105 protein-coding genes and 2 tRNA genes (2 of these 107 cut by a window edge) are annotated in these 115,343 nt (G+C 62.1%); 45 read left to right on the top strand and 62 right to left on the bottom strand.

All coding sequences use genetic code 11. The features are described 5' to 3' along the window. The 7 genes from tgt to C6Y62_RS12230 form a co-directional block, all read right to left on the bottom strand. Positions 1-529: the 5' portion of a tRNA guanosine(34) transglycosylase Tgt gene (tgt, locus tag C6Y62_RS12260; RefSeq protein WP_173954351.1), read on the bottom strand. Its footprint begins 605 nt before the window's first position; the window shows 529 of its 1,134 coding nt (coding positions 1-529); the start codon lies at positions 527-529; its stop codon lies off the left edge, out of view. A gap of 46 nt (positions 530-575) precedes the next feature. Then, positions 576-1,655: a tRNA preQ1(34) S-adenosylmethionine ribosyltransferase-isomerase QueA gene (gene queA / locus C6Y62_RS12255; RefSeq protein WP_173954147.1), complete on the bottom strand. Its 1,080-nt coding sequence runs from the start codon at positions 1,653-1,655 to the stop codon at positions 576-578. A gap of 176 nt (positions 1,656-1,831) precedes the next feature. After that, positions 1,832-2,278, bottom strand: a complete 447-nt coding sequence (locus tag C6Y62_RS12250; protein ID WP_173954146.1) for a DMT family transporter — start codon at positions 2,276-2,278, stop codon at positions 1,832-1,834. Positions 2,279-2,454: 176 nt separating this feature from the next. Further along, complete coding sequence (locus C6Y62_RS12245; RefSeq protein WP_173954145.1) at positions 2,455-3,309, bottom strand: hypothetical protein; 855 nt, start codon at positions 3,307-3,309, stop codon at positions 2,455-2,457. A gap of 238 nt (positions 3,310-3,547) precedes the next feature. Continuing rightward, on the bottom strand, positions 3,548-5,215 hold the full coding sequence (locus C6Y62_RS12240) for a sensor domain-containing diguanylate cyclase (RefSeq protein WP_173954144.1): 1,668 nt from the start codon (positions 5,213-5,215) through the stop codon (positions 3,548-3,550). Positions 5,216-5,754: 539 nt separating this feature from the next. After that, positions 5,755-6,306, bottom strand: a complete 552-nt coding sequence (locus tag C6Y62_RS12235) for a single-stranded DNA-binding protein (protein ID WP_173954143.1) — start codon at positions 6,304-6,306, stop codon at positions 5,755-5,757. A 403-nt stretch (positions 6,307-6,709) separates the two neighbouring features. Next, positions 6,710-8,731: a pentapeptide repeat-containing protein gene (locus C6Y62_RS12230; protein ID WP_173954142.1), complete on the bottom strand. Its 2,022-nt coding sequence runs from the start codon at positions 8,729-8,731 to the stop codon at positions 6,710-6,712. Positions 8,732-9,057: 326 nt separating this feature from the next. Here C6Y62_RS12230 and C6Y62_RS12225 point away from each other — a divergent pair, with 326 nt between their 5' ends. Then, a complete protein-coding gene (locus C6Y62_RS12225) occupies positions 9,058-9,516 on the top strand; it encodes a YkgJ family cysteine cluster protein (RefSeq protein WP_083509569.1) in 459 nt (152 codons plus the stop codon). A gap of 45 nt (positions 9,517-9,561) precedes the next feature. On the opposite strand, the gene C6Y62_RS12220 is transcribed toward C6Y62_RS12225, so the two are convergent. Continuing rightward, positions 9,562-10,839 carry an FAD-dependent oxidoreductase gene (locus C6Y62_RS12220; protein ID WP_246274656.1) on the bottom strand — a complete coding sequence of 426 codons (1,278 nt, stop codon included), beginning with the start codon at positions 10,837-10,839 and terminating at the stop codon, positions 9,562-9,564. 153 nt (positions 10,840-10,992) lie between these two features. Here C6Y62_RS12220 and C6Y62_RS12215 point away from each other — a divergent pair, with 153 nt between their 5' ends. Next, the gene (locus C6Y62_RS12215) at positions 10,993-11,643 is read left to right on the top strand and encodes a pyridoxamine 5'-phosphate oxidase family protein (RefSeq protein ID WP_173954141.1); all 651 of its coding nucleotides are present in this window, start codon (positions 10,993-10,995) and stop codon (positions 11,641-11,643) included. A gap of 78 nt (positions 11,644-11,721) precedes the next feature. Here the strand turns inward: C6Y62_RS12215 and C6Y62_RS12210 are convergent, their stop codons facing one another. Next, a complete protein-coding gene (locus C6Y62_RS12210) occupies positions 11,722-12,240 on the bottom strand; it encodes a DUF6790 family protein (protein ID WP_173954140.1) in 519 nt (172 codons plus the stop codon). Positions 12,241-12,418: 178 nt separating this feature from the next. On the opposite strand from C6Y62_RS12210, the gene C6Y62_RS12205 reads away from it, so the two are divergent. The 5 genes from C6Y62_RS12205 to C6Y62_RS16650 all read left to right on the top strand — a co-directional run bounded on the left by C6Y62_RS12205 (position 12,419) and on the right by C6Y62_RS16650 (position 18,063). Beyond that, a complete protein-coding gene (locus tag C6Y62_RS12205; RefSeq protein WP_173954139.1) occupies positions 12,419-12,718 on the top strand; it encodes a DUF1289 domain-containing protein in 300 nt (99 codons plus the stop codon). A gap of 176 nt (positions 12,719-12,894) precedes the next feature. Then, complete coding sequence (gene uvrA / locus C6Y62_RS12200; protein ID WP_173954138.1) at positions 12,895-16,005, top strand: excinuclease ABC subunit UvrA; 3,111 nt, start codon at positions 12,895-12,897, stop codon at positions 16,003-16,005. A 451-nt stretch (positions 16,006-16,456) separates the two neighbouring features. After that, positions 16,457-16,921, top strand: coding sequence for a nuclear transport factor 2 family protein (locus tag C6Y62_RS12195; RefSeq protein ID WP_173954137.1), 465 nt, complete (start codon positions 16,457-16,459; stop codon positions 16,919-16,921). Positions 16,922-17,125: 204 nt separating this feature from the next. Continuing rightward, the gene (locus C6Y62_RS12190; protein WP_068461087.1) at positions 17,126-17,677 is read left to right on the top strand and encodes a TIGR00645 family protein; all 552 of its coding nucleotides are present in this window, start codon (positions 17,126-17,128) and stop codon (positions 17,675-17,677) included. 257 nt (positions 17,678-17,934) lie between these two features. After that, positions 17,935-18,063, top strand: coding sequence for a hypothetical protein (locus C6Y62_RS16650; protein WP_276510020.1), 129 nt, complete (start codon positions 17,935-17,937; stop codon positions 18,061-18,063). 182 nt (positions 18,064-18,245) lie between these two features. Here C6Y62_RS16650 and C6Y62_RS12185 read toward each other — a convergent pair whose 3' ends face one another. Then, positions 18,246-18,671 (bottom strand): hypothetical protein, encoded by a 426-nt coding sequence (locus C6Y62_RS12185; RefSeq protein WP_173954136.1) that lies wholly within the window; start codon positions 18,669-18,671, stop codon positions 18,246-18,248. A 222-nt stretch (positions 18,672-18,893) separates the two neighbouring features. Between C6Y62_RS12185 and C6Y62_RS12180 the strand changes: the two genes are divergently transcribed. After that, positions 18,894-20,018, top strand: a complete 1,125-nt coding sequence (locus tag C6Y62_RS12180) for a hypothetical protein (protein WP_173954135.1) — start codon at positions 18,894-18,896, stop codon at positions 20,016-20,018. Positions 20,019-20,148: 130 nt separating this feature from the next. On the opposite strand, the gene C6Y62_RS12175 is transcribed toward C6Y62_RS12180, so the two are convergent. The 3 genes from C6Y62_RS12175 to C6Y62_RS12165 form a co-directional block, all read right to left on the bottom strand. After that, positions 20,149-20,853 carry a L,D-transpeptidase gene (locus tag C6Y62_RS12175; protein WP_246274654.1) on the bottom strand — a complete coding sequence of 235 codons (705 nt, stop codon included), beginning with the start codon at positions 20,851-20,853 and terminating at the stop codon, positions 20,149-20,151. A gap of 263 nt (positions 20,854-21,116) precedes the next feature. Further along, positions 21,117-21,587: a MaoC family dehydratase gene (locus tag C6Y62_RS12170; RefSeq protein WP_173954133.1), complete on the bottom strand. Its 471-nt coding sequence runs from the start codon at positions 21,585-21,587 to the stop codon at positions 21,117-21,119. Positions 21,588-21,641: 54 nt separating this feature from the next. Continuing rightward, complete coding sequence (locus C6Y62_RS12165; protein ID WP_068461079.1) at positions 21,642-21,944, bottom strand: hypothetical protein; 303 nt, start codon at positions 21,942-21,944, stop codon at positions 21,642-21,644. A 290-nt stretch (positions 21,945-22,234) separates the two neighbouring features. On the opposite strand from C6Y62_RS12165, the gene C6Y62_RS12160 reads away from it, so the two are divergent. The 5 genes from C6Y62_RS12160 (at position 22,235) to C6Y62_RS12140 (ending at position 27,597) form a co-directional block, all read left to right on the top strand. Beyond that, positions 22,235-23,500: a tlde1 domain-containing protein gene (locus tag C6Y62_RS12160; RefSeq protein WP_083509594.1), complete on the top strand. Its 1,266-nt coding sequence runs from the start codon at positions 22,235-22,237 to the stop codon at positions 23,498-23,500. A 282-nt stretch (positions 23,501-23,782) separates the two neighbouring features. Beyond that, positions 23,783-24,040 (top strand): hypothetical protein, encoded by a 258-nt coding sequence (locus tag C6Y62_RS12155; protein ID WP_198491406.1) that lies wholly within the window; start codon positions 23,783-23,785, stop codon positions 24,038-24,040. Between the two features lie 371 nt (positions 24,041-24,411). After that, positions 24,412-25,080 (top strand): outer membrane protein, encoded by a 669-nt coding sequence (locus C6Y62_RS12150; RefSeq protein WP_068461073.1) that lies wholly within the window; start codon positions 24,412-24,414, stop codon positions 25,078-25,080. 272 nt (positions 25,081-25,352) lie between these two features. Beyond that, on the top strand, positions 25,353-25,658 hold the full coding sequence (locus C6Y62_RS12145; RefSeq protein WP_068461070.1) for a hypothetical protein: 306 nt from the start codon (positions 25,353-25,355) through the stop codon (positions 25,656-25,658). Positions 25,659-25,965: 307 nt separating this feature from the next. Beyond that, positions 25,966-27,597 (top strand): peptide chain release factor 3, encoded by a 1,632-nt coding sequence (locus C6Y62_RS12140; protein ID WP_068461068.1) that lies wholly within the window; start codon positions 25,966-25,968, stop codon positions 27,595-27,597. Positions 27,598-27,649: 52 nt separating this feature from the next. Here the strand turns inward: C6Y62_RS12140 and C6Y62_RS12135 are convergent, their stop codons facing one another. Continuing rightward, on the bottom strand, positions 27,650-28,483 hold the full coding sequence (locus tag C6Y62_RS12135) for an LssY C-terminal domain-containing protein (protein WP_173954131.1): 834 nt from the start codon (positions 28,481-28,483) through the stop codon (positions 27,650-27,652). Between the two features lie 230 nt (positions 28,484-28,713). Here C6Y62_RS12135 and C6Y62_RS12130 point away from each other — a divergent pair, with 230 nt between their 5' ends. Both C6Y62_RS12130 and C6Y62_RS12125 read left to right on the top strand, forming a co-directional pair. Continuing rightward, positions 28,714-29,490 carry a DUF72 domain-containing protein gene (locus C6Y62_RS12130; RefSeq protein WP_173954130.1) on the top strand — a complete coding sequence of 259 codons (777 nt, stop codon included), beginning with the start codon at positions 28,714-28,716 and terminating at the stop codon, positions 29,488-29,490. Between the two features lie 57 nt (positions 29,491-29,547). Further along, the gene (locus C6Y62_RS12125; RefSeq protein WP_173954129.1) at positions 29,548-30,360 is read left to right on the top strand and encodes a DUF72 domain-containing protein; all 813 of its coding nucleotides are present in this window, start codon (positions 29,548-29,550) and stop codon (positions 30,358-30,360) included. A 26-nt stretch (positions 30,361-30,386) separates the two neighbouring features. Here C6Y62_RS12125 and C6Y62_RS16225 read toward each other — a convergent pair whose 3' ends face one another. Then, on the bottom strand, positions 30,387-30,569 hold the full coding sequence (locus C6Y62_RS16225; RefSeq protein WP_210258060.1) for a hypothetical protein: 183 nt from the start codon (positions 30,567-30,569) through the stop codon (positions 30,387-30,389). A 4-nt stretch (positions 30,570-30,573) separates the two neighbouring features. On the opposite strand from C6Y62_RS16225, the gene C6Y62_RS12120 reads away from it, so the two are divergent. Then, entirely contained in the window at positions 30,574-30,882 is a 309-nt protein-coding gene (locus C6Y62_RS12120) for a DUF3175 domain-containing protein (protein WP_173954349.1), read from the top strand. A 105-nt stretch (positions 30,883-30,987) separates the two neighbouring features. Here C6Y62_RS12120 and C6Y62_RS12115 read toward each other — a convergent pair whose 3' ends face one another. The 13 genes from C6Y62_RS12115 to C6Y62_RS12055 form a co-directional block, all read right to left on the bottom strand. After that, entirely contained in the window at positions 30,988-32,565 is a 1,578-nt protein-coding gene (locus C6Y62_RS12115) for a peptidoglycan DD-metalloendopeptidase family protein (RefSeq protein ID WP_173954128.1), read from the bottom strand. A 323-nt stretch (positions 32,566-32,888) separates the two neighbouring features. After that, positions 32,889-33,656 carry a 5'/3'-nucleotidase SurE gene (gene surE / locus C6Y62_RS12110; RefSeq protein WP_068461054.1) on the bottom strand — a complete coding sequence of 256 codons (768 nt, stop codon included), beginning with the start codon at positions 33,654-33,656 and terminating at the stop codon, positions 32,889-32,891. 1 nt (position 33,657) lies between these two features. Continuing rightward, entirely contained in the window at positions 33,658-34,947 is a 1,290-nt protein-coding gene (serS, locus tag C6Y62_RS12105; protein ID WP_173954127.1) for a serine--tRNA ligase, read from the bottom strand. A 725-nt stretch (positions 34,948-35,672) separates the two neighbouring features. After that, on the bottom strand, positions 35,673-36,494 hold the full coding sequence (tatC, locus tag C6Y62_RS12100) for a twin-arginine translocase subunit TatC (RefSeq protein WP_173954126.1): 822 nt from the start codon (positions 36,492-36,494) through the stop codon (positions 35,673-35,675). Beyond that, entirely contained in the window at positions 36,491-36,904 is a 414-nt protein-coding gene (gene tatB, locus C6Y62_RS12095; RefSeq protein ID WP_068461048.1) for a Sec-independent protein translocase protein TatB, read from the bottom strand. Before tatB ends, tatC begins: the two co-directional genes overlap by 4 nt. 234 nt (positions 36,905-37,138) lie before the next feature. After that, positions 37,139-37,372 (bottom strand): twin-arginine translocase TatA/TatE family subunit, encoded by a 234-nt coding sequence (tatA, locus tag C6Y62_RS12090; RefSeq protein ID WP_068461046.1) that lies wholly within the window; start codon positions 37,370-37,372, stop codon positions 37,139-37,141. 166 nt (positions 37,373-37,538) lie between these two features. Then, positions 37,539-38,702 (bottom strand): ABC transporter ATP-binding protein, encoded by a 1,164-nt coding sequence (locus C6Y62_RS12085; protein ID WP_173954125.1) that lies wholly within the window; start codon positions 38,700-38,702, stop codon positions 37,539-37,541. Between the two features lie 85 nt (positions 38,703-38,787). Then, entirely contained in the window at positions 38,788-39,660 is an 873-nt protein-coding gene (gene scpB / locus C6Y62_RS12080) for an SMC-Scp complex subunit ScpB (RefSeq protein ID WP_246274653.1), read from the bottom strand. Between the two features lie 27 nt (positions 39,661-39,687). Continuing rightward, positions 39,688-40,542 (bottom strand): segregation and condensation protein A, encoded by an 855-nt coding sequence (locus tag C6Y62_RS12075; RefSeq protein WP_173954124.1) that lies wholly within the window; start codon positions 40,540-40,542, stop codon positions 39,688-39,690. 75 nt (positions 40,543-40,617) lie between these two features. Beyond that, entirely contained in the window at positions 40,618-41,649 is a 1,032-nt protein-coding gene (gene nagZ, locus C6Y62_RS12070) for a beta-N-acetylhexosaminidase (protein WP_173954123.1), read from the bottom strand. A gap of 179 nt (positions 41,650-41,828) precedes the next feature. After that, the gene (locus tag C6Y62_RS12065; RefSeq protein ID WP_173954122.1) at positions 41,829-43,925 is read right to left on the bottom strand and encodes an SPOR domain-containing protein; all 2,097 of its coding nucleotides are present in this window, start codon (positions 43,923-43,925) and stop codon (positions 41,829-41,831) included. A 49-nt stretch (positions 43,926-43,974) separates the two neighbouring features. After that, the gene (gene argS / locus C6Y62_RS12060) at positions 43,975-45,789 is read right to left on the bottom strand and encodes an arginine--tRNA ligase (protein ID WP_173954121.1); all 1,815 of its coding nucleotides are present in this window, start codon (positions 45,787-45,789) and stop codon (positions 43,975-43,977) included. A 47-nt stretch (positions 45,790-45,836) separates the two neighbouring features. Further along, complete coding sequence (locus C6Y62_RS12055; RefSeq protein WP_173954120.1) at positions 45,837-47,063, bottom strand: deoxyguanosinetriphosphate triphosphohydrolase; 1,227 nt, start codon at positions 47,061-47,063, stop codon at positions 45,837-45,839. Positions 47,064-47,397: 334 nt separating this feature from the next. Between C6Y62_RS12055 and C6Y62_RS12050 the strand changes: the two genes are divergently transcribed. The 3 genes from C6Y62_RS12050 to C6Y62_RS12040 all read left to right on the top strand — a co-directional run bounded on the left by C6Y62_RS12050 (position 47,398) and on the right by C6Y62_RS12040 (position 49,545). Further along, positions 47,398-47,727 carry a HesB/IscA family protein gene (locus C6Y62_RS12050; protein WP_173954119.1) on the top strand — a complete coding sequence of 110 codons (330 nt, stop codon included), beginning with the start codon at positions 47,398-47,400 and terminating at the stop codon, positions 47,725-47,727. Positions 47,728-47,868: 141 nt separating this feature from the next. Further along, entirely contained in the window at positions 47,869-48,651 is a 783-nt protein-coding gene (gene xth / locus C6Y62_RS12045) for an exodeoxyribonuclease III (RefSeq protein ID WP_068461036.1), read from the top strand. 459 nt (positions 48,652-49,110) lie between these two features. Beyond that, positions 49,111-49,545, top strand: coding sequence for a hypothetical protein (locus C6Y62_RS12040; protein WP_068461034.1), 435 nt, complete (start codon positions 49,111-49,113; stop codon positions 49,543-49,545). 170 nt (positions 49,546-49,715) lie between these two features. On the opposite strand, the gene C6Y62_RS12035 is transcribed toward C6Y62_RS12040, so the two are convergent. The 8 genes from C6Y62_RS12035 to C6Y62_RS12000 form a co-directional block, all read right to left on the bottom strand. Then, entirely contained in the window at positions 49,716-50,027 is a 312-nt protein-coding gene (locus tag C6Y62_RS12035; protein WP_068461032.1) for a hypothetical protein, read from the bottom strand. Positions 50,028-50,480: 453 nt separating this feature from the next. Then, positions 50,481-51,623, bottom strand: a complete 1,143-nt coding sequence (locus C6Y62_RS12030; RefSeq protein WP_173954118.1) for a tetratricopeptide repeat protein — start codon at positions 51,621-51,623, stop codon at positions 50,481-50,483. After that, a complete protein-coding gene (gene ilvD, locus C6Y62_RS12025; RefSeq protein WP_068461028.1) occupies positions 51,610-53,334 on the bottom strand; it encodes a dihydroxy-acid dehydratase in 1,725 nt (574 codons plus the stop codon). The genes C6Y62_RS12030 and ilvD overlap by 14 nt, the downstream gene beginning before the upstream one ends. A gap of 520 nt (positions 53,335-53,854) precedes the next feature. Further along, a complete protein-coding gene (locus C6Y62_RS12020) occupies positions 53,855-56,668 on the bottom strand; it encodes a valine--tRNA ligase (RefSeq protein WP_173954117.1) in 2,814 nt (937 codons plus the stop codon). A 296-nt stretch (positions 56,669-56,964) separates the two neighbouring features. Next, positions 56,965-59,007, bottom strand: coding sequence for a DUF2497 domain-containing protein (locus C6Y62_RS12015; RefSeq protein WP_173954116.1), 2,043 nt, complete (start codon positions 59,005-59,007; stop codon positions 56,965-56,967). Positions 59,008-59,291: 284 nt separating this feature from the next. Next, a complete protein-coding gene (locus tag C6Y62_RS12010) occupies positions 59,292-60,800 on the bottom strand; it encodes a TolC family outer membrane protein (RefSeq protein ID WP_173954347.1) in 1,509 nt (502 codons plus the stop codon). A 400-nt stretch (positions 60,801-61,200) separates the two neighbouring features. Further along, entirely contained in the window at positions 61,201-61,866 is a 666-nt protein-coding gene (locus C6Y62_RS12005) for a protein-L-isoaspartate O-methyltransferase family protein (RefSeq protein ID WP_173954115.1), read from the bottom strand. 220 nt (positions 61,867-62,086) lie between these two features. Further along, positions 62,087-62,160: transfer RNA gene (locus C6Y62_RS12000), tRNA-Cys, on the bottom strand. Positions 62,161-62,357: 197 nt separating this feature from the next. On the opposite strand from C6Y62_RS12000, the gene C6Y62_RS11995 reads away from it, so the two are divergent. Beyond that, the gene (locus tag C6Y62_RS11995) at positions 62,358-62,978 is read left to right on the top strand and encodes a thermonuclease family protein (protein WP_173954114.1); all 621 of its coding nucleotides are present in this window, start codon (positions 62,358-62,360) and stop codon (positions 62,976-62,978) included. A gap of 83 nt (positions 62,979-63,061) precedes the next feature. Here the strand turns inward: C6Y62_RS11995 and C6Y62_RS11990 are convergent, their stop codons facing one another. Both C6Y62_RS11990 and C6Y62_RS11985 read right to left on the bottom strand, forming a co-directional pair. Continuing rightward, on the bottom strand, positions 63,062-64,294 hold the full coding sequence (locus tag C6Y62_RS11990) for a TadE/TadG family type IV pilus assembly protein (RefSeq protein ID WP_173954113.1): 1,233 nt from the start codon (positions 64,292-64,294) through the stop codon (positions 63,062-63,064). A 222-nt stretch (positions 64,295-64,516) separates the two neighbouring features. Beyond that, positions 64,517-65,368: a metal-dependent hydrolase gene (locus tag C6Y62_RS11985; protein ID WP_173954112.1), complete on the bottom strand. Its 852-nt coding sequence runs from the start codon at positions 65,366-65,368 to the stop codon at positions 64,517-64,519. A 310-nt stretch (positions 65,369-65,678) separates the two neighbouring features. Between C6Y62_RS11985 and C6Y62_RS11980 the strand changes: the two genes are divergently transcribed. Next, the gene (locus tag C6Y62_RS11980; protein WP_173954111.1) at positions 65,679-66,602 is read left to right on the top strand and encodes a cation diffusion facilitator family transporter; all 924 of its coding nucleotides are present in this window, start codon (positions 65,679-65,681) and stop codon (positions 66,600-66,602) included. Positions 66,603-66,706: 104 nt separating this feature from the next. Next, entirely contained in the window at positions 66,707-67,441 is a 735-nt protein-coding gene (locus C6Y62_RS11975; protein ID WP_173954110.1) for a 16S rRNA (uracil(1498)-N(3))-methyltransferase, read from the top strand. 148 nt (positions 67,442-67,589) lie between these two features. Here the strand turns inward: C6Y62_RS11975 and C6Y62_RS11970 are convergent, their stop codons facing one another. Next, a complete protein-coding gene (locus C6Y62_RS11970; protein WP_068461018.1) occupies positions 67,590-67,934 on the bottom strand; it encodes a hypothetical protein in 345 nt (114 codons plus the stop codon). A 353-nt stretch (positions 67,935-68,287) separates the two neighbouring features. Here C6Y62_RS11970 and C6Y62_RS11965 point away from each other — a divergent pair, with 353 nt between their 5' ends. Then, positions 68,288-69,670, top strand: coding sequence for a glutamate--cysteine ligase (locus C6Y62_RS11965; protein ID WP_173954109.1), 1,383 nt, complete (start codon positions 68,288-68,290; stop codon positions 69,668-69,670). A 481-nt stretch (positions 69,671-70,151) separates the two neighbouring features. On the opposite strand, the gene C6Y62_RS11960 is transcribed toward C6Y62_RS11965, so the two are convergent. The 4 genes from C6Y62_RS11960 to C6Y62_RS11945 form a co-directional block, all read right to left on the bottom strand. Then, a complete protein-coding gene (locus C6Y62_RS11960; RefSeq protein ID WP_173954108.1) occupies positions 70,152-70,805 on the bottom strand; it encodes a LutC/YkgG family protein in 654 nt (217 codons plus the stop codon). 53 nt (positions 70,806-70,858) lie between these two features. After that, complete coding sequence (locus tag C6Y62_RS11955; protein ID WP_173954107.1) at positions 70,859-72,334, bottom strand: LutB/LldF family L-lactate oxidation iron-sulfur protein; 1,476 nt, start codon at positions 72,332-72,334, stop codon at positions 70,859-70,861. Next, on the bottom strand, positions 72,331-73,119 hold the full coding sequence (locus C6Y62_RS11950) for a (Fe-S)-binding protein (protein ID WP_173954106.1): 789 nt from the start codon (positions 73,117-73,119) through the stop codon (positions 72,331-72,333). Before C6Y62_RS11950 ends, C6Y62_RS11955 begins: the two co-directional genes overlap by 4 nt. 178 nt (positions 73,120-73,297) lie before the next feature. Next, the gene (locus C6Y62_RS11945; protein ID WP_173954105.1) at positions 73,298-74,275 is read right to left on the bottom strand and encodes a LysR substrate-binding domain-containing protein; all 978 of its coding nucleotides are present in this window, start codon (positions 74,273-74,275) and stop codon (positions 73,298-73,300) included. Positions 74,276-74,505: 230 nt separating this feature from the next. Between C6Y62_RS11945 and C6Y62_RS11940 the strand changes: the two genes are divergently transcribed. From C6Y62_RS11940 to C6Y62_RS11905, 8 genes are all read left to right on the top strand, one after another. Further along, a complete protein-coding gene (locus C6Y62_RS11940) occupies positions 74,506-75,969 on the top strand; it encodes an FAD-binding oxidoreductase (protein WP_173954104.1) in 1,464 nt (487 codons plus the stop codon). An 11-nt stretch (positions 75,970-75,980) separates the two neighbouring features. Next, on the top strand, positions 75,981-77,201 hold the full coding sequence (gene glcE, locus C6Y62_RS11935; RefSeq protein ID WP_068461005.1) for a glycolate oxidase subunit GlcE: 1,221 nt from the start codon (positions 75,981-75,983) through the stop codon (positions 77,199-77,201). Between the two features lie 104 nt (positions 77,202-77,305). Next, positions 77,306-78,679 (top strand): glycolate oxidase subunit GlcF, encoded by a 1,374-nt coding sequence (gene glcF, locus C6Y62_RS11930; protein ID WP_173954103.1) that lies wholly within the window; start codon positions 77,306-77,308, stop codon positions 78,677-78,679. A gap of 196 nt (positions 78,680-78,875) precedes the next feature. Continuing rightward, complete coding sequence (prpE, locus tag C6Y62_RS11925) at positions 78,876-79,802, top strand: bis(5'-nucleosyl)-tetraphosphatase PrpE (RefSeq protein ID WP_173954102.1); 927 nt, start codon at positions 78,876-78,878, stop codon at positions 79,800-79,802. Positions 79,803-79,948: 146 nt separating this feature from the next. Beyond that, positions 79,949-81,445: a histidine--tRNA ligase gene (gene hisS / locus C6Y62_RS11920; RefSeq protein WP_173954101.1), complete on the top strand. Its 1,497-nt coding sequence runs from the start codon at positions 79,949-79,951 to the stop codon at positions 81,443-81,445. A 429-nt stretch (positions 81,446-81,874) separates the two neighbouring features. Further along, entirely contained in the window at positions 81,875-82,840 is a 966-nt protein-coding gene (gene ubiA / locus C6Y62_RS11915; RefSeq protein ID WP_173954100.1) for a 4-hydroxybenzoate octaprenyltransferase, read from the top strand. Between the two features lie 235 nt (positions 82,841-83,075). Then, positions 83,076-83,321 (top strand): DUF4170 domain-containing protein, encoded by a 246-nt coding sequence (locus C6Y62_RS11910; protein ID WP_173954099.1) that lies wholly within the window; start codon positions 83,076-83,078, stop codon positions 83,319-83,321. Positions 83,322-83,323: 2 nt separating this feature from the next. Further along, positions 83,324-85,153 (top strand): ABC transporter ATP-binding protein, encoded by a 1,830-nt coding sequence (locus C6Y62_RS11905; RefSeq protein WP_338074366.1) that lies wholly within the window; start codon positions 83,324-83,326, stop codon positions 85,151-85,153. A gap of 272 nt (positions 85,154-85,425) precedes the next feature. Here C6Y62_RS11905 and C6Y62_RS11900 read toward each other — a convergent pair whose 3' ends face one another. Continuing rightward, positions 85,426-86,034: a fused DSP-PTPase phosphatase/NAD kinase-like protein gene (locus C6Y62_RS11900; protein ID WP_246274651.1), complete on the bottom strand. Its 609-nt coding sequence runs from the start codon at positions 86,032-86,034 to the stop codon at positions 85,426-85,428. A 316-nt stretch (positions 86,035-86,350) separates the two neighbouring features. On the opposite strand from C6Y62_RS11900, the gene C6Y62_RS11895 reads away from it, so the two are divergent. Both C6Y62_RS11895 and lpxK read left to right on the top strand, forming a co-directional pair. After that, positions 86,351-88,378 (top strand): glycosyltransferase N-terminal domain-containing protein, encoded by a 2,028-nt coding sequence (locus C6Y62_RS11895; protein ID WP_173954097.1) that lies wholly within the window; start codon positions 86,351-86,353, stop codon positions 88,376-88,378. Then, positions 88,368-89,432, top strand: a complete 1,065-nt coding sequence (gene lpxK, locus C6Y62_RS11890) for a tetraacyldisaccharide 4'-kinase (RefSeq protein WP_173954096.1) — start codon at positions 88,368-88,370, stop codon at positions 89,430-89,432. The genes C6Y62_RS11895 and lpxK overlap by 11 nt, the downstream gene beginning before the upstream one ends. 32 nt (positions 89,433-89,464) lie before the next feature. Here the strand turns inward: lpxK and C6Y62_RS11885 are convergent, their stop codons facing one another. Further along, positions 89,465-89,704, bottom strand: coding sequence for a DUF2093 domain-containing protein (locus tag C6Y62_RS11885; protein ID WP_068461316.1), 240 nt, complete (start codon positions 89,702-89,704; stop codon positions 89,465-89,467). 137 nt (positions 89,705-89,841) lie between these two features. Continuing rightward, positions 89,842-91,365 carry an exodeoxyribonuclease VII large subunit gene (gene xseA, locus C6Y62_RS11880; protein ID WP_338074367.1) on the bottom strand — a complete coding sequence of 508 codons (1,524 nt, stop codon included), beginning with the start codon at positions 91,363-91,365 and terminating at the stop codon, positions 89,842-89,844. Positions 91,366-91,484: 119 nt separating this feature from the next. Between xseA and purD the strand changes: the two genes are divergently transcribed. Both purD and C6Y62_RS11870 read left to right on the top strand, forming a co-directional pair. Then, a complete protein-coding gene (purD, locus tag C6Y62_RS11875; RefSeq protein ID WP_173954095.1) occupies positions 91,485-92,768 on the top strand; it encodes a phosphoribosylamine--glycine ligase in 1,284 nt (427 codons plus the stop codon). A gap of 130 nt (positions 92,769-92,898) precedes the next feature. After that, the gene (locus C6Y62_RS11870; protein WP_173954094.1) at positions 92,899-93,867 is read left to right on the top strand and encodes a patatin-like phospholipase family protein; all 969 of its coding nucleotides are present in this window, start codon (positions 92,899-92,901) and stop codon (positions 93,865-93,867) included. A 38-nt stretch (positions 93,868-93,905) separates the two neighbouring features. Here C6Y62_RS11870 and C6Y62_RS11865 read toward each other — a convergent pair whose 3' ends face one another. Then, the gene (locus C6Y62_RS11865; protein WP_246274650.1) at positions 93,906-94,364 is read right to left on the bottom strand and encodes a nucleoside deaminase; all 459 of its coding nucleotides are present in this window, start codon (positions 94,362-94,364) and stop codon (positions 93,906-93,908) included. Positions 94,365-94,398: 34 nt separating this feature from the next. Here C6Y62_RS11865 and C6Y62_RS11860 point away from each other — a divergent pair, with 34 nt between their 5' ends. Both C6Y62_RS11860 and rsmD read left to right on the top strand, forming a co-directional pair. Next, entirely contained in the window at positions 94,399-96,138 is a 1,740-nt protein-coding gene (locus C6Y62_RS11860) for a pseudouridine synthase (protein ID WP_173954093.1), read from the top strand. 5 nt (positions 96,139-96,143) lie between these two features. Continuing rightward, positions 96,144-96,704, top strand: coding sequence for a 16S rRNA (guanine(966)-N(2))-methyltransferase RsmD (rsmD, locus tag C6Y62_RS11855; protein WP_173954092.1), 561 nt, complete (start codon positions 96,144-96,146; stop codon positions 96,702-96,704). 51 nt (positions 96,705-96,755) lie between these two features. Here the strand turns inward: rsmD and C6Y62_RS11850 are convergent. Both C6Y62_RS11850 and C6Y62_RS11845 read right to left on the bottom strand, forming a co-directional pair. Then, a tRNA-Thr gene (locus C6Y62_RS11850) sits at positions 96,756-96,830 on the bottom strand. Positions 96,831-97,123: 293 nt separating this feature from the next. After that, positions 97,124-97,417: a hypothetical protein gene (locus tag C6Y62_RS11845; RefSeq protein WP_173954091.1), complete on the bottom strand. Its 294-nt coding sequence runs from the start codon at positions 97,415-97,417 to the stop codon at positions 97,124-97,126. A gap of 656 nt (positions 97,418-98,073) precedes the next feature. Here C6Y62_RS11845 and folE point away from each other — a divergent pair. Beyond that, complete coding sequence (gene folE, locus C6Y62_RS11840) at positions 98,074-98,649, top strand: GTP cyclohydrolase I FolE (protein ID WP_068460947.1); 576 nt, start codon at positions 98,074-98,076, stop codon at positions 98,647-98,649. 134 nt (positions 98,650-98,783) lie between these two features. On the opposite strand, the gene truA is transcribed toward folE, so the two are convergent. The 6 genes from truA to C6Y62_RS11810 all read right to left on the bottom strand — a co-directional run bounded on the left by truA (position 98,784) and on the right by C6Y62_RS11810 (position 102,510). Continuing rightward, entirely contained in the window at positions 98,784-99,533 is a 750-nt protein-coding gene (gene truA, locus C6Y62_RS11835) for a tRNA pseudouridine(38-40) synthase TruA (protein ID WP_173954089.1), read from the bottom strand. Between the two features lie 115 nt (positions 99,534-99,648). Further along, entirely contained in the window at positions 99,649-99,906 is a 258-nt protein-coding gene (locus tag C6Y62_RS11830; protein ID WP_173954088.1) for a hypothetical protein, read from the bottom strand. Between the two features lie 118 nt (positions 99,907-100,024). Beyond that, complete coding sequence (gene fmt / locus C6Y62_RS11825) at positions 100,025-100,954, bottom strand: methionyl-tRNA formyltransferase (RefSeq protein ID WP_173954087.1); 930 nt, start codon at positions 100,952-100,954, stop codon at positions 100,025-100,027. A gap of 78 nt (positions 100,955-101,032) precedes the next feature. Next, positions 101,033-101,542, bottom strand: a complete 510-nt coding sequence (gene def, locus C6Y62_RS11820) for a peptide deformylase (protein ID WP_173954343.1) — start codon at positions 101,540-101,542, stop codon at positions 101,033-101,035. A gap of 77 nt (positions 101,543-101,619) precedes the next feature. Next, positions 101,620-101,952, bottom strand: a complete 333-nt coding sequence (locus tag C6Y62_RS11815; RefSeq protein WP_173954086.1) for a hypothetical protein — start codon at positions 101,950-101,952, stop codon at positions 101,620-101,622. Between the two features lie 207 nt (positions 101,953-102,159). Then, a complete protein-coding gene (locus C6Y62_RS11810; RefSeq protein ID WP_173954085.1) occupies positions 102,160-102,510 on the bottom strand; it encodes a DUF4431 domain-containing protein in 351 nt (116 codons plus the stop codon). 119 nt (positions 102,511-102,629) lie between these two features. Here C6Y62_RS11810 and C6Y62_RS11805 point away from each other — a divergent pair, with 119 nt between their 5' ends. From C6Y62_RS11805 to C6Y62_RS11795, 3 genes are all read left to right on the top strand, one after another. Beyond that, a complete protein-coding gene (locus tag C6Y62_RS11805) occupies positions 102,630-103,115 on the top strand; it encodes a GNAT family N-acetyltransferase (protein WP_173954084.1) in 486 nt (161 codons plus the stop codon). A gap of 34 nt (positions 103,116-103,149) precedes the next feature. Next, positions 103,150-103,629: a Cys-tRNA(Pro) deacylase gene (gene ybaK, locus C6Y62_RS11800; RefSeq protein ID WP_173954083.1), complete on the top strand. Its 480-nt coding sequence runs from the start codon at positions 103,150-103,152 to the stop codon at positions 103,627-103,629. A 137-nt stretch (positions 103,630-103,766) separates the two neighbouring features. Beyond that, entirely contained in the window at positions 103,767-104,798 is a 1,032-nt protein-coding gene (locus C6Y62_RS11795) for an LLM class flavin-dependent oxidoreductase (protein WP_173954082.1), read from the top strand. A gap of 97 nt (positions 104,799-104,895) precedes the next feature. On the opposite strand, the gene C6Y62_RS11790 is transcribed toward C6Y62_RS11795, so the two are convergent. Then, on the bottom strand, positions 104,896-105,252 hold the full coding sequence (locus C6Y62_RS11790; RefSeq protein WP_173954081.1) for an ArsC family reductase: 357 nt from the start codon (positions 105,250-105,252) through the stop codon (positions 104,896-104,898). A gap of 127 nt (positions 105,253-105,379) precedes the next feature. On the opposite strand from C6Y62_RS11790, the gene C6Y62_RS11785 reads away from it, so the two are divergent. Further along, the gene (locus C6Y62_RS11785) at positions 105,380-105,622 is read left to right on the top strand and encodes a hypothetical protein (RefSeq protein WP_173954080.1); all 243 of its coding nucleotides are present in this window, start codon (positions 105,380-105,382) and stop codon (positions 105,620-105,622) included. Continuing rightward, a complete protein-coding gene (locus C6Y62_RS11780) occupies positions 105,619-106,143 on the top strand; it encodes a nucleoside deaminase (RefSeq protein ID WP_246274649.1) in 525 nt (174 codons plus the stop codon). Before C6Y62_RS11785 ends, C6Y62_RS11780 begins: the two co-directional genes overlap by 4 nt. A gap of 65 nt (positions 106,144-106,208) precedes the next feature. Here C6Y62_RS11780 and C6Y62_RS11775 read toward each other — a convergent pair whose 3' ends face one another. After that, positions 106,209-106,481, bottom strand: a complete 273-nt coding sequence (locus C6Y62_RS11775) for an MDR/zinc-dependent alcohol dehydrogenase-like family protein (protein WP_173954079.1) — start codon at positions 106,479-106,481, stop codon at positions 106,209-106,211. An 87-nt stretch (positions 106,482-106,568) separates the two neighbouring features. On the opposite strand from C6Y62_RS11775, the gene C6Y62_RS11770 reads away from it, so the two are divergent. Next, positions 106,569-107,264, top strand: a complete 696-nt coding sequence (locus C6Y62_RS11770) for a VIT1/CCC1 transporter family protein (RefSeq protein WP_173954078.1) — start codon at positions 106,569-106,571, stop codon at positions 107,262-107,264. Between the two features lie 208 nt (positions 107,265-107,472). Here the strand turns inward: C6Y62_RS11770 and guaA are convergent, their stop codons facing one another. Next, positions 107,473-109,038, bottom strand: a complete 1,566-nt coding sequence (gene guaA / locus C6Y62_RS11765) for a glutamine-hydrolyzing GMP synthase (protein ID WP_338074368.1) — start codon at positions 109,036-109,038, stop codon at positions 107,473-107,475. Between the two features lie 493 nt (positions 109,039-109,531). Here guaA and aat point away from each other — a divergent pair, with 493 nt between their 5' ends. Next, complete coding sequence (gene aat / locus C6Y62_RS11760) at positions 109,532-110,431, top strand: leucyl/phenylalanyl-tRNA--protein transferase (protein ID WP_173954076.1); 900 nt, start codon at positions 109,532-109,534, stop codon at positions 110,429-110,431. 40 nt (positions 110,432-110,471) lie between these two features. Here aat and C6Y62_RS11755 read toward each other — a convergent pair whose 3' ends face one another. The 4 genes from C6Y62_RS11755 to C6Y62_RS11740 all read right to left on the bottom strand — a co-directional run. Beyond that, entirely contained in the window at positions 110,472-111,311 is an 840-nt protein-coding gene (locus C6Y62_RS11755; protein ID WP_173954075.1) for a hypothetical protein, read from the bottom strand. Between the two features lie 175 nt (positions 111,312-111,486). After that, positions 111,487-111,936 (bottom strand): TspO/MBR family protein, encoded by a 450-nt coding sequence (locus tag C6Y62_RS11750; protein ID WP_173954074.1) that lies wholly within the window; start codon positions 111,934-111,936, stop codon positions 111,487-111,489. Then, on the bottom strand, positions 111,936-113,873 hold the full coding sequence (locus C6Y62_RS11745; RefSeq protein ID WP_068460913.1) for a methyltransferase domain-containing protein: 1,938 nt from the start codon (positions 113,871-113,873) through the stop codon (positions 111,936-111,938). Before C6Y62_RS11745 ends, C6Y62_RS11750 begins: the two co-directional genes overlap by 1 nt. Positions 113,874-114,053: 180 nt before the next feature. Beyond that, positions 114,054-115,343, bottom strand: the 3' portion of a protein-coding gene (locus C6Y62_RS11740) for an RsmB/NOP family class I SAM-dependent RNA methyltransferase (RefSeq protein WP_173954073.1). Its footprint extends 9 nt past the window's final position; 1,290 of the gene's 1,299 nt are visible here — the last part of the coding sequence; its start codon lies beyond the right edge, outside the window; the stop codon is at positions 114,054-114,056.

Here is a 115,343-nt window from a genome sequence, read left to right as displayed (position 1 = left end):
GCGCCCGTGCGGCCCAGCGCAACGACAGCTCCATCGCCCGCGCGGTTTCCTTGCGCTCCGCTGGCAGCGATATGCATTCGTCGAGCTGCATCTGGATGTCGGACCCGAGCAGACACTGGATTTCCACCGCCCGTTCCGGTGTCAGCAGGTGGCGCGATCCATCGATATGCGATGCAAAACGCACGCCCTCCTCGTTGATCTTGCGGATCTTCGACAGTGACATGACCTGAAAGCCGCCGCTATCGGTCAGGATTGGCCCGTCCCAGCGCATGAAGTTGTGCAGCCCACCAAGCCGCGCGACCCGCTCTGCGCCGGGGCGCAGCATCAGGTGATAGGTGTTGGCCAGCACAATGTCGGCGCCCGCCTGCTTCACCTGATCGAAGGTCAGGGCCTTCACCGTTGCCACCGTGCCCACCGGCATGAACGCCGGCGTGCGCACGATACCACGCGGTGTCACCACCTCGCCCAGCCGCGCCGCACCGTCCTGCTTCAGAAGCCGATAGCCGAATGTCTGCGCCTGCTGTTGCATCGGTGAATGTTCTTTCGTTTCTGAAGTCGTCATGTCTGCGGTGCGATCAATCATGGTGCGCACGCATCAGCAGCGATGCATCGCCGTAGGAGTAAAATCGATAGCCGTTGGCGATCGCGTGCGCATAGGCCGCCTGCATGCGTTCACGGCCAGCAAACGCTGAAACCAGCATGAACAGCGTGGAGCGCGGCAGATGGAAGTTCGTCATCAGCACGTCGACAACGCGAAAACGATATCCGGGCGTGATGAAGATGTCGGTGTGATCGCTGAAAGGCTGCAACTCGCCCGATGCGGCGGCCGATTCCAGCAGGCGCAACGAGGTCGTGCCTACAGCAACGATGCGGCCGCCATTCGCGCGCACAGTGTTGAGCGCCTGCACCGTTTGCGCGCTCACCTCGCCCCACTCGGAATGCATTTTGTGCTCGGCGGTGTCTTCCACCTTCACCGGCAGAAAGGTACCCGCACCGACATGCAGCGTCACGAAGTGGCTTGAAACGCCGCGCTCCGCAAGCGCCGCCAGCAACTCCGGTGTGAAGTGCAGCCCGGCAGTGGGCGCGGCCACAGCGCCGTCGCGCGCGGCGTAGATCGTCTGATAGTCGGCGCGGTCGGTGCTTTCAACGCCGCGCTTGCCGGCAATGTAAGGCGGCAGCGGCATCTCGCCTACGGCTGCAATTGCAGCGTCAAGATCCGGCCCCGACAGATCGAACGCGACATCAACTTCGCCGCCTTCGCCCCGGCTCAAAACAGTGCCTTGCAGCGCGCCCAGCATGCACATCTCGCCGTCGTGGCCGAACTGCAGACGATCACCGGCCTGCAAGCGCTTGGCTGGCCGCGCGAACGTCCGCCACCGATCCGGCGCAAGGCGCTCGATCAGCAGCAGCGATACGTTGGACTTGTATTCGCCGCGCTGACGCACACCGCTGAGCGACGCCGGAATGACACGCGTGTCGTTGAACACCAATGCATCGCCCGGCTGCAAAAGCTGCGGCAGGTCACCAACGCTGAGATCTGCGAATGCCACATCGCCCGCCGGCACCGACAGCAAGCGCGCGCTATCACGCGGCGTTGCCGGGCGCAGCGCGATGCGGTCTTCAGGCAGCTCAAAGTCGAAAAGGTCGGTGCGCATGAACCAATGGACGGCTTTGGCGGACAGAACCTGAGCGCACGGCACAACGGCCAGCCGCTCAAGCCCAGCCGCTTGCGGATGGATGTGGAGCTTGTGCCGCCTGAGCCGCACCGATGCAAGGGGGCGCGCTTTATAGCGTCAGGCGGCTAGTTGAATGCCGTGCGCCGCTCCGGCTGTTAACCGAAACGGATCAGCAGCGCGCCCGCAATCAGCAGCATAGCGCCGCCAACACGGCCGATGGTCAGTTCGCGCACGGCCAGATCGAACCAGCCCAGGCGATCCAGCGCCAATCCGGCCAGCAACTGACCTGCTACGATCAGCGCCATGGTGGCGGCCGCGCCGAGCTTCGGCGTGAGAATGAGTGCGCAGGTGACGAACACCGCGCCCAGCGATCCGCCCACCACGTACATCCACCACGGCGGCGCGCCCCAGTTGATGGCCGTGCCCTGCACGTTTGTCACAACGCTTGCCAGCACCAGCAACAGAAGAGCACCGGCAACGAACGATGCCGCCGAAGCCGCGATCGGCGTGCCTAGCTTGAATGCCAATTGCGCGTTTATCGGCCCCTGCAAGGCGATAAACATGCCGGCCACGATCCCCAGCAGGGCCCAGCCCAGATCCATCCGCATATCCTGTTCCAGTTATGTCAGTCGGGGAACATCAGCCTGGGCGCCGTCAGGCCAAGCCGCAGCCCGGTGCATTTCTGCGCTTGACCACGAAGCACCCTCTATAACCGAAAAAGCCCCGCCGTGGGGCGGGGCTTCCGTAATTGGAGTGAAGCTGCGCTAATCGGTCCGCATCAACGTCCGAAGATGCAGACCTGAGCCGAACCCTTGAAGCTGGGCTGCGCCACATAATACAGCTCAACGCTGTCGATGAAGCGTCCGTTGCCCTTCAGGTCGAGCGGGCGGCTTTCGCCACCGTCGCGGATCTCCGACTTCACAGGGATGTCGTCGGGTGCGCCGTTACCATAGATCACGCGCAGGTTGAGGATGTGCACCTTGTTGCGGAAGGCGCGCAGCTGGATCTGGCTGAAGCGGCCTTCGCGGCGACCAACACGAATCACATCCTTGTTGGGCAGGAAGCCGGCCTTGCTGCAACCAAGCTCTTCCCAACGGGCGACCGGCGGCGGCGGCATCGGACGCACCCACTTCACGCCGTAGACGGCAACCTTTGCGCGCCCACGATAACCCGGACGCGAACGGTAGACGATTTCAATGCGGTCGATCACACGCTCACCGCCGACAAGATCGATTGGCCGCGTACGGTCGCCGGGACGGATACGCTGGCGCACGCGGACGTCCTGCGGGGGACCGCGGTGAAAGAACACCTTGAGGTCGAGAATTTCGACTTCGTTGTCACGAACTTCGAGCGCGATCTTGCTAAAGAAACCTTCGCGGCGGCCAACGCGGATCACATCGCGGTCGACGCCAAAGCCGACAGCCTGCTCACCCAGAAGTTCCCAAACCTCCTGCGGGCCGCGAACCGGCGGGCCGCGGTCAGGGCCGGGCCGATTGGGGCCAGCTCCCGGAGGACCATGGCGGCCGCGATCACCGCCGCGATCATAATCGCGGGGTTGAGCCGAAACTGCGCCAATCAGAGTAACAGTAGTCAATAAGGCGACGACGGGCGTCAGTAGAGCTCGCCAAAGCATGTAAGTCTCCTACGTTGGGTGCCGACGAATGTCGGATGGTAACGCCGCCATGTGCGAAAGATGATCGGCGGAATTGTGGTAGCGCCCTCAACATGAACGAAGGCTGCAAGCCAGGCTTAAACGCTAACCAAGCGCGCAGAATTGTGCGCGTGAGATGCGACGAAAAAAGGCGAAGTTGCGGCGGATCAAGTTTTCACGGCCGAACCTGGCCGGTGAGCCTCAATGGCGGCAGTCGAACCTACGCGGTCTGGGCAGACGAGAACACTGCCCGGTTGCGGCCACCGTTCTTGGCACCATAAAGCGCCTGATCCGCAATCATCAGCAACTCGTCCAGTGAGTTCGCCCCGGCGGCGCCAGTCGTCATTCCGATACTCACCGTCACAGAAACTTGCTGGCCGTCTTCAAGCTTGAATGGGTCTCTTTGCATAAGGTGCAGGATGCGGTGAGCAACCTGATGCGCCTGTTCAACCGCACAGCCCGGCAGCAGAACCGCAAACTCCTCACCACCCAGGCGCCCGATCAGATCGTGCTGCTTCAGGCAGGCTTGCACGCGCTTGGCAGCGTAGACCAGAACGCAATCGCCTCCAGCGTGGCCGTAGGTATCGTTGATGGATTTGAAGTGATCGATATCGAGCATCAGCATGCTCACCTCAGCGGCCGCTCCAGCATCGAGAAATTCCGATGCCCGGTCGATGAACGCCCTGCGCGTCAGAACCTGCGTGAGATGATCTACCGTAGCAATCTTCACCAGCTCATCGGCCAGCTTCTCGCGCTGCTCCGCCAACAGATACGCGTCGTGCACATCGGTACTGGTGCCAAACCAGCGGATCACCTTGCCGTCGTCGTCACGTATCGGGAGAGCCATGACGCGCAGCCAACGATATTCACCCGAATGATGGCGGAAGCGATAATCGATGTCGTACGGTTCGCCGGAACGCAGCGCCGCATCCCAGACATCCGACACCGTTGGCCAATGGTCGGGAAAAACCAGCTCCTTCCACGTCTCCTCCACGATGTTCTCAGGCGCAATCCCGGTAAATTCGCTCCACCGTTTCGAAAAGTAGTCATGCTCACCATCCGCAGCACAGCTCCAGACGATTTGAGGCAGCGCTTCTGTCAGCGTTTGAAAGCGGAACCGGCTTTCAGCAAGTGCGGATGCTGTTTCCATCTGATTAGTGACATCGATCACAACACCGAGCATGCGCATGACTTCGCCGTAGCCATCAATCGACGGCTTGGCTGACGTGATGACCCAGCGCGTTTTGCCATCGCGGCCAATCACGCGATATTTGTTTTGATAGGATGAACGCGTGACGACCGCATGCTCGAACGCCGTCTGCACCCTCTCTCGATCATCCGGATGGATGGCGTCAAAAAACAGACTGTCATCAATGCCGTTTTTGCAATCCTCTTCCGAGAGCCCATAGGCGCGCGCAACATTCACATCCGCAGTGCTCAAGCCCGAAGCAACATCTAGCGTCCACACACCGACCATTCCCGATCCGTCAAGGGCGAGACGCAACCGCTCTTCGGAATCCGACAACTCGTGAATGCGCTGGATGTGGTCGGTTACATCACACACCATGCCAAGGGTGCCCAGAAACCCGTTTGCGGAATCAAGCACCGGCATGAAGTCCAGATGGAACCATCTCAGTTGCTCATCGCCGTCACTCGCCGGTGTTCGGATCGGTTCGTCGCGCAGAGCCGTCGTTTCACCCAGTTGTGCTCTGGTGAGGATCAATTTCCAAAGTGGTGCGTAAGCGGGCAGAACATCCGCAACCGCGCGACCGTTGAAACTTCCAGCCGACGCCTTGATTGCGAACAGCTGCCGCGCAGCATCGTTGGCGATAACAATGCCCTCGTGCCCAACAAGCAGCAACATCGGGCTGGGCGCGTATACCGACATCCGCAGAACAGCAAGCAGCGCAGGATCCCAATCGCTGAGAGGCGGCAACCCTACCCGAGCCCAGTCCAATTCCGACTGCGCATGGAGCCAACACTCAACCTGCTCGGCGGTTGGTCCGATGAATTTTTCCCGCTCCCACTCTGTCATCGTGCCTACCGACGCAGCACACTGCGGTTATCCCTATTACTGATAGTCATATGGCTGATTTTATTGCGGTGGAATTTCAGATCCGTTCAGGACGCGGACAAAAACAGTTTAAAAGTTCAGCCGCACAACCCCGTCGCCCCGATCGGTGAAGCTGGAGCGACCGGTAGAAATGCTGTTTGTGGCAAAGCTGGCCGGAAACTTGGCAGCGCAATCAAAGGGCGAATTTCATCTAATTGCCCAACAGCACGCCACGACAGGGACGGTGCTCATGTCAGCCTGCAATGGCGATCGCAACGCTGGCATGAAACGAGATCAGCCCCGATGGAAGCCATCGGGGCTGATGCAGATTTACTGGCAGATGCTACCCTATGATTGGGCGTCGTCAGGGCCAATCAGAACGGAATTTCGTCGTCGAGCTGACGATCGAAGCTGGGGCTGCTATTGCCGCCACCACCACTGCTGCCGCCGCTACGTGAACCGGACGAGCGCGAGTTGCTCTCCCCGCCGTAGCCGCCACCGCTGCTGCCACCGCCGAAACCGCCGTTATCGCCGGCGTAGTCCACCTGACCGCCTTCGGACATGCCGCCACCAGCGCGACCATCAAGCATGGTCAGATTGCCATTGAAGCCCTGCAGCACCACTTCCGTGGTGTAGCGATCCTGCCCGTCCTGACCCTGCCACTTGCGGGTCTGCAACGCGCCTTCAACGAACACCTTGGAGCCCTTGCGCAGATACTGCTCGGCAATCCGGCACAGGTTCTCGTTGAAGATCACCACCGAGTGCCATTCCGTCCGCTCGCGGCGCTCGCCCGAATTGCGATCCCGCCACGTCTCGGATGTCGCGATGCGCAGGTTTGCGATCGGCTTGCCGTCCTGCGTGCGGCGGATCTCAGGATCCCTGCCGAGATTGCCGACCAGGATTACCTTGTTGACCGAGCCTGCCATGGTCACTCCTTAGCATTTCTGTTTGTGCGGCCTTTGCCGCTCGCCTTCAAAAGGCGTCCGGCACGGGCGGGCTTCGGCGCGCCGCTTTGGCAAGGGCGCATGAGCCCGGAGGCCGCAATTTGCTTACCGCTGTCAACAGAACCCGCAATGGCGGGCCCCGGATCCAGACTGAGTCTCACTGCCAACCTAACCACACCAAACCCGCACCGCACGGCGCCGGTTGCAGTTGTCCACGGTAACGTGCGCGCATCCGCGTCTGGGCCAGACCACGTTGCGGCTCGACGGGTGCGATCGGACGGGCGGCGTTGCCTACCGCAGATAGCATGGTCCTAAGGCTGCATGTTCTCAATACGTTCCAGACTAAACCCACGTCACCGATCTGGCAAGAGTTGCATCAACCTATTCAATTCCGTGCGTTTTCGGCAGCAACCGACAGCACCTTCATTGCCCCCGGCGCGGCGTGGGCCGAAGCCGGGCAGCTGTTGCCACGCAGGCGGTCATACACAAGCACCGCATCCCCCCGGAACTGAGGCGATGCCGCCCGGCGCGCGATGCCCGACGCCACGGCGCCGTCGCTCCAGCGCGTGCTGCACATGAGCTTGAGCAGATAGGCGGTGAGGTCTTCGCGGTAAGTGAGGGCTGGCGGCACCGGCGTCGCGCCAACCCAGCTCTGCCACCGCTGATGATCGACTGTGCCGCTCCAGGCCCCACTGCCACCGCTGATCTGAGCCCAGAGCTCCTTGGCACGCACGCCGGCATCGGACCCTGAAATCGCCTGCAAACCTGCCTTCAGCGCCGCCAGATCGGCATCACTGGGCGCGCGCACCACGAGCTCGGAAAGATCCGTCAGCCCGGTGCCATCCCAGAGCGGCGTCGACGACATCCAGACCTGCGTGCCACGCAGATCGCCACCGGTGATGCGCATATCGGCCATATCGGCGCCGATGAGCTTCGCCCGCATGAGGCTGGCCGCCTCAAGGTTTGCGTCACGCAGCATCGCGCCTTCAAGCTGGGCGAAATTCAAGATCACGCCCTGCATCGACGCGCTGGAAAAATCCGCCAGCTGCAACCGCGCGCCGGTGAGATCCGCGCCTTGCAGAGATGCATTGAGGAAGTTGGCGCCCTGCGCCTGCACGCCACCCGTAAGCTCAGCCTTGTCGAGCTGCGCGTTGACCAGACTGGCGCCGCTCAGCACCGCGTTGCCGAGGTCAGCTCCTTCAAGCTCGGCGTCGTTCAGCCTGGCGGCCGACAGATCGATGCCCCAAAGCCGTGCGCCCTTCAGCCGGGCGCGGCTGAGATCGACCCCGCGCGCGGAAACACAGCGCGCCACATCGCGACTATCGCTCAGCATCAGCGCATCGGGTTCTGCACAACCGAGCGATGCGTTCTCAAGGTTGGCGCCGATCAGACTGGCACCATCAAGCCGCGCGCCGGTCAGATCCACACCGGCAAGATCGGTACGGTCCAGCTTGGCATGGCGCAGATCGCGGCCGCGCAGCCGCAGCGTCTTGCCGCCCTCGCCGCCCAGCAACTCGGAATCGGTCACCACAAGATTGCGGTGAAACATGCCGAGGATCGCATCGTCGCCTACCAGTGCCGGTATCGTCAAACCGCTGTGTTGCAGCTTGCCATCGCCGGGCAGCGCCGCCCACGCTGTCAACTTGCGGCCGATCGTGTCCAGCCGCTCGCCCGGTACCGTTGCCGCGAAATATGACAGATAAAGCACCGTGCCCAGCACCACGGCCGTCGCCACAACACTGAGGGGGTGCGTGATCGTCGAACGCCAGAACGCCTGAAAGAACGACGTTTCGGCACGCATCAGAAACACGCCGATCAGCAGCACGGCGACGATATCGAGCGTCAGGAAGATGCGGGTGATCCAGGTTGTCGCGACGTCGTGGTAGGGCAGAAACGCCACCTGCATATAGAGCAGCAGCACCAGCGGCAGGATGATGATGGTGAGCCACGACATGATGTTGAGGAAGCCGCTCATCAGCGCCGACCGGTGCGGCCCGGCGATGCTTTGCACGAAAAAGAAATTATGCAGCTCCAGCCGCAGCGGGTGGGTACGCTTGCCGGAAATCTCCAGGAGGCTGATCGCGCGGTCGAATTCCAGCGCCTTGCGGGCCAGCAGCACCAGCTGAGCCAGAATGCCGATGTGGAACAGCACCAGCACCACGGGGGCGAACTGAAAGAACTGTTTGAGCTGGATGTTGACCTGAAGGATCGGCAGCTGCACCGGCGTTTCAGTCAGCAGCGCTTCATGCGTCACACCGGCGACGGCAATCATGAGGTAGGTCATGATGGCCAGGAATATCAGCCAGCCGGTGTGGGAGGTGTCGCTGGAATTGTTGACGGCCTCTAGCAGGCTATAGGGATTTACAGGCGTATCCGCATCTGCAGAACGCTCAGCCGCATCCGCCATCTTCAAACCCCACTCAAAATACTGATTTCGATGTCACCGCAGCCGAGCCTCTCAGCAGCACCAACATCGCAAATCGCAAAAACACTCAATCACCCTGTCACCCGACACGACCACTGCCGAATGATACAAAGAGCCGAATGTCACAAAGAAGCGCGTAACCGCATAGTCCGCATGATCGGGCGCGCATCGAGTACCGGCCTCCGGCAACCGAAGCGCATGCGAACTACGCAAACCTTATGGGAAAAAGTGTGACATCCGCCGCAGAGCATGCCCCCACCTGTGGCCAAAGCCCTTATGCCTCTTGCTCTTTCCCCACGGCGCGTTGCATGAGTCAAGAAGGACAAGGCGTTATCAGACTGCTGCTGACGCTGTATCGGCCCGATGGTGGCCGAATCACCGCAGGAGAACACCGCGCTGTGAGCACCCAATACAATTGTCAGAAGTGTCCCGGCTACTGCTGCTCCTATCCGCTGATCCCGTTGGAGAAGCGTGACGTTGAGCGCCTCGCCCGTCACTACGACATGAGCTTCGACGACGCCCGGGAAGCGTTCACGAAGGAAGCGCATGGTCGCAAGTACGCCATGCGCCGCAAGAAAGATGACATCTACGGTCGCATCTGCCGCTTCTTCGACACCGACAAGCGCAGCTGCACGGTCTATGAAGCCCGCCCTGGCGTTTGCCGCTCGTTCCCCGGCGAAGGGCGCTGCGGCTACTATGACTTCCTGAAGTTCGAGCGCCGCGCGCAGGACGACGAAGAGTTCGTTGCGCTCACGAACCACGGCTAAAGTGCTTCCGGAAAAGTGGGAACCGGTTTTCCGGCAAGCCCGGCATCACTGACTGCGGGCTGTCCCTTCCCGGACAGCCCTAGCCGGCGACTGAATATGCTCCGGCCGGATGCCAACACCTACGATCCGCGCCGGTATGCGTTGCAGCCATGGCGTGCGATCAATCAGGCGCATCAGGCGCGGAACGCTCAGTGGTTGCGCCGCCCCCAACACCGGCTGAATGATGCGATTTTGCGCCAGCACCTGCAGCCGCTGCGTCACCCGTGTCGGGAACATGCGTCGGCGCTGAACCTTGGCCAGTTCGTAGGTTTTCAGCGTGCCGTCGGCCAGCGGACGCCACAGGATATTTGCCGCCGCCACCGCATCCTGAATGGCCAGGTTGATACCTACGCCGCCCATCGGCGACATCGCGTGCGCGGCGTCGCCGATGCACAACAGCCCTGGCCGGAACCATGTGGTGAGGCGATCGATCCGCACGCTCAGCAGTTTCACGTCGTCCCAGTTACGCAGCTCATCAACGCGGTCGGCCAGAAACGGCAAATTGTCAGCTACGATTTTGCGGAATGCTTCGATGCCGCCATCACGGATGGCGTCGGAAGCACCCTTCGGGATCACGTAAGCAATCTGGTAATAGTCGCCCCGATCGATCACCGCGAAGAAGCTGCCAGCGTTGAAGCGGCCGGAGGTCTGCGGCTCATCCGGCCGTCGCGACAGGCGCAGCCAGAAAACGTCTATCGGTGCGCCGATATCCTGCACCTCGAAGCCCGCCTGCCGCCGCACCACCGAATGGCGGCCATCGCAGCCGACGGTCAGTGTCGCGCGGACGGTCAGCGGCCCATCGGGCGTCACCGCCTTGATCCCCACGATGCGCCCGTCGTCTTCGATGAGGTCTGTCGCCTCCGCCTGCATGATGAGGCGGAAATTCGGATAGGCCGCCGCCTTCGACGCCAGGAAGTTCAAAAAATCCCATTGCGGCATGAAGGCGATGAAACCATAGCGCGGGCCCAGAAAGCTGAAGTCCGCAAACCTTATAGGTGTCTCGCCGATCTGCGCCCCAAGCTTGGCAAGCTGGCTGTGCGGCAGCCGCAATAGCTCGTCGAGCAGACCAAGTTCATCCATCAGCCGCAGCGTCGAGGGGTGGATGGTGTCGCCGCGGAAATCGCGCAGGAAGTCGGCGTGCTTCTCCAGCACTGTCACATCGACACCGGCTCGCGCCAGTAGAAACCCGAGCATCATGCCCGCCGGCCCGCCGCCGACGATGCAGCAGGTCGTTGAAATCTCCTGCGCCGATACTAGCTGCTGGCCCATACTCTGCGTTTCCATCGGTCTCGCTCCTCAGACTGAATAACGCATGCCGGAGAAAAGCTGCCGGGCGGTTACGGCGCGCACCGCATAAGGGCGCGATTGTGCATCCGGTTGCAACCCGTTCGTGCGCTGCGTAATACTTCAGCAAAAAAATCATTGGGAGGACGCATCTTGAGCCAACTCTATGGCCCGTCGCACAGGCGACTGCACGATCAATTCGGAACCGGCCGGCTTGCAAACAGACTGGAAGATCTGTCCCACGCAGAGTTTGACGATGCTGACCGCGAGTTTATCACCAACGCGCCGATGTTCTTTCTGAGTACCGTCGATACGCTTGGACGCCCGACCGTATCCTATAAGGGCGGCGCGCCGGGCTTTGTGCGCATAACCGGCTCCAGTGAACTGCTGTTCCCATCCTACGACGGCAACGGCATGTTCCTTTCGGTCGGCAACATCGCAGCCACCGCCAACATCGGCATGCTGTTCATCGATTTCGAGAACCCGCGCCGTTTGCGGCTGCAGGGCGTCGCGCGGATAGCTGAGATTGATGCGCAGAGCGCCGATTATCCCGGAGCGCAGCTGCTAATCTCCGTTCAAATCGAGCGGATCTTCGTCAACTGCGGACGCTACATCCATCGCACCCGCGAGCGGTTGTCGGCGCATGTGCCCGACGAGAACGGTCTGCAACCATTCCCGATCTGGAAGCGGCTGGATCTGATGGAGGGCGCGCTGTCCGATGCCGATCAGCAGAAAGCCGATGCGGCGGGCGGCATCGTTCCAATCACGTGCTATCGCGGCGAGGATGAGCCACCGGCGCTTTAGACCGTGATCGCTTCGGACGCCTAGCAGGCCGAAGCGTGAATCATACGCCTCAAGCAGCTTGCAGCATCGCTTTGGATCTTACCGGTCCGAAGCGACGCTGCGTTGGTCGGTGGCGCGCTTGAACCACAGCAGCGCGAAGCCGATGACCGGCAGGAAAATATCCGAATAGAGCATGATCCCGGCATTGCCCGGCGCCATATTGCCGGTGGCTATGATCGACTTCACATGCTCCGCCGCTGCGCCCCACTGGAACATCGCCGGACCCAGAATGGCGGCCAGCCGCACCATGCAGTTGCCCTTGAACGCCAGCAGGCCAACGGCAGCGAAGCCTAGACTTGCATACCCCACCTCGGCCTGAAACGGACTGTCCGCCCAGCCGATGTAAACCGGCGCCAGATAGCCGAAGAAGACGTGGAACACGAAGTTGTAGAAGTAGGCGATCGCGATCGTGAACAGGATAAAATAGGCAAGCAGCTCTTCCGCCAGCGTGGCCCGCGTGATCCCTTTGCAAATGGCGACGATCAGGCCGGTAATGAGACCCAGCACCAGAAACGTCAGCGTAAAATTGGATAGCGCAAAGTGGATCAGATCGGCCATGAACAGGTGCCCCGCTTGGTTCAGGGTACATTAGTGAGGGCCGGCTAAAGTCCTATGAATGACCTTCAAGCGAATGGCCTTCAGGCGCGGGCGCACCGGCTGAGAATTTAACATACCGCGCGACACTGCCAGCCCTGCCATTCCCATCCGGGCACCCCATGCCTATCTGTCTTGCCGCATGAAGATCCCCTCCCCCTGCATCAGCGTCTGCAAGTTCAAGAACGGCGGGTATTGCGTCGGCTGCGGCATGACTAAAAAGCAGAAGAGAAAGTTCAAGCGTCTTGAGGGCAGGAAGAAGCTGCGCTTTATCGAGGCGCTGCGCATCCAGCAGCAGGAGGTGGGGCTGAAGGCCAACTGGGACCGGGCTTACCGGCGCCGCTGCCGGAAAAAGGGCGTCGACTGCCCCCTGGACCGCGCCGAAGCGGCAGCCAGCCCGGAATTGCCGCCCCCAAACCCTGTGCCTGCTCCGGCCCAGTAACTTTGAGCAGCCCCGGAATGTGGGCTTATGCGCGCGCCGGCAGGCCCGATCCGCTTGTGGGCTTTCGCGCCTTGCGTCGACCCACTATCTATGGCCCATCTTGTAGCCATCCGCCGAGCGCCAAGCCGCGCCGGGCGGTGTTCTGCTGCCTCCTTGGCCCCGGATAGAAGTTCTCCATGGCAAAAGCCCCCAAGACGCCCATCGCGGCCCCTTCGCTGATGAAGACCATCCACGTTCGGGGTGCGCGCGAGCACAACCTGAAGAACGTCGATCTGGAAATCCCGCGCGACGCGCTGGTGGTGTTCACGGGGCTATCGGGCTCGGGCAAGTCGTCGCTTGCGTTCGACACCATCTATGCCGAGGGCCAGCGCCGCTACGTTGAGAGCCTTTCGGCCTACGCGCGCCAGTTTCTGGAGATGATGCAGAAGCCGGATGTGGACCACATCGACGGCCTGTCGCCCGCCATCTCCATCGAGCAGAAAACGACGTCTAAGAACCCACGTTCGACCGTTGGCACCGTCACCGAGATCTATGACTACCTGCGCCTGCTGTTCGCGCGCGTCGGCGTGCCCTATTCGCCGGCAACCGGCCTGCCGATCGAAAGCCAGACCGTGTCGCAGATGGTTGATCGCGTGCTGGCGATGCCGGAGGGCACGCGCCTTTACCTGATGGCGCCCATCGCGCGCGGCCGCAAAGGTGAGTTCAAGAAAGAACTCGCCGAACTGCAAAAGAAGGGCTTCCAGCGCGTCAAGATCGACGGCACGTTTTATGAGATCGACGAAGCACCCAAGCTAGACAAGAAGTTCAAGCACGACATCGATGTCGTGATCGATCGCCTCGTTGTGCGCGCGGACATCGCCAAGCGTTTGGCGGATAGCTTCGAAACGGCGCTGAACATTTCCGACGAACAGATCGCGTTCGCCGAGTTTGCCGATAAGCCACTCTATGGTGCCGCGCGCGACACGCCTGCGGCGCGCCGGCCGCGCGCGGACGATGACGACACCATGCCCGGCGGCCGGCTCCCCGGAGGGGAGTCGCCGGGCAAACTAAAGAATAAAAACGAGACGCATGAGCGCGTGACGTTCTCGGCGCGTTTTGCGTGTCCGGTTTCCGGCTTCACCATCGATGAGATTGAGCCGCGGCTGTTCTCGTTCAACGCACCTGCCGGCGCTTGCCCGACCTGCGATGGTCTCGGCACGGAACTGCAGTTCGAGCCCGATCTGGTCGTTCCCAACTCTGATCTGTCGCTATCGCAGGGCGCAATCGTGCCGTGGGCTAAAACGGGTTCGTCGTCGCCTTACTACGAGCAGACGCTGGAAAGCCTTGCCGCGCACTTCGATGTCTCTATGGACACGCCCTGGAACAAGCTGCCCAAACACGTGCAGCTTGCGATGTTCTATGGCACCGGCGACGACGACGTGACCTTCACCTATTTTGACGGCACACGGAATTACAACACCGTGAAGCCGTTCGAAGGCATAATCCGGAACATCGAGCGGCGCTGGCGTGAAACCGAAAGCGACTGGGTGCGCGAGGAACTGGAGCGTTATCAGGGCTCACACCCGTGCGAAACATGCGGCGGTTATCGCCTGAAGCCGCAGGCGCTTGCCATCAAGATCGATGAAAAGCACATCGGCGAAGTTACCGATATGTCGATCAAGACGGCAAACGACTGGTTTGCTGAACTGCCGAAGAAACTCACCAAGCAGCAGACCGAAATCGCAACGCGTGTCCTGAAGGAGATCCGCGAGCGGCTGCAGTTCCTCAACGATGTGGGGCTTGAGTATCTCACCCTGTCGCGCTCGTCGGGCACGCTGTCCGGTGGCGAAAGTCAGCGCATCCGTCTTGCCTCGCAGATCGGCTCAGGTCTTACGGGCGTGCTGTACGTGCTGGACGAGCCGTCGATCGGCCTGCACCAGCGCGACAACGACCGGCTGCTCGCCACGCTGAAGCATCTGCGCGACATCGGCAACACCGTGATCGTTGTCGAGCATGACGAAGATGCGATCCATACGGCCGATTATGTCGTCGACATCGGTCCCGGCGCAGGCGTCCACGGCGGGCGCATCGTATCGCAAGGCACACCCGCTGAGATCATGGCCGATCCGGAAAGCCTCACCGGCCAGTATCTTTCCGGCGTGCGCATGGTGCCGCTGCCCAAGAAGCGCCGCGCGCCGCAGAAGGGCAAGGCGCTGCGCATCATCGATGCCAGTGAAAACAATCTGAAGGACGTCAGTGTCGACATCCCGCTCGGCCTGCTGACCTGCGTCACCGGCGTTTCCGGATCGGGCAAGTCGTCGCTGATCATCGACACGCTTTACGCCGCCGCCGCGCGCAAGCTGAACAACGCGCGCATTCAGGCTGGCGCGCACAAGCGCATTGAGGGGCTGGATCAGCTCGACAAGGTCATCGATATCGATCAGTCGCCTATCGGCCGCACGCCGCGCTCCAACCCGGCCACATACACGGGCGCATTCACCCCAATCCGCGACTGGTTCGCCGGGCTGCCGGAAGCCAAGGCACGCGGCTATGGCCCGGGACGCTTCTCGTTCAACGTCAAGGGCGGCCGCTGCGAAGCCTGCCAGGGCGACGGCGTCATCAAGATCGAGATGCACTTCCTGCCGGATGTCTACGTCACCTGCGACGTCTGCAAGGGCAAGCGCTACAATCGCGAGACGCTGGAGATCACCTATCGCGAGAAGTCGATCGCCGACGTACTCGACATGACGGTGGAAGAAGGCGCGAAGTTCTTCTCAGCCGTACCGCCCATTCGCGACAAGATGGAAACGCTGGCGCGCGTCGGGCTTGGCTACATCAAGATCGGCCAGCAGGCGACGACGCTGTCAGGCGGCGAAGCGCAGCGCATCAAGCTGTCGAAGGAGCTGTCGCGCCGCGCGACCGGACGCACGCTTTATATTCTCGACGAGCCAACGACGGGGCTGCATTTCCACGACGTCGCCAAGCTGCTTGAAGTGCTGCACGAGTTGGCCGATGCGGGCAACACCGTGGTCGTCATCGAGCACAATCTTGAGGTCATTAAAACCGCCGACTGGGTGATCGACATGGGCCCGCAAGGTGGCGATGGCGGCGGTATGGTGGTGGCTGAAGGCACGCCGGAAGATATTATCGCGACCAAAGGCAGTTTCACCGGCCAATATCTGAAGACGGTGATGGCGCGCAAACCTGCACCCGCAAATGCCCGCGGCACTCAACCGGCCGCCGATGCGCACGCCAATGACGAAACCCCAGGTGCCAAAAAAAAAGCGAAACGACACGCAGCGGAGTAGAGCCACATACCTGCTACGACATGCTCGCTCTGTACGGCCACAGTGCGCTTAGACAAGCGCCAAAGCCAAAACAATCGCAGAGCCGATTGTCCGCATAAATATATTCTGTGTCCGCTCTAATTGTCGCAATTCTATCATCTAACGTGCGGAGCGATACGCATGCGATGTTTGCAAAATTCGCACATCACCAACATTGGGAAACGTTCTAATTCTTCCCCGATCCAAATCAGAAAAACGCCGCGGCTTCTCGCGATTTTCCGGCGTCGCACTGCATTGTCCCTTTATGCTCTGGAGCAAAGCCGTCGCGGTAAATGATTGTCGTTTAATATTCTTGCCTGAGCGACGGCATCCGAGTTACCTGTTACCTCATCGTCAGGTTGCACCTTAGAAACAATATCGATTGGTGCGACGCGTGATGAATCCGCCTGATCTACGCATTGGATTTGCTGCCGTGTCATTCGAGGAAGACTGCTCCATCGCAGAACATGCCATACGCGCCTGGGCTGCAGGAGATGTTCAACGCGTCCTCAGCGTGATGCATCCGGACATCATATTTCTGGTCAACGTCGACGGCATTCAGGTTCCATGGGCAGCCAGTAGTTATGGCCGCGAAGACGTAGAGTTTCGCATCACTCTCGTGCTGACGACCTTCTGGATCGAACGCTTCGCTCTCAAACGGATCGTGTCCGGGCCAGAATTCAGCACCGCGTCGGTGCACGGCATTTATCGTCACAAAAACACCGGTGAAGTGCTGGACGTGATGCTGCGCTTCAACTTCTGGACGGCAAACAATCAGCTGACCCGAATTGAAGAGTTTGTAGATGGCCGCTATCTCGAAGCCTACGATCGCTTTGTGCGCCACATTCAGATGCTGGCGAACAGCGATCAGGATAACGGCGTAGCTCCATTCAACTAATTGTGAACGCAGTCGCGCGCCTTGCTCAGCAATTGAATTGCAGCAAGTGCCGCCCGACAATTAAAGCCCAGCCCTTTCAATAGCCCCCGACATTTGCCGCGTGACGGTTTAGCCGCCGCGCGTTGTCTCATTCCGTGCTGTCTGTTTCCTGTGATAAGCGGGCCGTTACCTAGCATCCAAACACAACGGACAGGCGCAACCCATATGGCTCGCGACGCGACCCCGTCACCCACCTCCCTACTCGCATCCCTGATCTTCGGCTCACGTTGGCTCCAGGTTCCACTGTACCTGGGCCTGATCATCGCCCAGGCGGTCTATGTGTTCCTGTTCCTCAAGGAGCTGGCGCATCTGGTTCTGCACGCGACATCGTTCGGCGAGCAGCAGATCATGCTGATCGTGCTGGGCCTGATCGACGTCGTGATGATCTCCAACCTGCTCGTTATGGTGATCGTCGGCGGCTATGAGACATTCGTCTCGCGCCTGAAACTGGATGGGCACCCCGATCAGCCCGAATGGCTCGACCATGTGAATGCCAGCGTCCTGAAGATCAAGCTGGCGATGGCCATCATCGGCATCTCGTCGATCCATCTTCTCAAGACATTCATCGAAGCTGGCAATCTGGGATCGGATGGCGCCAAGCTCACTGAAGCTGGCGTGATGTGGCAGACCATCATCCACATCGTGTTCATCCTGTCGGCGGTCGGCATCGCCTACGTCGACCGGCTCGGACGCGAACTCCCTGCCGAACAGCACTGATCGACCAAGTCGCTCCGGGGTGCAAAACAGCCCGGGGCGGCCGATTATCGGCCTGTGCTGACAGCCATGCAGCCCCATGAAGCGGTTCGTTAACGGGCAACAGCAGCAAAACCGCCCGTTTCAGGGCCGGCGGCAATTATGGGGCTGACAACCGGCCCGGCGGGAGGCTATGAGGCTGGCGGGAAATCCGCGCCCGATGGCGCTTCTGACTAACCCGTTCAACCTATTGGCCCGTTCAAACCTATTTGGAGAGACCCATGCCCACGATGTCGGATTCGCGCCGCAAGCAGATCCAGGCCCGCCAGCGCAAGGCGGAGAACGCCAAGAAGCGTGAAGCCAAGATCGCCAAGAAAGAGCGCAACCAGGCGGAAGCCGCTGCGAACTAAGCCATGGGTGGCTTGATCCACCTATGCCCAAGCTACACAAACGGCGGCGCTCTCAAAGGAGCGCCGCCGTTGTCGTATTGGCTACAGGAACCGGAAGCTTGTCCGCAGACGGCCCGGTTCATGATGACCGGTTCAAGTTGTCTTCCGCAACGCCCGCATCGGTGCGCGAGCGACGTGATCCGTTACTGAACCGTGGCGTTCTTATCGACCTTGGGAAGATCCTTTGCTTCCTCCTCGGTCAGCTTGATCACCACGCGCTCGTCAGTCGCGCTGCCGATCTGGTTTGCGCCCAGCTTGACGCGCGTCTCGCCCAATCCCAGGAAGCCGCCGATATCGGCATAAACATCTTCACCGTTCACGAGCGCCACCTCGCCAAGTCGCTTGCCGTCAATTGAGAACAGCGGGCGTCCAACCCAGTCGACAGTCGGCATCACAGCGGCATCGGCTGCGCCGCGATTGACATCGACATCGAGTTCAACGCCACCGCTCGGTGCTTGCACGTTCACACCCGGCGTATTCACCTTCACGTCCGCCAGCTTCATTTCTGCCAACGCGCCAGTTGCAGTACCCGCAATAAGGATGGCGGCGAAAGTTGTGCGGCTGATCATGATCGTCCTCCGTTGTGTTACGGAGGCAAAAACGCAGCTCGTCCGTGTGCGTTCCGCAATTCGTTTAACTTTTTTAACGCGGCGCGGTGCCGCACAAGCACAGATCTCAATACCATCACTGCGCTGAATTTCACCGCAAACGCTGGCCGATCACTTGCAGATGACAATATCTTAAGGAAGCGGCGGCTGGAAAATTTTACGCAACTCGCGTAACCAGACAGCATGAAACCGGCATCAATTTCCGCAGCGCTCTTCCTTGCGCTTACCGCTTCGGCGTCCGGGCATTTCCCTGGCGCTGGCAGCTTCTCACCCGTTTCCTCCGCACACGCACAACGCCTTCCGGCCAAGCTCACACGTGAGCAAGCCGAAGCTGTTGCGGCCTATGATGCGGCATTGGCAGAATTCAAACGGGTGCTGGCCGAACGTCGAAGCCAGATCGACGGCAACGCGAAACTTGCAAGCAGACCGGGACAGGATGTGTATCTGGCGCGCGTCAAAGTGATGAGCACCTATAAGGATCTCACCGACGCGATACCGGAGCGCATCGGACCGCCCAATCGCTTCGACGTGCCGCCGGCCTATTTCGACAAGGAGATCGAGCCGCTGATTGAGGAGTACGCTGCACTCTTCAAGAACATGCAGGCGCCACCGAAGTTCGCACAGGCCTCAAACACTCCGTTCAAGGATGTGTACGACATCGGCCGCGCTATCGGTCTGGCCAAAGGCCTCGACAAGAAGACAGCCGACGCCGCGGGGCGCATCAGCCTTGGTATCTTCTTCGCCGAAACCAACGGCAATCAGAACATCGGCAATGGCCGATCCAAGACTTACAAGGGCAGCCTGCAAACCGGCCCGAAGGAAAATACCAACGGCAAGCGCAAGTGGAACGGCCTGAAGGAGCGGATCGCGAAAGTTGCCCCTGACGTCGCCAAGCGTGACGCAAAGGAGGCTGCGCGCGCACGCGGCATCGACGAGCGTTACAATCACTGGGTCGCCGTGCGTAACGGGCTGATGAACGCGCATGCCGATCTGTTCGCGCAGCTTCCCGAGATCACCAGGGTGCTGCCCGACGAAATAGATCAGATGAAGTTTTTCCAGCTCATCCAGATCGTGCCGACTCCCACACGGGCCGCACTCAACTCCGGCGACTTCATGAACTACCGCATCACCAGTCCGCGCGTGATGGGCTATCTGCGCAACAACTCGATGTTTGCATTCGGCAAGAAGGAGCGCGCCAAGACCTCTGCCACCTACCGCGAAATCCTCGACGCGATGTGGCTGTTCGAGAGCAAGTTCAAGAAGGCGCAGGCAAAGTATTCAGAGCTGAAGTCCGGGCAGGAAAGCTGAACGGCAGCGCACACAGCGTCGGCGGTTAAACGCATCGCCAACAGTTTCCGGATGCAAAAACGGGCGCCCCTCAAGGGCGCCCGTTTGTTGTTTCAATCGCAAGCCAGCGACACGCTCGGCCCGCTGTGCCTCAGTTCGCCCAGCTTTCGATAGCCTGACGGGGCAGCTCGTTGCTCTGCATGTTGCGCAGACGCGGACCGCCAAGTGAGCGACTGCCACGACGCGTCGCGACCGGTGACTGCGAGATCTCTTCCGACCGGAAGCGTTCCCACGTTACCGTCACGCGGGTGCCACGGGGTACGCGCGGATAGAGATCCAGCACGTCTTTGTTGTACATGCGGATGCAGCCCTTGGATGCCGCTGTGCCGATGGTCCAGGGCGCGTCGGTGCCGTGGATGCGATAGAAGCTCGAACCGAGATAGAGAGCTCGCACGCCCAGCGGGTTCATCGGATGGCCGCCCGGCACCCAGCTTGGCAGACGCGGATTTTCCTTCAGCATCGAAGGTGTAGGCCGCCAGGCCGGATTTTCGCGCTTCTCGGTGACCGTGGTCACGCCCTGCCAGCGATCTTCCTCACGCGGCGTTGCCACGGGATAACTGATGGCCTTGCCGCGCTCGTGGATGAAATACAGGTTGCGGTCAGTGAAGCTGACGATGATCTGTCCGGGCGTATACTTCTCGTCAAACGAGACCACGCGCCGTCCACTACCGTCCGTCTTGCGCTCGCCGTCCCAATCCCAAAGCAACTGCGCCGTCGCCGGCTGAATTGCGCCGAACAGTCCGGCCCATACAGTTGCCAAACCCCACAGCAAAGCTGGCACTGCAAACGTCCGCATCATTGAATCGCCCTGAATGAAAACCCTTGTGGTTAGCCTGCCGCAATACTGTGGCAGGACAAGGGTCATCTGATCTTCATCCCCAACGAAGCGGGCCGGCCATTTTTCCGCAAGAGCGAAGCAGCTTCGCGGGTGCAACCGGCAAGCCGGTGTCACAATCGCGACACATTTATTCCGCTACCGTCGATAAGTCGCGCGGTGGCAGGCGCTACGTAACGCCATGTCAAACCCGATTTTTTTGCTTTTTACGCAGCGTGGCCAGATTACACGGCGGGTCCGGACACACCTTCCGGCCTGCGTGGCACCACCAACCGGGAAACCATGATTTGCACGGTCTCGCCGCGCTGATTTTTGGTTTCCGACCGCACCGTCACCATGCCCCGATGCGGCTTCGTGCGTGACGGCTTGATTTCCACAATCTCGCTGGTCACGTGCAGTACGTCGCCGGGTCGGGTCGCCAGCGGCCAGGTAATGTCGCCGCCGCCGCCAATGACGCCGCCCGCGATCGGCGCGCCACCCTCAACCAGCAGCCGCATCGTGACCGAGGCCGTATGCCATCCGCTGGCGGCCAGGCCGCCGAACAGCGAATCCCTGGCCGCGGTTTCGTCGAGATGGAAAGGTTGCGGATCAAATTCAGCCGCGAAGCGCTTGATGGCTTCGGCCGTCATCTCATGGCTTCCGCTTTCAAAGCGCTGCCCGACGGCGAAATCCTCAAGATAAAGCTTCGCGACCATTTTTTTTTTACCGGATGCGTAACCGGCTCCTTCTTGCCTGAAATCCGGTGCGGATCAGGTCGGAAGAACCGAGCGGAGCTGGTCTTCAAACTGCTTGATAGCGGTGAGCGCACGCTCCTTCACAGCCTGGGCGCGCGGGCTGGAATCGCTGGCTGCAAAGCCTTCAATCGCGCCCTGGGCGTTGTTGACAATGCGCGTGGCCGAATTCCACGGATTGAGCTCGCGCAGCGTCATGGCCTGCAGAAGCTGAGTAAGAATAACGCCGGTAGCCAGCACCATACCGTTGAGTTCGGCATTCTCTTGCGTCAGGCGCTCGATGGCAGCGTTGATGTCTTCTTTGTTGGTGTCTTGCGACATGGATGTCTCCGAGCGAGTGAGGATTTCAGGATCGCCTATAGCACGGCAAGGTAAATGAACGACCTTTATGGGCTGTCGTGCGTTTGCGACCAATAGCGCCTCCATGCGACAGCGGAGCGGGCGTCGCCGCCATGCGCCTGACAAACATCAGCGGTTTTTTGCCCCAACTTGCTTGCTGCAATCCGACAACCCGCCAAATACCTGAACGATAGGGGCAAAACCGGTGCCATGGTATTGCCCCGACTCTCGGAGTACGAAATTGTCTGCGGTCGTGAATCGGGGTGGACTGCGTGCAGAAAACAACAGCACAACTTGGCTTTAGAGCATGGGGCTTTGCCGCCGCGCTGCTCGTGCTGACGGCTGTGCCTGCTGCCGCGCAGATACCGGATTTTTCCGGCTCTATCAGCACAAGCGGCGCCAACCTGACGCCCGAGCCGCCGCCACCTTCAGCTGCTGCTTCCCAACTCGCCGATATTTTCAGCCAGGTGGGCGACGAAATCTATGAGGAGTGCATCTTTGAGTTGTCTCCGGAACAACTTGAAGTGCAGCACCAGCTAATCAGCGCCTACATCGAGCAGGGCGCGCCCAGTGCGCTGGCCCGTCAGCTCGCCGTCAAGCAGATCACCCCGCCGCAGCTGACATCCAGATGCCAGCAGATCAGATCCCTGCCGCGCGGCACGATTGACGAGGACGGCACGATCGTAGAGGCCTCGCTGCCCGCCGATCCTGCGCCGGAAGCTGCGCCGTGGGACACAACTTTGAAGGTGGAGGTGAAACCGCCGCCTGCCAAGTCAAAGGTGGCCGGACAGGACACCAAGGCAGGAAAGCAGAACGGATCACGCGCAGAAACGCCCGCTTCCGAAACCGTGCTCGCGGCGCTCAAAGATCGCAAGATGCTGCCGATGTGGGACTGCTCGTCGAACGTCGACTACGTCACCATCAGCCTGAACGGGTTCCGGCGCAAACTCTCGGGCGGCGAAATCTGCAAGCCTTTCCAGGACGTCGTGCGCGAAGTGCCGACATCGGCGGGCAGCTTCAAACTTGGCTATACGATCCGCACCGGCCGCCTTTTCGTGATCTCCGACAACGCCGCCATCGACGGCCGCACCATCACCTGGGCGCTTTCCGGCCGCGATGTCTGCCGCAACAACCCCGACCCGGAATGTCTGGCTGCCAGGGCAGTCGGGCCGCTGCCGCCCGGCGAATACTCATTCGCGTCTGACAAAGCGCGCCGCATCAACTGGGGGCCTAAAACCAAGCGCAACGTCGCCGGCATCTGGCTGCGCAAACTCTGGAACCAGGACCAGTACACGCCGCAGCAGAAGAAGGCCATTCTAGCTCGCGGCAACATTGCCATCCATGTGCGGCTCAAGGGCGAGATGTCTGAAGCGTGCATCGGCATGGAGCCGAAGGGCTGGGCCTATGTTGCGTCACTGATCAAGGATGGACGCGCCACCGGCGTGAACGTCTACATCGATGAACCGCACACCCAGGTGGCCGAAGCGCCGCCTGTTATCGAAGGATCGTCGTTCTCGCTCACGTCGCTGTTCAAGTGATAACGCCGCGAGTTGCTGTGGCATCCGAGCCATGCCGCGACCATCCGCCAGCCGCGCCTACCCCGTAGGGTAGCTACCATCGCCGACCAGACTTGACCTAGGTTTAGCAGCGGCATCCTGATGCATGCCCACCCGCAAAATATTGATGCATTGTAGCGTCTTAATACCTGCCGAGAAGCGTCCCCAACGAGGGTTGGCAGCTTTGTATCGCCCGGACAGCCGGATGCAGACAATCGGGTCATCACACTTCAACAGGCATTAGTGTTCGCCGGTTAGTTGGAAGTGAGCCCCCAGAGCGTGCCGATGACAGACTTGCTCGAAACATCAGACAGCCGAAAAGCAGGCCCCTCCGCAAGCGACAAGCTCGCGCGCATTGGCAAATCCGTTCCGCCCAGCACCGCCGTGACGGTGGGCACGATTGTGATCTTCGCCATCGCCGTCGCGATTATTTCCGCTTTTGGCGTCAAGCGCAGTGATCCGCGCGCCCCGGCCTCGCACCCGAGCCAAGTCATCAATCCGGCCAACAACAACGCCGGTTGAAGCTGGGTCCTGCGCCCGTTCGGCTGCCGCCGATCTCTGCATCGAGCCCGCGCGGAAAATCGATTTAATCCTTCAGATCAAAGGCCTTTCTGCACTGCCGCCGCTCTGCCATGGAGCAGCGCTGACGTACTGGCATGCGCTGCAGCCGCCAGCACTGTGACGCTTAGAACAGTGACAAGCGCCTTTTTGCAGAAGCGCAAAACCGCGCCAATTCGAGCCAAAGTTATTCATCTGCTGTGAAAAAAGCCGGTGCCTGTGTGCACAACCGCGGCCCGGTAACATTCGAGCCCCGCTCCGCCATGTTAGCCCTGCGTCTCGTTGCGTAGCCCGCGTATGAGGGGAACAAAAATTGAGCGAGGGAGTACGTGGCTTTGAAGAAGTTTTATCTTGCCGCCGCTGCAATGGCGGCCATCGTTACCGCGTCGCCGTCTGAGGCGCAGGTACGCAATCCATGGAACGGTATGTATGTCGGTCTGCACGGTGGCTATGGCTGGCAGGATCTGAAAGGCACTTTCAATAACGCGGCAAGCCTCTCGGCGCTCGATCTCAACGGCGGCATCATCGGTGGTCAGATTGGCTACAACTGGCAGAGCGACCAGTTCCTTCTGGGCCTCGAATTAGACGCATCCACGCTCGCGAACGGCGGCAGCACCGTTGCATTTCCTGCGCTTGGCACAACGCTTTCCGGCGACATGTCCCACGTGGCCAGCGTCCGCGCGCGCCTTGGCTGGGCCATCAACAACTGGCTTCTGTTTGGCACCATCGGTTGGGGCTACGGTGAATACAAGTTCACGCAGAACGTGCCTGCTCTCGCCTTCCAGGACACCGTGCGCATGCACGACAACGGCCTGACGTATGGCGGCGGCATTGAGTGGATGCCATTCTACGGCGTTTCTCTGCGCGCTGAATATCTGCGCTATGACATCGGCGCGACGCGGCACATTCCGTCAGCGTTCCCAGGCGTGCTGCCCGGCGATCGCGTTGGCTTTGACAACATCGATGTTGCCCGCGCCGCGATCAACATCAAGCTGAGCAACTAAGTCTGACGACGGATGAGGCGCGGCGAACGGCACCACTCAATGCCGTTCCCGCCCCCCTTCCGGCGACCATTTGTTTACTGAAACAATCGGCTCCGCGCTGGATCTGCCCGACCTTTGCAGGCGCAATCTAACTATCGAAAACGCAATAAAAACAGCGATTAGCGCGAAGCATTTGCCACCTTCCGGCCAATAAAATTACGCATTATTCATGCCCAATCTGCTGTTGTGGTGTGATAGCTTTGGCGCACCATCGCAAAAGGGCGACAAACAAAATGATCAAAAACGCATCTCTGGCAGCGATCGCCCTGGCGGTCATTGTTTCTGTTCCCGCAGCTTCCGTCCAGGCCGCCGATTACAAGTGCGCCGACGCAAAAATCAATACGGCTCTCAATGATGCCGACATCTCCATTTCCAAGCGCGAAAACGTGATCGCGGAAATGAAGAAGGAAATTAAAGACACCGGCGGCTCGACCCCGCAGCACGACAAGGCCATCACGCACTTCGAGGAGAAGCTCTCCAAGGTGAAGGAAAAGCGCGAGGCGCTGATGAAGGAATGCAAGGGCGAGGCTGCACCCTGATCTGAAGTCGGCCTGTATATTCAAAGGCGCTGCTCGGCTCCTCCAGCAGCGCCTTTTCTGTTTTTTGGAACGCGCGCTCGTACCCCGGCTCCAAATCGCGAACCGGAACGCCGGAGCGATTGCACGAGGCACCGTCGGCACTGCGCCGCTGCCGCTCCCAAATGGCATTTCCTGGCCTCAGAGCCGCCCGGTTCAATAGCGCGGCTTCCGCAGGCATCGACCTCGCGTTTGAACGGTGCTAAGGGGCTGGCTAAATCCTTCCCTTCCCTGCGCCCCGGTGCGCACCCAATTGCAGGCGGCAGCCCATATGTCCGACGAACCCGCGCCCGTCCCTTCTGCACCGGCCAACAGTCCGGCCGGAAAGCTTGCCGCTGAAATACGCCGCCGGCGCACCTTCGCCATCATCGCTCACCCCGACGCCGGTAAAACGACGCTGACGGAAAAGTTGCTGCTGTTCGGCGGCGCTATTCAGCTTGCCGGTCAGGTGAAGGCCAAGAAGGACGGACGCAACACACGCTCTGACTGGATGGCCATCGAGAAGTCGCGCGGCATTTCCGTCGTCACCTCGGTGATGACGTTCGAATACGCAGATTCCGTTTTCAACCTGCTCGACACACCGGGCCATGAAGACTTCGCCGACCAGACCTATCGCACGCTGACGGCTGTCGATAGCGCCATCATGGTGATCGACGCAGCCAAGGGTATTGAATCGCGCACGCGCAAACTGTTCGAAGTTTGCCGCCTGCGCGACATTCCCATCATCACGCTCATCAACAAGATGGACCGCGAAGCGCGCGAGCCGCTGGAACTGCTGGACGAGATCGAGCAGGTGCTTGCGCTCGATACCGCGCCGATGGTGTGGCCGGTGGGTATGGGCCGCAACTTCCGCGGCACGTATGACCTGCAGAAGGATCGCTTCCGTCGCGTCGATGAAAATCCGGAAGGCGAAACCGTTTCAGGGCCCGACGACCCGATTTTCGACAGCCTCCTCGACCCGGTCGACCTTGCGAAATGGCGCGAGGAAATCGAGCTGGTGCGCGATGCGTGCGGCAACTTCGATCTGAAGGCATTCCGCGAAGGCACGTTGACGCCGGTGTATTTCGGCAGCGCACTGAGGAATTTCGGCGTGCGCGATATTCTGGATGCGCTGATCGCCTACGCGCCGCCACCGCTCAGCCGTCCGGCCGCCGCCCGTACGATCGAAGCCACCGAACCTGCCATGACCGGCGTGATCTTCAAGATCCAGGCCAACATGGACCCGAACCACCGCGATCGCATGGCTTTCATGCGGCTGTGCTCGGGGAAGCTGACGCGCGGCATGAAGGTGAAGCATGTGCGCTCGGATAAAACGATGGCACTTACGGCGCCGCAGTTCTTCTTTGCGCAGGACCGCTCGCTCGCCGAGGAAGCCTTCGCGGGCGACGTCGTCGGCATTCCCAACCGCGGCACGCTGCGCATCGGCGATGCGCTGACCGAGGGCGAGAACGTGCAGTTCCTCGGCATCCCGTCATTTGCGCCGGAAATTCTGCGCCGCATCCGGCTCGAGGATGCTATCCGCGCCAAAAAGCTGAAGGACGCGCTGACCGAAATGGCGGAAGAAGGCGTGGTGCACATGTTCACGCCCGTGGATGGCACGCCGCCGATCGTTGGCGTGATCGGCGCGCTGCAGCTCGATGTGCTGGGCGATCGCCTGATCCACGAATACGGTTTGCCGATCGCCTTCGAGACCGCTCCGTGCACGGTGGCCCGCTGGATCGAAGCGCCTGATCGCGCCAAGCTCACCGCGTTCATCGAGGCCAACCGCCCCGCAATAGCGACCGACGCTGATGGCGATTACGTTTATCTTGCGCCTTCCGAGTTCAGCCTGAACTGGGTGGCCGAGCGCAATCCGGAGCTGGCATTCAAGGATGTGAAATCGGTGATGCAAGGGCCAGCGTAAGCAGCCGACACCAAGCGCGCGGTGGAGCAGATGCAGCAAGCGCCGCATCACATCACGGCAACACCGCGCCTTTGCCCAGCGCAGCGACCGCAACATCGCCATCGGTGACGTAGTGGTTGACGTGGTGCTCGCTGACGCTGTCGCCCGCGCGCACGGAAACGATCTCACCGATGCAGTCGGCGGCCTTCAGCTGGCCCATGATGTAATCGCGTTCCGCGTTGGTGTCTGAGTCCGTCGCATGCGTGATCTGGAAGGTCATGCGCGTCAGACCAAAGCCTGTGTCGCGCGTGCCCGCCCCAACCCACGACAGGCGCGCGCCCTTCGGCGGCACCTCCTGATTGAGCCAGAAGCGCGCCGACTGCACCTCGTCGTCGTTCGGCATCACCCGCGCCCAGAAACGCACATGGTGACGCTTACGCGGGCTATCGTCGATTGCCTTCTGGAAGCCGATGTCCTGCCCGCGCCCGAACAGAAACAGCGTTGAGAACGGCGCGGTGGGATAAGGCCGGTTCAGCACGAACGCCTTCACCATGCGCACGGAAGAAGCGAAGCCAAGTTTGTCAGCTTCGACCCAGCCGATGGCAGCAAAAGCCGCCTTCAGTTCATCTTCGCTGCCATAGAGCGCCAAGTTGACGGGATCGGCCGGCAGGCCGTCGGCAGCGACGGTAAAACTTGGTACGTGGCGAAGCTGCGAGAATTTCAGCGCCATGCGCACCGCATATGGCAACACCACATAGGCGGCGATTGCATATGTGAACGCCAGCGCGATGGCCACCGGCATGCGCTTGTCGGCGAAATCGAACACGACGAACACGATGAGCCAGATGCTGACGGCGCCAATCGCGAAGATGGCGATGCGCTGCAGCGTTCGGATAAAAAATCGCAACTCGGCCCCCGCTCGCCCGTGAAGATTGTCCGCCTGATCCGGCAAGATGACTTTATCGCAGCAGGTAGCACGGACGCACGTAACGGCCGGTTAGCAGGAGGTGCTTTCCGAGGCATGCCCAGCCCGGTTAACGGTTGGCAACCATTGCAAGCCGATAGCGAAACCAAAATTATCGGCCCGTTAGCATCGGCGCTATCTGATGGGTGCTCTCCAGAGGGCGAGCTCAACGCATGGACCAATTCCGGCGAGCGATCCGCATCGGTTGTGCTGGCTGGGCGCTGCGCAGCGAACATCAGCACCATTTCCCGACTGCCGACGCAGGCACGCATTTGCAGCGCTACGCCGCCCGCTTCAACGCGGTGGAAATAAACTCGTCATTCTATCGGCCGCACCGGGCCAGCACCTACGCGCGATGGAGCGCCAGCGTGCCGGATACGTTTGCGTTCGCCGTAAAGATGCCGCGGGCCATTTCGCATGTAAGACGGCTGCGCAACTGCACTGAGGAACTCGACAGCTTCCTTGCCGAAGTCGCGGCGCTCGGGCCGAAGCTTGGCGTGCTGCTGCTGCAGTTGCCGCCAAGCCTCGCGATGTCAGCCACCGACGCCGAAGCTTTCTTCGCGCTGTTGCGTGATCGCTATGACGGGCCGCTTGCGTGCGAGCCGCGCCATCGAAGCTGGTTCGATGCGGAAAGTGACGCACTGTTGCGGACGTTCGCGGTTGCGCGCGTTGCCGCCGATCCGGCCAGAATTGCCGAGGCATCGCGTCCGGGCGGTGTTCCAGCGCTCTGCTATTATCGCCTGCACGGCAGCCCGCGCATGTATTACTCCAGTTATTCGGATGCATGGCTGAACACGCTGGCTGCCGACATAACCCGCAGGGAAAATGCCGGGTGCAGCGTCTGGTGCATCTTCGATAATACGGCCGTCGGTGCCGCAACCGCCAACGCGATGGCGCTTCAAAAGCAGCTGGCGACAAACGTCTACGAGGCCATCGACGAAACCGCTTGACCATGCCTGACCCGGACGGCACCGTCAGAATGTGCCAAAACGCAGGGCGAAAAGTAGATGACAACGGCCAAGCACGGCATCATTCGCGCAGGCATGGGCGGCTGGACGTTCGAGCCCTGGCGCGGCACGTTCTATCCGGAGAAGCTGGCACACGCACGCGAGCTGAGTTACGCAGCGGAGCATGTTCCAACCATCGAAGTGAACGGCACGTTCTATCGCACGCAAACCCCAAAAACGTTTGCCAAGTGGGCCAGCGAAACGCCCGATGGCTTCGTGTTTGCGCTCAAAGGGCCGCGCTATGCCGTAAACCGGCGCGTGCTGGCGGAGGCGGGCGACAGCATTCAGCGCTTCATTGAGTCCGGTCCGCTGGAGCTGGGCGACAAGCTCGGACCGCTGTTGTGGCAGTTTGCGCCGACGAAGAAGTTCGATGCTGATGACTTCGGCGCGTTCCTCAATCTGCTGCCGCCATCCGTTGATGGCGTGAAGCTTCGCCATGTTCTCGAAGTGCGCCATGAGAGCTTCTGCACTCCGGACTTCATCGCCCTTGCACGCCAACACGCCATGCCGGTGGTGTTTGCCGAGCATGCAAGCTATCCGGCCATCGCCGATATCACCGGCGATTTTGTGTATGCGCGGCTGCAGAAGGGCAGCGACGCCGACAAGGCCTGCTATGCGCCCAAGGCGCTCGACCGCTGGACGGAACGGCTGAAAACATGGTCGGCGGGCGGAGTGCCGGACGATCTTCCGCGCGTCGATGACAAACACAAAACGCCAAAGAAACCGCGCGACGTGTTCGTCTACTTCATTCACGAAGGAAAGATTCGCGCCCCGCAGGCTGCGATGGCCATCATGCAGCGCTTGCAAGGTTAGGTGCGCAGCCACCTGTTAAGCGGAACTTACTCAGCATGGTGAGCGTTGCAGCCTCGAAGAGGCAATATGCAACGCGGAGAAGAAATGGTGTTTGGCAGAAGGCGACCAATTTCGGCGAGGCGCGCATTGTCAGTCCGTTCATCATCGATCCGCAATGCTTTTGGCACGAAAGCCCGGTGCTGCTCCCCCATCGCCAGATCAGGTTTCATGCCGATGTCCTCCACCGATCACAAATCAGCGCAATGGTCAGACAACGTTACCAAGCGCAGCAATGCCATGACGCTGGAGCGGGACGTCTTTAAGTTCGATGATCCAGCCGAAATCGCAGCATCCCTCAAACGTTCCGCCGAGCGCAGCCACCGCCGCAAACCCGAACCATATCGCTCGGCGATGTCGATGCTGACATTTTACATCAATCGCGCTGGCAGCAAGCTGTCGGACGAACGGCGCGATGTTCTGGAGCGGGCAAAGGACGAGTTGCGCAAACTCTATGGCCGCGAGCTAACTCGAAACGCAAATTAGACCGACTGGCACACTGCCTGCCGAGCAGAGCTGACGCCATCAACGTCACAACAAAAAAGCCGGGCAATGACGCCCGGCTTTTTTATATTGTTCAGTCCGACTGGATCAGCGCGATGCCACACGCTCCAGGAACGGCACCGGATCAACCGGCTTGGAGCCCTGCCGCAGCTCGAAATGCACCTGCGGCTGATCGACGGAACCGGTGCGCCCTGCAGTAGCGATGACCTGACCGCGCTGCACCTTGTCGCCACGCTTCACCATCAGCTGATCGTTGTGTGCGTAGGCCGTCACCCAACCGTTGTCGTGGCGCAGCAGGATGAGGTTTCCATAACCCTTCAGCTCAGCGCCGGCATAGGCGACGGTGCCGGATTCAGCTGCGTGCACAGATGTTCCCAGCGGCACCGACAGATTGATGCCGTCGTTGTGCGTGCCATCAGCCCGTTGGCCGAAGCCGGTGATGATCCGCCCATGCACCGGCCAGCGCAGCTTATCGCTACCCGATGCACTAGCCGGCTTGCCAACAGCCACATCGTTGGTATTGCGCGTGGCAACCTGCGTGTACTGGCTGCCCTGCCCGAGGCTCGTCGATTGCGAACCGCCAGAACCGTTCAGCATCGTCGGTTGCGAAGAGTTACCGTTTGCAGCGGGTGTGTATTGCGTCGTCTGCGGCGGCGGCGTCACAGCGACATGCTGCATCGGCGCGCCGTTCGAATTTGCGGTCGCCATGCCACCGGACGTCGGCACGCGAAGCACGGTGCCCGCCTTGATGCCGCGCGCATCGGTGATGCCGTTTGCACGCTGCAGCTCACCGACCGGCACACCGTACATGCGCGACACGGCGTAGAGCGAGTCGCCCGGACGCATCGTGTAGACGCCATTATAGCGGCTGTCGGCATCCGCCACAGGCGGCGGTGGTGGCGGCTGAATGCTGGCGGTTTGCGTCGGCGGCACAGAAGGCTGCGGCGCGTACCGGGTGCCTGCCGAAGCCATGCCGCCGGACGTGCCCTGCGGCAGGTAAAGGCGCTGGCCAACCTGCAGGTTGGTATTCGTCAGGCTGTTGATCTGCATCAGCTCGGCAACCGACACGTTATAACGGCGCGACAGGCCATAGAGCGTATCGCCGGGCTGCACGTCGATCGTGTCGCCAGGGCTTGCCATTGATGGCGTGGGCTGCGGATCATAACGGTTTGTCGACGCGGTCGAGGACGGCGCAACCGTGCCGTAACGTCCGCTGTCGGTATAGGAATTGTAGTTGCTGGCAGGCTTGTCCGGCGAACGCCCGTAGGTGTTCGTATTCGTGCTGGTGCTGCTGCGGCCATAGGAATTAGCGCCGTCGTAGCGTGTGTCAGCGGCCGCGTAATTCGTGCCCTGACGGCCGCCGGAATAGGCGGTCGAAGAAGGCGTGGCGTCAGGAAGATTCTGCGATGCTACACGGTCATCGCCATAGCTGCGCGGCGCACTGTAGCCACCGCTGCCATAGCCGTCGTTGCCCAGATAGTTGGGATTGCGCCGGCTCGACGATGATGAAGATGAGGAGGTGACCTGCTGCGAGTCGCTAAAACCGAAACTCGAAAAATCAGAGCCCACCGAGGCGCTGCAGCCAGCGGAAACCGATGCCAGCATCAGAACTGCTGCACGGCCAGCCGGATGAATAGCCGTCGCCCTACCGTTTTTAAAACGCATAAAACGCATCATGATTACGCACCTTTACTGCCAATCATCCATTAACCCTTAAGCGGTTAACGGAGCATTAACGGTGCGCAGCAGGTGCTGCGAAAACCGCTCCGTGGCAGAGAAAAATCGACAGCGCTGGCGTGCGCGCGCATTCACCCGCCGTGGAGCAAAAGTAATCGTGCAATGTGCATTGTTGAGGACGTCGCGGCGTCTGGAAAGCGGCAGCGCGATGACAATCGCAATCGGGGCGACGCGCTTTTAGCGCGTGCCGCAGACTGCCCCGACAGCGAAATTCCGCGCCGCTATCCAACGGTTAGCAGCGCTCAACGACTTCAAGCGTTGAACGTACCGGCCAACACTTTTCGTGTTGCATCGTCCGTCCGATTGAGGCTGAGCGGTGTCACTGAGATGCGGTTGGCATCGATCGCCGCCAGGTCGCTGCCTTCAACAACGCTGGAAGGCGGGCGCTGGAAGTTGAACCAGTAGTACGGCATGCCCCACGGGTCGGCGCGCTCATCAATCTTCAGCGAGGCCTGATCGCGACGCCCCTGCCGCGTGATCTCAACCCCCGCCACGGCTTCCGGCGGGCAGTCGGGATAGTTGACGTTCAGCACCACATCGGCGGGCGACTGCATTTTCAAAAGGCGCGTCAGCAGGCCCGGCCCATGCGTCAGCGGCGTATCCCAATAGACATTGCGCCCGCGCTCGAGCGACCCGCCGACCTGGCTCATGGCGATGGAGCGTATGCCAAGCATCGCCCCCTCACTGGCCGCAGCGATAGTGCCGGAATAGGCGACGTCCTCGGCCAGATTGGAGCCGTGGTTGATGCCGGACAGAATGAGATCCGGCGGCTGGTCGATGAGGAAGTGGCGCACCGCCATCAGCACGCAGTCGGTGGGCGTGCCGCGCAGCATGAAGCCGCGTTCGTTCACCTGGCGCACCCGCAGCGGCTCATGCAGCGTCATCGAATGGGAGGCACCGGACTGGTTTTTCTCCGGCGCGACGACCCACACATCGGACGAAATCTCTTCGGCCAGACGGCGCAGCACCTCGATGCCGTCCGAACCGTAACCGTCGTCGTTCGTTACCAGAATGCGCACGTCACTGAACCTTCTCGATACGCTCAAGACCGCCCATGTAGGGCCGCAGCACTTCCGGAACGAGGATCGATCCGTCGGCCTGCTGGTAGTTTTCCATCACCGCGATCAACGTGCGACCGACCGCAAGGCCCGAGCCATTGAGCGTGTGAACGAAGCGCGTGTCCTTCGCGCCCTTGGGGCGATAGCGCGCGTTCATCCGGCGGCCCTGGAAGTCGCCGCACACCGAGCACGATGAAATCTCGCGGTAGGTGTTTTCGCCCGGCAGCCACACCTCGATGTCGTAGGTCTTGCGCGAGGCAAAGCCCATGTCACCCGTGCACAGCAGCATGGTGCGGAACGGCAGGCCGAGGCGCTTCAGCACCTCTTCGGCGCAGGCGGTCATACGCTCGTGTTCGTCCAGCGCCTGCTCCGCCGTGGTGATCGAGACCAGCTCGACCTTGGTGAACTGATGCTGGCGGATCATGCCGCGCGTGTCGCGTCCGGCCGATCCGGCTTCGGAACGGAAGCACGGCGTCTGCGCGGTGAGACGCATCGGCAGCGCGTCTTCGTCGAGAATTTCCTCGCGCACCAGATTGGTCAGCGAAACCTCGGCGGTGGGAATGAGCCAGAAGCCATTTTCAGTGCGGAACAGATCTTCGGAAAACTTCGGCAACTGCGCCGTGCCATAGGCAGCGTCATCGCGCACCAGCAGCGGCACGATATGCTCGGTGTAGCCGTTTTCCCCTGTTTGCAGGTCGAGCATGAAGGCGCCCAGCGCTCGCTCCAGCCGCGCAAGCGCACCGCGCAGCACCACGAAGCGTGCACCCGAAAGCTTGGCCGCGCGCTCGAAGTCCATAAGGCCGAGGCGCTCGCCGAGCTCGAAATGTTGCAGCGGCTGGTTGATGCCTTCCAGCTTCGGCGGCTCACCGACGCGGCGCACTTCGACGTTGTCTTTCTCGTCCTTGCCTTCCGGCACGTCATCAAGCGGCAGGTTGGGAATGACCGACAGCGCATCGCGCAGCTTGCCGTCGAGCACGCGCTCTTCTTCCTCGCCCGAGGTCAGAAACTCCTTCAGCGTGGCGACTTCCGCCATCAGCGCGCTGGCCGTGGCTTCATCCTTGGAGGCCTTGGCCTTGCCGATTTCCTTCGACGCAGCATTGCGGCGCGCCTGCGCCTCCTGAAGCTTGGTGATGTGCGAGCGGCGGGCTTCGTCCAGCGCGATCAGCTCGGCCGACTGGGCGCCAAGCCCGCGCCGGGCCAGACCAGCGTCGAACGCTTCAGGGTTGTCACGGATCCACTTGATGTCGAACACGGGCTGCCTCTGCTCGCTGGAGCGTGATCGCTTATCTTTGAATCGCGATGCCGCTCCAGTCCTTTTGATGAGACCGATGATTCACGCTTCGGGCTGATAGGGCCCGAACCGATCATGGTCTAGCGCGCACAATCAAACGTCACCCCGGCGTAGGCCGGGATCCACGACACCTCGAAAAGCGGTGCGGTGGCCTGCGTAGTGCCGGCGACCGTCGGCATGACGACAGAATGTCGGCGCGTTGAACTAGGGCAGAATGTACGGTCATGCGTCCGGCCAGACACCCGCGGTTCGACGCGTCGTCGAATAACGGAGGGTATAGTGGGGGCGGATAGGATGGTCCAGCCGTGATCAGGTCGCGTATGGCGCACGCACGAAGCGCTAATCCCGGTCAATGCACGTTGCAGTTTTTAATAAAACGGACAGCGATGGCCGACTGCGGCAGTTCGGCCGCAGCAGGCGAACCGCACATTCCAGCGCACTGCCCTACCGCGCCGCTCAACGCACATGCGGAAACTGACGTGGTTCCCGAACTTCGTCGGGATGACGGTGTGCGGAGGTGGACGCAACAGCGCGCACCAACCATACACCGGCGGCCGGCGCCCCGGAGGGGTGTCGCCGGTGCGAAAAACATCGCTGGCCGCCGACTGCGCGGCGCGCAGTCGGCGAGCGCAACAAACAACCACGGCTGGCTCTCCGAAGGAGAATCGCCGAGCGCCAGAAAAAGCCTACTCCGCTGCCGCCTGCGCCTTGCGCTGCGCACGCTCCACGGCCCAGATTGACAATTCGTACAGGCCCATCGTCGGCACCATCATCGCCAGCATGCTGAACGGATCGGGCGGCGACAGCACCGCGGCCGCAGCGGTAATGCCGAGGATGGCATAACGGCGGCCCTTCTTCAGCGTTTCGGCTGTTACGAGACCCGCCCGCGCGGCCAGCGTCAGCACCACGGGAAGCTGGAAGCAGACGCCGAAACCGATGATCAGCGTCATGATGAGTGACAGATATTCCGAGACGCGCGCCTGCAGGTGGATCTCAACCGGGCCGCCCGTCTGTTGCATCGACAGGAAGAAGCTCATCGCCATCGGCATGACGAGGAAGTAGACGATCATCGCGCCGAGCAGAAACAGGAACGGCGTCGCGATCAGATAGGGGATGAACGCACGGCGCTCGTTCTTGTAGAGGCCAGGGGCGACGAACTTGTAGAACTGGTTGGCGATGATCGGGAACGAGATGCACATGGCACCGAACAGCGCCAGCTTCATCTGCGTGAACAGGAATTCCTGCGGCGCCGTATAGATCATTTCGATCGGTTCGGTGCCACCGTGCGCCCACTGATAGGGCAGCACCAGCAGGTTATAGATCTGCTTGGCGAAGGCGAAACAGATGGCAAACGCGATGCCGACGCCGATCAGCGAATAGATCAGACGCTGACGCAGCTCGACCAGATGCTCCATCAACGGAGCCTTGGAGGCGTCGATTTCCTCCTGTCCGGCGCGCTGCGCCTGGGCCTGCGCTGTGGCAGCCGCCTGTGTCACTTCGCTGGTCATGCAGCCCCCCGGCCGGCTCCGCCATCGGCGTCACCGCCAGCCGAAGATTGTGCAGCTTCCGAACTCAAAGCCGGGCGGGACGGGGTCGGCGCAGCGGAGACCGAAGCACCTGTTCCGACGCCGTTCGCGACCTTGTCGACGGACTGCAGTTCCTGATCGATGGCGCGCGAGCCAGCCTGCATGGTGGCGCGCACCTCGTTGGCGACGCTGTCAAACTCACGTTTCAGATCGCCCAATTCCGCATCGCGCACGGCTTCATCGAAATGGCGCCGGAACTCTGCCGCCTGCTGGCGCATCAATCCCAGATACTTGCCGATCGTACGCAACAGGATCGGCAGATCCTTGGGGCCGACCACGATCAGCGCCACAACGGCCAGGATCAACAGCTTGCTTGATGTCAGATCGAACATGCGTCGTTCCGATTATCGGCGCGCCCACGGGCCGGCGCGGTATACGCCGGTGGCAAAACTCGTCAGCGTCGCTAGTGCCTTTCAGCGTTTCGCTGAATCGCGGAAAGGCTCTAGGTGTTTGTTTTGTCGTGCTTCTTATCGGAAAACCGGTTCCCACTTTTCCGGAAGCACTCTCTTAACCCGTGCTTCTTATCGGAAAACCGGTTCCCACTTTTCCGGAAGCACTCAGTGCGCTCAACCGGTCTTGGTTGAATCGCGCTCGGCTACACCAAGAGGACGCTGATCGATGACGCGCGGATCGGCCTTGGCCTCGCTGCGTTCGCCCTCTTCCTCTTCGGAGAGGCCCTTCTTGAAGTTCTTAATGCCCTTCGCGACATCCCCCATGATGGAGGAAATGCGTCCGCTGCCGCCGAAGACGAGCACTGCGACAAGCGCAAGAATGAGCAAATGCCAACCGCTCAGGCCCATTGTCGTCCGCTCCTACTCTGTTTGCGTCTCTGATCCGCGAAGACTACCGCGTCAACGCATCGGTTCATTGGCACAGATTGCCGCGCCTCATTTGGTATCGCAGAAAGCGGATGCGACCGCAAGGGCGCGAACCCGTGCCGAACCTTGCTAAGACCTTACAAAAACATCACTTTTGTAGTTCTGCTGCGAAAACAAGGGCTCGCTCGGGGTCAATCTGAGCGCGAACATCATGTCCCTGCCGGAACCCGGCACTCTCGCGCACCCGCACTTTCAGCGGCTGATCAAAACCTTCGATGCCCACTTCGAGCCGCACGACGTCGCCCAGAAACTTCGCATCGAGGACGCGGCCAGACAGGCCTTCGCCGTTGTCCGACAGACGAATGTCGCGCTCGCGGATGCCAATGGTGACCGCATCGTGTGCCTGCAGGCCCGCTGGCGGCGCAAGTTTTCCGATCGGCGTATCGATCTTGCCGTCAGCGCCGACGCGATAGGCGACCTCGTTGATCTCGGAAAACAGCCGCGCCACGAACAGATCCGCGGGTTGATGATACAGCGCTTCCGCCTGCCCCTGCTGGATCAGGCGCCCCGCCCGCATCACCACAATACGATCGCCGATGCGCATCGCCTCTTCGGGGTTGTGCGTCACCACCATCGCCGTGGCACCCGTCTCGCGCAGCAGCGACAGCGTTTCCTCCTGCATGGCGTCGCGCAACTGGACGTCCAGCCCGGAAAACGGTTCATCCATCAGCATCACCGCCGGACGGGGAACCAGCGCGCGCGCCAGCGCCACCCGCTGCTGCTGCCCGCCGGAAAGCACATGCGGGTATTCGTCAGCCATGTGCTCCAGCCCGACGCGCTTCAATGCCGCCAGCGCCTCGCGCTTGGCTTCCGCGCGCGGTAGCGACTTCAGACCGAACGCGACGTTGCCCGCAATCGTGAGGTGGGGGAACAGCGCGAAGTCCTGGAACATCAGCCCGACGCTGCGCTTCTCGGGCACGACAAAGCTGGAAGGCCCTGCAACCTCATGTCCATTGATGAGCACGCGCCCGCCGGTCGGCCGCTCGATACCAGCCGCAATCCGCAGCAGCGTTGTCTTGCCACAACCGGACGGCCCCAGCAGGCAGACGACCTCACCGCGATCGATCTCCAGCGAAACGCCCGCCAGCGCCTGCGTAGTGCCGAAGTTGCGACGCACGTCTTCAAAGGTGAGGCAGGCAGAAAACGCCGCGGCGGCGCGCCCCTTCCCTGCATCCCCAGCAGCGGCTCCCGCAGCGGAGCGCCTCGCAACATCGGGGGCATCGGAGTGTGAAGCTGTTTGCGATGACGACAAGGCTCAACTCCACGGTACACGGCCGGCATAGCATGCATGGCGCAGCGAACAGAATGGGCGACGGCGACGAACGCCGTTGCCGCCGCTACGGCTTATCGGCCTCATCATCGGCAGGCAACCCGTCAGACGCGGGCGCATCCAATGAAGCATCAGCATCGCCGTCTTCTTCGGTTTCGATTTCGTCCGCCTCAGCCTCAGCGTCAGCATCTTCCTCATCGATGGCGTCGAGCGGCAACTCGTCGGGCATCAGCGCAGCGATATCGGTCGGCTCGGGCACGGTGAAGTCCGGCGGCAGATTGCCATCGAGCAGACCGGAGGCGCGCAGTTCCGCAAGGCCGGGCAGATCCTTGATGCTGTCGAGGCTGAAGTGCTCAAGGAAGCTGTCGCTGGTGCCGTAGGTGACGGGGCGGCCCGGCGCGCGGCGACGACCACGCAATCGCACCCAACCGGTTTCCAGCAGAATATCCAGGGTGCCGGCCGAAGTCGTCACACCGCGGATCTCTTCGATCTCGGCGCGCGTCACCGGCTGGTGATAGGCGATGATGGAAAGCGTCTCCAGCGCGGCCTTGGAAAGCCTGCGCTCCTGCGTGGCGAAACGCTCCAGCAGATAGGAAAGATCGGAGGCGGTGCGGAACGCCCACTTGCCCGCGACCTTCACCAGATTGACGCCGCGCCCTGCATAGAACGCGCGCAGCTCTTCCAGCAGAGCGGCGACGTCCTCGCCCTCCGGCAGATGGTTCGCCAGTCGCGCGATGTCGAGCGGCTCGGAAGCCGCGAACAGCACGGCCTCGACGATACGCAGCTTCTCGCGATGATCGGCAAACGGCAGCGCGGCGACATTCGGCGAGTTCTGCGCTCCATCGTCCGCAACGCCATCACCAACGTCGCTTGCACCGTGATCGCGGCCCGACGGCACCAGGCTTAAACGTGGCGGCTCCATGCGCTTTTCTTTCGTCATTGGCCCGATACGCCCACGCTGATCCTGTTATCCAACCCGCTGCCAGTCGCCATGCGATACTGCATCGTCGCCATCGGTACGGCGCATGTAAATCGGCGCAAACGGGCCGTCCTGACGCAATTCGATACGCCCTTCCCGCGCCAGTTCCAACGTGGCCCCGAACGAGCTCGCAACCACAGCCTTGCCGTTCTCATGGTCGGGTACGAGCTGCGTCAAGCAACGTTCAAACGCCAGCCACTCGGTAGTGGAAGGCGCAGCGCCCAACATGCGCTCAAGCCGCACGCGCGCATCCTTGATCGACCACACGGGCCGCAGCTTGACGACATGCCCGATCTTGATGGTGCGGCGACGCTGATCGGCATAGGCGTGCAACAGATCAAAAATCTTCGCGGTAAACTGCGTCTCACGCACCGTGCGCGTGCCCTCGGGCATGCCGCGCGCGAACACATCGCGACCGAGCCGCATGCGCGTCATCAGTTGCGCGCCAGCCTCGCGCATCGCCTCAAGCCGCATCAGGCGGAACGACAGCCGCCGCGCCAGTTCCTCAGCGCTCGTCGTTTCGCCTTGCTCTTTTTCGCGAGGCAGTAGCAGGCGCGATTTCAGATAGGTGAGCCATGCGGCCATGACGAGATAGTCGGCCGCCAGTTCGAGCCGCAGCTTCTGCGCCTCGCCGATGAAACTGATGTACTGATCGGCCAGTGCCAGGACAGAGATTTTCGACAGATCGACCTTCTGCGTGCGGGCCAGCGCGAGCAGCAGATCCAGCGGGCCCTCATAGCCCGCGACATCGACGATGAGCGCATCTTCCTCGTCGGGACGAACCTCAACATCGGGCTCGTTCCATGATGGCGTCGTGTCGGTTTCCTGCGGCTCGGCGTCCATACCTTCGACAGCGGCCTTTCAATCAATGCGGGCTCAAGAACCGCCCTTCTCTTTCACGACCATATGGGGTCGAGCTTAGACTGATTCAGCACCCATTGCTGCAAGGCCGAGAACGCGGGCCAATTGCGCCTCCGCCGCCAGGCGATCGAACGCGTCGGAACGGCGGGTAATGGCCATGGCAGCGTCGAAACGGGCTTTTGCCCGGCCTTCCAGCGTTCCTGCACCTTCAGCGGCTGCGATCATCTCGGCCAGATCGCCGTTGCAGTGGAGCGCCAGATCAGAACCGGCCGCCATCACGGCTTCGGAACGCGCGCGCATCGGCCCGGTCAGCGCGTGCATCGAAAGATCGTCGCTCATCAGCAGGCCATCGAAACCGATCGCGCCGCGGATGATCTCGCCGATGACGGTCGGCGATGTGCTGGCCGGCGCCTGCGCATCGATGTCGGAGAACACCACATGCGCGCTCATTGCCGATGGCAGATGCGCCAGCGCCTTGAACGGCGCGAAATCGCTGCGCTCCAGATCGACGCGGGGCGTGTCGACGACCGGCAGTGCGAGATGGCTGTCAGCCGTAGCCCGGCCGTGGCCGGGAATGTGCTTGATGACCGGAACCACACCGCCCGCCATAAAGCCTTCCGCGACGGCACCTGCCAGCGCCACGACCTGCTCGACGCTGCGGCCATAGGCGCGATCACCGATGATGTCGTGCGCGCCTTCAACCGGCAGATCGAGCACCGGTGCACAATCCATGTTGATGCCCAGATCCATAAGATCGGCGGCCAGCAGGCGCGTTGCTTCACGCGCGGCGGCGAGCGCAGCATCCCGATCCTGTTGGTACAGCAGGCCATAGGCGGAAGCTGGCGGCAGAGCGCGCCCAAGCGGGGGCCGCAGACGCTGCACGCGACCGCCCTCCTGATCGATCAACACCAGCAGATCATCGCCGCCGATTGCGGAGCGCACATCGCCAACCAGTGCGCGGATCTGCTCATGATCGGCCAGATTGCGGCTGAAAAGGATGAACCCGGCCGGCCGCGCATCGCGCAGAAAGGCAGCTTCGTCGCTCGACAACTGTGTGCCGGCGACACCGACGATAAGAGCGGTGTGCATCACCTATCCGAGGCAAATTTCAGAGAGAACCGGACTAGCGCTTCCGGAAAAGTGGGAACCGGTTTTCCGACAAGAAGCACGACAAAACAAACATCTAGAGCCTTTCCGCGATTCAACGAAACGCTGCAAGGCTCTAGCATCACAGCTCCAGAGCGTCGAGACACGCTCTGGCAAGCTGCTTAGTAAGCGGTAACCCAACAATCGTTATAGCCGGACGCCTTGAGTTGGATGCACAGCTCATTGGCCTGATTTTTCGAGCCGGGAGGGCCGACCAGCAGGCGGTGATAGGCGCCCTTTCCGGCCAGAGTGGTCTCGCGGACGTCAGGCGTCTTGTTGGCCAGCACCGGCCCGTATTGCTGCTGCATATCGGCAAACTTGCGCAGGGCATCGAGACGGCTTGAACCGGACGCCGGTACCGAGCTCAGCACCACCACATAGCCATTGGCTCCGGACGGAGCCCGCGGGGCGCTGGTGGCCGGGGGTGCGGCAGCTACGGTCTGACGCCGCGGCGGAGCGGGCTCTTCTTCCTCGACGCTGGCGGTCGTGGCTGGAATGACCCGGGTGGACTTCACGTTGACCGTCGGGCGCGCAGGCGGAGTATGGACCTGTGGCTCCGGTTGGCGGGGCATCTGCGCGGTCGGCGAATTGCCGGTGCCGAATGCGTCGACCACCATCATGCCCGGAACCGAAACCGGTGTGTCCGGCACGTCGTCAGCGGGTGGCATGATGGAACCATCACGGCCAACCACAAGCGTTGAAACCTTCCGCGTGCCGTTGGCCTGATCGGATTCGTGGAGGCCGCCATCGCCGCCTTCAATCTGCTCCAGACGGCCGAGAACCTTGCTGTCGGTGTGCGAGAACTGACGACCGCCCGGATCGCTCGGACGCTCCTTCGCGGGCGTGTCGTCGCTGGCGATCACCGGCGGCGCGCCATTATCAACCGGCCCACCGACGACAGCCTGATAGGCTTGCGCCAATCCGTAACCGAGCCCAATCGCTACCACCAGCGCGCCGGCAATGCGCATCGCCCAGCTGGCGCGCCGCGGCTCTTCAGCCTCATAGCCGTTCAGATCGTCGGCGGCGTTGTAGGTGGCTGGCTCCAGAGCGCCACCGTGCTGCTGGTCGTAACCGGCATAACCGCCCTGATGATCAAAACCCTGCGGATCAATGGCCGGATCGCCATAACCGGCCGCGCCGGAAATGCCCCAGTCGGTCTGCAGCGGATCGCCGTACGGGTCGGCGACGGCACCGTTGCTGAGCGCATAATCGCCACCGGCCGTTGCCGCGTAATCGGCCGCCACGCCGGGATAAGCCGACGCCAGATGGTTCTGGTTTGGATTTTGGCCAAATGCATCCAGCGATGGACGCTGCTGCTGGGCCGGAGGCCACTGATCGTAGCTTGGCGCGTGCTGATAGGCGGGCGCAGATGGCTCCAACCCGGCGCCATACTGGCCAGCGTCCCGTCCATAACCGTCGCCACCACGGGCGCCAAGGTCAGCATTCGGCACGTTATACGCCGGAGGTTGCGACTGGCGACCCGACTGCGAGGGCTGCACCGGGGCCGGCTGGGCGTATTGCGGCTGAGCGGGCGCCGCGCGTCCGTTCTGCTGCTGCGGCGGAACCTGTTCACGCGGCTGGGCATACTGCGGCGGCTGTGCCTGCGGCGGCTGCGTGCGCGGGAAATTGTTGAAGTCGTGCACCGGCTGCTGGGCCGCGCGGGCGCTGTCGAGGCTGCTCAGCCCCTGCCGGTTGACGGGCGGCTGAGCTGACTGAGGCTGAGGCTGCGCCTGCCGGGGCGGCGCATACTGCGGCGGCTGAGTCTGCGGCTGCTGGCGATGTGTCGGCGCTGGCTGCGGCGCGCGCGGGGCCTGCTGCTGAGGCTGCGCATATTGCGGCTGAGCGGGCGCAGCCGGCGCCTGTCGCTGAACCGGCTGCTGGTGGTGCTGCTGCGGCTGGGCCGGCTGATACTGCGGCGGCTGCGCGGGATGCTGATCCTGCGGATAGTGATAGCCCTGCTGCCCGCCATAGGAAGGCGCGGCCTGCGGGTCGGCATATCCCGAATGCGGATCAGCATAGGGCTGTTGCTGCGGCGAATATCCAGCCGCACCATACTGTTGCTGATCGTAGACCGGGGCCTGCCCCCTGCCACCCTGCCCCTGGGGAGCGTGTCCCTGGGGGGCCTGTGGAGCGGGACGTCCCTGCGCACGCGGATCGGCCTCACCGGGCGGATGGCGCGGCGGCCAGCCTTGGTTTGCGGCACCTTGTGAGCGAGACATCCTGTGATCCCCTCGAAGCTCTAATCCAGCCTCTTCATCGAATCGGAGTCTAGCGCATAGATTCCGGGGCCTCGACGCCAAGCACTGAAAGTCCCGAGGATATCACCTGCTGGACAGCGGCGATCATCGCTAAGCGGGCCGCAGTCATAACCCCGTCTTCTGGTTGAATAAATCTCAAATGTGGCGAATCGTTGCCTCGGGTCCACTGGCCGTGGAGCGCCGATGCGACATCGTAAAGATAGAAAGCCAGCCGGTGTGGCTCCTCTGCACGGGCCGCGCCCGCGATCAGACGGGGGAACTGAGCCAGCTTCTTGATGAGGTCTAGTTCGCCCGCATCGGTCAGCCCGGAAAGATCGGCCTCCCACACCTTGGCGCTGCGCGGAGCCAGATCCGGAAACACATTCTGAGCATTACGGAACGCCGATGCTGCCCGCGCGTGCGCATACTGCACGTAGAACACCGGATTGTCCTTCGACTGCTCGGTCACCTTCGCGAAGTCGAAGTCGAGCTGCTCCAGCTCTTTCCGATAGAGCATCATGAACCGCACCGGATCGCGGCCGACTTCATCCACCACGTCGCGCAGGGTGACGAAGGTGCCGGCCCGCTTCGACATCTTGTAGGGCTCGCCGTTCTTGAACAGCTTGACCAGGTTGACGACCTTGATCGCCAGATCGGTGGAGCCGCCCGACGACTGCCAGGACTTCAGCTTGCCCTTGGCGTCGCGCTCAACGGTGCCGCCTGCGAATGCGGCCACTACCGCCAGCATGCGCGGGATGTAGCCGATGTGATCGGCGCCGAACACGTTGACCAGATGACGATAGCCGCGCTGAAGCTTGTCATAGTGATAGGCCACATCGCCGGCAAAATAGGTGTAGCTGCCGTCCGACTTCATCAGCGCGCGGTCTTCGTCGTCGCCGAACTGTGTCGAGCGGAACAGCGTCTGCTCGCGGTCCTCCCACTCGTCGTCCTCGTGCCCCTTGGGGCGCGGCAGCCGGCCTTCGTAAATCAGATCCTTGGCGCGCAGGGCGGCAATCGCTTCCTTCACCTTGTCGGTGCCGGACTGCGTCAGCGATGCTTCCGAGAAGAACACATCGTGCCGGATGTTGAGGGCGGCGAGATCATCCCGGATCATCGGCATGATCTGCTCGATGGCGAACGTGCGCACCAGCGGCAGCCAGCGCTCCTCCGGCATATTCAGCAGCGACTCGCCGTGTTCCTTCGCCAACGCTTCGCCCACGGGCTTCAGATATTCGCCCGGATAAAGCCCCTCGGGAATGGCGCCAATATCTTCGCCCAGCGCCTCGCGGTAACGCAGGAACACCGAGCGCGCCAGCACATCCACCTGACCGCCGGCGTCGTTCACATAGTATTCGCGCGTGACGTCATAGCCGACGAACGCCAGCAGGTTTGCCAGCGCATCGCCGAACACCGCACCACGGCAATGGCCGACGTGCATCGGCCCGGTCGGATTGGCGGAAACGTATTCGACGTTGACGCGCTGCCCCTTGCCCTGCTCCGAACGGCCATAGGCAGCGCCCGCATTCAGGATTTCGCGCACCAGCCGCTGCCACACGCCGGGCTGCAGCGTGATGTTGATGAAGCCCGGCCCCGCCACCGAAACGGAGGCGATGTCTTCGTCCTGCTCCAGCTTGGCCTGCAGCTTTTCAGCGATGTCGCGCGGCTTCATGCGCGCCGGCTTGGCCAGCACCATCGCCGCGTTGGTCGAAAGATCTCCGTGGGTCGGATCGCGCGGCGTTTCCACATCGAAGCCGGATGCCGGCAGGTCGGCGGGCAGTTGGCCCTCGGCCTTGAGCGCTTCAAGTGCGGCCGCTACGCGGCTTTCGATCTGAGCGAATACGTCCACGGCGGCAGCCCCTGGCGCTGAAATTGATTGGTGGGAAGTCGGCCCGCCTAACGCAAAACCGGGGTGGCGTCAAACAGCTCCCGGTGGGCCTCCATGGCATAACGGTCTGTCATACCGGCAACGAAATCGGCGATCAAACGCGCCCGGCGGCGGCCTTCGAGCCGTTGTGACACCGCGTGCCAGTCATCGCCCATGGCCGCAGGATCGCTCATATAGCGCGCAAACAGCTCGGCCACGATCAATTCCGCACCGCGCATAGCCCGCATGACTTTCTCGTGCCGATAGACGCGCGCGAACAGGAAACGCTTGAGATTGGCGATGTCTTCCGCAAGTGCCGGAGAAAAGCCGACCACGGGCTCGGCGCTGGCGCGGATCGCGTCCGGGCCCTTTGGCGCCAACGCCGCCAGCCGCGCCCTCGTTTCCGTAACCAGGTCGGCGATCATCACCGTAATCAGCCGCCGCGTCAGCTCGTAGGTGATGCGCCCGGCATCCGCCTGTCCGCCGGTGCGCAGATGCGCGACCGCTGGTCCGGAAAGCGGCTGCCCGGCCAGATCATCAATGGTGATGAGATGCGCCCTCAGGCCGTCGTCAATGTCGTGCGACACGTAAGCGATGTCGTCGGCCAGTGCAGCGACCTGCGCTTCAGCCGAAGGCCACGAGTTGAGATCGAGCCCGCGCCACGCTTCCACCTGCCGCACAACTTTGCGCACGGCGCTGGCGTCATCGACCGGGCCGTTGTGTTTGGCGAGGCCTTCCAGCGCTTCCCATGTCAGGTTCAGGCCGTCGAACTGCGCGTACTTGCGTTCCAGCGACGTCACCACACGCAGGCTCTGCGCGTTGTGATCGAAACCACCGAACTCTGCCATCGCGGCATCCAGCGCCCGCTCGCCCGCATGGCCGAACGGCGTATGGCCCAGATCGTGCGCCAGCGCGATGGCCTCGGCCAGATCCTCATCCAGCCGCAGTTGCCGCGCCACCGTCCGCGCGATCTGCGCGACCTCCAGCGAGTGCGTCAGCCGCGTGCGGTAATGATCGCCCTCGTGGAACAGGAACACCTGCGTCTTGTGCGTCAGGCGGCGGAAGGCAGTTGAATGGAGGATACGGTCGCGGTCGCGCTGGAACGGGCTGCGGGTGGTGCATTCGCGCTCGGCGTGTACGCGTCCGCGACTGGGCACTGCGTCAGCGGCATATGCGGCCGGTGCCCGCGCGCCGGGTGACAGGTCCGCCCCGAAGCCAGGAGCTCCACTTTGACGTTGTAGCTGCGTGTCGGTCATGGATTCTGGCAAACCGGTTCTGCCGCTGGCCACATCATAAACCGCATAATCCGCCCCCGCTCCCAATATCCAGCCGCCCCGTTGCCTGGCCTCATTCCGGGCCGTAGGCCATGCGATGCCCCCCCAAAGGCATCGCTGGTCTGTGATCGACCCTGTAATAGTGGGCCTGTTTCGCGCCGGCATTTGCCAGATTTGGATTTCGGCAGCTTCACTCTTATCTTGCATAGAGTTAGATTCCCGGCAGGCGCAAGCTTGCACACCGTCGCGCAGCGATCGGCACAAGCCCAGCCGGGTTCCGACATCGGTCAAACCGTAGGTCACCTTGAGAAGCACGATGAGCGATTCCGTTATCGTCACAGACCGCGCCGCCAAGCGCATTGCCGAGATCCTCGCCGATGAAGCGGCCGCCAACGCGTTCCGCATCAGCGTCGAAGGCGGCGGCTGTTCCGGCTTCCAGTACAAGTTCGATCTGGTGCCCGGCGCAGCAGACGACGATCTGGTGCTGGAGCGCGGAGGCGCGAAGGTGGTGATCGATCAGGTTTCGCTGGGCTTTCTCTCCGGCTCGGAGATCGATTTCGTCGATGACCTGATGGGCGCGTTTTTCCGCGTCAACAATCCGCAAGCCACGGCATCGTGCGGCTGCGGCACCAGCTTCTCCATCTGACGACCTTCGCAAGGTAACGGGCAAGGCAATCGGTTGCGAAGGATTGGCGGCGGCAAAACCGACGCGCGATAATTCGCAACTGCCGCGCGCCCGTGCAGCCTTGCTGGCGCCCTGTCCGATTCTCCGCTACGGCTTGCCTCCATGAAAGTCACCACCTGGAACATCAACGGCGTGAAGGCACGCCTTGAATCAGCGCTCGCCTATCTGCGGCAGGAATCTCCGGACGTTATCTGTCTGCAGGAGATCAAATCGCAGACCGAGGCATTTCCCGCCGCCGTATTCGAAGAGCTGGGATACCAGTGCGCGATCCATGGCCAGAAGGGCTTTAATGGCGTCGCAATTCTCTCCAAGCTGCCGCTTGAGGAAGTGCGCACCGGATTGCCAGGCAACGACGAGGACATGCAATCGCGCTTCATCGAGGCGGTGATTTCGGTGCCGTCCGGCATCGTCAAGGTTGCATCGATCTACGCGCCGAACGGCAATCCCGTCGCGACGGAGAAGTTTCCCTACAAGCTCGGATGGCTGGAGCGACTGCACGCGCATTTCCGCGACCTGCTGGCCGAGGAAGTGCCGTTCGTCATGGCGGGCGACTACAACATCATCCCCGAGCCGATGGATGCCAAGCGCCCCGCCGCATGGACATCGGACGCACTGTTTCAGCCGGAATCGCGCGCTGCATATCGGCGGATGCTGAGCGATGGCCTGACCGATGCCATCCGCCTGTGTCATCCAGGGCCGGGCGTCTACACGTTCTGGGATTATCAGGCGGGCGCTTTCCAGAAAGACGACGGCATCCGCATCGACCATCTGCTGTTGTCACCGCAAGCGACCGATCGCCTGCGCGCCGCGGGCGTCGACCGATTCACGCGCGGATGGGAAAAACCGTCCGACCATGTGCCAGCATGGGTTGAACTGGACGTTTAAATTTTCCGGCTCAACGGCTGTCACATTTGCGTTATGCGACTGCTCGCCTTGTGCGGCGCGGCATAGGAAATCACCGAATTATCTGCCGACAGATCGATTGTTCCATCGGACCGGCCCAGTCATCTGCGAACGGATCACCAAGTTCGTCGATGCATTTTTTATGCGTCCAAACTCAATAATTTAGGCACGCGCACGAAATCGTCAGATGCCAGAGCGCATCAGCAACGATTACCGACACCCCTTCTGAGCAATGTTTTGTTGTCTGTTTGCGGGCACTTGCCGGGTTAAAAATGGCTTGCGCGCTTCGCGGGTGCGCAATCCGGCCGACCGTTGCCGTTCAGCGACTTGTTACGTTTCTAAGCCAATGTCTGGGCCGGAAACGGTTGATTGCTCTCGTTCGAGCGGTTTCAATCCCGTCCAGCCATTGTTGGACACACACCTATCGCGCAAGGTCCGGTCATGAACAATCTCAACATCTTCAATCGTGCGGCGCGCAGCACTGTGGTGCTGTCGCTGGCTGCCCTCCCCGTCCTCGGTTTCGTCGGTGCAAGCTCCGCCGAGCCTTCCGCTGCAGCCGCCAGCCTGTCCGGCTCGTGGAGCGGCGGCGGATGGGTCTCGTTCTCCAACGGATCCAAGGAAAAGGCCCGCTGCCACGCGAGCTATTCCGGCGGCGGCGCCAGCTACACCGTCACGGCAACATGCGCCACGGCATCGGGCAAGGCATCGCAGACTGCCAAGGTGTATCGCGTCAGCGGCAGCTCATATAAGGGCAGCTTCTACAATCGCGATTACAACGTGCGCGGATCGATCCGCGTGCACGTCAACGGCAAGAGCCAGAGCGTCAGCCTCTCCGGCGACGGCACGTCAGCACAGCTCAACCTGAAGCGCCGTTGATCGTCCGAGTTACTCATCAGACACAAAAGGCCGGGCATGCATTCATTTGCATGTCCGGCCTTTTGCTGTTTGGCCATCGGAAGTCGTCGCTGATACCGCAACGGCTTCGCCTGATCCGTGCAGCCACTCCCCGAGCGCTTTCATACAAAGACGCCCGGGGAGCGCCCCCCTCAAACATCGTGCTTGGCGTAGGGTGAAACCTGCAGCGTGCTGACCGCCGAGCCGCTCCAGCGCTCCACCCGCTCGGGCAGGAACACATAGCTGTGCAGCTTGAAGATCATGCCGCGCTTCATCACGGTATGTTCGCCGGTGTAGATCGCATTCACCGGCAGGTAATAGGCGCACGAAAACTTCGCGAGCGCCTTGTTGACACTGTTAGCGGCGATCTCTTCGTTTTCGCCCTTGGTCTGCTGCATCAGGAAGTCGACCGAGTGGCTCATCTCATTGCAGAAGAAGCCACGCACGCGTTCTGATGGATACATGGGCGCAGCATTGGACGCCGGCACAATCGCGGCCGCGCAGCAGAGAGCCAAAACAGCGGATTTTGCAGAGAGCTGCCGCCAAGAGCGGCGCAGAGCAGCAGAGCCAGTCATGCACACCTCCAAGGTCCATCGGCGCGCTCAGCGCGCCTCAATCCGCCTTGGACGTGATCCCCGTAGTGAGATTCTTATGCTGGTTGTTAATGGTGAAGGTAGGAGCATTTGAAATGCTGCTCAAGTAACAATCACAGATATTCTTTGCACAAAACTACTGCACGTGGGCCAAAAACAATCAAACGCTCGCAAGATCTGCTTTTTAGGGTGCCATTCCGTCGCAATAAGCAGCCAAAGCTGTGACAGACTGGCCCAAATGGCCAACAATCGGGCCTTCCAATATCCCCAGAAATACGAATTGGTCGCAGCCTTCGGAGGTCAATCGCACCGACAGCGGAGCATTCAGCGGGCCGTTGCAGTTCCCGAAACGCTCGCGCTGGCGCCGACATCGTGCGCATCGACCGACTTTGCACCGGCCTCAAGCATGCCGCCGGCCGAAGCACCCATGAAGGTGGCGCCACTGCCTGGCGGTGTGACGGCAGCCGGCAAAGCAGCGGGCACGGCCGGTGGCGTCGAAGCCGAAACAGTGCCGGTCGTGGCGGGTGGCTGAACAACTGCCGTAGCCGGCTGATCGGCCGAAAGCTGCTCCTGCGCCTCCATATCGAACACGACCATTTCGCCGTTGCCGCACGCGCGCGTCGGCTGGATGTTCAAAAGCCCGAGGCCGATGTCATCGCGCATGTCAGGCTTGCGGCCGTAGCGTGTGCGCCAGTCAGCAACGAGGCCGGTGGCCTGACGACGCACGCCGTTGGGGGCGCCGCAATAGATGTTCTGGTAGATGTCTTCGATCCACAGGCGCTCATAGGTCGGCGCGCTGGACACCGCGACCGAGATCAGCGCCAGCGCGCGAACCGGATCGGCCTTCATGTATTTGCCGCGCCAAAGCATGTCGGCCAGATAGGCCTGCGCGCCCGGATGCCCCTTCTGACTCAGCACCGAAAGCCAGTGCCGCGCATAGGGAACGTCGCTTTCGATCACGTCGCCATGCAGATAAAGCTTGGCGAGTTCGAACTGCGCATCCTCGTCGCGAAAGAACTGCGCAGCCTCGCGCAGATATTCCATCGCGATCTTCGGGTTGGCCTTGAGATTGGCTTCGGGCAGCCCGGTCAGCAGATATCCGGCAATCCGCGTCATCGCCTTCGCGACATAGGGTGCGCGGCGGTCGTCGTCAGGATCGACGTCGGTATGTTCTTCGGCGATCTTGAGATAGAGCTCGTAGGCCTTCGCATGGTCGGTGCGCGAGCCGTTATTGTCGGCGTAGATGCGCGCCAGATAGTACGGCGCCAGGAACATGTGCGACTGCGCCGCCTGCTCCAGCGCATCGACAGCGATCTCATAGTAGCCGCCGTTGAATGCGCCGATGCCCTGGTCGAGGGCATCCTGCGGCGAAGTATATTTCGCTGGAGCCGCCCAGGCGCCAATGGCGCCCAGGCAAAGCATTGCTCCGGTCAGCAGTGTGCAAACGGTCCGATCAAATGTCCGCATAGCAGATCACTTCCGCTTTTCCGCCGGCATGGGTTACAGCCCCCTGATATGCCGGCCCGACCAATTCGGCATATTTGCGAATTGCGCCGGTTTGATAGGCATTCGGTGGGGCTTTCCAGTTTTTCCTGCGCTCTTCCAGCTCGGCAGGATCGAGTTCGACGTCGAGCGTTCCCGCTTCGGCATCAATAGAGATGATGTCGCCATCCTTCAGCAGGCCGATCGGGCCACCCACGGCAGCCTCCGGACCAACATGGCCGATGCACAGGCCGCGTGTAGCGCCGGAGAAACGGCCATCGGTGATCAGAGCCACCTTGTCGCCCGCGCCCTGGCCGTACAGCGCCGCCGTCGTCGACAGCATTTCGCGCATGCCAGGACCGCCGCGCGGCCCCTCGTAGCGGATGACGAGAACTTCGCCTTCCTTGTAGTTGCCAGCCTCAACGGCCGCGAACGCATCTTCCTCGCAGTCGAAGCAGCGGGCCGGGCCGCGATACTTCAGCATCTTCAGGCCAGCGACCTTCACGATCGCGCCTTCCGGTGCCAGCGTGCCCCGGAGACCGACAACGCCACCGGTGGGGCTGATCGGGTTGGAGACCGGATAGACGACGTCCTGATTGGTGTTGAACTTCACCGACTCGAGATTTTCGGCCATCGTCTTGCCCGTGACCGTCAAACAGTCACCGTGCAGAATGCCGCCTTCGAGCAGTGCCTTGAGGATCTGCGGCACGCCGCCAATCGCATGCACGTCGTTGGAAACATATTTGCCACCCGGCTTCAGGTCGGCGATGTACGGCGTCTTGCGGAAGATCTCGGCGACATCGAACAGATCGAAGTCGATGCCAACTTCATGGGCCATCGCCGGCAGATGCAGCGCGCCGTTGGTGGAACCGCCCGTCGCCGCGACGATGATCGCAGCATTCTCGAACGCCTTGCGGGTGCAGATGTCACGCGGACGAATGCCCAGCGCCAGACAGCGCATGACCGCTTCGCCGCTCGCGTGCGCATACTGGTCGCGACTTTCATAGGGAGCCGGCGTGCCAGCCGAACCCGGCAGCGCGAGGCCAATGGCCTCCGATACGCACGCCATCGTGTTGGCGGTGAACTGCGCACCACACGCACCCGCACTGGGGCATGCGCCACACTCAAGCTCGTGCAGCTCGTCGTCGGTCATCTTGCCGACCGAGTGCATGCCGACGCCTTCGAAGACGTCCTGCACGGTCACGTCGTGACCCTTGAATTTGCCCGGCAGAATCGAGCCACCGTACATGAACACTGACGGCACGTTGAGGCGCAGCATCGCCATCATGGTGCCGGGCAGGCTCTTGTCGCAGCCCGCGATGCCAACCAACGCGTCATAGCAATGGCCACGCATGGTCAGCTCGATGGAATCAGCGATCACCTCGCGCGAGACCAGCGACGACTTCATGCCCTGATGGCCCATGGCGATGCCGTCGGTGACGGTGATGGTGCAGAATTCGCGCGGCGTACCGCCCGCTTCCTTCACACCGGCCTTGGCCGACTGCGCCTGGCGCTGCAGTGCGATGTTGCAGGGGGCCGCTTCGTTCCAGCACGAGACCACGCCGACAAACGGACGGTGAATCTCCTCTTCGCTGAGACCCATGGCGTAATAGTAAGAGCGATGCGGCGCGCGCGTCGGACCTTCCGTTACGTGACGGCTTGGCAGTTTTGATTTGTCGAATTTGTAGTCAGCCATTCGTTTTTTATTCCGTGCACCCAGATAAGAGATTGTTGCAGCACCATTTAATGGAAAAGCTGCAGGACTCAACGAAGGCTGCCCTTGCCGACCAAAAAAGATCCGACTGTTTTGAAAAGCGCGCGCATAGGCAAATGGCACCCTCGCCCCTTGCGCACTTCCCTTGGCTCTCCCTTAGCCTGCAAGCTGGCGCCGTATTGTGGCCCAACAGAGGCAGTCCGCGCCCAATTCGTGGCCGGTTTGCCACATGCGCCAACGGAGCATTAACCTAGTCCATAATGTAGAGCGGTTCTAGGCTGCAACGGCGGCCGGCATCCGCGATCGACGCGTGAAAGTGCTTTTCGCGGCGAGGTGTGGACGGCAGTCCTCACCCACTCCTCACCCCGTTTTTCGGTTCAGAGGCGAATACCGTTACAAGTCTGATACCGCTACAGAAAAGCGCGGGGGAGCGAGCGACCAACTGGCCGCCCGCAATCCTGCTGCTTCAGAGCACTGTGCGCCTGAAACACCGGCGGCCCTATCAGCCCACCTGCTCCAGACGCCGGATCGCAGCCTGCAGACGCTGGATCGCGTCCTCAAGCTCAGCCTTGCGCTCGCGCGCCTCTTCGATGGCCTCTTCCTTGGCCTTGGCGACGAACTGCGGATTCGAAAGCTTGGCGTCCATCTTGCCGAGGTCGCTCTCAGCCTTCTCGATCTCGCGACCAAGACGCTTCAGCTCCGCAGCGGTATCGATGACACCACCCAGCGGCAGCGCAGCGGTTGTATCACCCGCAACGATCACAGCGGCACCCTTCGGCGCGGCGTCGGGGAAGCTGATGCCATCGAGGCGCGCCAGGCGGCTGATCGTTTCCTCGTGCCGCTTTGCGCGCGCGACCAGTTCAGCGGAAGCACCCGGCAGCACCAGCGGCAGCTTCGCGCCGGCCGGAACGTTCATCTCCGTGCGCAGCGAGCGGATCTCGGAAATGAGCCGCACCACCCAGCCGATTTCTTCATCCACTTCCGCATCGATCAAACCGGAGAACGTCGGCCAGCGGCTCAGCGCCAGAACGCTCTCGCGGCGCTCACCGTGTTCCACCGCGTGGGCCCAAAGCTCCTCGGTGATGTACGGCATGAACGGATGCAGCAGCTTCAGGATCTGATCCAACGTCCAGGCAACAGTTGCTCGGGTTTCTGCGACCGCCCGTTCATCGTCACCGGCAAGGATCGGCTTGATCAGCTCCAGATACCAGTCGCAGAACACGCCCCACACGAACTCATAGGCCGCGCCCGCCGCTTCGTTGAAGCGATAGGCTTCAAGGGCTTCGGTAACTTCGCGCACCGCGCGCTCGGTCTCGCCCGCAATCCAGCGGTTCACCGGCTCCTTGATCGTCGTCGGATCGAAGTCGCGGCGGCGCACGCACTCGTTCATCTCGGCAAAGCGCGCGGCGTTCCAGAGCTTGGTTGCGAAGTTGCGATAGCCTTCAACGCGGTTCGCCGCCAGCTTGATGTCGCGCCCCTGCGCCGCCATCGCCGTCAGCGTGAAGCGCAGCGCGTCGGCGCCGTAGGTGTCGATCAACACCAGCGGGTCCATGACGTTGCCCTTCGACTTCGACATCTTCTGCCCCTTCTCGTCGCGGACGAGGGCGTGGATGTAGATGTCGCGGAACGGCACTTCCTCCATGAAGTGCATGCCCATCATCATCATCCGGGCCACCCAGAAGAAGATGATGTCGAAGCCCGTCACCAGCACGTTGGTGGGGTAATAGCGCTTCAGCTCGGTCGTATCGTCGGGCCAGCCGAGCGTCGAGAACGGCCACAGCGCCGACGAGAACCACGTGTCGAGCACGTCTTCATCGCGCTTCAGCGGCGTCGGTGCATCGAAGTGCGCATCGGCGAGCTTCTGCGCATGCGCTTCATCCTCAGCGACGAAGACCTTGCCGTCCGGCGCATACCAGGCCGGAATCTGATGCCCCCACCACAGCTGGCGCGAGATGCACCACGGCTGGATGTTCCGCATCCACTCGAAGTAGGTTTTTTCCCAGTTCTTGGGCACGAAATTGGCCTTGCCGCTCTCGATCATAGCGATCGCGGGCTTGGCCAGCACCTCGGCGTTCACATACCACTGGTCGGTCAGCCACGGCTCGATAACGACGCCGGAGCGGTCGCCATGCGGAACCGTGTGCGATGTCGGCTCGATCTTCTCGAGCAGCCCCTGCGCGGCAAAATCGGCGACGATGCGCTTGCGCGCCTCGAAGCGATCAAGCCCGCGATATTCGACCGGCGCCACTTCGTTGATGCGCGCGCGATCATCCAGAACGTTGATCTGCTCCAGCCCGTGACGCTTGCCGACTTCAAAGTCGTTGAAGTCGTGCGCAGGCGTGATCTTCACTGCGCCGGTGCCCTTTTCAGGGTCGGAATGTTCATCGCCGACAATCGGAATTTCGCGGCCGACGATAGGCAGCCGCACCTTCGCGCCTGCCTTCAGCAGGGGTGCATAGCGCGCATCGTCCGGATGCACAGCAACGCCGGTATCGCCCAGCATCGTCTCGGGGCGCGTCGTTGCCACGACGATGTAATCGCGCGTCTCGAATGCGGTCGGCTTGCCGTCGTCATCGAACGCGGTCGGATGCTGATAGGTGTGGCCGTCCGCCAGAGGATAGCGGAAGTGGTACATCTGGCCGGACGGGTTCTTCGTCAGCGCCTTGTTCAGCGCCTCACCGTCGAACGGCTTTTCAGCATCGCCATCCTGCCACTCGAATGAACCGCGCGCATCGACCTGCACGACCTCCAGATCGGAGATCGCGGTCTGGAACTTCGGGTCCCAGTTGACGAGGCGCTTGTCCTTGTAGATCAGCCCTTCGTTGTAGAGCGACACGAAGACCTTCAGCACGGCCTTCGACAGCCCTTCGTCCATGGTAAAACGCTCGCGCGACCAGTCGCACGAAGCACCAAGGCGCTTGAGCTGATTGAGGATGGTGGAGCCGCTCTCCTCCTTCCACTCCCAGACCTTCTCGACGAACTTCTCGCGCCCGATCTCCCGACGGCCCGGCTCCTGCCGCTCCATCATCTGGCGCTCAACCACCATCTGCGTGGCGATGCCCGCGTGATCGGTGCCGACCTGCCAGAGCACGTCCTTGCCGCGCATGCGCTCGAAGCGGCACAGCACGTCCTGCAGCGTATTGTTGAGCGCGTGGCCCATGTGCAGCGAACCGGTGACGTTCGGCGGCGGAATGACGATGCAGTAGGGCTGCACATCGCTGCGTTCGGCACGGCCGGCCTTAAAGGCGTCGGCGCGTTCCCATTCAGTGCGGATACGCGGCTCAATTTCAGCAGGCTTGAAAGTCTTGTCGAGCATGGGGGCGGAAATCTCTAGAGCAAGTCGCTTTTCTTAGAATCGCGGGCGACTCTAGCCTTTTGATGAAACCGATGAATTACACCACGAACTGGTAGAGTCCGAAGCGATCATGGAAATTCTTCAGACCGATGATTCACCCTTCGGACTGATAAGGTCCGAAGCCATCATGGTCTGGAGGGCAGGTTTGCGGTCGTACGCCGTCCGTTCCCGCGCTGTCAACGGTGCCACAGTCGAGCCGGGCAACGGGCAGCTCTATGTGCTCCGTCACAAACCCCGGCGAAACTGCGTCAAACGCGTCACTTCTTGTCAGGAGTGCTGCGAGAGCTGCTCAACTGCTCGTTCAATTCGCTGCGCAATGCCTCTTCCACGATGCGCGGCATATTCTCGGCCAGCCACTGGCGCAGCATCGGCCGCAGCAATTCTGCCGCCGCACGATCCAGCTTCTGCGGCGCGGGTGAGCTCGCCAAGAGATGCGGCTCGCTCAACGCTGGAAGGCCGGGCTTTGGCCCATCGACGCCGCCGATAAACGACGCGCCCGAGGTGAGCACCGAAAGCGCGCCGGGCTGCTGCTGAACCAGATCAACCACCGCATCGAGCAATGCGTCGGCTTTCGCCTGCGCCGCGTCGCCAAGGGCGTCGGCGACGCTGACTGCGGTAGCAGCGTGTGCGATCGACGGTGATGCAGGGGCTGGAGCTTGCGCAATGCCAGGCGACGTCGCCTTTCCAACGGGCGCATCGTCCGCGCCTGCGGCTGCCGCTTCATCATCAACCGGGCGTCCCGGCCAACCACCGCCTTTCGACGTCAACGGCGGCTGAAACGGCGCCACCTCACGGGGCTGCAGCAGACGCGGGAAAGGCGCCACGACCCCGCCGCCAATGGCATTGCCGTTGCTCAAGCTATTCAGGGGGCCATTCAGCGGCGCGGCTGCAAGCGGCTGCACTGCTGGCTCGCCGGCGCGGCCGGATATCGACGGCTGCGCATCGGCAATCGGCGGAACATCCACGGCCGGGCGTGCATCGGCGCCAGCAATTGGCGTTTCAGCCTTAGCCTCAGACGGCGTTGCCTCAGCTGGTGCGCTGCTCGACAGTGGCTGCACCGCTTCAGGGGATGACCTGAACGGGTCAGCGCCGCCGCCATTCAGCGAGCGGTTGAACGATGGCCGGGGCACCGTCTGCGGGTGCCCATTGATGCGCGCGGCCAGCGGTGGCAGGGCCGGCGCCTCAGCGCTCAGCGGCTTATCTTTTTCAGTGTCGGCAACCGGCTTTATCGGAGCGGTAGCGTCAGCCGGCGTTTCGACAGGCTGAGAAACGGGCGTTGCGTTAGGCGGCGCGACGGCAGCGGCACCTGCCGGCTTGCTGTGATTTTCAGTTGCCACTACCTCGACCGAAACCGGCGTGGCAGGAACCGGACCTGGAACAGCGATGACTGGAATGGCAGGAGCTGGCGCGACGGAGACCGGCGCGGGCGCCGAGACGGGCGTAGGGGCATTGACCGGCGGGGCGGCAACTGCCTGCGGATGCAAATCGGCTGGCGCTGCAATGGTTGCAGCCGCCTCCGCGACCGGCGCCACCGTAGCTTCCGGAGCTTTGGGCGCGTTGTTATCGGCGACGGAGGATGGCTGGCGTGCCACAGCCGCTGATGCAGACGGCATGGCCGGCAGCGGCGAAGTCACCCGCGCTCCGCCGTCTCGATTGGTGACGATGGTGCCGAAATCGAAGCCCAGCAGGTCAGGCCGCTCGGGTGCTTTCGGCGCGGGCCTCATTGGGGGGGCAGATGCAGGCGCCACACCCGGAGCCGCCGCAAATGGCGCGGGCGCACGTCGCGCCTCTGGAAATTCGGGCAGTTGCCGCGCCACCGGAGCCGGTGCTGTCTCGGCGGGCGGCTGTTCTGTTGAACCGGCGGTAAGAGCAGCCCACACATCCGCTGGTGGCGCGAACTCAGCCTTGCCCGGTGCGGGGCCAGATGGGGCGAAGGACGGCGTTTCGAGAGCAGCCGGCTCAGGGCGCCGGTCAGCCGAAAGGCGCCGCTCCGAATGGGCGGCAGCTACCTTCAAGGCATCGGCCAGGCTGTTGAATGTTGCGGGAGAGCCTTCGCCAGCCGGGAGCTGGGCGTCGTGCGCTGTGAGGGTGGGCGAAAAAGCCCCCGGCGATACGGGAGCGTGCGACCCGCCGTTCAATCCTGGAGCATTGAAAGCGTCATCGCTGGCACGTCCAAGGGCCTCAAGCGCATCTGGTTGCGGGTCGAGCTCGGCTGCGGGCCGATCGTCCGAAATCATCCTGCGGATGGACGCTAGAATATCGTCCATGCTGGGTTCGCCGGCCTGCTGCGGCTTACTCATGAGGCGCCATCCTCCACACCACGCACCCAGAACCGCCCCAAACATCCCCAGCGAGGGAATGTGAGGTTCTCAAGCGCACCCCGGTCGTACAACGGCCGAACCATCCCCTTCAATACGCCTGCACAACCTGGAGAACGGAAAGATCCACCCAAGCGGGAAGAATGCGGCACTCCAGCGGGCAACCGTTGTATTTTGGAGATCTTGGCTAACGGCCATAATAGGCAGCTCTATGGCGGAGCTGCCCAAACCGGACGACGGTCGGAAGATGGCGTCGGACCCGGACTTTACTTGACCGGCGCCCAGCTGGCGTCAGTGCCCGGATCCGCTTCAAACGTCTCCGTGCGGCCATCGCCATAGGTGATGCTGAGGCCGATCCACTTGCGGCGGACTTCCTGATAGTTGACGTCGGGGTCGTACACATAAGCTGCGGCGCCGATCCATTCGGCATCCAGTCGGCCCATCGACGACAGCACCGCATAGGCCGCCACCACCAGATTGCGACGCGTGGTTTCCAGGTTCACCTGCGAGTTCAGGTATTCGAGCTCGGCGTTGAGAACGTCGAGCAGCGTGCGCTGGCCAACCTTCTCTTCCTCGCGCACGCCCTGAAGCGCGACCCGGTTCGATTCCACGGCGACGCGGTCGGACTCGAGCTGCGCACGCGCGGCTTCAAGCTGTGACCAGGCTGCAACCACGTTCTGCGCCTGCTCGGTACGAACCTGCTGGATCTGTTGCAGCACACCGATGTGGTTCTGCTTGGCCTGACGCACGCGGGCGTAGACTTCGCCACCTTCGTAAATCGGGATGATGGCGCGACCAACGAGCGAGGTGGATTCCACCTCATCCGTCAGCTTCGACGAACCGAAACGGTCGTTATAGCCGGCCTCAAGCTGAACGGTCGGCAGCAGCTCACCGCGTATCCGCTCGATCTGATACTTGGCGACCTGCTCCCGGAACAGTGCTGCCACCACCAGCGGATCTTCGTGGTTGCTGACGGAGATAGCCTCCTGCTGCGTGCGCGGCAGAAGCTCATTCGGCGGGCCGGGCCAACGCAGCCCGCTCGGCTGATGGCCGATGACCAGCTGATAGGCACCGCGGCTGGTGCGCAGGTTTGCGCGGGCGGCATCGAGACGCGAAACGGCATCGGCACGGCGGGCTTCCGCCTGCGCCACGTCGGTGCGCGTCACCTCACCCACGGAAAAGCGATCCTGCGCCGCGCGCAACTCACGCGACAGCACGTTGACGTTGTTCTCGTTGAGGCGAACAAGCTCCTGATCGCGCACAACGTCCATGTACGCGGTCACCGCCTGCAACAGGACGCTGCGCTCAACGTCGCGCAGAACTTCCTTTTCGGCGCGGACGTTGGCTTCCGCCTCGTTGACGGCGTTATAGGTGCGGAACCCGCTGAAAAGCGGCTGCACCGCCTGAATGCCATAGCCACGCGGCTTGGTTACGCCGTCAAGCAGCGTGCTCGGACGCTGGTCGGTACGCTCGATGCCGATGTCGGCATTGCCTTGGATTGTCGGGCGGTAACCCGACATGGCCCGCGCAACTTCCTCATCTGTCGCCCGCTTGAAAGCCCGCTGTGCATCGAGACGCGGGTTGTAAGCGTAGGCGGCAGACAATGCTTCCTTCAGCGATTCAGCAGTTACCGGTGCGCTGAACGTAGTGATTGCGAGACATACCGAGAGACCGACTGCGGAGTGCTGCAGCCATCCCGAGGGTGACCATGGCAACCGACGTGCTGACCTATCTGCCAAGATGCTAGCCCGTTGTTGTTCGTTTTTCTTGTTCATGGCCAAACGCATTACAACCCCCAAGGCCCCCATTCCTGCATACGCTGCGCACACAGGCGTTCCAGCACCCAACTCGTTGAGCGGAATCGCGAAACCGTCCAGACTCTGGGGTGTGCGTTGGAATTTGTGTAGGGGCCGGGGATAGAATGGGGAAAACCTGCGGGAAACCGTTGCTGCAATCCCACACAAGGCGCGTCAGGCGGCCGCAATTTCAGCGCATAAGCGCATGTTATCCCCAAAATTCTTTTTCGAATCTCTGCAACAAAGCGTCGGAACCCCACATGCGACGCCCGCCACAAACACTATCTCACCAAGGTCAACCTGCGCAGCAGGGGCCAAACTTCAGATAAAAAAAGGCGGCCGCGCTATCACAGCCGCCACTTTTTTTGAGTGAGAACAATCAGAGCGCGAAAGCAGCCTTGCGCGCAAAGCCCGGCAGCACCGGCGCGGCGACGTCAAATGCGCCCCATGGATCAGCGCTGCGGCCAAGCCGCTTCCACAGCGTGGCAGTGCCGACGCCATCCTGCACGAGGATTGCCACCAGACGCCCGCCGTCTTTCAATTGATCAAGCAGGTCGTCCGGCACCACTTCGATCGCGCCCTCGATGACGATCGCGTCAAACGGCGCATTGTTCACCGAGCCAGCAGCCAGCGGCGCCAGATTCACTTCAACGTTCTTGATATCCAGCGCCGCAAGGTTGGCGCGCGCGGCGTCCGCAAGGTTTTCGTCGCATTCGAGCGCGATGATCGTGCCGCCCATGCCCGCCAGGACGGTCGCGCTGTAGCCCGTGGCGCAACCAACATCGAGAACGCGATCTCCGGCATTGATATCGGCCAGCTGCAACAGTTTGGCCTGCGTACGGGGGGCGAGAAGGCGACGACGGCCCGCGCCCTCGCCAGTCAGCGGCAGCGCTTCGTCGGTGTAGGCGATGTCGGTCAGCGCCTCAGGCACGAAGCGCTCGCGCGGCAGTCGACGCATGGCGTCCAGGATACGGCGGTCCGTGACGTCACTGGGAAGAACCTGGCCTTCCACCATATTCAGGCGCTGCGTAGCGGCGTCCACCATTGTCGTCTCCGGCACATCTGTTTCGTATTGCGGCGCACGATAACGCATCGTCCGATGATATGCGATGGGGTGCGCCGCTTGGTTTCACGCTGTTTAGTCCCGCCGGTTGACGCCGCCGGCACAGTCCCAGGAACCGCGTGGATGCGTGCGTCAGCAGGCATCAGCGTCTATCGCGGTGGGCGCAGAGCGCCACTCCTGGCGAGGAAATCATTAGGAAAATTGGAGGCCACGCCCGGAATCGAACCGGGGTGCGCGGATTTGCAGTCCGCTACGTCACCACTCCGCCACGTGGCCCTCCGACCCTCAGCGAAGCCGAGGTCAGTGATGAACAGGCCGTGTAGCACACCAACATAGGACTGCAAAGTGTATGTGTGATGTTTCAACGAAATCCGTTTCGCCGCAGTCTGCCGCCCTGTTGCCACAGCTCGTTAGCGTGGATTGAACATCCCCTCCCAACCGTTTGTTAGATGGTCAGGCCGCTAGCTGCGTCCATGACCGCCGCTTCGGACCGCCCGCCTTTCGACACCGACATCCCGACGCCGTTTCGCGGGCCGAGAACACGCGCCAGCGGCAAACGACGTGGCAAAGGCCGGCGCCGGTCCAGCTACGCCCAGAGGTTGGCACGGGCCCGCCGCGCCAAGCTTCAGCTCTGGGGCGGAGTGCTGTTGGCATGCCTCGGCTTTGCAGCCATCGCCGCCTGGGAGCGGTATAATCTTCCCGTTGGCGAGATGCGAAGTGGTCCCGTGCCGTTGTGTTCATCGTTCCAGCGCAACAACTGCATCATCGATGGCGATACCGGCCGCGACCAGGGCGAGAAGTGGCGACTGATCGCCATCGACACGCCGGAAATATCGGACCCGGGTTGTGAAAACGAACGGGTGATCGCCATCGCAGCGCGAAACCGCCTGCGCGATCTTCTGGTCGACGGCTACCGCCTGCGCTCCTCGGGGCGCAAAGACCCACACGGGCGCAATCTGGTTGATATTGAACTGACCGATGGCCGCGATGTAAGCCGCATTCTGTTGGATGAAGGGCTGGCACAGCGCTGGCCAAACCGCGGCAACATCTGGTGTGATCGCTACACGAGCAACCCGGTGCGCAAACGCGGCTAGCGCACACGCACGCATTCAAAGAAAAACGGCGCCACCTCTCGGAAGAGATAGCGCCGTTTTTTATTCCCGATCCGATCGTCCGACTACTCGATCAGATGCAGCGACTTGATGCCTGCGCTTACCGACTTGCCGTCTTTAATCGCAGCCGTCAGATCCCACTTCGTCTGGTTGAGGATCAACGTATTGACGATGAGGGTCATCGTTCTGTTGTTCAGTTTGGACCCACCGTTGAACGTCACGTCGCGGCTCGGCAAGTACATCATGCCACGGAAGTTCATGTCGTTATCGTTGAACACCAACTGCGAGCGCTGCATGCCGCTCTTCTCGAAGATGACGATGTCCTTGTACGTGCCGCTGGTTGGTGCCGTCACATCTACCTTAGCGCCGCCGTTGAACTGGATCTTAGACTGGTCGGCGAAATAGAATGTAACGCCTTCGCCCTTCCAGCTGCCCAGCGCATTCCAGCCGCCGTTCTTAATGACGTAAAGACCAGGCTTCAGCGTGACGTTTTTCACGCCGCCGTTGAAGTTGATCCAACCGCAGTAAACGCCAGGGCTAAGCGTTACGTTGGCATCGTTGTAATTCATGTTGCTGAAGTCGCACTTCGAGGTAGATGGCTCCACCAGCTTTCCCTTGTAGGGATCGTCATCAACCGTGCAGCCAAGCTCCAGATTCTTCGGCCGGTTGTTGCCGTTGATCAATACACTCGTGCTCTCAATGCAGATACGCGGACTTTCGACAACGGTACCTGCGTTAAACACCGCGGCATTGTTGGCCTTCGATTCTACGTGGATCTCACAGCCCGGGGCCTTGATCTCGGCGCCAGAGTTCAACAGCAGTGCCTGACTGGCCGTCTTGTCCAATGCAAGAATGCAGAACACGCCCTCATCGGTCTGGCCCATGCCAACGCCTTTGGCCTTCGACGCAACGCCGACATCAAGCTGCTTCACGCCGAGAATGCCGGCAAGCGTCGTCTTGACCACACCCGTAGCGGTGCCGCCAAACACGCCATCGCCGTACGACTTGAAGGCCGTTGAGACGCCACTCGCGGCGTTCTGATCGAAGTTGGTCGTGAACATCTTCTCAGCGACGCTGATCTGCTCACCTTCCGCAGCGCGCGCGCCAGCAAGAACTGCGCTATCCAGCGCTGCCTGCATCTTCGTCTGCGCGTGCACGGTACGACCGTAGTCAATGGCGATACCGGCGCCCATGGCGATAAGCACAAACAGGAATGCAATCATAATTGCGACCGCACCATCATCCTTGCGGGCAAGTCGACTGGCACAGGCCGAAAATTTGTTCGCAAGGTAGTTCAAATGCGCTCTCCCACGTTCAGACACGTCTCACTAGACGCCAATGTGTCTTCTAAATGGGAAACATAAAGAGCGGCCTTTTGAACGCGGTGAACAGAACTTTACGTCTGCTGCATAATCACGTTTTTCATATCATTCTGGCTGCAATTTTTACCGCGCATTAGCCATAGCAGTCCGGTTCTGATGTCCATCAGGCCGCATGCGTCATGCTCGCAATCCGATACATTACGGGGCTGCGTCAGATGCTGGCTGCTCGGGCTCCGCCGCCGATGAGGGGGCACCCTCCGCGGGCGCTGCCGGAATAGATCCCGTCGCCAGCGGCGTCGACGGTTGAGCAGCGCGCGCCAGACGGTTCTGGTTAAGCACCGTGGCGAACCACATTTCCTGCGGCAACAGACGCGCGTGCAGCGAATCCCACATGGAGCGCGACGTGATGCCATCATAGAACGTGGCAATCGGCGGCGTCAGGAACAGCAGCCCCAGAGCCGTCGCCCCCATCAGAGCCGAACCGGTCGGGTTGCGGCGGTCGAACAGTTTAAAGGCCGTGCCGAACGAACGCTTGATGCGATTGCCCAGCACATCCACCGAGTAGATCTCATCCAGCACAAGATGCGTCAGATAGCCGATGAACAGGAAGCCGCCGGCGAGCCAGGCGACGCCCTCATGGCGATCAAACAAATAATAGAAGACGATCATGGTGAAGAAGGCACAGGCGAGCCCGGCCACCAGTGAATGCCAAAGCCCGCGATGGGTCGCGAGACGATGGAACGCCGTGTGCAATCCGTAGCGGACGAACAGCAGCGTCCCCAGCCATAACAGCCACATCTCGGCAATTGAGAGCTTGGGCGCGAACTGAAACAGCAACACGAATGCGAAGAACACCGCGAGGCCAGAGAACAGCGCGCGGCTGGGGCGGGAATCCTTCAGATCGATGTCCGGCAGGACAGACCCTAGCGAGCCAGCCAGTGTGACCGCCACAAGGTTTTCCGGCGCGATCACATCCGCCGCCAATGTCAGCGTGGCGAGCGAACCTGCCACCAGCGTTCCAACAACGATATGCGTTGGGAAATTTGCCATAGCCGTCACCCCTCCCCCGCGCCGCAACGCGGCTACGTTCTCAACTGAGCTCCATCTCCCATCAGATTCGCGAATGTAGAGGGAGGCAGGCGCCGGACTGGTGTGTGGAAAAAGATGTATCTAACCCCAATGCGTGGCCAGAGCGTGGATCCGTTGCATCGCAGGGAGCGCCGGATTGCGTGCATGGCGCGCCCTCGGATGGGACGAAAATGAGAAGCATTCGCAATACGCGGGCAATGTTCAGCGCGATATTGTCACCACTGCATCTAAAACACTTGCAGAGGTTTCCAACGGCGGCCTAACTGCGCCCATGCACACCGTCTCACATTCCTCGCCGCGGCCGAGCCAGCGGAGGCATCAGCTATTCGCCGCCACCAGCATTGCGGTTGCGCTGCTGGTCATGGGCATTAAGTACGCCGCGTATCTGATGACGGGCAGCGTGGCGCTGTTTTCCGACGCGCTTGAAAGCATCGTCAATCTGGTGACCGCCGTTGCCGCGCTGATCGCCATCCGCATCAGTATGCAGCCGCCCGATCGCGGGCACCCGTTCGGTCATCACAAGGCTGAGTATTTCGCCGCGGTGCTGGAAGGCGCGCTGATCATCGTTGCGGCGCTGCTGATTTTTCACGAAGCGTATCAGGCATTCCTGGTACCGCGCACGCTTGATCAGCCCATCGTGGGCATGCTGGTGAGCGGCGTCGCAACCGCGCTCAACGCCGCATGGGCGACGTTGCTGATCCGACGCGGGCGGGCGTGGAAATCGCCTGCGCTCGAAGGCGACGGCCATCATTTGTTTACGGATGTCATCACCTCGGTCGGCGTGCTGATCGGCCTCGGCCTGGTGGTGCTGACAGGATGGAGCATTCTCGATCCGCTGATGGCAACCGCCGTCGCGATCAACATTCTTTATATGGGCTACAAAATCACGGCGCAGTCCATGAGCCAGCTTATGGACCATGCCGCTTCGCCGGAGATCGAGGCACGTATCAAGGATGCCATTCGTGCCAACGGCGACGGCGCGCTGCAGGCGCACGATATCCGAACGCGCACGGCCGGCCCGCTGACCTTCATCGAGTTTCATCTCGTGGTGCCGGGCGAAATGTCCGTGCAGGCGGCGCACGACATCTGTGACCGCATCGAAGATGCGATTGAGAAAGAGCTCATAAACACCGATGTGATCATTCACGTCGAACCCGACGATAAGGCGGAGCACAAGGGTGCCGTCGATCTGTGAGCAACGCGGCCGGCGTTCTGTGAATGCCATCGGCGTGCTGCGAAACGGAACGAGTGATTGACAGCTCCCATTGCGCGCCATCTGGATTGCTGGCTAATAACGCCATGACTGAAAAACCCAGCATCCGCCTTTTCATTGACGCGCCTCTCGCTGAAGGCGGTGCCGTTGCATGCAACGAGGATCAGGCCAACTATCTGGGCAATGTCCTGCGGCTGGCGGCGGGTGCGGAAATTGCCATCTTCAATGGCCGCGACGGTGAATGGCGCGCGCGCATTGCGGAGATCCGCAAAAAGCGCTGCATGCTGGAATGTATTGAACGCATCCGGCCGCAGCATGACGGTCCTGATATCCATTATCTGTTCGCGCCACTGAAACACGCACGCCTCGACTACATGGTGCAAAAGGCAGCTGAACTAGGCGTGGCGCATCTGCAGCCGGTCATCACCCGCCGCACCGTGGCCGCGCGCGTCAATCTTGAACGCATGCGCGCCAATGCGATCGAAGCGGCGGAGCAGTGCGGCGTGCTGCGCGTGCCGACGGTTGGAGAACCGCTAAAGCTGGAGGCGCTGCTGGCGCAATGGCCAGCGGATCGGCAAATGATTTTCTGCGATGAAGGCGCTGAAGTCGCCAATCCGTTGGAAGCGCTGCGCGCCCTGGCACCGGGGCCGCTGGCTGTGATCGTGGGACCAGAGGGCGGCTTCGATCCCACCGAGCGACAAGCGCTGCAAGGTTGTCCGTTCACCACCGCGATTTCGCTTGGGCCCCGCATCATGCGCGCCGACACCGCTGCCGTTGCGGCGCTGGCACTGGTCAACGCGACGTTGGGCGACTGGCACTAAAATTTGGCGCTGCAATTGCGCGCGCAAGAAAGCGTGCCCCAATAAAAATGGGGCCGCCGATACGGCAGCCCCAACTTATCCGTCTGGTTTCGTCGTCTGGGCCTAATGTCTCGAACAACAAAAGCCTGACCGGCATGAAGAGGCAGCGTTAGCCACCGCACTTGGCGTCGAGCTTGTCCAGAGCAGCATCATAGACCTTGCCGTCGCCCGATTCCGGATCGAGATCGGCGCCCGCTTCAAACGCGGTCTGGAAGTCGGCCCCCAGCGCATTCATGAAGGCTTCCATCTTGCTGTCGAGCTCGTCGGCCTTGCTCTCGTCCTCGACGTCGGGCGAGGACATCAGCTTGGTCATCTCGCAGTAGGTCTTGAGCTTGGCCGCATCGTTGCCGACAGCCTCGAAAGTCTTGACGGCCGATTCAACCGCTGCGCTGGCAGCCATCAGCGGCGAGGCCAGGAGACCGCAGAGGGCGGCGGCGGCCAGATACTTCTTCATTGTTTTCTCCCATATTTTGCGAGCGGCATCAGCAGCGCGGTTGTGACTTTCAGGGCACGTGATTCGTCTGACCATTGGATATACCCAACTCTTCAACGGGGCCGAACACATAAAGCCGTCGGTCGGCTCCGGGGATTCCGCGCAGTATCGGTGGCCAGCAATAGTGGTTTTTTATGGGACCCCTGCTTCAGAGCGATGACTTGACTCCCTACACCAAGGGCTTAGAGGCGAGCTTGGCCCTCATTGCCCCGGCTGACTGCCGCGGCAGGGAGGGCTTTCCAATCGACCGGCGGCTCCCCAACTTCCGGACTTACTAACGACCTTCCCGATTGAACCTCTGTGAGGCCTGCTGCATGTCGACCCGTGAAGATGGCGCGCCAGGCCACCTGATCCGCTCCCGCGATGACCTTGTTACCTGGATCGCGAAGGGCGAAAAGCCCAGAAACCGTTGGCTGATCGGCACCGAGCACGAAAAATTTGTCTTCCATACCGATAGCTTGACCCCCGTGCCCTATGAGGGGGAACGCAGCATCTCGGCCCTGCTCAAGGCCTTGATCTCCGAATTTGGCTGGTCGCCCATCATGGAGGGCGACAACATCATCGCGTTGAAGCGCGAGGATTGTGAGCTGTGCGGCAACATCAGCCTGGAGCCCGGTGGCCAGTTCGAGTTGTCGGGCGGAGCTGTAGAAACCCTGCACGAAACGGCGGCTGAAACGCACCAGCACCTGCGTGAAGTGCTGAAGGTCGGGGAGCCGCTGGGGATCGGCTTTCTGGGGCTGGGCTTCTCGCCCAAGTGGACGCTGGCCGAAACGCCCCACATGCCCAAGCAGCGCTACAACATCATGACCCGCTACATGCCGACCGTGGGCTCGCGCGGGCTCGACATGATGTATCGCACCGCGACTATTCAGGTGAACCTCGACTTCGCGAGTGAGGCCGACATGGTCAAGAAGCTGCGCGTATCCCTGGCGCTGCAGCCCATCGCAACGGCCCTCTTCGCCGCCTCGCCCTTCACCGATGGCCGCCCCAACGGCTTCAAGTCCATGCGCTCGGAGGTCTGGCGCGATACCGATCGCCGCCGCACCGGCATGCTGCCCTTCGCCTTCGAGGACGGCATGGGATACGAGCGCTATGTCGACTATGCCCTTCAAGTGCCGATGTATTTTGTCTATCGCAACGGGAATTACATCGATGCATCCGGTGCCTCGTTCCAGGATTTCCTGGATGGGCGCCTGCCCCAGATGCCGGGCCAACGGCCGACGCTGGACGACTGGTCCGACCACCTCACCACGCTGTTCCCCGAGGTGCGCCTGAAGCGCTTCTTGGAAATGCGAGGCGCCGACAGCGGGCCATGGCAGCGCATCTGTGCCCTGCCCGCGTTTTGGGTTGGCCTGCTCTATGACAGCGAGGCGCTGGATGCGGCCTGGGATCTGGTGAAGGACTGGACCGAAGAGGAGCGCGAGGCCCTGCGCAACGCCGTGCCGAAATCAGCGCTGGCGACACCCTTCCGATCGGGGACCGTGCAGGATATCGCCAAGGAGGTATTGCGCATCGCCCGGCGTGGACTGCGCGCCCGCCAACGCCTCAATCTCGCTAGCCAGGATGAGACGCTTTACCTGGAGCCGCTGGAGGACGTGGCCAACTCAGGCAAAACACTGTCGGATCATATGCTTGATAAGTTCCATGGACCGTGGCGCGGGCAAATCGACCACGTCTTCGGGGAATACGCTTTCTAAGATCGGACATTTGGGCAGAAACCGGCGCTGCCGCTGGTTCAAACCGCCGACAAATGCCGCTAATGTCACCGTTCAGGTTGTATTCATTCGGGCCCGCGTTAACTCGAGCGTCAGGGTGCGGGGGGCTACAGGTATCCGGTTTCGAGGGCCGGAGCGGATGCCAGCAGCGGCGGGAGAACGGACGTGCTCGGAAGCAAATTGAAATGGACGCCGATTGGTGTTGGCGCACGGGCAAGCATTGCTGCCCTAGGCGCGGCGCTTGTTATCGGATTGGTCCTGGCGCTCGACATTTTTGGCTCGGCCACGCCCGCGGAAGCGGGACAGTGCGGCGTGAGCTGCCGTAACGCCTATAACCAGTGCCGCATGTCCACGAAGGGTTCACCCTCGTGCGAAGTGGCCTTCACCCGCTGCATGCAGAGCTGCATCAAGCGCTGAGGTAGGCTGGCGTACCTGAATTCACCTCGGGCAACCTCTTCAGGCCTCAGGCTGCCCACAGCACGACAGCAACCCGCCGGGGCCCATGCGCGCCCATCACGATCTTGCCGCCGATGTCGCCGGTGCGGGATGCTCCCGTAATCAGATTGACCGTCCGCGGCATGCGGCCGCCGGTTGCGACCAGCACAGACTGCATCGCTTCTTCATAGCTGGCGACGATCGCACCGGCCTCCAGAACGACAATGTGCGTCTCGGGCAGATAGCCCAGCGTCACAGGGTTGTCCGCCCCCGACACCAGCACAAGCGTGCCGGTTTCCGCCACACCGGCGATAGCGCGCGAAACACCGATCACATCGGCAGCCTCCGCCTTGCCAGTTGCGATTTCGAGCCCCGAAGTCGAAGACCACGGCAGTGCGGCAAGGAATGCATCGGAGCCCATCCGGATACGCGCCAAGCCTGCCGCGTCATCGGCGACGTTGGCCGCAACATAGTTCGCAAGCGCGGCCGGAATTTCGGCTACGCTCCCCACTTCGATGAGATCCGCGCCAAGCCGCCCAAGCTGCGCCTTGAAACGACCGATCAACGCCTGTTTTGAAACACCCGCTGGCTCATCCGCACGAATTGAACGCAGCGGCCAATGCTGCAGCGGATGCGCAATGCGTTCCGCAACGGCTTCGGCGCAGGTTGCCTCGGACGGCATTGCTGGCGCATCCAGCGCTTTTCGAATGCGCGACAAAATTCGCAGTCGGTGGCTCATGGCGCACTGTCCGATTTTCTGGCGCGCGCGGCAGACACATCCGCACGATCACGTTGCGCGCGCTTGCGGTCGCGCTGTGCCCATTGCTGCTGAAACGTGCCACCTTGCGGCGCCGCCAGATCGCGATAGTCCGTCCAGGCATGCAAAAACGGCAACCGCCGTATGCGAGCGCCAGAACCAGCCAACCACTTGAGCGAGCGCGCAGCAATGCCGGCACACCAGCGATAGATCCGCGGATGCTGCGCCAGCCTTGCCCATGCGTGCAGCATGAGGCGGGCGCGGCGCGAACGTGGCTGTTCCAGCGCAAGCGAACGCCATTGGCGCATCACCGAAACAAGCGGAATTTCCACCGGGCAAACTTGCTCGCAACGGCCGCAGAAAGTGGAAGCCTCGGCCAGATGCGCTGCCTGCCCCGCACCCGCCAATGCCGGTGAAAGCGCGGCGCCGATCGGTCCTGGATAAACCGAGTTATACGCGTGTCCGCCGATGGAGCAGTAGACCGGACAATGGTTCATGCACGCACCGCAGCGAATACAGCGCAGCACGGAGCGCATCTCGCTGGCCAGAAGCTCAGTGCGGCCATTGTCCAGCAGAACGATGTGACATTGCTCCGGGCCATCGGGATCAGTCGGTTGTCGCGGTCCGGTGACGATGGTGGTGTAAGCGGTGAACGCCTGCCCCGTGGCCGAACGCGCCAGCAGGCGCAGCAACGGCCATGCATCGTTGAAGGTCGGCACCACCTTGTCGATCGACGTGAGAATGACGTGCACTTTCGGCAGTGACATCGTCAGATCGGCGTTGCCTTCGTTGGTGACGATGATCGCAGATCCCGTTTCAGCGACCAGAAAATTTGCGCCCGTGATGCCAACGTCCGCCGCAAGAAATTTGTCACGCAATATGCCGCGCGCCTCAGCGATCATTTTTTCCGGCGTGTCGAGCTGGCGGTCGGCCGCAAGATGTCCGTGCTGGCGGCGGAAAACGTTAGCGACATCCTCGGCGCGCATATGAATGGCGGGCGCGATGATGTGGCTGGGCTTTTCGTTACGGATCTGAACCAGATATTCACCGAGGTCCGTCTCGACCACGTCGAACTCCGCATCCTGCAACCGTTCGCGCAGCTCGATCTCCTCAGAGACCATCGACTTCGACTTGGTGATTGTGCGAGCGCCGGCCGCACGGCAGATATCAAGCACGATGCGGCAAGCATCATCACCGCTTGCAGCCCAGTGCACACGCGAACCCGCCTTGGTTGCGTTGCCCTCGAAGGCTTCGAGATAAAGATCGAGATGCGCCAGCGCGTGATCGCGGATATCTCGCCCAACGCGGCGCAACGGCTCGAACTCAGGCAGTTCTTCGCGAGCACGGCGCCGCCCGGCAACAAACCCGGCTGGCACATCGGCCAGTGCGCGTTGCAGCGGCGCGTCTGCGAGCGCGGCATCGATGTCGGCATCAAATTGCGCGCGCGCCGTCATCGCCGCTGACCGTCGTTACTGCACGCGATGGCTGGCGCTGTCATCTCGCCGGCCAGCACCTCCGCAATATGACGACATTCAATCTCAGCGCCCTGACGTGAAAGTTTGCCAGCGACGTTGAGCAGGCAGCCCATCTCGCCCGACAGCAGAAGATCGGGCTTGGCGCTGGCGGCGTTGGCGCATTTTTTCGTTACCATCGCGTTGGAGATCGCCGGAAACTTCATCGCAAACAGACCTCCGAAACCGCAGCATGCATCGGTGTCCGACATCTCGCACAGCTCCAGCCCCGGCACGATAGCCAGCAGGCGGCGAGGTTGCTCGCGCACCTTCAATTCACGCAACCCCGAGCAGCCATCGTGGTAGGTGACGCGGCCAGCGAAACTGCCCGGCACCTGCTCCAATCCGCACACGTCAATCAGGAAGGCGCACAGCTCATGCACCCGCTCGGCAAAAGCGCGGGCAGCGGATGCGTGTTGCTTATCATCGGCGAGCAGGCGCGGATAATGCACTTTGAGCATCGCGGCGCAGGAGCCGGAAGGCGCAACCACGTAATCGAAGCCGTCGAACGCGCGCATTGTTAGCATCGCAATCTTGCGGGCGTTTTCTGCATCGCCGCCGTTGTAAGCGGGCTGGCCGCAGCAGGTCTGCCCTTCCGGCACGACGACTTCGCATCCGGCAGCTTCAAGCAGACGCACAGCGGCAAAACCGACGGACGGGCGCATCAGATCGACAAGGCAGGTGACAAAGAGCCCAACGCGGGGCCGCCTTGCAAAGACTTCGGTCATGCTGATCACCGGATGGCACTGGTTCGTACTCAGCACACCAAATCGGCCGCCCATGAGCAAGCGAATGCAGCGCCGTTTGCCTGAAAGAAGGATCGAAGCTGGCGCAATTCAAGCAATCGGCGGAGTTGCATCAGCCCGCGGTTCATCACCCAGTGGCTGGGCATGCGCGGTGGAAACGCTAGATTTTGTCGACAGCAACTGCCCGCGCCGGCTTCCCGACTTTGCGTGCAGGGCGACTGGAAATAGCCTTGTCGAGATTGAGATCCTTTTCCCAATAGGGGGCTGGACCGTACAGCTCGCATAGATAGTCGATCAGGACATCGACCTTTGCCGGCATGAACTCGCGGCTTGGATAGACGACATGAACCCCGCCCGCTGCATTGCGATACTGCGGCAGCACGATGCGCAACGTGCCGTCGCGCAGTTCCTCGCCCACATCCCAGATGGAAAGCAGGCCGATGCCGATCCCCGATATGACCAGCTCGCGCAGGAACTCGACCGAATTGCAATGTACCGAGCCCTGAGGACGGATCTGCACCTCACCTTCCGGCCCGGACAGTCGCCACACATCAACAGGGTCGGCCGTCAAACAATTGTGCAGTTCCAGATCGGCCAGTTGCGGCGGCACGCCGTGACGCTCGATGTATGAGGGTGAAGCGCACAGCACGCGTGTGTCAGCGGCGATGCGCCGAGCCGCAAGCGAAGTTTCGCCGAGATCCCCGATGCGCACCGCGAGGTCAAATCCTTCGCGGATGATGTCAACAAACGCATCGGAGATGTTGACGTGCAGCTCGATTTCCGGATAGCGCGCCAGAAATTCCTTCATGTGCGGCGAGATGTGCTTGCGGCTGAACGCCGTCGGCACGCTGAGTTTAAGCAACCCGCGCGGCTTGGTATTGCGGCGGCTTACAAAATCCTCGGCTTCTTCGCACAGGCTAAGGATATCGGCGACGCGCTTGAAATAGCCGGCGCCGGTTTCAGTCAAGGTGAGATGGCGCGTGGTGCGCTGGAACAGACGCGTGCCCAGACGCTCCTCGAGCTGGCTGATGCGCTTGGAAACGACCGCCGGAGAAAGCCCGATCTCGCGGCCGGCGGCCGACATATTGCCGGTGCGGGCGACGCGTGCGAAGATGTCGAGATCGCTAATGGCAGTCACGAGTTCCCCCGTTGGCAACAGGCCCCCGGCCTTCTCCCTGGACCGCAAGGCGACAACGCATGCCAGCGAATACGTGTAACCGCCGCATGACGGTGACCATAAGGTATCGGCTGGAACACCCGATAGCTGTACTGTTGTCTAAGAGTATGACAGCAATCGGCGGCGCTGCGATACTTAATTTCTGTACACGCCGCGCTGCCCATCTGAACTTTTTTGGAGCTTGAGCCCCCATGACGCTGTCGAGAATGCCGGAGCCTGATCGCACGGTGCTCGACCGGAGCGAGACGATCATCGGTGAGCTTGTCGCGCTGCTCGGCGCAGATGGCGTCATATCGCGCGAAGAAGGCCGCCGTGCCTTCGAGGCCGATGCATTGACCGCATATCGCCAGCCGCCGCTCGCCGTCGCCCTGCCGCGCACAACAGAAGACGTGTCGAAGCTTCTCAAATATTGCCGCCAGGCCGGCGTGAAGGTTGTGCCGCGCGGCGCCGGCACTTCGCTGTGTGGTGGCGCAACCCCGACAGCGGATTCCATCGTCATCGGCACCTCGCGCATGAACAGCGTGCTGGAAACTGATTTCGTCAACCGCACCATCACCGTGCAGACGGGCATCACCAACCTCGCGATTACCGACGCGGTTTCGGCGGAGGGTTTTTTCTATGCGCCCGATCCATCGAGCCAGCTTGCCTGCACGCTGGGCGGTAACCTCGCCATGAACTCCGGCGGTGCTCACTGCCTGAAATACGGTGTGACCACCAACAATGTCCTCGGCCTCAAGATGGTGCTGATGGACGGCGAGATCGTGGAGATAAATGGGCCGTATCTGGATTCCGGCGGCTATGATTTCATGGCGCTCGTCATCGGGTCTGAGGGCCAGTTCGGCATCATCACCGAGGCAACGCTGAAGATCATTCCGCGCATGCCGTTCGCGCGGCCGGTGATGCTCGGCTTCTCGTCGTGCGAGGCTGCAGGCCAGTGCGTTGCCGCTATCATCGGTTCCGGCATCATCCCGGTCGCGATCGAATACATGGACAAGCCCGCCATCGCCGTCGCTGAAGCATTCGCAAAGGCTGGCTATCCGCTCGACGTCGAGGCACTGCTGATCGTTGAAGTGGAAGGCTTCGAGGACGAGATCGAGCGGCTATTGCGTGCCATCACAGATATTGCCCTCAACTTCGATCCTCAGGTTATCGAGGCCAGCACATCCACCGAGCATTCCGAACGCATCTGGAAGGGCCGCAAGGCAGCGTTCGGCGCCATGGGCCGCATTTCCGACTACTACTGCATGGATGGCACCATCCCGCTGGCGCGGTTGCCCGAGGTGCTGAGCCGCATCGGCGAAATCTGCGCCGAGAAGCGTCTGAAGGTGGCCAACGTATTCCACGCTGGCGATGGCAATCTGCATCCGCTGATCCTGTTCAACGCCAATGATCCCGACGAGGCGATCCGGGCCGAACAGGCCGGCGCCGAAATCCTGAAGCTGTGCGTTGCCGTCGGAGGTTGCCTGACCGGCGAGCACGGCGTCGGCATCGAAAAGCGCGATCTGATGGATATACAGTTCTCGCCATCGGATCTTGCAGTTCAGATGCGGATAAAAAGCATCTTCGATCCCCATTGGCTGCTGAACCCCGGTAAGGTCTTTCCGTTGCCCGCTCAGGAGTTGAGCGAGCAGTCGGCGGCAGACAGGGCGGCCTGAGGAGAAAGCCATTGAGCGATTTGCAGCGCCCCGGCGCCGACTGGGAGCTTCAGTTCGTCATTGCCGGCTGCGCGGAAAAACGGATGCCGGTGGAGATCGTCGGCTCCGGGTCCAAGCGCGGCATCGGCCGGCCTGTGGATGGCGCCGTTACGATCACCACAGCCTCGCTGCGCGGCATCTCACTGTATGAGCCGAACGAACTGGTGATGTCGGCACGCGCAGGCACGCCGCTGTCGCAGGTGGAATCCGAGCTGGCGACGCGCGGCCAGATGCTGCCGTTTGAGCCGATCGACCTTGGCCCGGCAACCGGCGCGGCGCATGGCGCGCAGACCATTGGCGGCGTGTTCGCCACCAACATGTCAGGCGCGCGGCGCATCCAGTGTGGCGCGGCCCGCGATCATCTGATCGGCGTCAAAGGCGTCAATGGCCGGGCGGAGCTGTTTCAGCTTGGCGGCCGGGTGATGAAGAACGTCACCGGCTATGACGTGACGCGCGGGCTGGCGGGAAGCTGGGGCACGCTGGCCGTGATGACGGAGGTGACGTTCAAGGTGATCCCGTGGCCCGAAACCGCGGCGACGGTGATCTATCTCGGACTGCCGGACGATCTGGCCATCGAGCTGCTATCAACCGCGCTGGCGCTGCCGGTCGAAGTTTCGGGCGCCATCCATCTGCAGGCTCCGGTGGCCGCGCGCCTTGGCCATCCGGGCCTGCGCACCATGGGCAAGTCCGTCACTGCTCTGCGTCTGGAAAATTTCTCCAGTGCGGTAGCCGGACGCAAACAGCATTTGAAAGAAATGCTGAAGGTCTATGGCAAGGCTCTGGAACTGGACCACCGTGAATCGCTCGAGTTCTGGGGCGAACTGCGGCGGCTGTCGGTGATGCCCAACCGCCCGTCGCTGCTGTGGCGCATCTCGACGAAGCCGACGACAGCGCCCAAACTCGTTGCCGCGATCAAGCGTTACATGCCGGTTGAGGTGTATTACGACTGGGGTGGCGCCTTGATCTGGCTTGAGGTGCCGGCAGCCGACGACGCCAGTACGGCCGAGATCCGCCGCGTCACCGCGATCCACGGTGGCCATGCGACGCTGATCCGGGCTGAGCCTGCGGTAAGGGCGGCGGTGGAAGTGTTCCAGCCGCTTGATCCCGGGCTGGAACGCTTGACCCGCGGCCTGAAGGCAGCCTTCGATCCTGCTGGCATCCTCAATCCTGGCCGCATGTACGCCAATTTGTAGGAGCAGCGCGTGATCGCAAGCTTTTCACCATCACACATCACGACCATTCCGCATTAAACCGACCGACACACGGCTTTCACTTTCAGCACATCAGGCGCCAGCGGATGCAGACGAATTTCAGCCAGAAGCAGTTGAGCAACGAGCGCATCGCCGAGGCCGAAGCGATCCTGCGCCGCTGCGTCCACTGCGGCCTGTGCACCGCCACCTGCCCCACCTATGTGCTGACGGGCGATGAGCGCGACAGCCCGCGCGGGCGCATCTATCTCATCAAGGACATGCTGGAGGACAGCGCCCCCGCCAGCCCCGAGGTGCAGCACCATGTCGATCGCTGCCTGTCCTGCCTGTCGTGCATGTCGACCTGCCCAAGCGGCGTCGACTACATGCATCTGGTCGACTTCGCGCGTGAATACATCGAGCAGACCGGCACACGCCCATGGAAAGAGCGCGCAATGCGCCGCCTGCTGTCAGAGGTGGTGCCGCATCCCGATCGCTTCCGCTTCGCGCTCAAGCTGGCGCCGCTGGGCCGTCCGTGGGTGAAACTGCTGCGCCGCTTCGGCTTCGATCAGGCGGCCGCCTTGATTGAGCTGGCGCCCGCAGTGCTGCCGCCATCGCCGAAATATGAAGGCCCTGGCGTTGCCGCGACGGAAGATGAGCGCCGCGCCCGCGTCATCATGCTGGCCGGTTGCGCGCAGCAGGTGCTGCGTCCGGGCATCAACGATTCCACCATCCGCCTGCTCGCCCGTCACGGCGTCGACGTCATCGTGGCGGCGGGCGCTGGCTGTTGCGGAGCGCTGACGTATCACCTGGGCAATGAAGCGGGCGCCATCGAATTCGCCAAACGCAATGTCGATGCATGGTGGAAGGAAATCGAGAAGGACGGCGAGCCCGTTGATGCGATCATCGTCAACGCATCCGGTTGCGGCACGACGGTGAAGGACTACGGCCATCTGCTGCGCAACGAACCAGATTATGCCGACCGCGCGGCGCGCATTTCCGAACTGGCGCGCGATGTTTCCGAATTCATCGGCAAATATGACCTTGGCGCGCCGCGACGCTGGTCGTCACTTCGGGTGGCCTATCATTCCGCCTGCTCGCTGCAGCATGGCCAGCAAATCAAGGAAGTGCCGCGCGAGCTGCTGGTGAAGGCCGGTTTCAGCGTGGTGAACATTCCCGAAGCGCACATTTGCTGCGGCTCGGCGGGAACGTACAACATCATGCAGCCGGAAATTTCCAGCCAGCTGCGCGACCGCAAAACCAAAAACATCAAGCGCGTGAAGCCCGACGTCGTGGCGGCGGGAAATATCGGCTGCATCACGCAACTGTCCACCTCGCTGGACGTTCCGATCGTACACACGGTGGAACTGCTGGATTGGGCATTCGGCGGACCGGTGCCACTTGGCCTTGAAGGTTTGTCGAAATTTGTCTCCGATGTGCCCGAACCGACCAAGCGCCGCGTCAACGATTTCATTCACGCTTAGGCCGCGATCTCTACGGTCTTGATCTGCGTGCAGCGTGAAGCGGTGGGCGATTGAAACCAGGCAGCGTCGGTGCGCAGAAAAGCGGTCGTGCTTTAGCGCGCGCAATGTGGCATGGATCGCAAGAGCAAGGTACGCTGCCGATCAATGCAATTCCGTTCCCGCTTCGCCGGGCATCAAGAACCCGGAGTTCTTACCGATGACAAAAAAACAGAACCCTGCGGAAGAACGCCGCGCAGCCGTCTCGACAGACTGGCGCCATGAGCGCGGACCGTTCGATTTCATCGGTGACGTGCATGGCTGCGTTGATGAGCTGATCGCGCTGCTGGAAAAGCTTCGCTACACCGTGCGCCTTGAAGGCAAGGGCGATGATCGCCGCGCCATCACCACCGCGCCAAAGGGCCGTCGCGCCGTGTTTGTTGGCGATCTCATTGATCGCGGTCCCGCATCACCCGACGCACTGCGCATCGCGATGGATATGGTAGAGAACGGCCACGCGCTGATAATCCTCGGCAATCACGACGACAAATTCCTGCGCTGGCTAAAGGGCAACACGGTGAAAATCGGCGCCGGGCTGGAACGCACGATCAGCCAGCTTGAAGGCGAAGGCGACGGTATCAAAACGCGGGCGCAGGCGTTTCTGGCGACGCTGCCAAGCCATGCGTGGCTTGATGGCGGCGCGGTCGCCGTGGCGCATGCTGGCATCCGCGAAAGCATGCTGGGTCGCAACTTCCCCCGCGCGCGCGACTTCGGTCTTTATGGCGAAACCTCCGGCCGCGTCGATGCCAACGGCGTGCCCGAGCGCTTCAACTGGGCTGCGGATTATCGCGGGCCGGTGCCCGTCATCTTCGGCCACACGCCGGTGCAGGAACCGGAATGGCAAAACAATACGCTGTGCATCGACACTGGCTGCGTCTACGGCAACACGCTGACGGCGCTGCGTTGGCCGGAGCGTGAGATCGTCAGCGTGCCGGCGAAGGAATCCCACGCGGTGCTGAAGCGTGGCTTCGGTCTGCCTCCGCCGCGTCCGGTGTTCGATCCCGCAACCGCCAAGATCGTGCCGGTGCCGGATACGCCCGACGAGGTTGAACCCCAGCAGCCCGATTCACGGCCGAAGGTCGGCTGACGGCGCCGGACTACGGCATTTGCGGGCGAACGCTACGTCCTGATGTTTCAACGGTTTTCGTTACGCGGTGGTGTGTATTCCTTCCATGATGCTATAAGGCGCGCAATCCGAAGCCTCCGCACCCGTTGCGCAACCTATTGATTTCCATGAGCAAGCAGAAAAAAGACGCGCGCCCCACCCCTCGCCTGCCGCGCGGGCTGCGCGACATCGAAGCCGCTGAGCTGCGCCAGCAGCAGGCAATGCTGGGCAAAATTCGCGGCGTCTATGAGCTTTATGGCTTCGAGCCGCTGGAAACGCCTGCGTTCGAATACACCGACGCGCTCGGCAAGTTCCTCCCCGACCAGGACCGCCCTAACGAGGGCGTGTTCTCGCTGCAGGACGAAGACGAACAGTGGATGAGCCTGCGCTACGATCTCACCGCGCCGCTCGCCCGCTATGTGGCGCAGCACTATCAGTTCATCGCCAAGCCGTTCCGCCGCTATGCCACCGGCTATGTGTTCCGCAACGAGAAGCCGGGCCCGGGACGCTTCCGCCAGTTCATGCAGTTCGACGCCGACACGGTGGGCGCCGACAGCGTCGCGGCGGATGCGGAGATGTGCATGCTGGCCGCCGACACGCTGGAAGCGCTCGGCATCAAGCGCGGCGATTACGTCATCAAGGTCAACAACCGCAAGGTGCTGGATGCGGTGATGACTTCAATCGGCATCGGCGGTGATGACAACGCAGCCAAGCGGCTCACAGTGCTGCGCGCCATCGACAAGTTCGATCGCCTCGGCGCAGAAGGCGTGCGCGAGTTGCTGGGCAAAGGCCGCAAGGACGAAAGCGGCGACTTCACCAAGGGCGCTGAACTGGACGACGCCGGCATCGACGCCATTCTCGGCTTCACCGCAGCGCTGGCGGACAGCAACGACGAAACGCTGAGCAAGCTGCGCGCTATCACCGACAGCGAAGGCGTTGCCGAGCTGGCGCAGATCGCGGAACTGACGGCCTCGGCGGGTTATGGCGTCGAGCGCATCCGCATCGATCCATCCGTGATCCGCGGTCTCGAATATTACACCGGTCCCGTGTTCGAGGCCGAGCTGACCTTCGAGGTCAAGGACGAAAAGGGCAACCCGGTGCGCTTCGGTTCCGTCGGCGGCGGCGGCCGTTACGACGATCTCGTCGCCCGCTTCACGGGCCAGAAGGTGCCCGCCACCGGCTTCTCCATCGGCGTATCGCGCTTGCAGGCTGCGCTCGCTGTGCTCAATCGCGACAGCCCACCACCAGCGGACGGCCCCGTCATCGTCACGGTGATGGAGAAGGAACGCATCGCCGATTACCAAAAGATGGTGCACACGCTGCGCGCCGCCGGCATCCGCGCCGAGTTGTATCTCGGCAACCCGAAGAAGTTCGGCAAGCAGCTTGAATATGCCGACAAGCGCGGCAGTCCGTGCGTGGTGATCCAGGGTTCGGATGAGCGCGATGCCGGCAAGGTGACGCTGAAGGATCTGATCGAGGGCGCCAAGGCCGCTGAGGCGATCAAAGATCACGAGGAATGGAAAGAGCAGCGTCCCGCCCAGGTGACGGTGGACGCCGCCGATCTCGTGGCTGAAGTGCAGGCCATCATCGCGCGCCACTCGTCATCCCGACCCTTGTCGGGATGACGAGTTTCTGGGCGCTGGCGACTCTCCTTCGGAGAGCCGGCCGCAGTTGTCTGTTGCGCTCGGCGACTCCCGTTCCGGGAGCTGGCCGCCGAGCGGGGAATACCCGCTCCTCGCCACATCGTCATCCCGGCGCATGGCCGGGATCCGCACGAGTCTTCCTTGCTCGGGCTATAAATTCCGCGCCGCCCGTCAGAGCCGAGCGTCACACTTAACATGTTGCCAAAACAGCATAAATCCATGGCGTGACGTTGTGTCCGCCAACCGGGCGCGCTCCGATCATCGCCGGGCCTTCATCCGGTGCCAGAAAGCCGAAAAAACGGCATTCGACGCAGCGCCTTCACAACTTCGGGTCGGATTGCTGGCATGTCGATTTGATCTGGCGGCGCGCCGCCGCTAGGTTCTGCGCCGCCTCGTCAACCATGGGCAGTCATGCACGCCAATCCCTCAACGACCGAACAGGACGTCAACGTTGCGGATGCGACCGAACGCAACTGGGTGGACCGCTATGCGCCGCGTCCGTTGCGCCCCTGGCTGCGGCTGGCGCGACTGGATCGCCCTATCGGCTTCTGGCTGCTGCTGCTGCCGTGCTGGTGGTCGGTCGGTCTGGCCGAGGTCAAGCTCAACCAGCCCTATCCCAGTCCGTGGCTGCTGTTCCTGTTCGCAGCCGGTGCCCTGCTGATGCGCGCCGCTGGCTGCGCCTATAACGACTACATCGACCGCGACTACGACGCCCGCACCGCACGCGGTGCCAGCCGGCCTATTCCCGCCGGTCAGATCCGCCCCATATCGGCGCTGGTCTTCACCGTACTGTGCAGCCTTGCCGGCCTCGCCGTGCTGCTGCAGTTCAACAGCTTCACCATCAAGCTCGGCGCTGCATCGCTGCTGCTGGTGGCGATCTATCCGTTCATGAAACGCTTCACCAACTGGCCGCAGCTCATTCTCGGTCTGGCATTCAACTGGGGCGCACTGGTCGGCTGGAGCGCCGCAACCGGATCGATCGCCATCCCCGCGCTGCTGCTCTATGCCGGCTCGGTGCTGTGGACGATAGGTTACGACACCATCTACGCCCATCAGGATCGCGAAGACGACCTGATGCTGGGCCTGCGCTCCACCGCCATCCGCTTTGGCGAAAACACCATGACCTGGGTGGGCTCATTCTATGCCGGCGCAATCGTGCTGTGGCTGCTGGCCGGTTTCCTGGCCGGCGCACATCTCATTTTCTTCCTGGCCATTGTGCTGGCATCGCTGCAAATGGCCTGGCAGGTGACCACGCTGGATACGCGGGACGGGGCCAACTGCCTGCGCCGGTTCCGGTCCAACCGCGACGTGGGTATGGTAATCTTCCTGGGGCTGGTGGCCGACATGGCCATCTCGCGCATGGCGGGGCTGAGTTGAGCTCGATGCCCGTCATCGGCAAAGGCGGAATCAATTTCGGCTTGAATCCGTGCCTGGATTCAAGCCGAAACCGGGAGCCTCGCCGTTGTCTTCAGAGCAGCCGTCTGGTGCGACCATGCAGACATGATGCCACATTCGGCTTCCTACCAGCTTAAAAGATAGCGTAAATTCGACGTAATCGATCGACCGGTTGCAAGACGCACGGGCCAAAAGTTAACGAAGGAGCCTTTCTACTATGAGTGACACCACGACATCGCCGAAGCAGCTTCTCCATCTCGTCTTCGGCGGCGAACTGACGTCGCTCGAAGGCGTGCAATTTCGCGACCTCAAGGATCTCGACATCGTCGGCATCTATCCGAGCTATTCCGAGGCGCACACTGCCTGGAAAGCCGCCGCCCAGCGCACCGTCGACAACGCGATGATGCGCTACTTCATCGTCCACATGCACCGGCTGCTGGAGCCGGAAAACGGCAAGGCCTGATCGTGGCATCGGTAGCGCCGGCCCCGCCAAAGCCCGCCAGCAAAAACCTATCTCTGGATGCACAGAAGCGGGGACTGCTGAAGCGGTTCACGCACGAATGGATCGCGCCACGCTGGCGTCAGCTGGTTGTCGCCTTCGTTCTGACTGCGCTGCTGGCGGCGATAACCGGCGCCTATCCGATGATCATCAAGGCGTCCTTCGACATGCTGATGGCGGAGGAGACAGGCTCGCTCGGCATCGTGCTGGGCGCGATCATCGGCGCCACGATGCTGCGCAGCCTGCTGCTGTATCTGCAGACGGTACAGACCAACCGCGTCGTGATGCGCATGACCACCGACATGCAGCGCGTCGGCTTTGCGCATCTGATGACGTCCGATTTCGGCCGCCTGTCGCGTGAAACACCGGGCCGGCTGGTTTCCAAGCTGACCAACGACATCGGCTTCGTGCAGACGGCCGTGCAGGCCGCGCTGAACACAGCCGTGCGCGATGCGCTGATGATCGTCGCGCTCGTGGCGTCGATGATCTATCTCGACTGGATGATGTCGCTGATCGTGCTGTGCGTCTATCCAATCGCCGCACTGCCGGTCGCCAATCTCAGCCAGAAGCTGCGTCGCGTCGCCAAGCAGACCCAGAACGAACTGGGTGACATGACTTCGCTGCTCACCGAAAAGCTGTCCAGCGCGCGCCTGATCAAATCGTACCAGCTTGAAAACTACGCTTCGGACCAGCTCAACAAGAGCTTTGAGCACGTCTTCAAGCTGAAGATGAAGGCCGTCGTCAACCGCGCCCGTATCGATCCGCTGCTGGAAGCGCTTGGCGGTCTGGCCATTGCCGGCGTTATCGCGCTCGCCTACTGGCGCATTGCCAATGGCATCTCGACCGTCGGCGATTTCATGGGCTTCATCACCGCGCTGCTGATGGCTTCGCAACCGATCCGTGCCCTCGGCACGCTTTCCGGCCGTATCAACGAGGGCCTCGCCGCCGCTGAAAGCTACTACGAGCTGGTCGACGAAAAACCCACCATCGTCGACAAGGCCGACGCCAAGCCGCTTGCGATCAGCAAGGCCGCCATCTCGTTCCGTAACGTCGGCTTCGGATACGCAGGCAGCGGTGCACAGGCTGTCAGCAATTTCACACTCGACATTCCCGGCGGGGCAACGGTGGCGCTGGTCGGACGCTCCGGGGCGGGCAAATCCACCGTGCTCAATCTGGTGCCGCGCCTGTTCGACGTAGAAGCCGGCTCCATCGCCATCGACGGGCACGATATCCGCGACGTCACCCTTCAATCGTTGCGCGATGGCATTTCCATCGTCTCACAAGATGTCACGCTGTTCGACGACACCATCGCGGCGAACATCGCGCTCGGCCGGCTCGGCGCGGGGATGGACGACATCGCCGAGGCAGCGAAAGCGGCAGCAGCGCATGAGTTCATTCTTGCTCAGCCCGATGGCTACGCCACCGAGATCGGCGACCGTGGCCTGCGGCTCTCAGGCGGCCAGCGTCAGCGCCTCGCGCTCGCCCGCGCCATCCTGAAGAACGCACCGATCCTGCTGCTAGACGAAGCCACGAGCGCGCTCGACACGGAATCGGAGCGGCTTGTGCAGGAAGCGCTGGCGCGCTTCACGCGCAATCGCACCACGCTGGTCATCGCGCACCGGCTGTCCACGGTTCAGAACGCCGACATCATTTGCGTGATGGAGGATGGGCAGATTGTCGAAACTGGCACGCACATGGAATTGCTTGGTCTCGACGGCCATTACGCGCGGCTTGTGCGCTCGCAGGCCCTGGTAGCTACGCCGGCCGACACGGAAAGCGTGCGCGAACCGGTCTGAATTTGCTCGCACCGGCGGCTCTCGTTCGCACCGGCGACACCCCTTCGGGGAGCCGGCCGCCGGTGAATGCTTCTCTCGCACCGGCGACTTCCCTCCGGAAAGCCGGCCGTTTTTTTCGCTGGCGACTCTCTATGGACGGGCCGGCCGCCAGCGCTGATTGGTGCGTGCGGCCCGCTCGTCGCCGCACACATCATCGTCCTGCCGGCGAAGGCCCGCACCCACGTCGGTTTCCCGAAGAAGAACCGGCGCAAAAAAAGCGCCTCCCGCCCGCGCTATTCGCGCCGCAGAATTGAATCGACCAGCCGGTTGGCCCAGCCCTTGGCCTGAAACGAAGCCTTCAGCTCATCCGGATCGTAGACGGTGTCGACCCAGGTGAAGAAATCCATCGGGGTCTCAGCGCTGTCGGCCAGATAGCGCTCAAAAAAGTAATCGAGAATGCCGGTCTGCGCCTGCCGGATATGGCCAAACTTGAGCGAAAGCTGCTTCTTGGCCTCCGCCATCGGCACGCCTTCATGCAGATGCTGATAGAGCACACTCATCAGTCCGGCACGATCAGCACCCGACTTGCAATGCAGCAGCGCAGGATATTCGATTTCGTTGAAAAGGCGTGCGGCGCCCTTCAACTCTTCAAGGCTGGGCGCCGCACGTGAACGGACCTGAAAATTGACCAGCTTCACTCCCGCCTGTTCGCAGGCACGCGTTTCCAGCCAGTAGCTGCCGCACTCACGGGCGCCGCGCAGATTGACGATGGTGCGCACGCCCTTGCGCGCAAACCGGCGGATCTGATGCGGCGCAGGCTGTGCGGCACGCCAGGTTTTGCCGGACAGGCGATGCGCATTAAGATACGCTAGGCGAAATATGCCATGGTCGACAAACAGCATGCTCAAATAGGCGGCAGGCGCCGACAGGACCCGACGTGGGCCCGGCGGCAGCGCGTCAGCCACACTGCGGGTAAACTTTCGCCCGGCGCGTCGCCATGAGCGTTTCGCCCGCTTCACCAGTCCTGCCATCAAAGTCCGCTGAATTTGAGAGGTGGAGGGAGCGGGCGGCGTACACAGCAAACCGATAAAAAATCACGGTATGCGCCCCACGACCCGGTTTGCTAATGCTAGATATTAGCTATAGGAACCACCTGCAAGTGGTTCACCCAGAACCATAGCCCATCGAGGCGACCTGGCGCCGAGGTACCCTTCGAGGATGGCACGTTCGCCCGCGATGAAAATCAGGCTTAATCGCTTCGTTGGCGGCACGCTGGCGCGCGTGATTACGCTGGTGCAGCGCTCATCGCGCACCACCTATGAACCCTCCGACGCCCTGGAGCGCCTTGCCGCCGATCATCCACTGATTGTCGCTGTTTGGCATGGGCAATTCATGCTCACGTCAGGGTTCCGCCCCTCGGAAGAAACCAAGGTTGCGGCTATGGTCGCCCGCCATGGCGACGCAGAACTCATTGGCGAGGCAATGTCCCGCCTCGGCGTGGAGTTGATCCGCGGCGCTGGCGCCGGCGTGCGCCGCAAGGACCGCGGCGGAGCCTATGCGCTGCGGCAATCGGTGCGGGCTCTGAACGACGGCTATTCCCTCGTCATGACCGCCGACGTGCCACCCGGCCCGGCACGCCGTGCGGGCATCGGCATTATCATGATCGCTCGCCTGTCGGGTCGCCCAATCGTGCCCTGCGCTGCGGCAACGTCGCGTTTCCTGTCGCTGAACACATGGAGCCGGATGACAATCAATCTTCCGCGCTCCAAGCTGGTGTACGTCGCTGGCGATCCTATTCATGTCCCGGCTGACGCGGGCGAAGCTGAGCTGGAGGCCTTACGCCTCGAGCTTGAGACCAGCCTCAATGCCGTGACTGCGAGGGCCTATGCCATGGCGGGTGCCAATCTTGAGCGCGCATCTCCACCGACAACCGATCCCGCCGCGCCGCCCGCAGCACCCGACTTCCGCCTGAAGACCTACCGCACGGCGATGACGCTGCTGCGGCCGCTGGCTCCGGTGCTGCTGAAGGTGCGCGAACGCAGCGGCAAGGAGGACCCACGGCGGCGTGGCGAGCGCCTGGGCGTGGCTTCCACTGCGCGTCCGGCGGGAGCACTGTGCTGGATACACGCGGCCAGCGTCGGCGAGACCAACGCCATTCTGCCGCTGATGGACGCGCTGTCCGCCGCCCGGCCCGATCTCAGCTTTCTGCTGACTACCGGCACCGTCACATCCGCCGGTTTGGCCGAGCGCCGCCTTAGCCCTAATGCGCTGCACCAGTATGTGCCGCTGGACGCACCCCAGTATGCCGGCCGCTTCCTAGATCACTGGAAACCCGATCTCGCCGTTTTCACGGAATCGGAGATCTGGCCTTCGCTCATTCTGGAAACCTCCGCGCGCAACATTCCGATGGCGCTCGTCAACGGTCGCCTGTCGCACCGCAGCCGCCGCCGCTGGGAGCGCAACCGCACCACCGCCGTGCCGCTGTTCAGCCGGTTCAACGTTATCTTAGCGCAGAATGAGCGTATGGCGCTCGGCTTCACCGGGCTTGGTGCGCGCACCGTCGTTCCCGCTGGCAATCTGAAAATAGATTCGCCGCCGCCACCGGTCGACGGCGCCGAGTTGCAGCGCCTCAGGGCAGCGCTTGGCAGCCGCGAAGTTCTTGTCGCGGCCAGCACCCATCCGGGCGAAGAGGAAGAGATCGCCGCCGCCCATCGCGCACTCGTCCGCAAGTTCGAGAAACTGTGCACCATCATCGCCCCGCGTCATCCCGAGCGCGGCACGCCGTTGTCGGAAATGCTGAAAAACCTCGGCTTCCGCGTTGCCCAGCGCTCACTGGGCGAACTGCCGGACGACCGCACCGACATCTACATCGCCGACACCATCGGCGAACTCGGCACGCTCTATGCGCTTGCGCCGCTGGCGTATATCGGTGGCTCGCTGGTGCAGCGGGGCGGACAGAACCCCATCGAAGCCGTACGCCACGGTGCGGCCGTGCTTACCGGCCCCAACTGGCAGAACTTCCCCGACGCCTATCAGGCGCTGCTGCAGCACAAGGGTGCTGTTGAGGTGCAATCTGGTGCGGATCTGGCGGAAAAGGTTGCCGCCCTGTTTGAAAATCCGGTCGAGCTGCAGCGTATGCAGTCCGGAGCGGAGCAGGCCCTGGCAACGCTTTCCGGCGCGCTCGACATCACGGTCGAGGCGCTGCTGCAATACCTCCCCGATGGGGGACTGAAGCGTGCCTCTTGAGGAACCGGTCTGGTGGTATGCGAAGCCCGATGACGTGCGCCGCCGCCTGCTGACACCGGTAAGCTGGCTGTACGGCTGGATCGCCGAGCGCCGGTATTATCGCCAGCAGCCGTATCGATCGCGCCTGCCCGTCATCTGCGTTGGCAACTTCACCGCCGGCGGCACCGGCAAGACACCGCTCTCGCTCGCCATCGCGCGCACGCTGCTCGACCGTGGCGAGCGGCCCGTTTTTCTCACGCGCGGTTTCGGCGGCAAAACGCGTGGCCCGGCATGGGTTGAGAACGTGGCTGACGCTGCGCGCCATTACGGCGATGAACCGCTGCTGCTGGCCGCCGTCGCTCCTACCATGATCGCGCGTGACCGACGCGAAGGCGTTATTGCGATCGAGAACGATCCGCGCCCGTTCACCGCTGTGATCATGGACGATGGACTGCAAAACCCGGCTATCGCAAAAAATCTCTCCATCGCGCTGATCGACGGCAAGCGCGGCATCGGCAACGGCGAGGTCATCCCGGCCGGACCGTTGCGCGCACCGTTCGATTTCCAAATCGGGCTTGCAGATGTCGTCATCGTCCGCGATCCGCCGGAGAAAGCACCAACATCAGGCATCAACGCAATCCTGCGCGATGGTTTTCCCGGACCCGTTCTGGAAGCGCATGTCACCGCCAGCGGCGAAACAGCGTGGATTGCACAACAGCCGCTGTTGGCGTTCGCCGGCATCGCTAATCCGCGCCGGTTCTATCGTCTGCTTGAAAAGCTCGGCGGCAACCTGGTCGATGCGCAGTCGTTTGCCGACCACCACCCGTTCACCGCTGCGGAAGCTGTGCGCCTGCTTGAACAGGCGGCGACATCAAATGCACTGCTGGTAACAACGGAAAAGGATTTCGCGCGGCTGAAGGGCAATCCCGCGCTGGCGGAACTGGCTGCGAAAACCCGCACGGTGCCGATTGAAATGCGCATCGCGCAGCAGGACATGCCCATGCTGCAATCGATGATCGACGATGCCATCAAGGCGTCAACACATCGGCAGCGGCCACCATTGCCCAGCGCGTAAGTGAGCGAGTGCCCCACGCGCCGGCGCTTGAATTAAAGCCCGTCGATCTCCGGCTTAACGCGGGTTTCCAGATAGCGCTTCATCGATGCATCCGGCGAGGAATAGGCTTCCTGCAGCTCCACGCTCCAATAGCGCAGGTCCGGCAGCATGATCTGCTCGCCGGTGACGGCGCAGCGCACATAATCGCCAGGCGAAATCACCTGAAACTCACCGCCGAAATATCTCACCTTGGCTTCGGTTGTGAGGCCGAAAAATCTGTCAATCCGGTTCATACGCGTCTCTGTCTGCCCAGTCTGGCCTTGGGTGCCGGGAGCCGAAAGCGGCATTAAAAAATCAGCCGCTCACAATGCCAATCGCCAGCGGAACGTCAAGCGCCGCTAAAATAGTTACGGATGCGGCGCGTTAAGATTCAAAACAACGAGCCCTGATCGTCGCTTTTGCGGATGCGGGAACGCCGCACCCCGGGCGTTGCGGCTTGCGCGGGCACTGCAGCCTCGGAGGCGCGTTCGCTTCCAGCGGCGCCCGCATCGCTGGCTACGCCACCGCCCCCGATATCCGGGGCGCCGTCGCCCAACACGCGGGTTTCAACGCGGCCATCCTGCAATTCGACCTCAAGGCGGGCCCCGGCCGGCGCATCTGCGACCGAGCGCACGGCGCGCCCATCAGCATCGCGCACCAGCGCAAACCCGCGCCGGAGCACGCTCTGGTAGCTCAAGGTTGACAGAAGCTTGTCGAAACCTTCCAGCCGCTGACGTCGACGCTGCAGCAAATTGCGCAACGCCTGCCCGGCGCGGCCATACTGCACGCCGACACGCTCCGCGCCGACAGCGATGCGATAAGATATCGGGCCGGGATGTAGCCGCGCCGAAATGCGGGCGAACCGCGTATGATGCGCACGCGTGTTGGCCAGCAACGCACGGCCCAAACGCTTGTCACATGCATCGAACCGCTGACGCGGCAGCGCCAGAACATCCTGCAAGCGCGGCAGTCCACGCGCAGCGGCTCTCAGATCGGAACGCGAATGCTCCAGCGTGCGCCGCGCTGCAATCTTCAGACGGCGGCCATGGCTTTGCGTTGTATCGTCGAGGTCGGAAAACTTCGGCACCGCCCATTCGGCGGCCTTGGTTGGCGTCGGCGCACGCGCATCAGCCACAAGATCGATCAGCGTCCAGTCAGTCTCGTGGCCAACAGCGGAAATGACCGGAATGACGCTGGCCGCAACCGCGCGCACGACGATCTCTTCATTGAAGCCCCACAGGTCTTCCAGACTGCCGCCACCGCGCGCCACGATGAGCACGTCGGGTCGCATGATCGGTCCAGCGCCAGTGACACGGTTGAAGCCAGCAATTGCGTTCGCAACCTCAGCGGCGCAGGTCTCGCCCTGCACACGCACCGGCCACACCATCACGCGCGTCGGAAAGCGCTCGTTGAAGCCGTGCAACATGTCGCGGATGACGGCGCCTGTCGGCGACGTGATGATACCGACGAGGCTGGGCAGAAACGGCAGCGCACGCTTGCGCTCCTCGGCAAACAGCCCTTCAAAGGTGAAGCGGCGCTTGCGCTCTTCCAGCAGCGCCATCAGCGCGCCGAGCCCCGCAGGCTCCAGGCTTTCGATGACGATCTGATATTTCGACGAACCCGGATAGCTCGTCACTTTGCCCTGAACGATCACCTCCATCCCTTCCTCGGGCTTAACCTTGAGGCGGGAGTAGGTCATCTTCCAGATGACAGCTTCAATCTTTGAACGGTCGTCCTTCAGCGCAAAATAACTGTGGCCGGAAGCGTGCTGCCCACGGAAGCCGGAAATCTCGCCCCGCAGGCGCACGTGGCCGAAGCCTTCTTCCAGCGAGCGCTTGATGGCGCCGGAAAGCTCCGAAACCGTAAACTCGGCGACATTTGCGCCAGCTTGAGAATTAAGATCCAGTTCGCTCACGCGTGAGTGCTCATTTGTGGCATTCCGATTCGATGATACATCAGACCGCGCTTCGGTGATCCGCCGGGCGCCAACAGTCCCCTTGCTTTAGTCCACTTGCTTTCGAGAGACACGCATCGATGAACGTTCTCCTCATCGGCTCCGGCGGCCGCGAGCATGCCCTTGCCTGGAAGCTCAGCGCCAGCCCGCTGTTGTCGAATCTCTACTGTGCGCCCGGCAACGGCGGAATTGCGGACGTGGCCGAATGTGTGCCACTCGCTGTTGCCGACCATACGGCCGTGATGCGTTTCTGCAAGGACAACGCCATCGATCTCGTTGTCGTCGGTCCGGAAGCACCGCTTGTTGCCGGTCTGGTTGACGATCTCGCCACCTCCGGCATCAAATGTTTTGGACCTTCGCAGGCCGCCGCGCAACTTGAAGGCTCGAAGGGCTTCACCAAGGATCTGTGCGCCGAATTCAATATTCCCACCGCGGCCTATGGCCGCTTTACCGATGCCGCCAGCGCGATGGCATACGCCGCCCAGCAGAAGCTGCCCATCGTCGTGAAGGCTGACGGCCTTGCAGCGGGCAAGGGCGTCACCATTGCTGAAACGCACGCTGAAGCCGATGCTGCCATCGAAGCCTGCTTTGAAGGCGCGTTCGGAGCCGCAGGTAGCGAAGTGGTCATCGAGGAATTTCTCGTCGGCGAAGAAGCCAGCTTCTTCGCGCTGTGTGACGGCAAGAACGCGCTGCCGCTTGTGGCTGCGCAGGATCACAAGCGTGTCGGCGATGGCGACACCGGCCCCAACACCGGCGGTATGGGCGCCTATTCGCCTGCCGCCGTCGTCACGCCGGAAATGTCGGCGCGGATCATGGATGAGATCATCAATCCGACCGTCGCGGCGATGCAGGCGCGCGGTATCCCGTTCAAGGGTGTGCTGTTCGCGGGCCTGATGATCACCGCCGATGGCCCGAAGCTGATTGAATACAACGTTCGCTTCGGCGATCCGGAAACGCAGGTGCTGATGCTGCGGTTGAAATCCGATCTGCTGCTGGCACTGCTGGCCGCAACCGATGGCGTGCTCGATACGTTTGATCTGCGTTGGTATGACGACGCGGCGCTGACCGTTGTGCTGGCCGCGAACGGCTATCCAGCGTCACCCGATACCGGCACCGAGATCAACGGTGTCGAGAAGGCCGCAGCGATTGACGGTGTCGAGATCTTCCACGCCGGAACGCGCCGCGATGGCGACCGCCTGCTGGCAACCGGCGGCCGCGTGCTGAACGTAACGGCGATCGGTAAAACCGTCGCCGAAGCACAGGCGCGCGCCTATCAGGCAGCGACCGCAATCGACTGGCCCGGCGGCTTTTATCGCAACGACATCGGCTGGCGCGCGGTCGAGCGAGAGAAGGCATCGCGGTGAGCGAGCTCCGTGCGGCATTGCGCACCTCCACAGTCGCGTAACGGCGCAAAATTTCGTCGCTAAAGTGCTTTCGTCACGCATCATGTTTTGAGTAGCTGCCAGATCCACATACGCTCGCACAAGGGCATTGATGAGCAAACGGCACACCCCAGTCCGCACCATAGGCGGCGCCCGGAACCGCACCCCGGCGCCTTCCATTGCGCTTGCGCTTGGCGGCGGCGGTGCGCGCGGTCTGGCGCACATTCCAATCCTTGAAGCATTCGATGAGATGGGCATTCGCCCGAAGGTGATTGCCGGCACATCCATCGGTGCGGTGTTCGCGGCGGCGTATGCTTCCGGTCTTAGCGGCAAGCAGATCCGCAATCACACCTTCGAAGTGCTGAACAAGAAGATCGATCTTGTCCGCGATCTCTATGCAGCGCGCGTTCGTAGCTCCGGCAGCTTCCTCAACGCGTTTGCGCCGCGTCCTGCGTTTTTATCGCCGGAAAAGCTGCTGGATACGATTTTGCCGCCGCAGTTTGCGCGCGACTTCGATCATCTGACGACGCCGCTGAAGATCGTTGCATCGGATTTTTACGCGCAGGAAGCTGTCGTTTTCAGCTCCGGACCGTTGCGCCGCGCAGTTGCCGCCAGCATGGCGTTGCCGATCATTTTCCAGCCGGTGGAAGTTGAAGGCCGCGTGCTGATCGATGGCGGACTGGTCAATCCGTTGCCGTTCGATCTCATCGCCGGCGATGCCGATCTCACCGTCGCGGTTGACGTCAGCGGCGCACCGACGCGCAGCCCCGACCGCGTGATGCCGAAAGCGTGGGAAACCCTGTTCGCCTGCAACTTCATCTTCGAGCGCACGATCATTCGAGAGAAGCTGCGACACAGCCAGCCGGATCTTTATATCGACGCAGGCACCAGCCGCTATCAGATCCTCGACTTCATGAAACTGGAGGAAATTCTGGCAGCGGCCGAGCCGGCCAAGGAACGCGTCAAGGCGCAGCTCGCGCGGCTGCTGAAGGCCGAGACACTACCCGCCGTTGATGAACAGGCGCCGGCTGAATCAGAGCGCCCGTCAACACCGCCTGCCCGCTCGCCCCGCAAGCGTTGAGCAGCTTCACACCCACCGCACCACGCATGGCGAGGCGCTCAGCGCCGCCCCGCGAAGAACGCTTTCAATATCGCCGCGGCCTCCGGCTCGCCGATGCCCGGATAAAGCTCCGGCGCGTGGTGACAGGTCGGCTGATTGAAAACACGCGGGCCTTGCTCCACGCCGCCGCTTTTGGGATCGGACGCGCCATAGTAAAGCCGACGGATGCGCGCAAAGGAGATCGCCGCCGCGCACATCGGACACGGTTCCAGCGTCACATACAGATCGCAGTTGATGAGCCGCTCCGAGCCCAGCAGCGCGCACGCCTGCCGGATCACCAGCATCTCGGCGTGTGCGGTAGGATCGGAAAGCTCACGCGTGCGATTGCCCGCAGCGGCCAGCAACTGCCCGTCCGGGCCCGCCACCACCGCGCCAACCGGCACTTCTCCACGTTCCGCAGCGGCTTGCGCCTCCTGCAAAGCGCGCAACATGTGGCCCTCAACGCGCTCCGGTGCCATAAGGGCTCCAATCCCAACCCGGTTGAAAACATCCATGTCTGCCGACAAACCAATAAAGCGCCGTATTCGCAAGCCCGCCGGTAAGGCGCCCCGGCCAGCAGGCTCGCGGGGCGCGCGCCCCGGCGAAGCCACCGGAGGGCGAAAGCCCGGCGGCAAGGGCAAAGGCCCGAACTTCGCCAAGCCGCCACGCGGCAAGCCTGCCGGAAAGGGTGCCCGCCCGGATGGCGCAGGCCGTCGCGGCCAGCGGAATGAAAATCGCGATGAGCGGGCGGACGACAGGCGTGACGCGCGCCGCGACGGCGGCCGCGCTGAAAAGCGCCCCGCAAGCAAGTTTGTCCGCCGTGAGCGTGCACCCGGCGCACCGGAGCGGAAGTGGCGCGACGAAGGCGACCGACGTCCGCAAACCGGCCAGCGCGATGAAAAGCGCGGTGAGCGGCGCGAGAGCGGCCGTGGCGAGCGCCGCGACGGCGGTCGCGATGAGAAGCGCCCCGCAAGCAAGTTCGTCCGCCGTGAGCGTGCACCCGGCGCACCGGAGCGGCAGTGGCGCGACGAGGGCGACCGACGTCCGCAAACCGGACAACGGGATGAAAAGCGCGGTGAGCGCCGAGACGACAGGCGTGATGAGCGCCGGGACGGCGGCCGCGATGAAAAACGGCCCGCGAGCAAGTTCGTCCGCCGCCAACGCGCGGACGATCAGAAACCCGCAGGCACAGCGCACCGCGCGGAACGTCCCCAGCGCGATGGCCGCGCTCAGTCGCAGCGCGAGGATCGCCCGCGACACGAGGCCGCCCGGCCGCAATCCGACGACAGGCCGCAGCGCGACGTTCGCCCCCAACGCGAAGGCCGTTCACTGTCAGCGCGCCCGCAATCGGATCGTCCCAACCGCCCTGCCCGGCCAGCATCGGGCGCGCGCAAGCCCTTGAGCCCAGCCATCCGGCGCCAAGCCGCCGCCGAAGCGGAATTGCCGGCACTGAACCCCGACGGTCCTGTACGCATCGCCAAAGCAATGGCCCGCGCGGGCCTGTGCTCGCGCCGCGACGCTGAGCGCTGGATCGAGGAAGGCCGCGTAAGCGTCAACGGACGCGTGCTGTCGACACCCGCGTTCGAAATTGGGCCGAAAGACAAGGTGCTGGTGGACGGGCAACCGCTGCCCGCCGTCGAGCCGCCGCAGCTCTGGCGCTACTACAAACCGCGCGGCCTTGTGACCACGCACGCCGATCCGCAGGGACGGCCCACCGTGTTCGACTCGCTGCCGGAAGAACTGCCGCGCGTCGTCTCCATCGGCCGGCTCGACTTCAACAGCGAAGGCCTGTTGCTGCTGACCAACGACGGCCGCCTCGCCCGTTACATGGAGCTGCCTTCCACCGGCTGGCTGCGGCGCTACCGTGCCCGTGCACATGGCCGGGTGACGCAGGATCTGCTGGACCGCCTGAAGGACGGCGTCGAGATCGAGGGCGTGCGTTACGGCCCGGTTGAAGCCGCCGTCGATAGCGTACAGGGCGCCAACACCTGGCTCACCGTCTCGATCCGCGAGGGCAAAAACCGCGAAGTGCGGCGCATCCTGGCCCACCTGGGGCTAGAGGTGAACCGCCTGATCCGCATATCCTACGGACCGTTCCAGCTGTTGGATCTCAAGCCGGGTGAGGCCGAGGTTGTGCGGCGGCGCGTGCTTGCCGATCAGCTTGGGCCACGGTTGGCGGAACAGTTCGATCTCGGAAAACCCGCTGATCCCGAGCGGGAAAAGCGCCAGGCGCGCAACAAAAAGGCAGACTAGACACCATGAGAATTGTCGGCGGAACGCTGCGCGGTCGTCCCATCACAGGACCGCAGGATGGCACGGTGCGACCAACAGCGGATCGGGTACGGGAAAGTGTGTTCAACATTCTGGCGCATGGCGTTCCCGAGCTTACGCTTGAGGGCGCCCGCGTCATCGACCTGTTCGCCGGCACTGGCGCGCTTGGTCTTGAAGCACTTTCGCGGGGCGCCGGCTTCTGCCTATTTGTTGACAGCGATGCGCAATCGCGCGCGCTGATCCGTACCAACATCGAGAAATTCGGGCTGACCGGCGTCACCCGCATCTTCCGCCGCGACGCAACGGATCTGGGCCCGGTCGGCACCATGGCGCCGTTCAACCTCGCCTTCCTCGATCCGCCTTATGACCAGGGTCTGGGCGAGCGTGCGCTGGCCTCAATGGTTGAAGGCGGCTGGCTCACGCGTGGCGCCATCGTCATCGCCGAGGAACGGGCTGACAACGCGTTCACCCCGCAGGCTAGCTTCACCGAGCTTGACCGCCGCACCTACGGCGATACGCAGATAGTAATCATGCGCCACGCGGCCTGAGCACATCTGCGCTTTCAAGGGCGGTGCAATCTTCTGAATTCAGGGATTTAATGGTGCTGCGAGAGAGGATTGAACTCTCGGCCTCTCCCTTACCAAGGGAGTGCTCTACCACTGAGCTACCGCAGCATCCGGATTGCTCTGGCCCGCTGGTGTTGCGGTCGCTCAGAGCGAGCCCGGTGTAATCGGCGCAGCGCGCGATGGCAAGGGGTACAATTCGTACCAGGGAAACAATTCGGCTGCTTTCGCTGTCTGCTGGCGGAATTTTCCCGCATCAGTGCCAAAAAGCCGCTTATCCCTCCGCCATTTAGGTTGCAGCTCGGCTTAGCGGTGCGCCATCCGCCTTGAAGACTACCAAAACAGAAACGGCCGCGCGGGAGGGGAGCCCGCACGGCCGAGAGGAGATCCTGTCGGGAACGCTATTAGCGGTCGCCGCCCGGGATGCCCTGCTGTTCCATTTCCGGCAGATCTTCACCGCCGTCGACCTGACGCTCTGGGCCGAGATCCGGAGCCGGATTGTTGCCGAACTGGTTCTGCTCCTGCTCGACGATCGAGCGATCCGCACCGCGGGAAGCGCCAGCGTCAACGTCGGGATTGGAAGAGCCGCTAAACTGGTCAGCTTCCATCTGCGGGATCGACTCAGCCTGCGCCGAAACAGAGAACAGACCAACCAGGGCCGAAGCAGCGAGAACCGCAATCATCTTAGAGGTCGACATGACGTTTCAACTCCACAAAAACTTTGCCTGCAAATCTTAGAACGCCTGTCTTCCAAGCGCCCCGAACGACCACCGTCCGATGAGAACGACCTTACCGATAATCCCCTAAGGTTCCGCTCGATGGGCAACGACAATTGAATTGAATAGCATTGTTCTTTTCGTTATTTCGTCGGCATAAAATTGATTGTGTTCCGTATTCAAACTTAAACCCCTGCGTTTTGATTCAACCACGCGAGAGGCACGTCTGAGCATGCGCACAATCAGGCTCAGTCTCGATCTGAATATCAGTCATCTAACGTTTTAATGAGCGATTGATAAGTTCGGAGCTGGTGAGCCACCAGTCCGAGTTCGGTTGGCAGGAACAGGGTTCCATCCCGAGCTGATGCTACTTCAAATTCAGGGATTAGGTTGCATCGGCCAACGCAGTGACAGCTTCATTGATGCCTATCGGCAAGCATCTTCTGGCAACGCACAAGGCGATGTTATTGCGGAGCTATTGCGCTGGCTTTCCCTGCCAAAAGCGGGCTTGCGCTATGCTGCCGCGGCGGGGCGGCTTGCCTAGAGCGTCCGGCGTCCCCATAACAGCCCAATCCGACGGGTGCCTTGGGGTGCCGATCTCTCCGCAAGACATACTCAGCACAAGAAAAGACGCGTCCATGGATCAATCCGACCGCCCGAGCCGCTCCGAAGTCGAGGCTGCATTCCGCACCATTCTGCGCTGGACCGGTGAAAACCCCGACCGCGATGGCCTCCACGAAACGCCCAAGCGCATGGCGCGTGCGTATGAGGAATATTTCCGCGGCTACAACGAAGACCCGGAAGCGATCCTGTCGAAGACCTTCGAGGAAACCGAAGGCTACGATGAGATGATCGTGCTGCGAGGCATCCGCTTCGAAAGCCACTGCGAGCATCACATGGCGCCGATCATCGGCCGCGCGTGGGTTGCCTACATTCCCAGCGGTCGCGTCGTCGGCATCTCGAAGCTGGCCCGCGTCGTTGAGGTCTATGCCAAGCGTCTCCAGATCCAGGAGAAGATGACGGCGCAGATCGCAAACGCGATTGAATCGGTGCTGCAGCCGCAGGGCGTCGCCGTGGTGCTGAAGGCAGAGCACCACTGCATGACAGCACGTGGCATCATGAAGCCCGGCACCGACCTCGTGACGTCGCGCATGCTTGGATGCTTCCGCGACAACCCGGTAACGCGTCAGGAATTCCTGTCGATGATCGCATAAGATCAGGCGGCGTTATCGTCCGTCGCGCATGCACGTTCGCAAACAAACAAAGGCGGCCCCGGCAACGGTTGGCTGCCTTTTTTGTTGTCGGGTCGATCTGTGCGAAACAGCGAGAGAAAGCGCGCGCGTGCGCTTCACAACCACGATGGGTAATCAACGCGCGTGAGGTAAAGCCCACGCGCGGCGGCAACGGGTCCACAGGCCGCGCGATCGCAGGCATCAAGCGCTGCCTTGAGATCGCGTGCGTTCCACTTGCCTTCGCCGACCAGCCTGAGACTGCCGACCATTGAGCGCACCTGATTGTGCAGGAACGAGCGCGCAGAAACGTCGATGACGATCTCTTCGCCGTAGCGCGAGACCTGCAGCCGATCGAGCGTTTTCACCGGTGATTTCGCCTGACATTGCGACGCGCGGAATGTCGTGAAATCGTGATGACCAATGAGCACCTGCGCCGCCGCGTGCATTGCATCCGCGTCCAGCTCGATCGGCAACCACCAGACGTGATCGCGCTCCAGCGTCGGCGGCGCGCGCCGCGATAGAATGCGATAGCGATAGTGGCGCGCAACGGCGCTGCGGCGCGCATCAAAATCATCGGGCGCACGTGCGCATTCAAGCACAGCGACGGTGGCGGGACGTAGGTGATAATTGATCGCCTCGCGGACGCGGAACGGCTCCCACTCCTTTGGCAGATCGAAGTGCGCAACCTGACCCAGCGCGTGTACACCAGAATCGGTGCGGCCGGCGCCATGCACGGTGACGGTCTCGCCAGTGAAGCGGCGCACCGCCTCCTCGAGCGCACCTTGCACCGACGCACCATCGGCCTGGCGCTGCCAGCCGAGAAACGACGTGCCGTCGTATTCAATCGTGATGCGATAGCGAGGCATGGCCAAAGCGACAGACTGATCAAAATGAAAAAGGCGCGCCCGATTGCGCGCCTCAATCCCTAATGTGATGCAGCATCGCCCTCAAGTCTCACCTGCAGGTGAAACGCGTGAGCAATCAGCGCGCGGCGACATTGCCAGCGGTTTGGCCGGTGGAAACGCCTGTGCCAACATTGAGCTCAACCGCAGCGGCGCCGTCGGGATTGATGATGAGGTGCCGGGTGGGCGGAACCGGCCGATACACGCGCACACCGTGCTCGATGGTGACGACAGCGCCGTAATAAGGCCGCGTCTCGATCCGCGTGGTGTGCGCCTGCTGCGCGCTCGCCTGAGACATGGTGGCGGCGAGGCATACCCCGGCAACGAACAAACGCATCACACTGTTCTCCGTAACGTGCGGACATCAATGCGATAAGTAACGCCCGTTAACGGTTCGTCAACCTTTGTTCACGGTTAACGTCAATAGCCGGGGATAAGTGGCCGTCTTGATGAGATTAAAGGCGAGTGCCTGGCGGGATGGGGAAGCCCCGCAACACCTCGTCAACAGGCATCGGCTTCTTGCCCGCGCGCTGCAGTTCGACAATGCGGATCGCGCCTTCGCCGCAGGCAACCGTCAGTGCATTGTCGAGCACCTCACCCGGCGCGCCGTGTCCCGCCACCAACTGCGAGCGTAGAACCTTGAACCGCTCCCGCTTGCCATCGCGCTCGACTTCAAACCACGCTCCGGGAAACGGCGAGATGCCACGGATCAGATTATGCACATCACGCGCGCCGCGCGCGAAGTCGATCCGAGACTCCGCCTTGTCGATCTTGTCAGCATAGAGGATGCCGTCATCGCTCTGCGGCTGACAATCCAGCGTACCGCGTTCCAGCGCCGCCAGCGCGCGCACCATGGCGGAAGCACCGCGCGCCGCCAGCACATCGTGCAACTCGCCCGCAGTCTCATCGGCAGCAATGGCAACCGGTTCAGCCAGACAGACCGGCCCGGTATCGAGGCCCGCCTCCATGCGCATGATGGTGGCGGCTGTGTCGGCATCGCCCGCCATCACCGCTCGCTGAATGGGCGCCGCTCCGCGCCAGCGCGGCAGGATAGACGGATGCAGGTTGTAGCAGCCAAGGCGCGTGCCTTCGAGAATGGGTTGCGGCAGCAATAGTCCGTAAGCGACGACGACCGCAGCATCGGCGTTGTGTGCAGCAAAGATAGCCTGCTGATCGGCGTCTCTCAGCCGCGTTGGCGTGAACACCGGAATGCCTGCGGCCTCGGCGAAAACCTGCACCGGCGATTTCCGCTCCGCCATGCCCCGCCCCGCTGCGCGCGGCGGCTGCGAATAGGCGGCCACCACGTCGTGCCCCGCACCAACGATTTCGGCCAGCGTCGGCACCGCAAAGTCGGGCGTACCCATGAAAATGATGCGTAGAGACATGGCGACACCCCAGGGCAAAGCCGGACTGCAATCAGCGCGCGAATAGCGTGGCACAGGGCGCGCGAAGCCAACGGCAGATCAGCTGATGCGCGTCTGCTTCTTGAAGCGGCGCACGATCATGTTGCGCTTCAGCGACGAAAGAAAATCGATGATGAGCTTGCCGTCGAGGTGGTCGACCTCATGCTGGATTGCCGTCGCCAGAAGCCCATCGGCCTCAAGTTGCTGCGCCTTGCCGTCACGATCGACATAGCTAAGCGTCAATGTGGACGGGCGATCGATCTCGACCAGCGTATCTGGAATGGAAAGGCAGCCCTCTTCGTGCATGCGCAGCCTTGAGCCGAAGTCAACAATCTGCGGATTGATGAGCACCAAAGGCCGTGGCTTGTCGTCGTCATCGGCAACGTCAATGACCACCAGTCGCCGCAACACGCCGACCTGCACCGCCGCCAGCCCGACACCGGGCGCGGCATACATAGTCTCCAGCATGTCGTCGGCAAGCTGACGCGTCTCATCATCAACCCGCTCAACTAAAGCTGAGGGCTTGCGCAAGATCGGGTCCGGAAGTTTGACAATGGGCAGTTTCGCCATGGGACTGGAATAGAAAAGTCCGGCAGTCCGGTCAATCGCCACGATTGAGGGTTCCGCCGCGTCAACTCGGCCGTGCGTCAGTCCGGGGCCTGGTCTGGAGCTTCGTTTGGCGCAGGGTCAGTTGCCGCACCGTCGTCGGCTGCAGGGACATCATCGACGTCGGCATCGGAGGAGAGATCGTCGCTGCGGGGAGCATTGCGCTCGGCCGCCATCTCGCCGTCGGAGATGCCGTCAGTCCCGTCGGTCGGGTACTCGACATTGGGATCGGTGACGCCATCCGGCGGCCAGGGCATGCCGTCCTCCACCGTTCCGGGTGGGGCGGGATCGGCGGCGAAGGCGACGCCACCCGAAACGGTGCTGCCGAACAGAACCATCCCAAGCGCAAACAGAGCGAGCTTCTTGCTGTCCATTATCTGTTTCCCTTCCCTGCCCCCGTGGCGGGCAATTGCTCCACGGCGCACCAACATATTCCCTGCGCCGGCGTCGCCCCTCAAGCGGCATAAATGATCCACTAGGCAGCGGCGTAATATGCGGTAACAATAGGTCGGTTCTGGCCGGTCTGGACCCGCACATGTCCGCGAGCGCAAAAACGTGCCCGCGCGCAGACCGCGCGGCGCTCAGAGCGGGGCCACTTGCTCCAGCATCAGAACGATCGGCGCCTTATGATGCTGCGTGTGCGCCGGGATCATGGTGCCGCGAACTTTTACGTCGCGACCGACCAGCCCCGTTAGCGCCTGCTGCATGTCTTCATCCATGGGCGCCACGTGAATTTCATCGGTGGCATCGACGTTATCGTCCTCGTCAGCGCCTGTAAGGCATACGGCCTGCGGCAGCTTCAGGATGATGGCGCCATCGCGGATGGTCAGTTGACCCTGCGCGATCTGGCCTTCCCCGTTGGCGGGCAAACACGCGTTATCCTGCGCCAACGCCGGCGCAGCGGCGCCTAGCGCCACCATGAGTGCGAACATGCCCGTCAAATTTGCATTACCACCAACCCTGCGCATGGCCGCCCCTGTATCGGTTCGAATTGCCATGTATTCACTACACCGATTTTCGCGCCGCCGCAGCTTGTGATAGCAAGGCGATTATGCACACCTGCTCGATCCTTGCCGCTTCTGCCGCTGACCTTGACGTCATCGCGGCGCTGTTCCGCGCCTACGCGCAATCGCTGCCGGTCAATCTCGATGCGCAAGGATTCGAGCAGGAGTTGGCGACCTTGCCGGGCGTCTATGCTCCGCCGACCGGCGCGCTACTTATTGCCCGCGCTGCTGACGGTGCCGCTGTGGGATGCGTAGCGCTGCGACAGCTATCGGCGGCATCGTGCGAATTGAAGCGGCTTTACGTGACGCCGGAATCGCGCGGCACAGGACTTGGCGCAGCTTTACTGCAACACATCCTTTCGGCTGCTGCCGGCCTCGGCTATCGCGAGATAAAACTGGATACCCTGCCGCACATGCAGGGCGCGATCGGGCTTTACCGCCGCTTTGGTTTTGCGGAGATTGCGCCTTACGGCACACATCCCTATCCCGGTCTCATCTGTCTGGCTAAATCGCTGGACGATATTGTTGCGTGACGGCGCTGAGACATGAACGCGGCGGAGAATTGAGTTGGCGAAAGCAACTCGCGCAACGCAGATGCTGGCAAAGCATGCGGTGACATTTACCGTGCACACCTATGCCTACGATCCCGATGCCCAGCGCACCGGATTGCAGGCGGCAGAAGCGCTCGGGGAGCATCCCACGCGGGTGCTGAAAACGCTGATGGCCGAGGTGGATGGCAAGCCGGTGTGCGCGATTGTGCCTTCCGATGCCGAGGTCTCGATGAAAAAGCTGGCCGCGGCGTTCGGCGGCAAGAGTGCGCAAATGATGAAGCCAGCCGATGCCGAGCGCCTGACCGGCTACAAGGTGGGTGGCATCAGTCCGTTCGGGCAGATGCGCAAGGTGCCCGTCGCGCTCGAAGCATCGGCGCTGACGCACGATCTGGTTTTCATCAACGGCGGCCAACGCGGGTTGCAGGTGCGTCTATCGCCCTACGATGCCCTGGCTGCACTCGGCGCCGTCAGCGCCGCGCTGATTGCCGACTCCTGATCGTCAAAAATTCACCTCTTGGCGATTTTGTATCCGAACACGGCATCGCCCGGGTTTGCGTGCGGCATCGGGTGAGCTGGAAGTGCGCGCCTACGCCTCCCACCTAAGCCGGACATTTCAGCATCATCGGTGAAACCATGACGCAAGCTCTTGAACTGGGACTGGACACTTTCGGCGATGTGACGCGAGGCGCAGACGGCGAGCTGAAATCGCACGCCCAGGTGATCCGCGACGTGATTGAAGAAGCAGTGCTGGCCGATCAGCTCGGGCTCGATTTCTTCGGTGTGGGCGAACACCACCGTGCCGACTTTGCGGTCTCGGCGCCGGACGTCGTGCTGGCGGCCATCGCCGGACAAACGACGCGCATCCATCTTGGCTCGGCGGTGACGGTGCTCAGCTCCGATGAGCCGGTGCGCGTCTATCAGCGCTTCTCAACGCTCGATGCTGCATCGAACGGGCGCGCGGAGGTTATTCTTGGACGTGGATCGTTCACCGAGTCATTTCCGCTGTTCGGCTATGCGCTCGACCAGTACGACAAGCTGTTTTCCGAAAAGCTCGACCTGTTCGTGCAGTTGCTGCGCAACGAACCGGTGACGTGGCAGGGCGAAACCCGTGCGGCACTGAATAATCAGAGCGTCTACCCGCCGATTGAACACGGCACGCTGAAAACGTGGATCGGCGTTGGCGGCAGTCCTGAATCTGTCGTGCGCGCGGCTCACTTCGGCCTGCCGCTGATGCTGGCCATCATCGGCGGCGATCCGCGCCGGTTTGCGCCCTACGCTGAGCTTTATCGCAACGCGCTGGCTGAGTTCGGCAAACCGGTGCTGCCGATCGGCGTGCATTCACCCGGCTATATCGCCGACACCGACGAGCAGGCGCGCGAAGAAATGTGGCCGGATTATAAGTGCATGCACGATCAGATCGGTGCCAGCCGCGGCTGGCCGCCGTTGCAGCGCGCGCAGTTCGATCGCGAGATCACGCACGGATCGCTTTATGTCGGTGCGCCGGAAACGGTTGCGCGCAAGATCGCGGCGACGGTGAAGGAGATCGGCGCCACACGCTTCGATCTGAAGTACAGCGCCGGAATGCTGCCGCACGATAAGCTGATGCATTGCATCGAGCTGTATGGCGGCAAGGTAATGCCGATGGTGCGTGAGCTGTTGGCGTGATCGGCGGGGAATCCCTGCTGCGTGGAAAGACTGAATGGCGGCGCGCCCAGTGCGTCGCCATTTGTCGTTGTGTTGGGCGTGGGTAGCGCGCGGTTGCTCACCCTGGAAGTGCGGCGGCATAGGTTTCAGGCTTGAAGCCAACCAGCAGTTGGTCACCGCCAAGTTCCAGCACCGGGCGTTTGATGAGCGAGGGCTGCGCCACCATCAGCGCGATGGCCTTCGCTTCATTCAGATCCTGCTTGTCGCTGTCCGCAAGTTTGCGAAACGTGGTGCCCGCGCGGTTAAGCAGCGTCTCCCATCCAACCTTCTTGCTCCACGCGGCCAGCCGCTCCGCATCGATGCCAGTCTTTTTGTAATCATGAAATGCGTAGTCGACGCCGTGCGCTTCCAGCCAACTGCGCGCTTTCTTCATCGTGTCACAGTTGGGGATGCCGTAGATGGTGATCGGCTTCATTAGCAAAATCCTTCGCATTGAATCATTCGGCACTCGGGACGGCCGCTTTGGCGCGAAGGATACGAATTCGGAACCTCAATGGAATAACGTTCGTTGCTCCGCTGTGGAGTAAATGCGAGGAACTGCCATGACCGACCGGCTTGCGATTGCCGCCCTGCTGTATCCGATGGTGAGCGGCGTGCTGTTTGGGGCAGGAATTCTGCCGCTGATGATGCTGACGGAGCAGGCGCAGTACCTTGCCGAGTGGTTTCCGATCATCATCGTTGCCAGCCTGCTTCTGGCCGCGCCGATCTGCTGGCTTCTCGCGCCACGGTTGCGTGCACGCTCTCAGCGCCGCAAGGCACAGAAGAGCGCGCTGCAAGGCCAATGACGGCAACCGACGAACACAGCGCCCGCACCATGGACATCGCCGACGCTACAAACCGGTTTTTGCGGCAGGCCGTGGCACTGGCGCGCGCCAATGTCGATGAAGGCGGGCGCCCGTTCGGGGCGGTGGTGGTGCGCGATGGCGAGGTGATCGCGACCGGTGTGAATGAGATCCATCGCAGCGGCGACATCACAGATCACGCCGAGCTGCTGGCGCTGCGCGCAGTGGCGCGTGCGCACGGTTCCGACGCGCTGAAGGGTGCCGCCGTCTATGCCAGCGGCCATCCGTGCCCGATGTGTCTGGCGGCGATGCGGATGGCGGGCGTTGGTTCGGTTGCTTACGCCTATTCAAACGCCGACGCCGAACCATTCGGGCTATCAACGGCCGCGATTTACGACGACCTGCGCCGGCCGTTGGGTGAACAGTCGATGTCGATAAGACACGTGCCCGTTGCAGATGACGCAACAGCGGCGGGCGACGACGAGCTCTATGCGCACTGGGCGCAACGCAACCGGCGGCCATGATCAAGGCCGCCCATTGCTTCAATCAAACGCGAGAGGCAGCGCGCTCCAACTGTCGCTCCGGGCGATCAATAGCTCAGGCAGAGCTTGCCAAAATGCTGGCGCGACTTTTGCCAGACAATCGCATCTGCAATTTCTTCCAAGTGATAGCTGCGATCCACGACCGGCCGCCAGACAAACCCTTCGAGCGCGCGAACCATATCCCTGTTGTTGCTCACGGCTTCAGATGTCGGCACTTCGCCCGAGAAGCCCGCCAAAACGCCGATCAGCGCGATGTGAGCGCCCGGAACACCGGCGCGGATCGACTGGGCCAGAGTGGCGGGCCCACCAACCTCGACCATCGCGTCCGTTGGTGGCTATCGGCCGCTTTGCGGGTGTCGTAAGGTCTCTGCTGCGACGACGTTGAACGGTGTCATCAGGAGACGGCCATGAGCAGTCTGCACACGGAGAGCCATCTCATTTCGCGCATTGGATGGCTTCGCGCTGCCGTGCTCGGCGCCAATGATGGCATCGTCTCGACAGCGAGCCTGATCGTGGGCGTCGCATCCGCTTCGACGGGAAGCTCACAGGCTCTGGTGGCGGGCGTGGCGGGTCTTGTGGCCGGCGCCATGTCAATGGCTGCAGGTGAATACGTTTCCGTCAGTTCCCAGTCTGACACCGAGAACGCCGACCTCGACCGCGAACGTCTGGAGCTGGCGACGCAGCCCGAATCTGAGCGTGAGGAACTGGCGAATATCTATGTGAACCGAGGTGTATCACCTGACCTTGCACGCCAGGTGGCGGACCAGTTGATGGCAAAGGATGCGCTTGCCGCACACGCGCATGACGAACTAGGCATCTCGGAAATGACGACGGCTAGGCCGATCCAGGCTGCACTGACCTCAGCGGCATCGTTCGCCATCGGTGCGGCAATGCCCCTAGCCATGGTCCTGCTGGCGCCAGCTCACCTGCTGGTCTGGACGGTGTCGGCTGCTTCGCTGCTGTTCCTGGCATTGCTGGGCGCGATTGGCGCCAAGGCAGGCGGCGCCAACGTGATGAAGGCGACGTTACGTGTAACGTTCTGGGGCGCTTTCGCGATGGCAGTCACGGCGGGCATCGGCGCTCTGGTTGGCTCCGCCATCTGATAGAGGGCAGTAACAAAGCTGTCCTGTCGTCCACACAGTACATTAAGATAGAAATATGTCTGCCTGCGGACGAAAGGGACAATTGACGCGCACCTCTTGCAAAGACAGCCGCGGCCCACAATCGGTTATGGCCCGTCTTTTCGATCAGCTATTCAGCTATAGAGACAGGCTTCCAGAGAGACAGGCTTCCAGACTATGCAGGCGACTCTCACTCCCACTCGATGGTGCCGGGGGGCTTGGAGGTGATGTCGTAGACGACGCGGTTGATGCCGCGCACCTCGTTGATGATGCGGGTGGCGGTGGCGCCCAGGAAGGCGTGCTCGAACGGATAATAGTCCGCCGTCATACCATCGGTTGAGGTGACTGCCCGCAGCGCGCAGACATATTCATACGTGCGCGCATCGCCCATGACGCCAACGGTGCGCACCGGCAGCAGCACGGCGAACGCCTGCCAGATCTCGTCGTAAAGGCCAGCCTTGCGGATCTCATCAAGATAGATCGCATCGGCCTGACGCAGGATGGCGAGCTTCTCTTCGGTGATCTCGCCGGGGATGCGGATGGCGAGACCGGGACCGGGGAACGGATGGCGGCCGACGAATGTTTCCGGCAGCCCAAGCTCACGGCCCAGCGCGCGCACTTCATCCTTGAACAGCTCGCGCAGCGGCTCGACCAGCTTGAGGTTCATGCGCTCCGGCAGGCCGCCGACGTTGTGATGCGATTTGATGGTAACGGACGGTCCGCCCGTGAACGAAACGCTTTCGATCACGTCCGGATAGAGCGTGCCCTGCGCAAGGAAATCAGCACCGCCGAGTTTGCGCGCTTCTTCCTCGAACACATCGATGAACAGCCCGCCGATGATCTTGCGCTTGGCTTCCGGATCGCTCTTGCCCGCAAGCGCGGCCAGAAAGCGTTCGCGCGCATCAACGTGCACCAGCGGAATGTTGTAATGCTCACGGAACAGACGGACGACTTCTTCGGCCTCGTTCTGGCGCAGCAGGCCGTGGTCGACGAAAATGCAGGTCAGCTGGTTGCCGATCGCCTCGTGAATGAGCACCGACGCAACGGCGCTGTCGACACCGCCGGACAGACCGGAGATGACGCGCGCACCACCGACCTGCGCGCGGATCTTGGCAATTTCCGCGGTGCGGAAGTGCGCCATCGTCCAGTCGTTCTTGATGCCCGCAATGCGGTGCACGAAGTTGGCGAGCAGCTTCGCGCCATCGGGCGTGTGCACCACTTCGGGGTGAAACATGGTTGTGTAAATGCGGCGCTTCTCGTCGGTGGCGACGGCGAACGGCGCGTTCTCGCTGGTGGCCTTGACGGTGATGCCCTCGGGCATGCGTGTGACGCGATCGCCGTGGCTCATCCAGACAGGATAGCGCTTGCCGACTTCCCACACGCCTTCGAACAGCGCCGACGGCTCCTTGATGACGACATCGGCGCGGCCGAACTCGGCCGGGTGACCGCCCTCGACAACACCGCCGAGCTGCACCGCCGTGGTCTGCTGGCCGTAGCAGATGGAAAGGATGGGCAGGCCGCTTTCGAACACGCCCTGCGGCGCGCGGGGCGAGCCTTCAGCGGTGACCGATGCGGGGCCGCCGGACAGGATGATCGCCTTGGGCTGCAGCCGCTCCAACGCTTCTGATGCGCGGTTGAACGGCACGATCTCGGAATAAACGCCCGCCTCGCGGACCCGGCGCGCAATAAGCTGCGTCACCTGACTGCCAAAGTCGACGATCAGGACGGTGTCAGTATCCGCGACAGGGTTGCTCACGTGATCTCCGCGTTTCGAGGGCTTAGAGCGCCCATAATCGCCGATGCGGGAGCGGGCGCGCTCAAAGATGCTGTACATTTTATACGTGTAAAACGTACGCCCATAGACACTCCGCAATCTGGACCGTCAAGGCGGGCGAGCGTCGCGATGCGGGGCTTTGCGCGCCTGCCCACGGGAAAGTTGCATCGCCTGCCTCCGCGCTTCGCCGGCACAATGCTGGAGCTGTCGACCGCTGCCTGCGTCCCTGCCCGCTCCGGTTAACCCTGTTGGCCAGGAAACCGGCGCGGAACTCCGAACATTTCCATTTGTTGGGGTTTTCGTAAGCCCCGCCGGGCAGCTTGCAGGTGTCGGCCGACGTTGTAGTGGCCGGCGCCAGAGCCCGATCGCTTTTCTTTGAATCGCGACGCAGCTCCAGGGTTTTATTGGACCGATGATTCACGCCCCGGACTGATAAGGTCCGAAGCGATCATGGTCCTGCCGGAAGGAAGCTGGAATGGCCAATGTCGCCGCCCCGTTCATGGAAATCGTCGCGCAGGATGGTGATGACATTACCGCCAGCCGCCGGGAGCTGTTTCGGGAAACGATGCGGCAGCGGCTGACGCGATGGGTGCTGGGCGTTGCCTATGCCTGCCAGCCCAAGCGCGCGGGCGATGTGCCGTTGCTGCTGTGGCACGCGACTGCCGACATGGCGCGCGGTGGCACGCGCGAGCCAGGCGAAGCGACGCTGCATGCGCGTCCGGAGGGCTTCGCCGGTGTCGCCCGCGATGTCTCACCGGCGCGCGTGCTGGCAGCGGCACGCAAGGGCTATTTCCCGTGGAGCCATTGCGGTCCGCTGAAGTGGTGGACGCGCGACAGCCGCATGGTGGTCGATCCGGCGCAGTATCGGCTTTCGAAGGATGCGCGCCGCATCATGCGCAAAGGCACCTATCGGGTGACGTTCGATGAGGCTTTCGACGAGGTGATCAAGGCGTGCGCCGCGCCGCGCAAGGGCCGCGCCGCCGGGCTTACATGGATCACGCCGAAGATCATGCAGCTATATGCAGCGCTACACGATCAGGGCATCGCGCATTCGTTCGAGGTGTGGGACGCGGAAGGCGAACTCGTCGGCGGCGGATACGGCATCGCCGTGGGCCGCATCTTCTACACCGAATCCCAGTTCAGCCGCGCCAGCAACACCTCGAAGATCGGATTTGGCTACCTCAATCATCATCTGGCGAAGTGGGGCTTTGTGCTGAACGACGGCAAGGACTTCACGCCGACGCTGAAGGACATGGGCTTCGCGCTCATTCCACGCGCTGAGTTCGAAGCCGTGCTGGCGCAGAATGCGCGCGCGGAAACATCGGCGCCGGTTGGCAAGTGGCACGTTGAGGACGATCCCGGCGCTGCCAAGTAGCGCGACGGAGACCGTGCTGCTGGCGTATGGTGCTGGCGGGCTACGGCGTGACGATGCCGGCTGCGATGAGAATGCGCGCGGTGTGGAAACCGACCCACCACATCAGATGATAGCTCAACCAGTTTGAGATGAACGACGCGAGAAAATACAGCACCACCGCCAGCCACACGGACGTGGACCAGAAGCGGCGATGGATGGCGGCGAAATAGCCCCACAGCAGCAGCGCCAGAGCGGTCGACACCCACACGGTTGGATTGTGCATGGCATCGTCGCCGATGTTTCCGAGTGCGGACATGCCAACGCCGCCGGGCAGCAGCCGGATGACAAACTCATAGATGCCGTAGATCGGCGCCACAAAACCGATCGCGATGGCATAGAGTTTGAAGTAGGCCGGGAACGGTCGCCGCGCGGGGGCGAAGGCGCGGAACAGCGCAAACGCGAGCAGGAACGTGAGCGCCATGCCGACGTAAATGCCGGCCTGCGACAGCGCCTTCATCATCGTCTGCATGCTTTCCGACAGATGCGCGCCCTCGGTGCCGGGCACGACCATGCGGATGACGATGGGAACGAAAAACAGGATGTAGAGCGCAATGCCCGTCAGCGCGAACGAGACATAGCCGCGATAGGTTCTGTCATCGGCGAAGGCGACCGTCTGGCGGATGGGTGAGCGCAGGATCTTCAGATAGACGGCGGGGAAGCTGCGCCGAACAGATGTGGCCGCTGGCCCCAGAAAGCTTAATGCGCTGGTGCGCAGATCGGCACCGCAGGCGGAGCAGAAGTTGCCCGATGTCTCGGCCCCGCACTCACCGCAGGCTAAGGACGGCGCGGCGTTCGCGGCCATCGGCGCGGCTTCAGGCAGCGTGCTTTCAGCGTGGTTCATGCGATCCCCCGCGCAAACAGGATGGCGAATTGCGCGGGCTGGATTGTAGCAGCGCATCGTCAGTGCGCACAGTATTTCACCAACGGGACCGCGCCGTTCCAGTGGACGGCGTTACCCCGTTGCATCGCATGCTTTTGGTGAGAAGTGCCTCAGATGTTCACGTCAGGCGTTCACATCACGTATTCAGGCGCCAGATCTCGAAGTTCAAAGCGGCAGCATAGGAGAGCCACAGCAGATACGGCACGAACAGCAACGCCGCTGAGCGGCGCACCGGCCACGCCAGCACGATGAACGCGAGCACGGCCACCCACAGCGCGCCGATGTCGATCAGGGCTGACGCGATCTGCTTTTCGCCGAACATGAAATATGACCACGCGGTATTGAGCCCCAGCTGCAGCAACCACAGCCACAGCAACGGACCGAACCCCTGCGCGCGCCAGGCTATCCACCCGGCCAGCGCGATCATGGCGTAAAGGACCATCCAGACGGGCATGAACACATCATCGGGAGGTGTCCACACCGGCTTTTCCAGGGCCGCATAAAACGGCCCTGGCAGGTACGTTGATCCAGTGTAGGCCGCGCCCGCGACAAGAAGAACGAACACGAGCAAGCCTAGATATTTCATCACTGTGCTGCCTCAACCTGCATAGTTGCTTTGCCGACAATGGACAGACGCTCGACGGCGGCCGCGAGTATCTGTCCGAGCATGTCTGCATAGCGCATACCGGCGAAGCCTGCCATCAGGTTGACCTTCCCGTCCCAGCACCAGCCCGGATTGGGATTGACCTCAAGCAACTTGATCTCGCCCTTGGCATCGGCGCGGAAATCGAAGCGGGCATAATCGCGGCAACCGAGGCGCTCGAACAGACGCGTCGAGTGTTCGACGAGTTGCTGTTGCTGCACCTCCGACAGCTGCTCGGCCTCGTGATACGAAACCTGCGTCCAGTAGGGGCTGTCCGGCTCCCACTTGGATTCGTAACCGAGGATCTTTGGCAGGTTCGGATCGAGCTTGGTGAAATCGACCTCAAGAATGGGCAGCGCGCGCAAACCCTGATCGGGGTTGCCGATCAGCGTGACGGAGTATTCCGCTCCGGTCAGATACTCCTGCACCAGCACCGGACGACGCGGGAACGCGATGCGCAGCTTCTCCAGATAATCGAGCAGCCCCTTCTCGTTGTGCACCACCGCCTCCTTGGTGATGCCCTGCGAGCTGTCGCCGTAGTTCGGCTTCAGCAGCGCCGGGAAGACCGACGGCAGCGTGGCGCCCTGATCGCCGGGACGCACATGCGTTTCCAGCGGCACCGGCACATCGAGCGTCATCGCAACGGCGCGCACGAGCCCCTTGTCGTAACAGGCGGCAAGCGCAGGCGGCGCTGCGCCCGTATAGGGAATGTCCAGCGCTTCCAGCATCGCCGGAACGTGCAACTCCTTGAACGGGTCGTTGTTGAAGCCTTCGTCGCACAGATTGAACACAAGATCGGTGCGCAGCTCCGACAGGTCGCGGTCGAGCGTGGCGTGATTGTCGAGAAAACGGAAGCGATAGGCCGGCAACTCCGACAGCGCGTCCTTGAGGCGCCGGATGGTCTCGTAGTCCTCGGCCTGGAACTCGCCGCCGCGCTTCACCGCATCCGGCAGGCGCGGATCGCCCATCAGCACCGTGACGTCAATCTGCTGCACCTTGCCCTTGGGCTTGCGCTTGATCACCGGCGCATCGGCCGACAGCAGCAGACGGCGCGCCATCATGCCGAGATCCTGATCGCGATCCGACAGCGCTTCAGTGCTGCCGTGATGGCGGACGTTGCGGAACCCGACCTTTTCCAGCAGGTGCGCAATGCCATCGCGCGTATAAAGCCGCTCGGCATAGAACTGGTCGGCGATGACGCCCAGTTCATCGTGCACGATCACCTCACGCGAGATCAGGCGCTCGCGATCCGCCGACAGCGAGCGCTCTCGGCAGACAAAATGATGCTCGTCGATCCATTCCCACGAACGGCGTTCGAAATGGTCGGCCATGTAGGCGCCGTCGGTAATGTCGAGCACCAGCTGACCGGATGGGCGCAGCAGCTTGCCCACCATGGTCAGAACTTTTTCGTCGTCCTGCTTGTTGGAGAAGTAGCCGAACGAATTGCCCATGATGGCGACGCAATCGAAGCTGGCTTCCGGCAGACGTGGATTGCGGGCGTCACCCTCCTTGAACGCCACCTGCAGGCGCTCGTTCTGCGCGCGCTTTTTTGCCAGCCGCACCAGATAGCGCGAGCGGTCGACGCCGGTGACGTTGCGGAAGCCGCGCCGCGCCAGCTCGATGCAATGGCGGCCCTGCCCGCAGCACAGATCCAGGATCTGGCTGTGCGGCTGCACCGGCGCGGCGGCGAGGATGAAATCCACGTCGCGACGTGTGTTCTCATTGTTTTCGACGACGTCGCCGTCCGTCTTGACGTAGAGAGCATTGAAAAGTTTGCGCCACCATTCGGCGGGCAAATGGGCCTCAAGGTCCGCAACGGGACCGAGGCACGAACGCGGCGCGGGACGCTTCAGGCGCTTCGCCTTGGCAACAGGTGCCATGATGGACGTATGTCCTTTAAGGGCCGCGCTCTGACCCGGGGCTTATGCTGCCCCCTTCAGCCACGAACGGCCGATCTATACCAGGCCCCAATGGCCCAATAGTCGGCGAACTTATTTTCGATTTGTGGCTTTGCAAGAGGCGCGCAGCAATTATTCGCGCCCGTTGCTGCGCCGCGCCGATCACTGTTTGTGTCGGCGCATTAGCGCGATGAAGAAACCGTCGGTGCCGTGGCTTGCGGGCGTGAGCTGCAGCGTGTCGGTGTGCCCGTCGGCGGATGCAGGCGCAGCTCCGCCCACCTGCTTTTCCCAAACCGGTGCAAAGGGCTCCAGCGCGAAATCGGGATGGCGCTCAATGAAGGCCGCAACCTGATCGCGGTTTTCCTCCGGCAGCATCGAGCAGGTGACATAAACCAGCGCGCCGCCCGGCTTGGTCATCTCGGCGCCGAGTTCGAGCACCGCCACCTGATCCTTGATGCGTTCCTCAAGGTTGACGGGCTTCAGACGCCACTTCGCGTCGGGCTTACGCCGCCATGTGCCCGAGCCGGTGCACGGCGCATCGACGAGCACGAGATCGAAGCGTGGCCCCAGCGCCTTGAGCGCATCCTCTTCGCCGCCGTCCATCACCTGCACGTTGCGCACGCCGGCGCGCTTCAGGCGCTCGAAGATCGGGCGGAGCTGCTTTTTGTCGGCGTCATAGGCGTAGATCTGGCCGGTGTTCTGCATACCGGCAGCCAGTGCCAGCGTCTTGCCGCCAGCGCCCGCGCACAGATCCAGCACCTGCATGCGCGGCCCCGCACCGGCCAACAGCGCGGCGATCTGCGAGCCTTCGTCCTGAACTTCAAACCAGCCCTTGCCGTGCGCCGTCTCAGCTTCCAGATGCGGCGCCTTGCCAGCGCCTTCCGGCGCTGGCACACGCACGCAGTTCGCCGCATAGGGCGTTGCCTCGGCGTTGTAGCGCGACAGCGCCTTCAGCACTTTGTCCGGCGTGGCCTTCAGCATGTTGGCGCGCAGGTCGATCGGCGCGCGCGCCGCCTGTGCCGCCGCCTCTTCGGCTGCGCGCTCACCGAAGGCGCGCTCAAGTGACGGCTGCAGCCACTCAGGGAAGTCCCCCGCGACATAGGCCGGAAGATCGGCGGGCAGCTCGGCGGTCAAGCCTTTGACTTCGTCGTCCGACAATGGCGTCAACGCGTGCTCGGAACCGTCGGCGGTGGCGGCAATTTCCTCAGCGCTCAAACCAAGCGCGCGGGACGCGGCACCCAGCGCCAGCGCGCGCGGCTCATCGCTGCCCATGCGGGCGGCGATGGAGTGACGGCGGCGCAGGGCATCGAACACCAGCGTGCCGATTGCGGCGCGATCGCCCGAGCCAGCAAAGCGGTGCGCACGGCCCCAGTTGGCCAAAGCCATCGAAGCAGGGCGATGCCGATTGAGGATGTCGTCGAGAACTTCAGCTGCTGCTGCGATACGTGCGCC

The organism is Hyphomicrobium sulfonivorans (assembly GCF_013306565.1).
In the GTDB taxonomy this organism is placed as follows: Bacteria; Pseudomonadota; Alphaproteobacteria; order Rhizobiales; family Hyphomicrobiaceae; genus Hyphomicrobium_A; species Hyphomicrobium_A sulfonivorans.
The sequence above is the reverse complement of the archived record's forward strand: the minus strand, read 5'-3'. Positions and strand labels throughout refer to the sequence as shown.

Bases quoted from the DNA above. Each gene is read 5' to 3' on its own strand.
- C6Y62_RS12130 (WP_173954130.1), top strand. From the start codon at position 28,714: ATGGACCAATTCCGGCGAGCGATCCGCATCGGTTGTGCTGGCTGGGCG.
- C6Y62_RS12170 (WP_173954133.1), bottom strand. From the start codon at position 21,587: ATGGTCGCGAAGCTTTATCTTGAGGATTTCGCCGTCGGGCAGCGCTTT.
- C6Y62_RS11895 (WP_173954097.1), top strand. From the start codon at position 86,351: ATGGCACGTTCGCCCGCGATGAAAATCAGGCTTAATCGCTTCGTTGGC.
- C6Y62_RS11780 (WP_246274649.1), top strand. From the start codon at position 105,619: ATGACGGCAACCGACGAACACAGCGCCCGCACCATGGACATCGCCGAC.
- C6Y62_RS11975 (WP_173954110.1), top strand. From the start codon at position 66,707: ATGACTGAAAAACCCAGCATCCGCCTTTTCATTGACGCGCCTCTCGCT.
- C6Y62_RS12005 (WP_173954115.1), bottom strand. From the start codon at position 61,866: ATGGTGGACGCCGCTACGCAGCGCCTGAATATGGTGGAAGGCCAGGTT.
- C6Y62_RS11785 (WP_173954080.1), top strand. From the start codon at position 105,380: ATGACCGACCGGCTTGCGATTGCCGCCCTGCTGTATCCGATGGTGAGC.
- C6Y62_RS12240 (WP_173954144.1), bottom strand. From the start codon at position 5,215: ATGTCGGTATACGCGCCCAGCCCGATGTTGCTGCTTGTTGGGCACGAG.
- fmt (WP_173954087.1), bottom strand. From the start codon at position 100,954: ATGTCTCTACGCATCATTTTCATGGGTACGCCCGACTTTGCGGTGCCG.
- tatC (WP_173954126.1), bottom strand. From the start codon at position 36,494: ATGACCAGCGAAGTGACACAGGCGGCTGCCACAGCGCAGGCCCAGGCG.
- C6Y62_RS12020 (WP_173954117.1), bottom strand. From the start codon at position 56,668: ATGCTCGACAAGACTTTCAAGCCTGCTGAAATTGAGCCGCGTATCCGC.
- C6Y62_RS12065 (WP_173954122.1), bottom strand. From the start codon at position 43,925: ATGTCTCGCTCACAAGGTGCCGCAAACCAAGGCTGGCCGCCGCGCCAT.
- C6Y62_RS12185 (WP_173954136.1), bottom strand. From the start codon at position 18,671: ATGATCAGCCGCACAACTTTCGCCGCCATCCTTATTGCGGGTACTGCA.
- glcF (WP_173954103.1), top strand. From the start codon at position 77,306: ATGCAGACGAATTTCAGCCAGAAGCAGTTGAGCAACGAGCGCATCGCC.
- xth (WP_068461036.1), top strand. From the start codon at position 47,869: ATGAAAGTCACCACCTGGAACATCAACGGCGTGAAGGCACGCCTTGAA.
- C6Y62_RS11995 (WP_173954114.1), top strand. From the start codon at position 62,358: ATGACCGCCGCTTCGGACCGCCCGCCTTTCGACACCGACATCCCGACG.
- def (WP_173954343.1), bottom strand. From the start codon at position 101,542: ATGGCGAAACTGCCCATTGTCAAACTTCCGGACCCGATCTTGCGCAAG.
- ubiA (WP_173954100.1), top strand. From the start codon at position 81,875: ATGCACGCCAATCCCTCAACGACCGAACAGGACGTCAACGTTGCGGAT.
- C6Y62_RS11810 (WP_173954085.1), bottom strand. From the start codon at position 102,510: ATGTTCGCACTCATGGTGGCGCTAGGCGCCGCTGCGCCGGCGTTGGCG.
- C6Y62_RS11745 (WP_068460913.1), bottom strand. From the start codon at position 113,873: ATGGCACCTGTTGCCAAGGCGAAGCGCCTGAAGCGTCCCGCGCCGCGT.
- C6Y62_RS12035 (WP_068461032.1), bottom strand. From the start codon at position 50,027: ATGTATCCATCAGAACGCGTGCGTGGCTTCTTCTGCAATGAGATGAGC.
- C6Y62_RS12175 (WP_246274654.1), bottom strand. From the start codon at position 20,853: ATGCGGACGTTTGCAGTGCCAGCTTTGCTGTGGGGTTTGGCAACTGTA.
- C6Y62_RS11795 (WP_173954082.1), top strand. From the start codon at position 103,767: ATGACGCAAGCTCTTGAACTGGGACTGGACACTTTCGGCGATGTGACG.
- C6Y62_RS11940 (WP_173954104.1), top strand. From the start codon at position 74,506: ATGACGCTGTCGAGAATGCCGGAGCCTGATCGCACGGTGCTCGACCGG.
- C6Y62_RS12015 (WP_173954116.1), bottom strand. From the start codon at position 59,007: ATGAGTAAGCCGCAGCAGGCCGGCGAACCCAGCATGGACGATATTCTA.
- C6Y62_RS11950 (WP_173954106.1), bottom strand. From the start codon at position 73,119: ATGACCGAAGTCTTTGCAAGGCGGCCCCGCGTTGGGCTCTTTGTCACC.
- C6Y62_RS12125 (WP_173954129.1), top strand. From the start codon at position 29,548: ATGACAACGGCCAAGCACGGCATCATTCGCGCAGGCATGGGCGGCTGG.
- C6Y62_RS12040 (WP_068461034.1), top strand. From the start codon at position 49,111: ATGAACAATCTCAACATCTTCAATCGTGCGGCGCGCAGCACTGTGGTG.
- C6Y62_RS12075 (WP_173954124.1), bottom strand. From the start codon at position 40,542: ATGGACGCCGAGCCGCAGGAAACCGACACGACGCCATCATGGAACGAG.
- C6Y62_RS11980 (WP_173954111.1), top strand. From the start codon at position 65,679: ATGCACACCGTCTCACATTCCTCGCCGCGGCCGAGCCAGCGGAGGCAT.
- C6Y62_RS12245 (WP_173954145.1), bottom strand. From the start codon at position 3,309: ATGCTTTGGCGAGCTCTACTGACGCCCGTCGTCGCCTTATTGACTACT.
- C6Y62_RS12115 (WP_173954128.1), bottom strand. From the start codon at position 32,565: ATGCGTTTTAAAAACGGTAGGGCGACGGCTATTCATCCGGCTGGCCGT.
- C6Y62_RS11815 (WP_173954086.1), bottom strand. From the start codon at position 101,952: ATGGACAGCAAGAAGCTCGCTCTGTTTGCGCTTGGGATGGTTCTGTTC.
- folE (WP_068460947.1), top strand. From the start codon at position 98,074: ATGGATCAATCCGACCGCCCGAGCCGCTCCGAAGTCGAGGCTGCATTC.
- C6Y62_RS12250 (WP_173954146.1), bottom strand. From the start codon at position 2,278: ATGGATCTGGGCTGGGCCCTGCTGGGGATCGTGGCCGGCATGTTTATC.
- rsmD (WP_173954092.1), top strand. From the start codon at position 96,144: ATGAGAATTGTCGGCGGAACGCTGCGCGGTCGTCCCATCACAGGACCG.
- truA (WP_173954089.1), bottom strand. From the start codon at position 99,533: ATGCCTCGCTATCGCATCACGATTGAATACGACGGCACGTCGTTTCTC.
- C6Y62_RS12205 (WP_173954139.1), top strand. From the start codon at position 12,419: ATGAAGATCCCCTCCCCCTGCATCAGCGTCTGCAAGTTCAAGAACGGC.
- nagZ (WP_173954123.1), bottom strand. From the start codon at position 41,649: ATGCACACCGCTCTTATCGTCGGTGTCGCCGGCACACAGTTGTCGAGC.
- C6Y62_RS11955 (WP_173954107.1), bottom strand. From the start codon at position 72,334: ATGACGGCGCGCGCGCAATTTGATGCCGACATCGATGCCGCGCTCGCA.
- C6Y62_RS16650 (WP_276510020.1), top strand. From the start codon at position 17,935: ATGCCCACGATGTCGGATTCGCGCCGCAAGCAGATCCAGGCCCGCCAG.
- C6Y62_RS11910 (WP_173954099.1), top strand. From the start codon at position 83,076: ATGAGTGACACCACGACATCGCCGAAGCAGCTTCTCCATCTCGTCTTC.
- C6Y62_RS11965 (WP_173954109.1), top strand. From the start codon at position 68,288: ATGTCGACCCGTGAAGATGGCGCGCCAGGCCACCTGATCCGCTCCCGC.
- C6Y62_RS11870 (WP_173954094.1), top strand. From the start codon at position 92,899: ATGAGCAAACGGCACACCCCAGTCCGCACCATAGGCGGCGCCCGGAAC.
- C6Y62_RS12230 (WP_173954142.1), bottom strand. From the start codon at position 8,731: ATGGCGGATGCGGCTGAGCGTTCTGCAGATGCGGATACGCCTGTAAAT.
- C6Y62_RS12120 (WP_173954349.1), top strand. From the start codon at position 30,574: ATGTCCTCCACCGATCACAAATCAGCGCAATGGTCAGACAACGTTACC.
- C6Y62_RS12055 (WP_173954120.1), bottom strand. From the start codon at position 47,063: ATGACCGACACGCAGCTACAACGTCAAAGTGGAGCTCCTGGCTTCGGG.
- C6Y62_RS11960 (WP_173954108.1), bottom strand. From the start codon at position 70,805: ATGCCGTCCGAGGCAACCTGCGCCGAAGCCGTTGCGGAACGCATTGCG.
- C6Y62_RS11885 (WP_068461316.1), bottom strand. From the start codon at position 89,704: ATGAACCGGATTGACAGATTTTTCGGCCTCACAACCGAAGCCAAGGTG.
- purD (WP_173954095.1), top strand. From the start codon at position 91,485: ATGAACGTTCTCCTCATCGGCTCCGGCGGCCGCGAGCATGCCCTTGCC.
- ilvD (WP_068461028.1), bottom strand. From the start codon at position 53,334: ATGGCTGACTACAAATTCGACAAATCAAAACTGCCAAGCCGTCACGTA.
- uvrA (WP_173954138.1), top strand. From the start codon at position 12,895: ATGGCAAAAGCCCCCAAGACGCCCATCGCGGCCCCTTCGCTGATGAAG.
- C6Y62_RS11830 (WP_173954088.1), bottom strand. From the start codon at position 99,906: ATGCGTTTGTTCGTTGCCGGGGTATGCCTCGCCGCCACCATGTCTCAG.
- C6Y62_RS16225 (WP_210258060.1), bottom strand. From the start codon at position 30,569: ATGAAACCTGATCTGGCGATGGGGGAGCAGCACCGGGCTTTCGTGCCA.
- C6Y62_RS12180 (WP_173954135.1), top strand. From the start codon at position 18,894: ATGAAACCGGCATCAATTTCCGCAGCGCTCTTCCTTGCGCTTACCGCT.
- C6Y62_RS12225 (WP_083509569.1), top strand. From the start codon at position 9,058: ATGAGTCAAGAAGGACAAGGCGTTATCAGACTGCTGCTGACGCTGTAT.
- C6Y62_RS12220 (WP_246274656.1), bottom strand. From the start codon at position 10,839: ATGGAAACGCAGAGTATGGGCCAGCAGCTAGTATCGGCGCAGGAGATT.
- C6Y62_RS12210 (WP_173954140.1), bottom strand. From the start codon at position 12,240: ATGGCCGATCTGATCCACTTTGCGCTATCCAATTTTACGCTGACGTTT.
- C6Y62_RS11845 (WP_173954091.1), bottom strand. From the start codon at position 97,417: ATGTCGACCTCTAAGATGATTGCGGTTCTCGCTGCTTCGGCCCTGGTT.
- C6Y62_RS12165 (WP_068461079.1), bottom strand. From the start codon at position 21,944: ATGTCGCAAGACACCAACAAAGAAGACATCAACGCTGCCATCGAGCGC.
- C6Y62_RS11775 (WP_173954079.1), bottom strand. From the start codon at position 106,481: ATGGTCGAGGTTGGTGGGCCCGCCACTCTGGCCCAGTCGATCCGCGCC.
- queA (WP_173954147.1), bottom strand. From the start codon at position 1,655: ATGCGCACCGACCTTTTCGACTTTGAGCTGCCTGAAGACCGCATCGCG.
- tatB (WP_068461048.1), bottom strand. From the start codon at position 36,904: ATGTTCGATCTGACATCAAGCAAGCTGTTGATCCTGGCCGTTGTGGCG.
- C6Y62_RS11900 (WP_246274651.1), bottom strand. From the start codon at position 86,034: ATGCTGTTTGTCGACCATGGCATATTTCGCCTAGCGTATCTTAATGCG.
- prpE (WP_173954102.1), top strand. From the start codon at position 78,876: ATGACAAAAAAACAGAACCCTGCGGAAGAACGCCGCGCAGCCGTCTCG.
- C6Y62_RS12050 (WP_173954119.1), top strand. From the start codon at position 47,398: ATGAGCGATTCCGTTATCGTCACAGACCGCGCCGCCAAGCGCATTGCC.
- scpB (WP_246274653.1), bottom strand. From the start codon at position 39,660: ATGACGAAAGAAAAGCGCATGGAGCCGCCACGTTTAAGCCTGGTGCCG.
- C6Y62_RS11770 (WP_173954078.1), top strand. From the start codon at position 106,569: ATGAGCAGTCTGCACACGGAGAGCCATCTCATTTCGCGCATTGGATGG.
- C6Y62_RS11970 (WP_068461018.1), bottom strand. From the start codon at position 67,934: ATGAAGAAGTATCTGGCCGCCGCCGCCCTCTGCGGTCTCCTGGCCTCG.
- C6Y62_RS11985 (WP_173954112.1), bottom strand. From the start codon at position 65,368: ATGGCAAATTTCCCAACGCATATCGTTGTTGGAACGCTGGTGGCAGGT.
- C6Y62_RS12235 (WP_173954143.1), bottom strand. From the start codon at position 6,306: ATGGCAGGCTCGGTCAACAAGGTAATCCTGGTCGGCAATCTCGGCAGG.
- C6Y62_RS11755 (WP_173954075.1), bottom strand. From the start codon at position 111,311: ATGAACCACGCTGAAAGCACGCTGCCTGAAGCCGCGCCGATGGCCGCG.
- C6Y62_RS12030 (WP_173954118.1), bottom strand. From the start codon at position 51,623: ATGCGGACATTTGATCGGACCGTTTGCACACTGCTGACCGGAGCAATG.
- hisS (WP_173954101.1), top strand. From the start codon at position 79,949: ATGAGCAAGCAGAAAAAAGACGCGCGCCCCACCCCTCGCCTGCCGCGC.
- C6Y62_RS12140 (WP_068461068.1), top strand. From the start codon at position 25,966: ATGTCCGACGAACCCGCGCCCGTCCCTTCTGCACCGGCCAACAGTCCG.
- C6Y62_RS12190 (WP_068461087.1), top strand. From the start codon at position 17,126: ATGGCTCGCGACGCGACCCCGTCACCCACCTCCCTACTCGCATCCCTG.
- C6Y62_RS11750 (WP_173954074.1), bottom strand. From the start codon at position 111,936: ATGAAATATCTAGGCTTGCTCGTGTTCGTTCTTCTTGTCGCGGGCGCG.
- C6Y62_RS11860 (WP_173954093.1), top strand. From the start codon at position 94,399: ATGTCTGCCGACAAACCAATAAAGCGCCGTATTCGCAAGCCCGCCGGT.
- C6Y62_RS11865 (WP_246274650.1), bottom strand. From the start codon at position 94,364: ATGGCACCGGAGCGCGTTGAGGGCCACATGTTGCGCGCTTTGCAGGAG.
- C6Y62_RS12010 (WP_173954347.1), bottom strand. From the start codon at position 60,800: ATGAACAAGAAAAACGAACAACAACGGGCTAGCATCTTGGCAGATAGG.
- C6Y62_RS11790 (WP_173954081.1), bottom strand. From the start codon at position 105,252: ATGAAGCCGATCACCATCTACGGCATCCCCAACTGTGACACGATGAAG.
- tatA (WP_068461046.1), bottom strand. From the start codon at position 37,372: ATGGGCCTGAGCGGTTGGCATTTGCTCATTCTTGCGCTTGTCGCAGTG.
- C6Y62_RS11805 (WP_173954084.1), top strand. From the start codon at position 102,630: ATGCACACCTGCTCGATCCTTGCCGCTTCTGCCGCTGACCTTGACGTC.
- C6Y62_RS12145 (WP_068461070.1), top strand. From the start codon at position 25,353: ATGATCAAAAACGCATCTCTGGCAGCGATCGCCCTGGCGGTCATTGTT.
- aat (WP_173954076.1), top strand. From the start codon at position 109,532: ATGGCCAATGTCGCCGCCCCGTTCATGGAAATCGTCGCGCAGGATGGT.